The organism is Stenotrophomonas sp., from assembly GCF_035634915.1.
Taxonomy (GTDB): domain Bacteria; phylum Pseudomonadota; class Gammaproteobacteria; order Xanthomonadales; family Xanthomonadaceae; genus Stenotrophomonas.
The window spans coordinates 56664-171052 of the sequence record NZ_DASQCB010000023.1 but is presented as its reverse complement, the minus strand read 5'-3'; the positions used below and the strand labels follow the sequence as shown (position 1 = coordinate 171052).

Here is a 114389-nt window from a genome sequence, read left to right as displayed (position 1 = left end):
CCAGTGACAGCCCATGACGTTCCAGCATCAGACCCCTCCGCAGAATGGATGGTGAGCATCCAGTGGCGATGAACGGCACCACGAGGGGGACGACGGGTTGCAGCCTGTAACCAACCCGTGCCGACCGGAACGGTCGTCCGACGTATGGCGGTGTTCAGCATTCCCTGGTGGCCGCAGTATGCGTCCCGGCCCTTGTAGAGTCGAGCCGCGCCGCATGACCCGTGGGCGCCCTCCAGATGAACGCATCGCCATGCGCGCGGAGCCCGCGGCCGGTCCATGGGCATGCTTTGAGAGCCACAGACCCTTTGCACCCCGTTAAGCCACGCTCTGCAAGCCTGCGCACAGTCCTGACGGAGATTCCCCCATGCGCCTGTCCCTGCTGATGCTTGCGGCCCTGGTCCCGGCCCTGCCGGCGCTGGCCGCGGAAACCCCCGAACTGCAGCGCGCTGTGGGCGCACCACAGGCAGCAGGCGCGGTGCATACGCTGCGGCAGATTCCCGAGGCCTGTGCACGTCTGGAAGGCGTGTTCACCGGCCAGGCCGCCGAGCCGTACCGCTTCTCCGCCGTGCGTACCAGCGAGCAGTGCCAGCCGCGCGCCCGCTTCGTTGATTACGCCAAGGCGCAGCCCAGTGCCGACAAGGGCTGGAAGCTCAACGACGTGATCCGCGTGCCCAATGCCGCCTGCCCGGCGCAGCAGGCGGTGGTGCGGGTGTGGCGCCTGCCGGTCAACAGCACCCAGGCACTGGATGGCCAGGGCCAGTCGCGCATCTATCTGGAAGACGCAAAGAAGCAGGCGGCCGCCGGCAGGATTCCGCAGGTGACGATGTTCGCCGCGCAGCTGCAGGTGGAAGGCAAGGCCTGCAACTGATGCAGGTAGGTGCCGACCGCTGGTCGGCACGTGATGCCACATCCACGCATGGCGTGGATCTACTGGAGCCTGCCTGGGTCGGCAGGCTCCGGTGCAGCGGTCAGTTGCCGCGGCAGTCCTTCAGCCACAGCACGCGGCCGATCTGGTCGTAGCTCTCGACCACACCGGTCAGGGTTACCTTCTCGCGCGGCCGCAGGGACAGCGCGTAGGCGGTCTGGTTGGCGGCGAACGCGCAGGAGATGGCCACGCGCTCGAAATCGATGCTGCCATCGCTGGGCAGGTCGAAGGTGGTGTTGTAGGTGCCGCCGCTCTTCAGCACCGAGGCGATGCGACCGGAAATGACGTAGGTCTTGCCCTTGTAGCGGGGTTCGATTGCGGCGGGGTTGTCCTTGTTCTGGTTGCGCAGCTGGAAGCCGAACCGGTCGGCGGCAATGGTCACCGCCGATGCCTGCGGCGCGGCCTTGGCCGCCTGGTCACCGGCCTTGCCCGGCTTGACCTGGTTGAGCAGCTTGCACATCTCGGTACGCATGCCGTCAGCCGGGGCGATGGCGCCCTTGTTGACCTTCACCACCATGGCAACGGTGCCCTGGCCGCCTTCGGACGTGGCGCTGATGATCATCGGGATCGGCTTGTGCGCCATGCTCTCCGGTTCTTCGATCAGCATCGAGCCGCCTTCGATGTCCTCGCTCAGCACATCCATGTTGGCGTTCTTGGCGATGACCCGCATCTGGCCGATCGCGCTGGCCACGCTCAGGTCCGGGTGGCTGACCGACGAAGTGAAGGTGGTGCCGGTGAAGGGATTGCCCTTCTTCTGGAAATTGGCTTCGCAGGTCGCGGCGAACGCGGGTGCGGCGGCCGTGCACAGCAGCACGGCGAGGAAGGTCTGGCGCTTCATGGATACAGTCCTTGTGGTGTGGCACTACGCGCCCGCAGCAGCGGGCGACAGACGGGTTGGCACGCATCGGCCCCTTGCCCCGGGCCGGCCCCCGATTGTGGGCCGCTTCGCAGGCCGCTGCAATCACCGCCCAAAAAGGGGACGGAGGGGATTAAGTCGCAATGCGCCACTGCCGGGCCAGACAGGGGACGACGGGGAATGCGACTTGATCCCCTCCGTCCCCTTTTTCGCGTCAGCCCTCGAAAGCGGGCAGTTTCTGCTTCACGGCGATGTTCTTCAGGGTCACGTACTTCGGCAGGCCGTCAGTGCCGTAGGGCAGGGGGGCTTCGCCCTTGATCAGCGGCGACAGGTACGCACGTGCCTTGGCGGTGATGCCGAAGCCGTCGCGGCGGATGAAGCCGGCCGGCATCTTCTTTTCGTGGTTGGCGATCTTCGCCAGCGGCGCGGCCTCGATCTTCCAGCGGTAGGGCGCATCGCTGCTGCGCACGATCACCGGCATCACCCCGTTCTGGCCCTTCAGCGCCAGCTGCACGGCGGCCTTGCCCACCGCCTGCGCCTGTTCCCAGTCGGTTTTGCTGGCCAGGTGCCGGGCCGAACGCTGCAGGTAGTCAGGCAGGGCCCAGTGCACCTTCAGGCCCAGCTGGTCCTTGACCCGGCCGGCAAGGTGCGCGGCCACGCCGCCCAGCTGCGAATGGCCAAAGGAATCCTTGCCGCCACCGGCATCGGCGACGAAGCGGCCATCGGCGGTGGCGATGCCTTCGGAGGCCACCACCACGCAGTAGCCGACGCGCTCGACCACGGCCTTGACCTTGGCCAGGAAGGTGGTTTCGTCATAGGCGCGCTCGGGAAGCAGGATGATGTGCGGGGCATCGTCCTCGCCATTGCCGGCCAGGCCGGCGGCAGCGGCCAGCCAGCCGGCGTGGCGGCCCATCGCCTCGTAGATGAAGACGCGGGTGGAGGTCTCGGCCATCGCCGCCACGTCCAGCGCTGCTTCGCGCACGGAAACGGCGGTGTACTTGGCTGCCGAACCGAAGCCCGGGCAGGTGTCGGTCACCGCCAGGTCGTTGTCGATGGTCTTGGGCACGCCGATGCAGGTCAGGTCGTAGCCGGACGCCTTGGCCAGCAGCGACACCTTCAGCGCGGTATCGGCCGAGTCGTTGCCGCCGTTGTAGAGGAACCAGCGCACATCGTGTGCGCGCAGCACCTCCAGCAGGCGGTCGTATCGGGCACGGTCGGCCTCCAGCGATTTCAGCTTGACCCGGCACGAACCGAAGGCGCCGCCCGGGGTGTGGGCCAGGGCGCGGATGGCGGCGGCACTCTCCCTGCTGGTATCGATCAGCTCCTCGCGCAGAGCGCCGAGGATGCCGTTGCGGGCGGCCAGGACCTTGATGCCCTTGGCCCGGGCCTGCTCGATGACCGCCGCTGCGGTGGCGTTGATCACCGCGGTGACGCCGCCAGACTGGGCGTAGAGGAGGGTACCGTTGCGCATTCTTCTACCTGCTCTGGGAGGGGGACATTGCAGTGACATTACCCGGATGCGCTAAAGTGGCGCTATTGCGGTGCAGCGATACCGGTCCGTCCGGGGCGCGAACCTTCTTTGTTTTCAACACGTTGGAGTCAGGTCAATGCGATTGGTTCTGTTGGGACCGCCCGGTTCGGGCAAGGGGACGCAGGCGACGCGCCTGAAGGAAAAGCTGGGCATCGCCCATATTTCGACCGGTGACATGCTGCGCGCGGAAATCGCCGCGGGCTCGGAGCTGGGCAAGCAGGCCAAGGCGGTGATGGATGCCGGCAACCTGGTGTCCGATGACATCCTGCTGGGCATGCTGGAGTCGCGCCTGACCCAGGCCGATGTCGCCAAGGGCTTCATCCTGGACGGCTACCCGCGCAATGTGGCCCAGGCCAATGCGATGGACGGTCTGCTGGCCAAGATCGGCCAGCCGCTGGACGCCGTGGTGCAGCTGGACGTGGCCACCGAACTGCTGGTCGAGCGCATCGCCGGCCGCGCGCAGGAACAGGGCCGCGCCGATGACAACCCCGAAGCGGTGCGCCAGCGCCTGCAGGTCTACAACGACCAGACCGCCCCGGTGGTCGACTTCTACGCCGGCCGTGGCACCCTGGCCCGCGTCGATGGCGTCGGTGAGCTGGACGAGATCGAAGCCCGCATCCTGGCGGCGATCAAGGGTTGATGGCGGTCGGCCGGCCGCGCGCCGGCCACCGTGGTTGTACAACGAAACAGGCCTGATCCTTGCGGACCAGGCCTGTTTCGTTTCATAGGTGCCAGCGATGAGCTTGCTCAGGGCTCCGCAGCATGAGCTCCCTTGGGGATGGCCTCTTGGGGAGTAGGACCGGTTCGGGTACTACGGCTGGCATGCTGAATTGTGTACGGGTTCACATACCTGCGCTATCAGGATTTCCCTGACAGCCGATTGGAGTTTTCTCACAAGCGGTGTAGGACTTGTCTGACCCGGCAGCCGACAATGGCCCTATACAGCTGTGATCGGTCACAATCCCCGGTCATGAGCAGCGTACATATCCTTGCAATCGCCGGCACCTTCATGGGGGGCGTGGCCGCCCTGGCGCGGGAACTGGGCCATACGGTCAGTGGCAGCGACCAGGCCATCTATCCGCCGATGTCCACCCAGCTGGAGCAGCTGGGCATTGTTCTGGACCAGGGCTACCGCGCCGACAGCGTGCCGCCGGGCACGGCCGAGGTGGTGATCGGCAACGCCCTGTCGCGCGGCAACGCCGCCGTGGAAGCCGTGCTCGATGCCGGGCAGCGCTACATCTCCGGCGCGCAGTGGCTGTCCGAGCAGGTCCTGCCGGGGCGCGATACCCTGGCCGTGGCCGGCACCCATGGCAAGACCACCACCACCACCATCCTCACCTGGCTGCTGGAAAGCGCGGGGCGCTCGCCGGGCTTCCTGATCGGCGGCGTGGCCGAGGATTTCGGCGTCTCCGCGCGCCTGGGCCAGGGCCGCGAGTTCGTGGTCGAGGCCGATGAGTACGACACCGCCTTCTTCGACAAGCGCAGCAAATTCGTGCACTACCGGCCGCTGGTGGCCATCCTCAACAACCTCGAATACGACCACGCCGACATCTTCCCGGATGTGGAAGCCATCGAGCGCCAGTTCCATCATCTGGTACGCACGGTGCCCGCGCGTGGCCGGCTGATCGTCAACGGCGAGGACGCGCACCTGGCCAAGGTGCTGCAGATGGGCTGCTGGACCCCGGTCGAGCGCTTCGGCTTCGACCCTGCGCTGGAATGGCATGCCGAGCTGCTGGCCGCCGATGGCAGCGCCTTCCGCGTGCATCACCGCGGACAGGCGCTGGGCGATGTGCACTGGGCGCTGCTGGGCCGCCACAACGTGCTCAATGGCTTGGCCGCACTGGCTGCAGCGCATGCGGTGGGTGTGGCCCCGGCCGAGGTGATTCCGGCGCTGGCGCGCTTCCGCAGCGTCAAGCGCCGCATGGAAGTGATCGGCAGCCATGACGGCATCACCGTCTACGATGATTTCGCCCACCACCCCACCGCGATCGCAACCACGCTGGAAGGTCTGCGTGCCAAGGTCGGCGACGCGCGCATCGTGGTGGCGATGGAGCCGCGCAGCAACTCGATGCGGCTGGGGGCACACGCCCAGGCGCTGGCACCGTCGCTGGCATTGGCCGACGAAGTGGTGTTCCTGCACAGGCCGGAGCTGGCCTGGGATGCCGCGGCGGTGATCGCCGCCGTGCGTGGCCAGGCCCATGCGGTGCCCGATACCGATGCGCTGCTGGCGCAGCTGCAGTCCAGCGTGCGCAGCGGTGACCACGTGGTGTTCATGTCCAACGGTGGCTTCGACGGCGCGCCGCGCCGCTTCCTCGCCGCCCTTCAGGCGCGATGAGTACCGACGTTTCGCTGCCGCTGTTTCCGCTGCACACCGCGCTGGTACCCGGTGCCGCGGTCGGCCTGCGGGTGTTCGAGCGTCGCTACCTGGATCTGGTGCGTGACACAGGGCGCAGTGGTGAGGGCTTCGGTGTCTGCCTGATCCTGGAAGGGCAGGAAGTGGGCGAACCGGCTACACCGGCGGCCTTCGGCGTGCAGGTGCGCATCGAAGATTTCGATGTCGGCGCCGACGGTGTACTGCAGCTGCGCCTGCGTGGCACGCGTCGTTTCCATGTCGAGCGTACCCGCGTGCGTGACAACGGCCTGGTCGTGGCCGACGTGCGCTGGTGCGAGGAAGACCCCGATGACGAACTCAAGCCGCAGCACGCGCTGCTGGCCACGGTGCTGGGGCACATCATCGAACAGGCCGGCGAGGCCTACGCGCCGGCCAACCCGGCACTGCTGGACCAGGCCAGCTGGGTCGGCTGGCGTCTGGCCGAACTGCTGCCGCTGGCCGAGCAGCAGCGCCTGCAGCTGCTGCAGATGGATGATCCGCACCAGCGCTTGCAGCAGTTGCTGGGCTGGATGCCGTAAGGGCCGGAACGGAGCCTGTAGCTGCCAACCTTGGTTGGCAGCCGTTTGCGCGAAGCGCCAACCAAGGTTGGCGTCTACCAGAGCGTGACCGCATCCATCACGGCTGTGTCTTCAACCGCAGCACCGGCAATCCGGTTTCGGCATGCACGTCCTCGTGCTGCGGCATGCCCTGCACGGCGTCCTTCACGGCATTGAACGCGGGGTCGATGCCGCGCACCGGGTGCCACATGCCGATCCACTCGAAGTGGCGTTCGTAACGCACCGTCTGCGCACTGCCCAGCCACAGCGGCACATTGCCCGGCTGCAGCTGGGCCGGGGCAGGCCACAGGCGCAGCACGTAGCGCTCATCCGGCTTTGCCCCCTGGCGCACCATCAGCAGCGCTTCCACGCGCGTGTCCAGAGTGGCCGGCAGCACCGGCAGTTCATCGGCGCCGGTGTTCTTGTCCAGCATCAGCAGGGCTTCTTCCCAGCCAGCCTGCGCCTGCACGGTCCAGCCGCGCGCTTCCAGCTGCGCCTGCAGCGGTGCCAGCGGGCCGGCCACCTGCACATCCAGCGGCCAGCGCTGGTCATCGTCGAACTCGTTGCGGCGCGCCGGCAGCGTGGCCCAGTCGTGCTGCTGCCACCAGGCCTGCATGTCCAAGGCCACCGCGGCCGGCAGGGTCGGTTCGAAGCGCTCCAGCTTCACCGGGATGTTGCGCGGCGCGTACCACATCGCCGCCACCGCGAAGACACCGTAGAACAGCCACGCCACCGGCTTCACCCAGAACGAGCGGTTGAAGCGGCGGCGATAGGCGATGCCCAGCACCAGCAGCCAGAACGTGCCGAACAGCATGCCGCCGACCACGTCGCTGAGCCAGTGCGCACCCAGGTACAGGCGCGAGAAACCGATCAGGCTGACCACGATGCCCGACACCAGGTACGGCCAGACGCGGGTACGGCCGGGCATTTCGCGGGCGATCAGCACTGCGAAGAAGCCGAAGGTGATCGTGGCCATGGTCACCGACACCGACGGGAAGCCGAAGCCGCTGCTGGCATCGACCGGGCGCACCACGTCCACGGTGGCGCCCAGCAGCTTGGTCAGGGCCAGGCCGAAGGCCAGCGCGGCCAGCCAGTGCGCGGCGGCCATCCAGCGCCGGCGCCACACCAGGTAGGCCATGGCTGCGGCGGTGGCGGGCATCAGCACCTGCCACGCGCCCAGCGAGGCCAGCGCTGCCATCGGGTAGTCGGCCAGCGGGTTGCGTAGGGCCAGCATGGCCTGGTGCACCAGCAGGTCGATGGCCAGTGGCTCACCATGGGCCACCACCACGGTCAGCAGCGCGAACCAGCCCCAACCCAGCAACAGCAGCATCAGCGCGAGCATCGCCAGCGGCACCGATTCGCGGCGCTTCGGGTCAAGCACGCCCACCGTGTAGCGGCCCAGCGTGGGGTGGCGGTTGGACCAGTCCAGCAGGCGCGCCAGCCAGTGGTCCATGCGCGCGGCCGACCAGCGGTAGCCGTACAGCACGATGGCCCAGACCAGGCCGAGGATGACCACCAGCAGGCCGACCACCACCACCAGGCGCCCGGCGACCGCAGCGACGGCATCATAGGCCTCGCCGAGGATCCAGCCCGGGGCCAGGAACAGCACCGCCCACGACAGGCTGGCGATGCCGCTGGCCTGCACGTAGCGGCTGGCCGGCATCTTCAGCATGCCGGCGATGGCGGGCACGAACGGCCGGATGGCGCCGACATAGCGCGCGATCAGGATGCTCTTGAAGGCATTGCGGCGGAACAGGTTCTCGCCGCGGTCCAGCAGCTGCGGGTAGCGGCTGAAGGGCCACACCCCGCGCAGGCGGTCGCCCCAGCGGCGGCCGATCCAGTAACTGATGCCATCACCGGCAAACGCACCCAGCGCCGCCGCCGCCACGGCATACGGCCCGGAGATCTGCCCCAGGCCGATGAACACGCCCACCGCGAACAGCAGCGGCAGTGCCGGCACGATGGCGCCGAGAATGATGACCGCATCGCAGAAGGCGATCAGAAAAATAACCGCGCCCGCCAACACGGGATGGGCGGCAATCCACGCGAGGGTGGCGTCAATCCATGAAGAGTCCATTGCCCGATTATAGAGGCGTGAAGGTGACTGGTTCCCAGCGGCTTGGTGACCGTTTGCAACCAGCGCCATCGCCTAGAATGGGCGCATGCCGCACTCGAACGACGCTCCAACGCATGCCCTGAAGGCCGACAGCTTCGGCCGCATCCTGCTTGTGCAGGGGCCGCAGGGCCCCTTCGTACGCCGTGACCTGGGCGCAACGCCGCTGTGGCTGCGCGTGCCGGCGTGGTGGCTGGCACGCCGCGAGGCGCGCGCGCTGCGGCACATCCACGGCATGGCCGACGTGCCGCAGCTGCTGGACTGGGATGGCCGCCACCTCGACCGCAGCTTCATGGCCGGCGATGCCATGTACCAGCGTCCGCCGCGAGGTGATCTGGCCTGGTTCCGTGCGGCGCGTCGCCTGCTGCAGCAGCTTCACCGGCGCGGCGTGGCCCACAACGACCTGGCCAAGGAAGCCAACTGGGTGGTCACCGAGGACGGCCGCCCGGCGCTGATCGATTTCCAGCTGGCGGTGATCGGCAACCCGCGTTCGCGCTGGATGCGTCTGCTGGCCCGCGAAGACCTGCGCCACCTGCTCAAGCACAAGCGCATGTACTGCCGCGAGTCGCTCACCCCGGTGGAGAAGCGCGTGCTCAAGCGCACCTCCTGGGTGCGCGAGCTGTGGTTCGCCACCGGCAAGCCGGTTTACCGCTTCGTCACCCGCCGCATCCTGCATTGGGAAGACAACGAGGGGCAGGGGCCGAAGCCGTGACCGCCGCGCAGGTGGTGACCGCGCCGCCGAGTGCGGCCAGCGTGCTGCGCGCGCAGCTGCCCGGCGCCAGCTTCGTGCACGCCTGCCAGGCCCGCACCCGGCGCAACGGCCGCAGCGCGCTGCAGGCCTACCGCGATATGGCCGCGACCATTCCCGGCTGGTTCGATGGTTTGATGGCGCTGCGCAACCGCGGCATGCGCCTGCTCGGCATGAAGGATCTGGGCTCGTTGCGTGCGGTGCAGGACACTGCGGCACCGCGACCAGGCCAGCGGCTGGGCATCTTCACCCTGCAGTCGCTGGATGAGGACGCCATCGTGCTGGAAGACAACGACCGCCACCTGCGCGTGCAGCTGGCCCTGCAGTGGCAGGGCGACGTGCTGGAGGTGGCTACGGTGGTGCATACCCACAACGCGTTTGGTCGGGCATACATGCTGCCGGTGGCGCCGGTGCACCGGATGATCGTGCCGCATCTGCTGAAGAGGCAGGTGCAGGCGTACCGCCGAAAGCCCGGTGGTTCGGTAGAGTCGAGCTTGTTCGACTGAGGTGTCAGGAGCAGTCGAGCAAGCTCGATTCTACGGCAGGTGCCACGTCTTGCGTGTCGCCAGGCCATGCCTGGCAGGCGCGCAACGTTCCGGCATCACGGCGCCGCTGGCACCACCTGCTGGCCGATGAAGTTGCGCTTGCCATCGAAGTCATAGCCGATCTGCAACTGGCCGACATCCGGGCAGGCGTGGCAGTCGCGCAGCGGCGTGCGGTACAGCAGGCGGATGCCGCCGCCATCGAGCGGCGCAGTGCCTGCTGCCTGCGCGGGTGCGAACGGGGTGGCCTGCGGGTGCGCGGCCAGCACGGCCTGCACGCCCGGGTCGGCGCGCAGGGTGTCGTCCAGCTGCACGGCGTCGACATCGATGCGCTTGCCACCGGCATCCACCAGGCGCGTGCCTTCGTTGGTGTTGGCGCGGAACGGGTATTCCACCGTGGCCACGCCCAGGCCGTCGTGTTCATGCCATGCGGTGACGTAGGCCAGCTCGCCGCCGCTGGACAGCTGCTCGGCAGCAGCCACGGCATCGGCGCTGGCGCCGGCGGACTTCATCGTCTCGGCGAGGCAGTCGCGCGTTGCGCTGTTTTCGCCCTGGCGGCATGCGTTGAGGTCGCCATCCCACACCACCGACTCGCTCCAGCGCAGTGACCCATCGGCGGCCTTGTTGGCGGCAGGCGCATCGCTTGTGGCGGGTCCGGTGCCGGGTTCCGGCGAGCGGCCCTGGCAGGCGGTGAGCAGGGCCAGGCCCAGGGCAGGCAGCAGCAGACGGGAACGGCGCATGGCGGGTACCTCGTGCGTGTGACCGGGGCACCAGTATCGTCAACGCGCGGTGAACCCGGCGTCGGCGCGGCATACTAGCGGCTCATTGCATACGCTGGAGTGTGGAACGTGGGCAGTCTGCAGGGCAAAACCCTTTTCATCACCGGTGCCTCGCGCGGCATCGGCCTGGCCATCGCACTGCGCGCCGCGCGCGATGGGGCCAATGTGGCCATCGCCGCGAAGTCGTCGGTGCCCAACCCGAAGCTGCCCGGTACCATCCACAGCGCGGCTGAAGCAGTGAATGCGGCCGGTGGGCAGGGCCTGGCACTGAAGTGCGACATCCGCGAAGAGGACCAGGTAAACGCCGCCGTGGCGGCCACGGTCGATACCTTCGGTGGCATCGACATCCTCATCAACAACGCCAGCGCGATCTGGCTGCGCGGTGCGCTGGATACGCCGATGAAGCGGTTCGACCTGATGCAGCAGGTCAATTCGCGAGGGAGTTTCCTGTGCGCGCAGGCCTGCCTGCCGTATCTGCTGCAGGCGCCCAACCCGCACATCCTGACCCTGGCCCCGCCGCCCAGCCTGGAACCCAAATGGTGGGGCCCGCATACCGGCTACACGCTGGCCAAGATGGGCATGAGCTTCGTCACTCTGGGGCTGGCTGCGGAGTTCGGCCCGCAGGGCGTGGCGGTCAACGCGCTGTGGCCGCGCACGGTCATCGCCACCGATGCGATCAACATGATTCCCGGCGTGGATGCGGCCGGCTGCCGCACCCCGCAGATCATGGCCGACGCCGCGCACGCCGTGCTGGTGCGCGAGGCCGCCGGTTTCCACGGCCGCTTCCTCATCGACGACGAGGTGCTGGCCGAAGCGGGGGTGACCGATCTGTCCGGGTATGCGGTGGACGCGTCGCGACCGCTGCTGCCGGATCTGTTCCTGGATTGATCGGCGGCGTGTGCTTCTGAGGCAGTGGTCAAGGATGGCCACCGCCCGGTTTGGGTAGAATGCGGGGCTGGAACCGTTTTCATCACCCTCTCCAACAAGGAAGTTTCCCGATGCGACCGATGCTTCGTGCGGCCACCCTGGCTGCCTCGCTGTCCCTCGTCCTGGCCGCCTGTGGTGGCAAGCCCGCAGCCCCGGCCGATGCCGCCGACACTGCCGGCAAGGGCGGGACGGCCGCCGTCGACACCGACAGCGACCAGGCCCTGATGGGCAAGCTCAACAGCTACATAGAGTGCTACAACGAGGTGGACCGCAGGATCCATTCGGGCATCGGCCCGTACACTGTCTGGATGAAGGACCCCAAGGCCGGCCCGACCGGCCGCGAGGAACGCCCGATCGGTCCGCCGGACCTGACCGCCGGTGACCTCAAGCTCTGCGACAAGGCACTGCCCGAAGCCATCGCCGCGCAGCCGTCGCTGCCCGAGCTGGACAAGGCTGCGCAGGGCTACCTGGATGCACTGCATGCACTGCAGCCGATCACCCACGAAGCGGCCGACTACTACCAGCGCGACGACTACGAAGACGATGGCTTCGCGCGCGGCAAGGCGCTGCACGCGCCGTTGATGTCTGCATTCGGCACCTTCGTCGAGGCCAGCGGTGTGTTCAGCGATGCGCTGGATGTCGCGAACGACCGCCTGCAGGATTCGCAGCTGGCCAAGGTGGAAGCGCAGGAAGGCCGTACCCGCACTTTCTACCGTCTGGCCATCATGCGCGACGCCAAGGCGCTGATGGACCTGATGGCCGAAGACAGCTTCGATGTGGCCGAGGCGCGGCGGCGCCTGGATGCGTTCAATGCGATCGCCGACGAGGCCCACGCCAAGGTGGCCGAGCAGGAGCCGGGCAAGCTGGACTGGAACAGCTTCGAGCGCACCGCCGAGGATTTCCGCCGCGAGGGCAAGGAGCGCCTGAAGCGGGTTGAACAGAAGACCCCGTACAGCGATTTCGAGCGGCGCATGCTCAATACCACCATGGCCCCGCAGGGCTCGCCGGGCAAGCTGATGCAGGCATACAACTCGCTGGTCTTCCAGAGCAACCGCCAATAAGGTGGCCTACTGTTTTTTGTAAGCAAGGAACTGAATTGAACGCTTCTGTACGTGTACTGCCGGTGCTGCTGCTCGGCGCCGTGGCCGGCCTGGCCGGCTGCAACAAGTCCACCGGCCTGTCGCTGGCTGATCCCAGCCTGGCCAAGGTCAATGCCTACATCGAGTGCTACAACGGTGTGGAGCAGCCCATCCACGAGGGCTTCGAGACCTACACCGGCTGGATCAAGGATGTCGAGGCCGGCCCGACCGGCAAGGAAGCGCAGCCGCGTTCGCCGGGCAAGGTGCTGTCACATCGCGTGGAGTACTGCGGCCAGCCGCTGACCGACGCGCTGGCGATGACGCCGGCGATGCCGATGGATGCGCCGGTGCGCGACTACCAGCAGGCATTCCAGGCCTTGTACGCGAAGATCGAGCAGGCCGATGGCTACTTCAGTCGCGAGGAATTCCGCCGCGATGGTGGCGAAGGCATGCGCAGCCAGCACGCACCGCTGATGCAGGCGTACGCGGCCTTCTTCAAGGCCAGCGACGCACTGGACGTGGCGCTGGAAAAGAACGAGGAAGACCGCCGTGCCGCGCAGCTGAAGCAGATCGAAGAGAGCGAGGGCCGCTCGCCGGCGTACTACCACCTGCGTTTGGTCGGCGACGGCAAGCAGCTTGCGGTCGCCTTCCAGGATGAAAAGCCGGACGTCGCCGCGCTGCGCACGCGACTGGCGGATTACGAGGCACTGGTAAAGGAAATGCAGGCCGCCGGCATCGGCAAGGACGACCCGATGTGGGGCCATGTGCAGCGCTCGGCCGAGATGCTGATCCGCAAGGCCGGCCGTGGCATCGAGCGCATCGAGCAGGGCAAGCCGATCAGCGCCGAAGGCCTGGCCGCCGAGCGCAAGGCTTCGGGCAGCTGGCTCACCTCGGCCCCGGAAGGCGCGCAGTCGGACATCCTGGATGCGTACAACGACCTGGTGACCACCAGCAACCGCATGCGCTGACGGGTACCGAATCTGGTGGGTGCGGACCGTTGGTCCGCACTGTGCAGTGCTCTCATCCACGCATGGCGTGGATCTACTGGTTCTGGACGGCGTGGATCTACGTGTTGAAGGTGTCCGGCAGGGCACTGCCGCACCTGCGGCAATGGCGCGCGTCGGGTTCGTGGCCTTCCAGCCCGCACTGCGGGCAGCCACGCGCATCCCGGCGCGCCGCCATCTCGGCATCGCGCATGGTGTTGGCCAGTTCGGCGGTGTAGATGCCGGTGGGCACGGCGATGATGCTGTAACCGATCAGGATCAGCACCGAGGTGACGAAGCGGCCGAGCACGGTCTGCGGCACGATGTCGCCGAAACCGACCGTGGCCATGGTCACCACCGCCCAGTACATGCTGGCCGGGATGTTGCTGAACCCATGCGCCGGGCCCTCGATGATGTACATCAGGGTGCCGGCGATGATCGTGATGGTGATGACGGTGAACAGGAACAGCAGGATCTTGCGCCGGCTGCGCCACAGCGACTGCAGCAGGATGCCGCTTTCCTCGATGTAGCGGGTCAGCTTGAGGATGCGGAACACCCGCAGGATGCGCAGTGCGCGCACCACCAGCAGGCTCTGCGCGCCGGGGATGAACAGCGACAGATAGGCCGGCAGGATCGACAGCAGGTCGATGATGCCCCAGATGCTGACCGCGTAGCGCAGCGGCCGCTTCACCACCGCCAGCCGCAGCAGGTACTCGATGGTGAACAGGGCGGTGAAGCCCCATTCGATGACGTACAGCCAGTCCGACCACGCCACGTGCAGGTGCTGCACGCTGTCGATCATCACCACCAGGATGCTGGCGATGATGGCCACCACCAGGATCAGGTCGAAATTGCGCGACGGCCGGGTGTCGTGGCGGTAGATGATGTCGAACCAGGTCCGGCGCCAGCCGGAAGCGGTGGCGGGGTTCAGCTGGGGGGCGGAAAACGGGCGCATCCGCACATTGTGCCGCAGGGGCTGGGGGGCGAGAATGGGCGTTCCCGAAACCAGCCCATTGCCATGACCGCCGTTACCGATCCGTTGATCTCCCTGTCGCACTACTACCTGCCGGTGTACAAGCCCCGCCAGGTGGTGCTGGAGCGAGGCCAGGGCGCCCGCGTATGGGACAGCCAGGGCCGCGAGTTCATCGACCTGGCCGCCGGCATCGCCGTGTGCGGCCTGGGCCATAACGACCCGGATCTGGTGGCCGCGCTGGTCGAGCAGGCCGGCAAGCTGTGGCACACCAGCAACGTCTTCTACAGCGCGCCGCCGCTGCACCTGGCCGAGGAGCTGGTGAAGGCCAGCCGCTTCGCCGAGCGCGTGTTCCTGTGCAACTCCGGCGCCGAAGCCAACGAAGTGGCGATCAAGATGGTCCGCAAGTGGGCCTCCAGCAAGGGACGCCCGGCTGACAAGCGCGTCATCATCACCTTCCGCGGCAGCTTCCACGGCCGCACGATGGGCGCAGTGACCGCCACCGCCCAGCCGAAGTACCAGGAAGGCTACGAGCCGCTGCCCGGTGGCTTCCGCTACATCGATTTCAACGATGAGGTGCAGCTGGAAACCGCGATGGCTGCCGGCGACGTAGCCGCCGTCATGCTCGAGCCGGTGCAGGGCGAGGGCGGCGTGATGCCGGCCAAGTCCGGTTTCCTCAAGCGCGTGCGCGAGCTGTGCGACCAGCACGATGCCCTGCTGGTGCTGGACGAGATCCAGGCCGGCATGGGCCGCACCGGCACCCTGTTCGCGCACTGGCAGGATGACGTGGTACCGGACATGGTCACCCTGGCCAAGGCCCTGGGCGGCGGTTTCCCGATCGGCGCGATGCTGGCCGGCCCGAAGGTGGCCGAGACCATGCAGTTTGGCGCCCATGGCACCACTTTCGGTGGCAACCCGCTGGCCGCAGCCGTGGCCCGCGTGGCCCTGCGCAAGCTGGCCTCGCCGGAGATCGCCGCCAACGTCAGCCGCCAGTCGAAGGCGCTGCGCGATGGCTTTGACCGCATCAGTGCGGAGTTCGGCGTGTTCAGTGGCGTGCGGGGCCGCGGCCTGATGCTGGGCGCGGTACTTAGCCCGGCCTTCGCCGGCCAGGCCGGTGCCATCCTCGACCATGCCGCCGACCAGGGCCTGCTGACCTTGCAGGCCGGCCCGGACGTGCTGCGCTTCGTGCCGTCGCTGAACATCACCGACGAAGAAGTGGCCGAAGGCCTCAAGCGCCTGCACGCGGCAATTGCCGCGTTCGTCGCCGCGCGCTGACCCCGCTGCTGCCGAACCCCTGTAGAGCCGAGCCCATGCTCGGCTGCTGCACGCAAGCCGAGCGTGGGCTCGGCTCTACAGGATTGCGTAACGCTTCAACACCTTCCCCAACCCACGCCCGTCACGCACGGTTTCGGCATGCAGGCCGGCCGCACGCGCGCCGCGCACGTTGACGAACAGGTCATCGACGAACAGGGTGTGGCGCGCCTCGACATCCAGCCGCTGCAGGGCACGCTTGAACAGGGCAGGGTCCGGCTTGCGCCCGCCGAGCATGCCGCTGCAGAGCACGCGCGGCTGCAGGCGGTTGTGCAGCCCCGGCAGAAGGATGGGCAGTACCTGCGCCATCAACGGGCCATTGTTGGTCAGCACGCCCAGCGGCAGGCGTTCATCGATGGCCAGCAGGCGCTGTACCACGGCAAGCTGGGGCCGGCAGGCGGCAACGCGGGCAGCAAGCCACGTCGTTGCATCCACGTGGGTCTGCAGCGCCTCGCTCAACTGGTCCAGATAGGCGGCGGTATCCAGTTCCCCGGCGTCATAGGCGATTTCCAGGCCACTGTCGAACAGTGCCGCCTGCACCTGCGCGCTGCTGCGCTGCAGGGCATGGGCCAGGTGCATGACGCGTTGCGGTCGCTGGTAGTGCAGCAGCACGCCATCGACATCCAGCAGCAGTAGACGTATCTCCATGTGCACAGCATGCCCGATCCTGCGCACCGCGTGCGACAGACGGTCGCAGCCGGTGGCGCATGGTCCTGCCTAGAATGTTCGTTGAACCTGCAGGAGACGCAACGATGAAGGCTTGGATGGTGGCAGTGGGACTGGGTGCGCTGATGCTGGCGCCGTCGGCGATGGCACGCGTATGTGCGGTGAGCATCGACAGCACGGACCAGATGAGCTTCAGCACGCGCCAGATCAAGGTGGCTGCCGACTGCAGCGAAGTGGACCTGACCCTGCGCCACACCGGCAAGCTGGCGGCCACGGCGATGGGCCACAACTGGGTGCTGACCCGCACGGCCGACTACCAGCCGGTAGCGATGGCCGGCATGCGCATGACCCTGGCCGACAGCTACCTGCCCAAGGCCGACAAGCGCGTGCTGGCGCACACCAGGGTGATCGGCGGCGGCGAAACCGCGCGCGTGCGTTTCTCGACCAAGGGCCTGCAGAAGGGCGGCGATTACACCTTCTTCTGCTCGTTCCCCGGCCACTTCGCGATGATGAAGGGCAGCTTCGTCTTCGGTTGATGCCCTTTGTAGAGTCGAGCCATGCTCAACTGCACGGGTGCCAACCAAGGTTGGCACCTACCAAGGCAATGCCGGGCGTGGGCTCAGCCCTTGGCTGCCTTGAAGGCGATGCGGGCGGCGGCCAGGGTGGCCTCGATCACGGCATCGTCGTGCGCGCTGGACATGAAGCCAGCCTCGTAGGCCGACGGCGCCAGGAACACGCCCTGTTCCAGCATCGCGTGGAAGAAGCGGTTGAACGCCGGGATGTCACAGGCGGTGGCCTGTGCATAGGTCTCCACCTTTTCGCTGGTGAAGAACAGGCCGAACATCGCGCCCACGCGGGTGGTGGTCACGGCCACGCCGGCTTCGGCGGCGGCCGCTTCCAGGCCCTCGCACAGGCGCGCGGTGCGTGCGGCCAGGTCGTCGTGGAAGCCCGGCTGCGAGACCAGTTCCAGCATCGCCAGGCCGGCGGCCATCGCCACCGGGTTGCCGCTCAGCGTGCCGGCCTGGTAGATCGGGCCGGCCGGGGCGATCTGCTGCATCAGGTCGCGGCGACCACCGTAGGCACCCACCGGCATGCCACCGCCGATGATCTTGCCGAAGGTGCTCAGGTCCGGGGTGATGCCGTAGTGCGCCTGCGCGCCGCCCAGGGCCACGCGGAAGCCGGTCATCACTTCATCGAAGATCAGCAGCGCGCCGTACTGCGTGCACAGCGCGCGCAGGTGCTGCAGGTAGCCGTCGCGCGGCGGGATGCAGTTGGCGTTGCCCACCACCGGTTCGATGATCAGGCCGGCGATGTCGTCACCCTGCTGTTCGAACAGCGCCGTGGCCGCTTCGAAATCGTTGTAGGGCAGGGTCAGGGTCAGCTCGCTCAGGCCGGCCGGGACGCCCGGCGAGGTCGGCACGCCCAGGGTCAGCATGCCGCTGCCGGCCTTGACCAGGAACGAGTCGCCGTGGCCGTGGTAGCAGCCTTCGAACTTGACGATGCGGTTGCGCCCGGTGGCGCCACGGGCCAGGCGGATGGCCGACAGCGTGGCCTCGGTGCCCGAATTGACCATGCGCACCATCTCGCACGAGGGCACCAGGCGGGTGATGGTCTCGGCCATGGTCACCTCGGCCGCGCAGGGCGCGCCGAAGGACAGACCGTTGTCGATGGCCTTCTTCACCGCCTGGCGCACCGCCGGGTGGTTGTGGCCGACGATCATCGGGCCCCAGGAACCGACGTAGTCGATGTAGCGGTTGCCGTCGACGTCGTACAGGTAGGCGCCATCGGCGCGTTCGACGAAGAACGGCTCGCCGCCGACGGACTTGAACGCGCGCACCGGCGAATTGACGCCACCCGGCAGCAGCTGCTGGGCGCGGGAGAACAGGGCGTGGGACTGGTCGTGGTTCATGGGGCTTTCCTGGGTGTTACGCGAACTGGGCGAGGAAGGCGCGTTGGGTCGCGACCGGGTCCTGCGCGGCGTAGATGCCACTGACCACGGCCACCAGGTCGGCGCCGGCATCGATGATGGGAAAGACATTGTCCGGCGTCAGGCCGCCGATCGCCACCCGCGGCACGCCCAGTGCGGCGCTTTGCCGCAGCAGGTCGGTATGGGCGCGGCTGCTGGTGATCTTGGTGGTGGTGGGGAAGAAGGCGCCGAAGGCCACGTAGCTGGCGCCGGCAGCGACGGCCTTTTCTGCATTGGCCAGCTGGTCGTAGCAGGAGGCGCCGATGATGGCGTCCGGACCGAGCAGGGCGCGCGCGCTGGGAATGTCGCCGTCGGTGCCGCCCAGGTGTACGCCGGCTGCGCCCACGGTCTGCGCCAGCACGGGGTCGTCATTGATGATGAGCGGCACGCCGTGGGCGGCGCACAGCGCCTGCAGGGCCGTGGCCTGTTCCAGGCGAAGCGCGTCGCTGGCGGTCTTGTTGCGGTACTGCAGCCAGGTGGCGCCGGCGGCCAGCAGCGGTGCCGTGCGCGCCAGCAGGCGTGCGGTATCGGGTTCATCCGGGGTGATCAGGTAGACGCCGCGGGGCGCCGGAGAAGCAGGAGTCATTGATGGCTACCGGTGAGTGGGCCGCGATGGGACAATGGCAGCCCGTGAATCCAGCCCTGATTATCCGATGAGCGACGCCACCCCCACCACCTTGCGTACCTGGATGTGCGTGGTCTGCGGCTTCATCTACCGCGAAGCGGACGGGCTGCCCGAAGAGGGCATCGCCCCCGGCACGCGCTGGGAGGACATTCCCGAGACCTGGACCTGCCCCGACTGCGGGGTGACCAAGGACGATTTCGAGATGGTCGAAATCGATTGACTGCAGGGGCCGCCGGGCATGGCCCGGCGCTGCCTGCAGGTGCGGACCGTTGGTCCGCACACCGGTAAATCAGTGCAGTCGCGGCATCGGCCCGCCGAGGTCGATCAGCTTCTCGCGCAGCCACTGCGCATCACTGGCCTCGGGGTTGCGGCGCAGGTACTGACCCAGGTCGTGGCGGGCGCCGGCCAGATAATCCAGCTGCAGGTAGGCCAGGCCACGGTCGCGCAGGGCATCGTCCTGTTCCGGGGCCAGCTTCAGCAGGCGGTCGGCGCTGCGCGCAGCGCGGTCCCACTCGCTGGCTTCGGCATACACGCCGTGCAGGTTGCGCAGCATGCGGATGAGGATCGCGCGGGTCGGTGCGGGGTCGAGGATCTGCGCCAGCACCTGGTCGTCCGGGGCCTGCCCGCCGAGGTGTGACTTGGCGCGCTCGCGCAGTTCGTCTACGTCCAGCGGGCGGCCGCCATTGAACGGGTCCATCACCAGCACGCCGTCGTCCACCGGCAGGCGCACCAGGAAGTGGCCGGGGAAGGACACGCCGTCCAGCGGAATACCCAGGCGCCGGGCGACTTCCATCTGCACCAGGGCCAGCGAGATCGGGTTGCCCAGCCGCCGCTCGAACACCTGGTTGAGGTAGCTGTTGCGCGGGTCGTAGTACTCCTGGTGGTCGCCGCTGTAGCCCAGTTCGTCGAACAGGTGGCGGTTGACCGCGGCCATCTTCAGCGGCCAGCGCTCGATGGTGTCCACTTCCGCGCGCAGGTGGTCGACATGGCTCTGCACCAGCGCGTCGTACACGCCGGGCTGCAGGTCGGGGTATTCATCGCGCGCGATGAGCAACGCGGTCGGCAGCAGTGGCAGCGCCTCGTCATCGACGTCGGCCAGTGCATCCCAGTCGGGGAGTGTGATCCGGTCCTGCATGGCCACAGACTGGAGGCAATCGCAGGCGGTTTCAAGCGGTGTGGCGTGAATTCCGCCTGTTGTTGTTCCGCCATCCACGCATGGCGTGGATCTACCGTGTCGACCAAGGTCGACACCTACCAGCAGCACAAGGAATCTGTCAGAGGCGGGGCGGTGTGGGCTTGCAGGACCGCAGGCGCCATGGATGGCGCCTACGAGCCCCCAAGGATGGGTTTACGGCGTGTCCTGCAAGCCCGCAGCGCCCCGCCATCCCTCGGCAGCCCAGCTTTTGCCGTTGATGTTGATTCGGCGGGTGCCGGGCGCAGCCCGGCCACCCCTTATTTTTCGATGCCCGGGCCGAAGGTCAGCGGGGTGCCGTCCTTCAGCTTCAGCTTCTCGGCCTGGCCGGCGTTGAGCTCCAGCACGTAACGCGCCGGGCCGCCGCTGGGGTAGGGCGGGCACATGTCGCCGGCCGAGCAGGGCGGCACGTCGCGCTGCTGGCTGACCAGCCTGCGCTCGCTGTCGAAGTACAGGATGTCCAGCGCGATCTTGGTGTTCTTCATCCAGTATGCCTGCATTTCCTCGCGGTCGTGGATGAAGAGCATGCCGTTGTCGGCCGGCATCTGGTCGCGGAACATCAGCCCGCGGGCGCGGGTTTCATCATTGGTGGCCAGCTCCACCTGGTAACGGGCGCCATCCAGCTCCACCCAGTGGCGGGCGGCATCGGTGGCGCAGCCGGTCAGGGCCAGCAGGGGGAGGATCAGCAGCGAACGCAGCGACATGGTCGGTGTCCTTGGCAGGGAATCAGAGCACGATGGGCGGTTCGCCGCCGACGATCACCACGTCGGCGCGACGGCGTGCGAACAGGCCGACGCAGACCACGCCCGGCAGCTGGTTGAGCTCGCGCTCCAGCTTTTCCGGATCGGTGATCTCCAGGTTGTGGATGTCCAGGATCTGGTTGCCGTTGTCGGTCACCACGCCCTCGCGCCAGGTCGGCTGGCCGCCGGTCATGTCGCGGATCTGGCGGGCCACCAGGCTGCGCGCCATCGGGATCACTTCCACCGGCAGCGGGAACCTGCCCAGCACCGGCACCTGCTTGCTCGGGTCGACGATGCAGACGAAGCGCTCGCTGGCCTCGGCGATGATCTTCTCGCGGGTCAGCGCGGCGCCACCGCCCTTGATCAGGCACTTGTTGGCATCGCACTCATCGGCGCCGTCCACGTACAGCGACAGGCTGCCGGCGTGGTTCAGTTCGATCACGTCAATGCCGTGCTGCTTCAGGCGGGCGGTGCTCTGCTCGGAACTGGACACCGCGCCCTTGATGCGGTGCTGGATGCGGGCCAGGGCATCGATGAAATAGGCAACGGTGGAACCGGTGCCGACGCCGACGATCATGCCGTCTTCGACGTATTCGATGGCTTTCTCGGCGGCCAGGCGCTTGGCTTCGGACATGGGAGGACTCTCAGGCAGGGAATCAGGATTTCTTTTCAAGCGACAGCAGCAGCTTCCACTGCGCGGCCGTCACCGGGAACACCGACAGGCGGTTGCCCTTGGCAACCAGCGGAAAGCCCTCGCCGAGTTCGTCGGCGTGCAGCTTGATCTCGTCCAGCGCGATCACCTGCTTCAGCTTGCGCTCGAAACCCACGTCCACCAGCATCCAGCGCGGGTTCTCGCGCGTGCTCTTGGGGTCGTGGTAATCGGATTTCGGGTCGAACTGGGTGTCGTCCGGGTAGGCCGCGCTGGCCACCGTGGCCAGGCCGACGATGCCCGGCACCTTGGTATTGGAGTGGTAGAACAGGATGCCGTCGCCGACCTGCATGCCGTCGCGCATGAAGTTGCGCGCCTGGTAGTTGCGTACCCCGTTCCAGGGCTCGACCTTCACCTTGGCCAGGTCATCGATGGAAAAAGCGTCCGGTTCGGACTTCATCAGCCAATAGCGCTTGCGGGCGGTCATGCGTTCACGGGGGCAGCGGAGGGGAACAGGGTGCCGTCTTCGGTGCAGATCGCATCCACCGGCACGTCCCACGACGCCACCGGCAAGGACTCGACCTGCTGCACCGCGAACGCAGCACCGACCAGCCAGGGCGGCGCCGGCCGGTCGTGGCGGAAGGCGAAGCTGCGATCATACCAGCCGCCCCCCATGCCCAGCCGCCGGCACTGCGCATCGAAGCCGACCAGCGGCGTCACCACCAGGGCCATCTGCGCCGGTTCCAGAGTGTCTTCCAGCGCCACGTCCGGTTCGGGAATGCCGTAGCGGTTGCTGGTCAGCGGCTGGCCGGGGCGCCACGGCGCGAAGCGCAGCACCTCGCCGGCCAGTACCGGCAGGCAGTAGGTGAGGTCTTCGGGCAGCTGCAGCTGCCAGCGGTGCAGGGCGATCTCGCCATCCAGCGCCCAGTAGCCGGCCACCGGCCCGGTGCGCGGCGCGAAGGGCAGGGCGAGCAGGGCATCGGCCAGCGCGTCGGCGGCGGCGATGCGGGCGGGCGCGGAAAGATCGCGGCGGCGTTGCCGCAGGTCGTGGCGCAGGGCCTGGCGCGGGTCAGTCATGGCAGCATGCGGCGGGAAACAGCCGTCATTGTGCCGGAAAGAACAAGGGCGACGCCCGAAGACGCCGCCCTTGCTGGAATATTGCATTCTCCGCAATGTCGATGCATGCGAAACGACCTTGAACCCGGGGGCTCAAGTGGGAACGCTGGAGAACCATCGGGCTTCCCGCTACAAGGCGGACCTGCACTCCCGGCGCTGTCGCGCTCCCGGTGTCGTTCTTAAGGGACAAGGCGAATGTTTGCACATGCCGTCGAGTACCGCAGAGAACGCGTGGCCATTATAGCCAGCGAGCACGATCTGGATAGGCCGTTCGTCGGCAACAGTACGTGCCAATTCAGCTATGAAAAAAGGGGACGGAGGGGATTAAGACGTTTCCTGCACGCCAAGCTGAAAACGTCTTAATCCCCTCCGTCCCCTTTTTTCAGGTGCTGCTGTCGATCGCCCGGTCCAGGCGACGGTTCAGGTCAGCCAGTGTCTGCTGCAGCGCCACCGCCTGGCGGGCGTTCTCATCGCGCAGCAGCTGCAGTTCGTGGGCCAGGTTCAGTGCGGCCAGCACCGCCACGCGGTCGACTGCCGCCATCCGGTTGCTGCCACGGATCTCGCGCATGCGCGCATCCAGCAGGCGCGCGGCGGCCATCAGGCTGTCGCGTTCATCGCCACCCACGCCCACCGTGTATTCACGGTCGAGGATGCGGACACTGACCGGTTCGGCGCTCATGTGTGCTGCTCCAGGGATTTGAGCCGGCTGATCATCGCTTCCACCCGCGAGCGGGCCTGCTCGTTCTTGGCCAGCAGCGTCGAACGCTCGCTCACCAGCTGTTCCTGCTGGTGGCGCAGGCTGCGGTTCTCCTCGGCCAGGCGCTGGTTGCGTTCAAGCAACGCTTCCACGCGGGCGGCGAAGGCCTGCAGCTGGGCAAGGGGGTCGGCGGGTTCCATGCCGCACGATAGGCAAGCCGGGCAAGGGCGGTCAAGCCTTGCCGCAGCAGGGCCGGGCTGCCACGGGGAGAAGCCGGTTGGGTTGCTACACTACCGGGCTCACGGGCGCGCGCGTGCGCGCCCGGGGTTTCCCTTACGAACGAGCCGCACGATGACCGAACTTCCCTCCGTCGACGACGTTTCCCGCGCCAGCCAGGAACTGGGCCTGGGGGCCACCGCTGCCGAGCTGCATGGCGGCCTGTGCGGCTGGCTGGCCGCCGGCGGCGCCCCCGGCAATGACTGGCCGGCACGCGTGCTGGCCGACGACAACCTGGCCCCGGTGCCGGACGGCAGTGCGCTGGCGCAGCTGCTGGAGGCCACCATCAAGCAGCTGGAAGACCGCGACTTCGCCTTCGAACTGCTGCTGACCGACAACGACGAGGTGGCCGCGCAGGCCGACGCGATGTTCGCCTGGACGCGCAGCTTCCTCGGTGGCTTCGGCCTGGGCAGCGGCGGCCGCCGCCCGGCCCTGTCCGAGGAGGGCGAGGAAGCGCTCACCGACATGGCCAGCCTGGCCCGTGCCTCCAGCGAGGATTTCGAGGCCGGCGGCGAGGATGACGATGAAGCCCTGTCCGAGATCGAGGAGTTCATCCGCGTAGCGGTCCTGCTGCTGCACGGCGATGTGGTCCTGGCCGCGCGCCACCGCCAGCGCCTGAACTGATGGACATCAAGCAGCGCACCGGCATCGCCGCCGGCGAGTACAAGCGTCGCCGCCGCCAGCTGATGGACATGGCCGGCGAAGACGCGATCCTGGTGCTGCCGGCCGCATCGGAGAAGGTGCGCAGCCTGGATACGCATTACCCGTACCGGCAGGATTCGGATTTCCAGTACCTCAGCGGCTTCCCCGAACCCGAAGCGGTGCTGGTGCTGATTCCCGGCCGCCGGCACGGCGAGGCCATCCTGTTCTGCCGCGAGCGCGATGCCGAGCGCGAGGCGTGGGATGGCAGCCGCGCCGGACAGGAAGGTGCCGTGTCGCAGTACGGCATGGACGATGCCTACCCCATCGATGATCTGGATGACATCCTGCCAGGCCTGCTGGAAGGGCGCTCGCGCGTCTACTACCACTTCGGCCGCGACGCGGACTTCGACCTGAAGCTGATTGGCTGGGTCAACCGCGTGCGTTCGCAGGTCCGCCACGGTGCGCAGCCGCCGCATGAGTTCCTGGAACTGGGGCACCTGCTGCACGAGCAGCGCCTGTTCAAATCCGGTGCGGAAGTGGCGCTGATGCACCACGCCGCGCAGATCAGCGTGCGTGCGCACCTGGCCGCGATGCGGGCGGCGAAGGCGGGCATCCACGAGTACGAACTGCAGGCCGAGCTGGAGCGCGTGTTCCGTGCCAGCGATGCGGTTCCGGCCTACAGCAGCATCGTCGGTGCCGGCCGCAACGGCTGCATCCTGCATTACCGCGACAACAACGCGCGTTCGCGCGATGGCGAACTGGTCCTGATCGATGCCGGTGCCGAGTACCGCGGCTACGCCAGCGACATCACCCGCACGTTCCCGGTCAATGGCCGTTTCAGTGCCGAGCAGCGCGCGCTGCATGATCTGGTGGGTGAGGCGCAGGCAGCAGCGCTTGTGCAGGCCAAGCCTGGCGTGGCCTACGAGACCGGTCATCTGGCGGCAGTGCAGACCCTCACCGAAGGCCTGCTGCGGCTGGGCCTGCTGAAGGGCACGCTGGAAAAGAATCTGGCCGAGGGCCTGTACCAGCGCTTCTACCGGCACAAGACCGGGCACTGGATCGGCCTGGATGTGCACGACGTGGGCGACTATCGACTGGCGGGCGATTCGCGCCTGCTGGAGTCGGGCATGGCCTTCACCATCGAGCCGGGCCTGTACATCGGCGCGGATGACACGACGGTGGAACCGCGCTGGCGCGGCATCGGTATCCGTACCGAAGATGACGTGCTGATCACCGACGATGGCCATCGGGTACTGACCGAAGGGCTGGCGCGCAGTGCGGACGAGATCGAAGCGGTGATGGCGGGGTAAGGGTTGCTTGGCAGGGCTTGCAGCCCTGCACCTGCTGAAACAACGGCAGCGGCCAAAGCCTGCATTCCGTGGGATGGCGGGGCGGTGTGGGTGGTTAGGACACGCCGTAAACCCATCCCTGGGGGCTCGATGGCGCCATCCATGGCGCCAACGGTCCTGCCCACCCACACCGCCCCGCCTCTTACAGATTCCGCGCGCTGTTGGTAACGGCGATGCGCGGCTTTGGGTAGGTGTCGACCTTGGTCGACACGATTTTTCTGTCAGAAATCGAATGAATTCATCCACGCATGGCGTGGATCTACTGGTGTGCGCGGCTGTGGGTGGGTGCCGACCGTTGGTCGGCACATCTGCCAGCTATCGAATGAATTCATCCACGCATGGCGTGGATCTACTGGTAGGTGTCGACCTTGGTCGGCACAGAGCGAGCGCAGCGAGCGACCCGCTTTTGATTTTCTTTTTCTTTTCCGTGGCTGGCCGCGCACGGAAACTGTCAGAGGTGGGGCGGGGTGGGTTCGCGGCCAAGCCCCCAAGGACGGGTTAACGGCGTCCCCCGCGAACCCACCCCGCCCCGCCAAGCACAGCATTTTGAGTTCAGCGCCCAGCCACGAGGGGCTCAGCCGTTGGCCGCCGCAAACACCGGGCGCGTCAGGTTGTCCGCTTCGCCCTCGGTGCACAGCACTTCGTCTTCGATGCGGATGCCGCCATACGGGCGGAAGAAGTCCACGCGATCCCAGTTGACTGCATCGCCATGGCCGGCCGCCTTCACTTCATCCAGCAGCATGTCGATGAAGTACAGGCCCGGTTCGATGGTCACCACCATGCCCGGTTCCAGCACGCGGGTCAGGCGCAGGTAGGGATGGCCGGCCGGGCGCTCGATGCGGCCGCCTTCCTCGCTGGCCGCGAAACCAGCCACGTCGTGCACCTGCAGGCCGATCAGGTGGCCGATGCCGTGCGGGAAGAACGCGGCGCTGACGCCGGTTTCCAGCGCGGTCTGCGGCGAGACCTTGATGACGCCGAAGTCCTTCAGCACGCCCATCAGTGAAAGATGCGCGTCCACGTGCAGCTGCCTGTAATCGAAGCCGGCACGCACCGCCGCGCACATCTGCTGCTGGGCGGCATCCACGGCCTCGATCATCGCGGCGAATTCGTCGTGGCCCTTGGCCGCGTAGGTACGGGTGATGTCGCTGGCGTAGCCATGCGCGCTGGCACCGGCATCGATCAGGAAGCTGCGCAGCGGCTGCGGTGCGGTGCGGCCCAGTTCGGTGTAATGCAGCACCGCGGCGTGTTCGTTCAGCGCAACGATGTTGCCGTACGGCAGCTCGTTGGCATCCTGGCCCACGGCCTGGCAGTAGGCCATGTGGATGTTGAACTCATCGGCGCCGTTGCGGAACGCCGCCTCGGCGGCACGATGGCCGCGCACGCCCAGCACCTGCGCCTGGCGCATCAGCGCGATTTCATAAGGCGTCTTGCAGGCGCGGTGCCATTCCAGATGGTTTACCACCGGCGCCGGGTTGTTCGGCACGTAGGCACCCAGCGCGCTCTGCGGCTCGCCCAGGATCGCGCAGCGCGAGGGGTCGGACGGCAGCAGGGCCAGCGCCTCTTCCGGCTTGCGGATGATGTGGATGTCGAAGTGTTCCACCCACCAGCCGCTGGGAGCGTCCGGCACCACGTGCCAGTAATCGAACGGCTGGTGGAAGATCACAGCCGGACGCTTGCCCGGGGTGAACACCACCCAGCTGTTGGGCACGCGGGTGAGCGGCAGCCAGGCCTTGAACTGCGGGTTCACCGCGTACGGGTAGTCGCGATCGTCGAACACCTGGTAGTGCAGGGTGCCGCTGGGCACCACCAGATGGTCGAAGCCGCCGCGGGCCAGCGCCTGTTCGGCGCGTCGGCACAGCACGGCCAGGTGGTCGGAATACAGGGCGGCAGGGTCTTGCTGGATCATTGCAGCGGCTCGACACGGAAAACGGCCCTAGATTCTGCCGCATACTGCAGAAAACCGCTGTGCAGGAACCGGCACTCAGCCTGCCGTAACCGGTGCCTCGTCGCTGTCCTCGCCGATCCAGGCGCGCAGCAGCTGCCGATGCTCGCGCGACAGGGTCAGGAAGCGGAACCCGGCCCAGCTCTGGCCCGGGGCATGCGCCGGTTCGCTCCACAGCAGGTGCACGCCCACATCGATCGCTTCGCTGCGGCCGTCGCCCAGCGGCAACGGGAACCGCAGCTGGTACAGCGCGTCGTCGCGCAGCGGCTGGTTGGCCAGCATCAGCATGCCGGTTTCGGAAACGTTGCCGAGCCGGCCGATCACGCTTTCGCGCATCTGGTCGCTGACCGGAACCAGATCGGACACCTGGCGGCGTGGCGCGCGGCGGGTGTCCTGCGGCGGGGGCTGGTTCATGCTTCAGGCTCCTGGCGGCCACGGCCGGCCAACGCGCGCAGGGCCGACAGGCTGGCCTGCCAGGCGCGGTCGACCAGGCGGCCCTTTTCTTCGGTGACCAGCTGCGCGCGGCCGGCACACATCTGCCGGGCCAGCGTATCGAGGTCGGTCTCGCTGCTCTTCTGCCCGCGCGGGTTGACGAACAGCACGTGGCCGGTCAGCAGGCTGTACCAGGACAGCCGCTGGCGGCGCACGCTGCCGTCCTCGCCGGTCAGGTCGAACCAGCTGCCGAAGGGCAGGCTGGTCAGCTGGTCATGGCAGGCCTGTTCGGCTGCCGTGCGCGGTGCGTCCCCGGGGGAGCCGGTGCTGCCCGTCGCATGCTCGCCAAGACGCGCACGTGCCTTCAGGCGCGCGCTGAGTTCAGTGCGTGAGGTGTGCTCGTCCTCGCCGCCGGGCGTGGCCAGGCGGCGGGCCACGGCCGACGCTTCCTCGGGGTGGTAACCGACCTGCAGCAGGGCGGCTTCCACTTCTGCGGCCAGCGGCGCATCAGGCGCGCGGTCGGCGCCGGCGGGCGCGGCGGTGACTGCTGCAATGCGTTCGGTCTGCTGCAGGCGTTCCTGCCACTGCGCCGAGTCACCGCCATGGCGCAGCCGGGTCAGGGTCAGCGCATCGGCCCAGGCCTCGCGCAGCAGGGTCTGCACGAAGCGCGGCGGCTGCTGTGCCTGGCAGTGCTGGTCGATCTGCACGCTGGCCTCGCGGCGGGCCAGGGCCAACCGCTCCTTGCCGCGCGCGGCTTCGACATGGCGGCGCTCGGCCAGCTCGGCGCGATGTGCGGAGGCGCGCTGGTGCTGCTGGATTTCCTCGTTGGCCGCAGCGAATGCGTCCGGCGTGCGCACATCCTGGCCCAGCAGGCCCTGCACGCTCTGTGCCAGGCGCTGCATCAGCTGCGGGTCCACATCGTCATCGTCCAGCCAGCTGGCACCGGCTTCGGCAATGGTATTGAGCAGCTCGCGTGCAGGGTGTTCGTCGCGCACGAAGAAGGCGGGGTCGGCCATCGCTGCACGCGCCAGCGGCACCTGCAGCCGGGCCAGCAGGGCGGCAGGCACCGGGTCCGGGCGTTGCTGCTGCTGGATCTGCTGCAGCAGCATCCGCAGCAGGTCCAGGTGGTCGCGGTCATGGCTGGCCAGCTGGGCCTGTGCACCGTGCTCGCTGCGCAGCTGTGCGGTCACGGCGGTCTGCAGGTCGGTGATGCTGGTGGCCGTCCCGGCCTGGGCCTGCAGGCGTGCCAGCACCGCATCCACCAGGCCGCTGGGAATCGAGGGCGGCTCGATGGCCATCGGTGCGGCATGCCGCGCCTGTTGCAGCAGATCGTGCAGCAGGTTGGCCGGTGGCGTGGTCAGTTCGGGTTTGGGGGTTCCCGGCGCGGTGGCATCGGCAAAGGCGTTCTGCATCAGCGCCGACCACGAACCGGGGCGGCCGGAACCGCTCCAGCCGGTCAACGGCTCGGCCGCACGCGGTGCCGGCTGCGTTGCACGTCCACCGCCCACGGACTGGGTGATGATCCGGCGCGTACTGGACGAGCGTGCCAGGTACGGGGTGTAGACCAGCCCGGGCAGCACGCCGTGCTGTGCCAGCAGGGTGTTGGCACGTTCCAGCAGATCGCCGAGGCGTTCCAGCAGCTGGCGCTCGAAGCTGCGGTAGATGGCCAGCTGCAGCTCGGCGCTCAGGCCATCCCGTTCGGCCAGGCGGCGCACCAGCGCACACAGGGCCTGCGGTGCCAGCGGCAGGGTGTCGTTGTCCAATGCCGGGGCGGCGGCCAGGACGGCCAGGCGCTGGCCCAGCAGGTTCAGTGCATTGCCCGAGCGCTGGGTTTCGCGGCGCACCATTTCGGCCAGCACCAGATTGCGGTCCACCTCATGGTCATCCACCAGCGACAGACCCAGCAGGCCGGGCGGCTGCGCCGGTGTCGCGGCAGGTGCCGTGTCCTGCGGTGCGCGCAGCTGCACCAGGCTGTCGGCCAGCGCATCGAGCATGCGCTCGCAGAAGGTGCCGGCGAATGCATGCAGCTGGCCGCGCTGGGCCAGCAGCTCGGCCTGCATCTGCGGGTTGCGGGCGTGGTCGGCATCGTGCAGCAGCGCCTGCTCGGCCGCTTCCACGGTGAGGATCAGCGGAGCGGTCAGCACATGGCGGCAGAGCACCAGCAGTTCACCCAGCAGCACGCGCACGCGTGGGGGCAGGTCTGCGGCGGCCAGGCGCGCGCTGTCAGCAGTGGCAAAGGGGAAAGCGGCAGACATCGGGAGCAGTTCCGGGATTCCCGCGGATCGACATGGGAATCTACCGTGTCGGCAGGTGAAGGCGCTACTTGAGGGGCAATGTGTTCCTCGGCCGCCGGGCATGGCCCGGCGCTACAGGAACAGGCTCACCACGTCGTTGGTGAAGCGGCGGCCCGGTTCGGTGGGCTGTACGTGGCCATCGACCACGGTCAGCCAGCCACGCTGCACGGCCTCGGCCAGCGGTGCGTCCAGCACGCTGCGCGGCAGACCGGTGCGCGACTCGAAATCGCGCAGGCCGAAACCCTCGTGCAGGCGCAGCAGGTTCAGCATGTACTCGAAGGGCAGGCGGTCGGCGGCGATCACTTCGTCACCACCGAACGAGGCGGCACTTCCGGCGCTGTCCATGTAGGCCTGCGGGTGCTTGAGCTTCCAGCGCCGCAGCACGTGTTCCTCGGCACCGGAGCTGATCTTGCCGTGCGCGCCGGCACCGATGCCCAGGTAATCGCCGAAGCGCCAGTAATTCAGGTTGTGCGCGCTCTGCCGGCCGGGGCGGGCGTAGGCGCTCACTTCGTACTGGCCGAAACCGGCCTGCGCCAGCAGCGCCTGGCAGTGCTCCTGCATGTCCCACGCATTGTCCTCGTCGGGGATGCCCTGCGGTGGCCGCGCGAAGAACACGGTGTTCGGTTCCAGGGTCAGCTGGTAGTGCGAGATGTGCGCCGGCTGCAGCGCGAAGGCGCGTTCCAGGTCGGCCTCTGCACCGGCCAGGGTCTGTTCCGGCAGCGCGTACATCAGGTCGATGTTGAAATTGTCGTAGCCCGCGTCCTGCGCCATCTTCACCGCGCGCTCGGCTTCGCCACTGTCGTGGATGCGGCCCAGGCGCTTCAGCGCGTCGTCGTCGAAGCTCTGGATGCCGAAGCTGAGGCGGTTCACGCCGGCTGCGCGGTAGCGGTCGAAGCGACCGTGCTCGGCGGTGCCCGGGTTGGTTTCCAGGGTGATCTCGGCATTGGGCGCGAAGCGCAGGCGCGCGCTGGCCTGCTGCAGGAAGCGGTCGATCGCTTCCGGCGGGAACAGGCTGGGCGTGCCGCCACCGAAGAACACGCTGTGCACCACCCGGCCCCAGACCAGCGGCAGGTCCTGGTCGAGGTCGCGCAGCAGGGCATCGATGTAGGCCTCGAACGGCAGCTCGCCCTTGGCCTGGTGCGAATTGAAATCGCAGTACGGACATTTGCGCACGCACCACGGCAGGTGCACGTACAGCGACAGCGGCGGCGGCACCAGGCGCGGCGCGGTGTCGTGTGCGTGGTCGCCTGAACAGGCTTCGCCGGGCAGGTGGTTGCAGTGGTCGTGGTCGTGCGGCATGGGCTTCATCGGTAGTGCCGGCCGCTGGCCGGCTTCCCTGGGGTAATCAGTTGGGCGTCAGAGCCAGCGGGCCAGCTGCTGCTTGAGCTGCTGCAGGGCGGTAGCGCGGTGGCTGATGGCGTTCTTCAGCGCCGGCTCCATCTCTGCGGCGGTCAGGCCGTGGGTGGTATCGAGGAACACCGGGTTGTAGCCGAAGCCGTTCGTACCGCGCAGTTCGCGGATGATCTGGCCTTCCCAGCGGCCTTCGCAGATCAGCGGCTGCGGGTCGGTGGCATGGCGCAGCAGCACGATGACCGCATAGAAGCGCGCAGTACGCTGGCCATCGGCAATGTCGGCCATCGCCTCCAGCAGCTTGGCGTTGTTGGCCGCGGCATTGGTTGGGTGGCCGGCGTAGCGAGCGCTGTACAGGCCGGGCGCGCCGCCGAGGGCATCGACGATCAGGCCCGAATCATCGGCCAGTGCCGGCAGGCCGGTCGCCTCGCAGGCCGCGCGTGCCTTCAGCAGCGCGTTCTCGACGAAGGTCAGGCCGGTTTCCTCCACGTCACCCAGGCCCAGTTCGGCGGCCGAGGTGATCTGCAGCGGCAGGTCGGCGAGGATCTCCTGCATTTCCACCAGTTTGCCGGCGTTGTGGCTGGCAAGTACGAGCGTCTTCATCAGCGGGGCTCCAACAGGTCCCAGGTGTTGCCGTACAGATCGCGGAACACCGCGACGGTGGCATAGGCTTCTTCGCGCGGCGCTTCCAGGAACTCGACGCCGGCAGCAACCATCACCGCGTGGTCGCGGTGGAAGTTGTCGGTGTTGAGGAAGAAGCCGACGCGGCCACCGGTCTGGTTGCCGATGCGGCTGCGCTGTTCCTCGTTGCTGGCGCGGGCCAGCAGCAGGGCGGCGGCGCTGCCGTCGGTCGGCCCGACCACCACCCAGCGCTTGCTGCCCTGGTCGATGTCGTCCAACAGGGCGAAGCCGAGCTTGGCGGTGTACCAGGCAATGGCTTCGTCGTAGTCGGCCACCACCAGGGTGGTCAGGGCGATGCGGCGGTTCATGCCGACAGCGCCGCCTGCTGTGCGGCCAGCAGCTCGGCTACGCCCTTTTCGGCCAGGCCCAGCAGCGCGTCCAGCTCGTCGCGGCGGAAGGCGTGGCCTTCGGCGGTGCCCTGCAGCTCGATGAAGCCGCCACCGTCGTTCATCACCACGTTCATGTCGGTGTCGCAGTCGCTGTCTTCGGCGTAGTCCAGATCCAGCACCGGGGTGCCGCGGTACACGCCCACCGACACGGCAGCGACCGCGCCGAGGATCGGGTTGCGCTTGATGTCGCCACGCTTCATCAGCACGTTCACCGCATCGACCAGGGCCACGTAGGCGCCGGTGATGGCGGCGGTGCGGGTGCCACCGTCGGCCTGCAGCACGTCGCAGTCCAGGGTGATGGTACGTTCGCCCAGCGCGTTGCGGTCCACGCAGGCGCGCAGGCTGCGGCCGATCAGGCGCTGGATTTCCAGGGTGCGGCCGCCCTGCTTGCCACGCGCCGCTTCACGGTCGCTGCGGGTGTGGGTGGCGCGCGGCAGCATGCCGTATTCGGCGGTCACCCAGCCTTCGCCCTTGCCACGCAGGAAGCCCGGCACGCGGTTTTCCACGCTGGCGGTGCACAGCACGCGGGTTTCACCGAAGCACACCAGCACCGAACCCTCGGCATGGCGGGTGAAGCCGCGTTGGATGACGACCGGGCGGAGCTGGTCGGGCTGGCGGCCACTGGGGCGCGAATCGGACATGGTGCGGGTTCCGTAAGGGCAGGGGAGTACGCCGCCGTGCCCGCGACCTTGACGGGGCGGGCAGGGGGGCTCAGGTGAGGGCGCTAGGGTACCATTCCCCCTTTGCACGCACCGGACACATTCCATGATTCGAAGCATGACCGCCTATGCCGGCGGCGAGCGCGTCACCCCGTGGGGCACGCTGGGCTGCGAGCTGCGCTCGGTCAACCACCGGTTCCTGGAAGTGGGCACGCGCCTGCCCGAGGAACTGCGTGCGCTTGAACCGCAGCTGCGCGAGCGCATCGCTGCGCGCCTGAGCCGCGGCAAGCTGGACCTGGTCATGCGCCTGCGCGCGCCGGAAGGTGCTGCCAGCCTGCAGGTGAACGAAGCGCTGCTGGGCCAGCTGGGCCAGCTCGCGCACCGCCTGACCTCCGATTTCCCCAACCTGCAGGTCAGCTTCACCGAGCTGCTGCAGCTGCCGGGCGTGACCCAGGGCGAGGCCGCCGACGCGGCGGCCCTGCAGGCCGAGGCGCTGTCGCTGCTGGACCAGGCGCTGGACGGCTTCGTTGCTGCCCGTGAACGCGAAGGCGACAAGCTGGCCGCCGCCATTGCCGAGCGCGTGGACGGCATCGAGCGCATCGCCAACGACGTCCGCACGCTGATTCCGGCCATTCGCGACGGACAGCGCGCCAAGCTGGCCGCCCGCCTCGCCGACCTGCCGCACCCGGTCGACCCCGGCCGTGCCGAGCAGGAACTGGTGATGTGGCTGCAGAAGCTGGACGTGGACGAGGAGCTGGACCGCCTGGGCAGCCACATCGCCGAGCTCCGCCGCGTGCTGAAGCAGCGCGAGCCGGTGGGCCGCCGCCTGGACTTCCTGCTGCAGGAGTTCAACCGCGAAGCCAATACGCTGGGGTCGAAGTCGGTGGACAGCCGCACGTCCAATGCCGCCGTCGAGCTGAAGGTGCTGATCGACCAGATCCGCGAGCAGGTGCAGAACATCGAGTGATGTGCGGCGGCAGGCTCTGCGCCGCAGCGCATTGCCCAACCGGGGTCCGCAAAATCAAATTTGTGCAGGCGGTCGGCAATCTAATTATATTTGTGCAATCCTAAGTGGCATTGGAAGAAACAGGGGCACCAGGCCCCGTTTTGAGCAGGTTCCCGCCTCTCGGAGCATCCGTATGAACGATGTGCCTGCAGATCCCATCGGTGCCGCCTGGCTGGCCAGGGCCCACGGTGTCATGCCGTGTGGCCGCCTGCCCGTGGTAAGTCAGGTGGGTAGCCGACGTGCCACCCGTGACATCAATGGCTTCCGGCTGGAGACCTATCCGGAAAGCATGCGCCCAGCGGCAGATCTGGCCGGACATCTGCAGTTCCATCTGCGTCATGAAGTACCGCATCTGGAATTTCTGGCGCGATTGTTCTCCAAGACCGGTCCAGAGCCGGTGCAGGCCTGGGTAGCGCGCGAGCCGACGGGCCAGTATGCGCGCAGGGCCGCTTTCCTGTTCGAGTGGTTGACTGGTGTGGAGCTGGTCGTGCCTGTGCGGTTGGCGGGCAACTATGTCAACGCCATTGATGAGGCCAAACTGGTCGCCTCATCCCACGACCGCATGGTCAGAACCCCACGCTGGCGGATCAATGACAATCTGCCTGGGACGCCGTGGTTCTGCCCCATCGTGGTCAAGACCGAAGCCATGGAACGGGCTGCAGATCTGGATGTGCGCGGGCTGTTTGCTGAACTGGCGGAGGAATTTGGCGACGCACTGCTGCTACGTGCCGCTGTATGGATGACGCTGCGAGAGAGCCGGGCCAGCTTCGCAATCGAAGGTGAAGGCGATCAAGTGGGGCGGGTGCAGCGTTTTGCAGACGTGATGGCGCGCCGTACGGGGGCGGGCGACGCGCCGTTGAGCGGGGCCGCTCTGGCCGAGCTGCAACAGGAAATTCTGGGCTCCCTTACCACCCTTGAGCAGTTCGGGATCCGCCAGTCGCCCGTTTATGTGGGCGAAACCATCAGGTACCAGGAAATCGTCCACTACGTTGCGCCGCCACCGGAGGACGTTGCTCCCATGCTGGACGGGCTGCGCGTCTTCCTCGAAAAGACAACCGGCCAATCGTCGGTCATGCGCAGCGCCGTGGCGGCGTTCGGGTTTGTCTATATCCATCCTCTGGCCGACGGCAACGGCAGGGCGCATCGATTCCTGGTGAACGACATCCTGCGCAGGGATGGCCTCATCCCGGAGCCGGTGATCCTCCCGATTTCCGCCGCCATCACCGACGATGCGGGGGAGCGGCGAAGCTACGATCAGGTGCTTGACCAGGTCTCCAAGCCGCTGATGGAGACCATACGCGAGGACGTGACCTTTGCTGCTGCGCGGACGACCTACCCCGACGGAGTCGCCTCAAACCTTGTGTTTGAAGGCGCTGCACAGGCACGGCCGGTCTGGCGCCATCCTGACCTGGGGCCGCACGTCGTTTTCCTGTCCAACATCATTGCCCGGACCCTGACCGAGCAGATGCCGGAGCAGTCGCGCTATCTACGCAACCACGCCCGTGCACGTGCTGTCCTGAAGGATGTTGTTGAAATGCCGGATCCGCAGGCAGATCGCGTATTGCGCTCGATCGAGCAGAACCACGGCGAATTGAGCAACGTGTTGGCCAAGGAGATGCCGGTATTGACGCAACCGGGTGTCTGGGCGGCAATTGTGGACGCCGTATCGCAGGTGTATGCCACAGCCGTGCCGGGCCAGGGTGCAGCGATTGCGCGATATCAGCCCGGCAAACCGGCGGGCCGCTAGTGGCGTCAGCTGGGCAGGAACTGCCCCCTCCAGCCCGCTCTGCTAAAGTTGCGTGCCCGCACCCTGGGGAGCCATCTGCCGGGCCTGGTTCCAGAATGTTCCGCGCAGCTCCCGCCGTGCTGGCGCGATCCGCCGCGCCGGTTCTGGAACATCGAGGATAAATTTTGCGAAATCAACAACTTGGGTTCCGCGCATGAGTGCCCCGTCCACCCCGTCGGCCGCCGTTGCGCGCGGCACGCTGTACATCGTTGCCGCCCCTTCGGGCGCCGGCAAGAGCAGCATCGTCAACGCCACCCTGGCGCGTGACCCGCAGATCGCCCTGTCCATCTCCTTCACCTCGCGCGCCATGCGCCCGGGTGAGGTGAACGGCCAGCACTACCATTTCGTCAGCGCCGAGACGTTCGAGGAAATGATCGCCGACGGCGATTTCTTCGAGCATGCCTGGGTGCATGGCGACTGGAAGGGCACCGCTCGCCAGTCGGTGGAACCGCAGCTGGCCGCCGGCCAGGACGTGCTGCTGGAAATTGACTGGCAGGGTGCGCAGCAGGTGCGCCAGCTGGTGCCGGGCACGGTGACGGTGTTCATCCTGCCGCCGTCCAAGCAGGCCCTGCAGGACCGCATGCGCAAGCGCGGCCAGGACAGCGAGGCGGTCATCGCCCAGCGCCTGGGTGCTGCCCGCGATGAAATGCTGCACTTCAACGAGTTCGACTACGTCATCGTCAACGAGGTGTTTGACACCGCCGTGGACGAGCTGTGCGCCATCTTCACCGCCAGCCGCCTGCGCCGGGAGGCCCAGAAGGTCCGCCACGCTGGCCTGATCCAGGCCCTGCTGACCCCCGATGCGGGCGCAACTGACTGATTCCAAAAGAATCGGCTGGGGGTTGGCTTGATTTTGTCCAGCCCCTGCCGGTACACTCCGTCCCCTTTCCCTCATTCGACTGAGCGGCCGACCGGTCGCCGGGAGCCCGTATGGCCCGCATCACCGTAGAAGATTGCCTGGAAGTCGTTAACAACCGTTTCGAGCTGGTCATGATGGCCTCCAAGCGTGCCCGTCAGCTCGCCAACGGCGTGCAGGCCACCCTGGACAACAGCGAGACCGAGGACAAGCCGACCGTGCTGGCGCTGCGCGAAATCGCCGCCCGCAAGATCGACAACGCGCTGATCGACGAAGTCGAGAAGGCCGAGCGCGAGCGCGCCGAGCGCGAAGCGCTGGAGTGGGCTGCCGCTGAAGTGGTCGCCGACGAAGACATGTCCAAGAACGACGATTGATCGCACCGATCAATGCCGTTGCTTGACCGCTGAACAGCCCGCCCCGTGCGGGCTGTTTCGCATTCAGGGTTTGCCGTAATCGACGCGCTGGCATAGGCTTCTGGCATGAACCCAGGCCCCACTGCCAAGGTAGCCGCGCCCACCGCCGCGGCCGTACCTGATTACGTCCTCCAGCTCGAACGCGCCGCCCATTACCTGCCGCCGGAACAGCTGCCGCTGCTGCGCCGTGCCTGGGAAGTCGGTGCGTCGGCGCATGCTGGGCAGACGCGCAAGTCGGGCGAGCCCTACATCACCCATCCGGTAGCCGTGGCCCAGGTGCTGGCCGAGCTTGGCCTGGATGTGGAAGCGCTGATCGCCGCGATCCTGCACGACACCATCGAAGACACCCCGCTGACCCGCGAGGAGCTGGCCTCCGAGTTCGGCGAAGCCGTGGCCGAGCTGGTCGATGGGGTGACCAAGCTGGACAAGCTGAAGTTCCGCGACCGCCAGGAAGCGGCCGCCGAGAGCTTCCGCAAGATGCTGCTGGCGATGTCGCGCGACCTGCGCGTCATCATGATCAAACTGGCCGACCGTCTGCACAACATGCGCACGCTGGGCGCACAGAGCCGCGAAGCGCGCGGCCGCATCGCCCGCGAGACGCTGGAGATCTACGCGCCCATCGCCCAGCGCCTGGGCATGAGCCTGGTCAAGAGCGAGCTGCAGAACCTCGGCTTCAAGGCGCTGTACCCGTGGCGCCACGCCATCCTGGAAAAACACATCCGCAGCCAGCCGGTGGTACGCCGCGAAGCGTTGGCGCAGGTGGAAGTGCAGCTGTCGCAGCGGCTGGCCAAGGAGGGCATCGAACACCGCCTGGTCAGCCGCATCAAGACTCCGTGGAGCATCTACAACAAGATGCGCGACGAGAACAAAACCTTCGACCAGGTGATGGACGTGTTCGGCTTCCGGCTGGTGGTGCGCGGCGTGCCGCAGTGTTACCACTCTCTGGGCGCGGTGCATGCCGCGTTCAAGCCGCTGGACGGCCGCTTCCGCGATTTCATCGCCATTCCCAAGGCCAACGGTTACCAGTCGCTGCACACGGTGCTGTTCGGGCCCTACGGTTCGCCCATCGAAGTGCAGATCCGCACCGAGGAAATGGACCTGATCGCCGAACGCGGCGTGGCTGCGCACTGGACCTACAAGTTCGGTGGCGATTCGCCCAACAGCGCGCAGAGCCGTGCCCATGCCTGGATCGTCGAACTGATCGATTCGCAGCGTGCCGCCGGTTCCTCGCTGGAATTCCTCGACAACGTGAAGGTCGACCTGTTCCCGGACGAGGTCTACCTGTTCACCCCCAAGGGCAAGATCCTGGCCCTGCCGCGCAACTCCACCGCGCTGGATTTCGCCTACGCGGTGCATACCGACGTCGGCAACATGGCCGTGGCCTCGCGCGTGGACAAGAAGCTGGTGCCGCTGCGCACCAAGCTGGTGTCGGGTCAGTCGGTGGAGATCATCACCGCGCGTTCGGCCACGCCCAAGCCGCAGTGGCTGGAATTCGTGGTCACCAGCAAGGCACGCACCGCCATCCGCCACCAGCTCAAGCAGCTGGAACACGAAGACGCCGTGCAGCTGGGCCATCGCATGCTGGACCGCGCGCTGGAAGCGATGGATTCCTCGCTGGAACGCCTGCCCAAGGGCCGCCTGGATGCCTTCCTGGCCGAGCACCGGTTCCCGCGCCTGGAGGCCCTGCTGGCCGAAGTGGCGCTGGGCAACTGGATGCCGACCCAGGCCGCGCAGGCCTTGATGGCCTATGCCGAACTGCGCGGCGGGCCGCACTCGCGCCAGCACTCGCAGGAAAAGATCCTCATCAACGGCAGCGAGCGTGGCGTGGTCACCTTCGCCGGGTGCTGCCAGCCGATTCCCGGCGACGAGATCATGGGCTACCACACCGCCGGCAAGGGCATCGTGGTGCACCGCATGGACTGCCCGAACCTGGCCGAGCTGCGCAAATCGCCCGAGCGCTGGGTGCTGATCGGCTGGGACACCACCGTGTCCGGCGACTACGACACCGCCCTGGTGGTGGAAGTGGAAAACGGCACCGGCGTGCTGGCGCAGCTGGCCGCGGCCATCGCGCAGAGCCACTCCAACATCGAACGCGTGGATTACCTGGACCGCGATTTCAATGCCGCCGTGCTGGCGTTCAACATCCAGGTGCGCGACCGCAACCACCTGGCCGAAGTCATGCGCCGCCTGCGCCGCCTGTCGGTGGTGCAATCGGTGCGCCGCCAATAACGCACACCTGGGGTCGGATCCCTCTCCAACGGAGAGGGCTCTGACCCCATGGCCATAGATCCACGCCATGTGTGGATGCATCCCCACCCGGTACAATCACCGCTCTGTTTTCCCAAAGCACCGGAGCGACCATGTCCCGCCAGATCATCAACACCGAAAAGGCACCCGCCGCCATCGGCCCGTACTCGCAGGCCGTGCGCGCCGGCAATACCGTGTACTTCTCCGGCCAGATTCCGCTGGACCCGGCCACCGGCGATATCGTCGGCGCCGGTGACGTCGAAGCGCAGGCCCGCCGCGCCTTCGACAACCTCAAGGCCGTGGCCGAAGCCGCCGGCGGTTCGCTGGACAAGGTCGTGCGCCTGGGCCTGTACCTGACCGACCTGGCCGAGTTTGCCAAGGTCAACGCCGTCATGCAGGACTACTTCCGGGCCCCGTTCCCGGCCCGTTCCACCATCGAAGTCTCCGGCCTGCCCAAGGGCGCCAACTTCGAGGTCGACGCGGTGATGGTCATCGACTGACCCACCCGTGGCACGCAAGGCGGCGGTCACCCCGGCACTGTCACCGTCCGGCGAAGCATCCCTGGCGATGCTGGCCGGCGTCGGCCCGGCCGTGGCCGCCAAACTGCAGGCGCGTGGCCTGGCCACCCTGCAGGATCTGTGGCTGCATCTGCCGCTGCGCTATGAAGACCGTACCCGCCTGACCCTGATTGAAGACCTGCGCAACGGCGTGCCGGCGCAGGTGGATGTACGCGTGGTGGCTGTCGAACGTGGCATGCGCCACCGGCCCATGCTGAAAGTGGCAGTGGAGGATGAAGGGCGCGGCACCCTGGTGCTGCGCTTCTTCCACTTCCGACAGCAGCAGGTCGGCCAGTTCGCGGTGGGCAACCGGCTGCGCTGCTTCGGCACGCCCAAGCCGGGGCACCTCGGGTTGGAGATCGTCCACCCCAGCTACCAGGTGCTGGGTCGCCATGACGATCCCGACCTGGGCGACCGTCTCGATCCGGTCTATCCCACGGTCGAGGGCGTTGGCCCGATGACCATGCGCAAGCTGATCGGCCAGGCCCTGGACCGCCTGCCTGAGGAAAGCGCGCTGGAACTGCTGCCCAGTGGCTGGCTCGATGGCCTGGGCCTGCCCTCATTGCGCAGCGCGCTGCTGACCGTGCACCGCCCGCCGCCGGATGCCGATCTGGCCGCGCTGGCCGCCGGCACCCATCCGGCGCAGCGACGTCTGGCGATGGAAGAACTGCTGGCCCACCACCTCAGCCTGCGCCGCCAGCGCATCGCCCTGCAGGCGCACCACGCGCCGCCGCTGGCTGGCCCGGGCAAGCTGGCCAAGGCCCTGCTGAAGCAGCTGCCGTTCGCGCTGACCGGCGCGCAGGCGCGCGTCTTCAAGCAGATCCGTGAAGACCTGGCGCGCCCCAGCCCGATGCTGCGGCTGGTGCAGGGCGATGTCGGCTCCGGCAAGACCGTGGTGGCCGCGCTGGCCGCCATGCTGGCGGTGGAGCAGGGCAAGCAGGTGGCGCTGGCCGCGCCCACCGAACTGCTGGCCGAACAGCACCTCAACAACCTGCGCGGCTGGCTGGAACCGCTGGGCGTGCGCGTGAGCTGGCTGGCCGGCAAGGTCACCGGCAAGGCGCGCGCCAAGGTGATCGAGCAGGTGGCCAACGGCGAAGCCCAGGTGGTGGTCGGCACCCATGCGCTGATGCAGGACGCGGTGGTGTTCCAGGATCTGGCCCTGGCCATTGTCGATGAGCAGCACCGCTTCGGCGTGCACCAGCGGCTTGCCCTGCGTGACAAGGGCGCGGGCGCACACAGCGTGCCGCACCAGCTGGTGATGACTGCCACGCCCATTCCGCGCACGTTGGCGATGTCCGAATACGCCGATCTGGATGTTTCGGCCATCGACGAACTGCCGCCCGGGCGCACGCCCGTGCAGACCGTGGCGCTGAACAATGACCGCCGCCCCGAACTGATCGAACGCATCGCCTTGGCCTGCCAGGAAGGTCGCCAGGTGTACTGGGTGTGCACCCTCATCGAGGAAAGCGAAGAGCTGGATGCCACGCCCGCGCAGGCCACCTACGAATCGCTGCAGGCACTGCTGCCGGGCGTGCGGGTGGGCCTGGTGCATGGCCGCCTGAAGGCCGCTGAAAAGCTGGCGACGATGGTCGCGTTCAAGGCCGGCGAGATCGATCTGCTGGTGGCGACCACCGTGATCGAAGTGGGCGTGGACGTGCCCAACGCCTCGCTGATGGTGATCGAGAACGCCGAGCGCCTCGGCCTGGCCCAGCTGCACCAGCTGCGCGGTCGGGTGGGGCGTGGTTCGGCGGTCTCGCGCTGCGTGCTGCTGTACCAGGCGCCGCTTTCGCAGATGGCGCGCGAGCGCCTGCAGACCATGCGCGAAACCAACGATGGCTTCGTCATTGCCGAAAAGGATCTGGAACTGCGCGGCCCCGGGGAACTGCTGGGCACCCGCCAGACCGGCCTGGCCGGTTTCCGCATTGCCGACCTCGCCCGCGATGCCGGCCTGCTGCCCGGCGTGCACGATCTGGCCGAACGCCTTCTGGCCCAGCAGCCGGCGCTGGCCGACCGCGTGGTCAACCGCTGGATCGGCACCGCCGTACGCTACGCCTCGGCGTAACCCGAATCGGTAGCGCCGGGCCATGCCTGGCGGCCGTTGGCGCGGTGCGTCGCGGGCGCTCATCCACGCATGGCGTGGATCTACTGCCCGGGGCAGGGTGGTCTTGCAACGGTCATCAACCCGGTCCACACTTCGTTGCCGATCTGAAGACGGCAACGATGACCCACAAGATCCCGCTGTTGATCGACACCGACCCCGGTGTGGACGACGCCCTGGCCCTGCTGATGGCCTTCGCCGATGAACGGCACGACGTGGTCGCCCTGACCATCGCCGCTGGCAATGTCGGCTTGGACTACACCGTCCGCAACGCCCTCAAGCTCTGCGACATCGTCGGCCGTACCGACGTGCCGGTGTTTGCCGGCAGCCCTGATCCGCTGCTGCACCCCTCGGTGGACGCCGCCCACGTGCACGGCCGCGATGGCTATGGCGATGTGGACCTGCCGCCGCCCAGCCGTCAGGCCGAAGCTGAACACGCCGCGCTGGCCATCCTGCGCCTGTCGCACCAGTACGCCGGCGAGCTGATGCTGGTGATGCTCGGCCCGCTGACCAACCTGGCGCTGGCCCTGAAGCTGGACCCGACCCTGCCCCAGCGCATCAAGCGCATCGTGGTGATGGGCGGGGCGGTCACCTGCCACGGCAACATCACCCCGGCGGCTGAATTCAACATCGCCTTCGACCCCGAAGCCGCGCATGTGGTGTTCACCTCGTTCAAGCACCTGCTGGTGTCGGACTGGGAAGCCACGGTCGCCCACGGCCTGCCGCTGGAGCAGGCGGAGCAGTGGCTGCAGGTCGATTCCGACCGCGCACGCTTCTACGAACTGATCTCGCGCAAGACCCGCGCGCTGTCCGAAGACGCCAAGGGCGGCCGCTGGTACACCGCCGATGCGGTGGCCATGGCGTGGGCGCTGAACCCGGAAGGCCAGCTCCAGGTCGAATCGCGCCCGCTGAACATCGAGCTGAACGGCACGTTCAGCCGCGGCGCCACGATTGTCGATTGGAACCGCCAGACCGGCCAGCCGGACAACTGCGACCTGCTGATGGCCTACGACCAGGCCCGTTTCGAGGCCCTGGTGCGCCAGGCGCTGGGCGCGGATTGATCCCGATGTGCACACACCGGTTGCCCCGCGCGGCAACCGGTGTTTATAATGCCGCTCTTGACCACCAGCCCATTTACGGTGTGAGCCCATGAAGGCCGATATCCATCCGAACTACCGCGACGTCGTCTTCGAAGACGTCACTTCCGATTTCAAGATCCTGACCCGCTCCACCATGGCGACCAAGGAAACCACCACCTGGACCGACGGTAACGAATACCCGCTGGTCAAGGTCGAAATTTCCTCGGCTTCGCACCCGTTCTACACGGGCAAGCACAAGGTGATCGACACCTCGGGCCGTATCGACAAGTTCCAGAAGCGCTACGCGCGCTGATCCGTCGATCCAGCTTCGAACCGACGGCCGCGCTTTGCGCGGCCGTTTGTTTTTGTCCGGCGCCCACCCAACGGGCGTTTGGAAGGACGGAACAGACCGTTCAGGGGATGACTTCTTTGCCCATCAAGGCCGCTTGCCGGCAGGGCTGCGCCTGCCCGTCGTCTACGACTTCCGTCTAGCACCCGACAAATGCTGCTGTGCGATAATGGCCTGATCCCCGGCACAGGCCGAGGACGTCATTCACGTGCCTGACCAATGCGCTTGGGCAGGCGCCTTCCCATGAAGGAGCGCACACAGTGTCCGATCTTGATCAGGTCACGCTCAACGCCGGCGATAAGTCGGTCGTTCTGCCCGTCATCAAACCCACCCTTGGCAACGACTGCGTCGACATCGCGAAGCTGACCAAGGAAACGGGGTTCTTCACCTACGATTCCGGCTTCACCGCGACGGCCAGCTGCAAGTCCGCCATCACTTACATCGACGGCGACAAGGGCGTGCTGCTGTACCGCGGCTACCCGATCGAGCAGCTGTCGGAAAAGTCGAGCTACGTCGAAGTGGCCTACCTGCTGATCAACGGCGAGCGCCCGAGCGCCGAGCAGCTGAAGGCCTTCACCGATGAGCTGACCGCCGAAGCCAACGTCGACGATTCGGTCAACGCCCTGATCGCCAGCTTCGCCAAGGATGCCCACCCGATGGCCATCCTCGCAGCGGCCATCGCGCAGCTGTCGGCCATCTACCACGACTCGCTGGACCTGTCCGACGCCGAACAGCGCCGCCAGGCGGCCGTGCGCCTGATCGCCAAGGTGCCGACCCTGTCGGCGCTGATCTACCGCCACGGCAAGGGCCTGCCGGCCAACAAGCCGGATACCTCGCTGGACTACGTCAGCCGCTTCCTGAAGCAGACCTTCGAAACGGCTGACGGCCAGTACGATCTGAACCCGGACGTGGTCAAGGCGCTGGACCTGCTGTTCATCCTGCACGCCGACCACGAACAGAACGCCTCGACCTCGACCGTGCGTCTGGTCGGTTCGACCGGTGCCAACCCGTACGCGTCGGTCGCTGCGGGCGTCACCGCGCTGTGGGGTCCGGCCCACGGCGGTGCCAACGAAGCCGTGCTGAAGATGCTGGAAGAGATCGGCACTGCCGACAACGTCGAGTCCGCCGTGCTCAAGGCCAAGGACAAGACCTCCGGCTTCCGCCTGATGGGCTTCGGCCACCGCGTCTACAAGAACTTCGACCCGCGCGCCAAGGTCATCGGTGAGATGACCGGCAAGGTGCTCAAGCAGCTGGGCGTGCAGGATCCGCTGCTGGACGTGGCCGTGAAGCTGGAACAGGCCGCGCTGCAGGACGAGTACTTCGTCGCCCGCAAGCTGTACCCGAACGTCGATTTCTACAGCGGCATCATCTACAAGGCGCTGCAGATCCCGACCGAAATGTTCACCGTCATGTTCGCCCTGGGCCGTACCTCCGGCTGGGTGTCGCATTGGCTGGAACAGCAGGTCGACCCGGAAATGAAGATCGGCCGCCCGCGCCAGGTCTACACCGGCAGCGACGTGCGCGACTACCAGGGCTGATCGCCTGCGATAGGTTGCAATGAAAACGCCCCGCATCTGCGGGGCGTTTTTTTTGTGCGAGTGCGTCGAAAAAATCATCCACGCATGGCGTGGATCTACTGCGGTACACCGGCGCACGCTGCCGTTGCTCCGGTAGGTGTCAACCTTGGTTGACACGCCCTGGGCCTGGGCAGAATTCATCCACGCATGGCGTGGATCTACTGCGGTGCAACGGCGCACGCTGCCGTTGCTCCGGTAGGTGTCAACCTTGGTTGACACGCTCTGGTCCTGGGCGGAATTCATCCACGCATGGCGTGGATCTACTGCGGTACAACGGCGTACGCTGCCGTTGCTCCGGTAGGTGTCAACCTTGGTTGACACGCTCTGGTCCTGGGCGGAATTCATCCACGCATGGCATGGATCTACTGCGGTACACCGGCGCACGCTGCCGTTGCTCCGGTAGGTGTCAACCTTGGTTGACACGCTCTGGGCCTGGGCAGAATTCATCCACGCATGGCGTGGATCTACTGCGCGGGATCGGGTCAGAGCCCTTTGCATCGCAAAGGGCTCTGACCCCGAACGCAATGTACCCGCAGCCGACGTTACGCCGCCTGCAGCTGCACATCCACATATTCAGCCAGCGCCCGGCAGGCAAACAGCAGCCCTTCGCGCGCCGTCACTGACCTGCTCGCTCTCATCCCCGTCCACGCGGGTGCGTTCGATGGAATGCAGCAGCTCCAACAGGAACGTCTGCCCGGCATTGGCCCGATCAATGCGCGCCAGTGCCATGCATTGGCCAAGTGTATGGCCCTTGCTCGGCCAGGGCTGGCCATTGGCGGCTTCCACCTCGCGGATGCGCTGCAGGCAGTTCAGCACGGTGATGCTGTCGGGCCGGCGCGCGCCGGGAATCTGGATGGCAACGAAGGTGTCTTCCAGCGTGCAGGCCAGATCGTCGGGCAGGCGTGCGGCGGCCTCGCCCAGAGTGGCGTAGCGGAAGGGGTATTTTGATTCGCTCATGGCGGCGTCCTTGTGCGTGATGCAGAGGAGCCACCCCGCGCATGGCGAGGGTGGCGGACGGTGCGTGGTTGCAATACCGGGAACAAGTGCGAAACGCCGGCGGGCACGAAGCCCCCACGCACCGCCCGCCATAAACGCGCGGACGGATTGCTTGCCGACGCCGCGCACAGAAGATGCACGACGCCGGCAGACAAGCGTAAACAACACACTCATTCAACGGGATTGCAAGCCCGTGCCACCCGTTGTCGGTGGCGCGTCCATCATCGGGGGCAATCGCCCGCACCCCAATGAGACAAGTTTGAAAGGTAGAAGAAATACGAATTTCTGCAGCGACTAGTCGCTAATCGCCAAAAACGTGCTGATTGCGACGATCTGCTGCCACGCGTGCCAAGACCGCGTGATTCAGGGGTCTCGCCGCGTTCACAAGCACGCGCGCAGCCTCAGGACGCCCGCTGCACCCGCAGCACTGCCTACACGGAGCGTCCAACCCATGAGTACCCGATTCGATCCACCCGAGCGCGGACCGCTCGGGCCCGATGTCGCCACGGTCGTCACCGCGCCCATCGTGACCCCGCCCAGCGAAAGTGCGGTGTCCTGGGGCGCGATCTTTGCCGGTGCTGCTGCCGCTGCCGCACTGTCACTCGTTCTGCTGATCCTCGGCGTCGGCCTCGGGTTGTCTTCGGTGTCACCGTGGTCGTTCGAAGGTGTCAGCAAGGAAACCTTCGGCTGGTCCAGCATCATCTGGCTCACCTTCACCGCACTGGCCGCTTCGGGCCTGGGTGGCTACCTGGCCGGCCGCCTGCGCACCAAGTGGACGCAGATCCATGGTGATGAAACCTACTTCCGCGATACCGCGCATGGCTTCGTGTCGTGGGCCGTGGCCACGCTGCTCACGGCTGGCCTGCTGACTTCGGCCATCAGCGGTGTACTGGGCGCCGGTGCCAAGGTGGCTGGTGCTACGGCAGGGGCTGCCGTTTCCACGGCGGGTGTTGCCGCTGCGGGTGCGGGCAGTGCCGCTGCTGCTGCACCGGAAGGCGACCTCGACTATTGGGTGGATTCGCTGTTCCGCAGCGCTACAAACCCTGGCCCGGATGCGGCGGCAGCGCAGCCTGCGCCAGGCGCACCGGCTGCAGTGCCGATGGACCCGGCCGCACCGCCGCCGCCGGTGGCTGCCAGCGCCGGCCCGCGTGATGCACGCATGGGCCCGCCGCCGCCGCGCCCGATGCCCGGCCATGGCCCGATGGGCGACCGCCGCGAAGTGCGTGCCGAAGTGAACCGCATCATCGTCAACAGTCTGCAGGGCGATGGCCTGGATCCGGCCGATACGCAGTACCTGTCGCAGCTGATCGCCCGCGAGACGGGCATGAGCCCAACCGAGGCACAGGCCCGCGTAACGGATGTGCAGACCCGCATGCGTGCGGCGCTGGAAAAGGCAAAGAACACCGCCAAGCAGGCTGCCGACGATGCCCGCAAGGCGACCGCCCATGCCGCACTGTGGCTGTTCATCACCCTGCTGATCGGCGCGTTCTTCGCCAGCCTCAGCGCCACTTGGGGCGGCCGTCGCCGCGATCTTTGAACAAGGAGACCTGACATGAAAATGATTCTGCTCTGGCTGCTGGGCGTGCCGATTCCGCTGCTGATCCTGTACGCGATCTTCTTCTGATCCACCGCGTTGAACGCGTGACAGACGCCCCGCATCTGCGGGGCGTTTCCTTTTCTACGGTAGCGCCGGGCATATGCATGGCGTGGACCTGCCGGTTCGCGATGCTGGATGGCGGAATTCGTAGCTTCTGCAATGAGAAAAGTTGCAGAGTCGAAATGAACAAAGTTGTATTTCTTCCGATCCTTGATCGGGTTCAACAATCCAATTCGGGCGATTGAAAAATAGGAATCGTTGAATGGTTTCGATTAGGTAGGGTTTCTACCATCTCTCCCGTCGCCAATTCCCCTGCAAGGCGACGCTTCCGCAGGAAGCCCCACCTCCATGTCCGAGAGAGACACCATGAACACGATCCTGAAGAAGGCCGCGCTGGCTGCAGCGCTGGTCACCGCCTCGCTGTCCGCCAATGCCGCCGAGACCCACATCACCGTCCTGGCCGACGTCGATCCCACGCTTGCGCTGATGCAGGCCGACGGAAGCCCGCTGCCGGATGCGATCAAGATGGAGCACAAGCCGGGAGTGGGTCTTGATTCCTGGTCGCGGCAGGTGCGCATCTATTCCAACGACATCGACAAGGACATTGAAGTCCGTCTGATCAACGAGCCGGTGCTGATCGGCAATGCGCCGGGTACGCCGTCGGTGCCGCTGAAGGTCAGCCTGAACACCCGCGAGCTGGGCCTGGCTGCCACCGACTACCTCGCCGCTGATCTGTTCGACGGCGCGCTGCCGGGTGCGTCGGTAGCCATGCCGCTGGAGATCGCGCAGAAGACGCAAGGTCCAATCGACGTGGCCGACAGCTTCCAGGGCATGGTCAGCATCGCCATGAAGCAGAAGACCACCAGCCCGTAAGTTTCCCCCGCGCCGGCCCGCATTCCGGGCCGGCCGCTTCTGGTTCCCCCCATGAACGTTCCCGCCCCCGCCGTTACCCGGCTGGCGTTCGCGCTTGCCTTGTCGCTGGCTGCACCGACGGTCGCCGCGCGCGGCGTTCCCGCCGGGTTCGAGGATCTGGTTGACGGCCAGACCGAGCAGCTGGATATCCGTCTGTTCGGCCGCTCCAGCGGCCTGCTGCCCGTGCGCGTCACCTTGGACCACGTGCAGCTGGAAGCGCCTGCCGAGGCGCTGCAGGCGCTGCAGCTGCCTGCCGAAGCACAGGCCGCGCTGCTGCCGGCGCTGTCACAGCCGCTGCCGCGCAACAGCCACCTGGCCTGCCGCCACGGCGGTGCCGCCGCCGGTTGCGGTTATCTCGATCCCCCGGAGGACCCCACCGCCGTGCGCGCACTGTATGACGAGGGCGAGGGCGCGGTGCGCCTGTTCGTCGCCCGCCAATGGATTCCCGGCGAGCCAGCCGCGCAGCGCCATCATCAGGTGAGCGCCAACGCCGAGAACGCCTTCCTGCACCAACAGACGGTGAACCTGAGTGGCGGCCGTGACTATCAGTCGCTGGCCGCGCAGGGCGCCGGCGTACTGGGTCTGTTCGATCGCGGCCATGTCTCGGCCAACTGGACCTTCAGCCACCAGCGCTACCGCAACCAGCGCACGCGGCAGGACTTCCAGCTCGACAACGCCTACTACCGGCATGACATCGGCCCCGAGCATTACCTGCAGGCCGGGCGCATGGACCGCCGCAATCTATCGAGCCCGCAGGGGGGCACCTTCAGCTTCAGCATGCTGCCGCTGGACCGTTTCCAGGGCCTGCGTATCGGCACCACCCAGGCCTACGTGGACAGCGAGGCCGCAGTGCAGGCCTCGCCGCTGACCGTACTGCTGGCGCGCGACGCACGCGTGGATGCTTTCGATGGCCAGCGCCTGCTGCAGACCTATTACCTGCAGGCCGGCATCAACCAGATCGATACGCGGCGTTTCCCGTTCGGCAACTACACCGTGACCCTGCGCATCTACGAAGACGGCGTGCTGGTGCGCAGCGAAGAGGCGCCCTTCGACAAGGGCGGCGACTGGGCCGACAGCAGCGTGCAGTGGTTCCTGCAGGGCGGCCGCCGCAGCGAGCGGCGCAGCGACCAGTTCGACGGCGAGATGTCGGCGATGGGCGGCGTGCGCGTGCCGCTGGGGCGCAGCGCCACCGTCACCGCGGGCGTGGCCGATCTGGGGGGCTTCAGCTATGGCGAACTGCGCGTGGATCTGCGCCGGCTGTTTGCCACGCAGGAAATCCGCGCCAGTTTCAGCGGCATGTACGGCAGCGACGGCAGCCGCGGCCAGCAATACCAGCTGTCCTACCGCCGCCGTGCGTCGTGGAACCTGTACCAGCAGCGCATGCGCGGCAAGGCATGTGAGTTCCGCGACGATGCGCGCGACCAGTTGGGCTGCGCCGATTCGCTCAGCGCCTCGGTGGCGCTGCCGGTGGCCGGTGGCCATGCGTACCTGGCCTATACCCGGCGCCAGACCTGGCGGCAGGGCGTGGGCGTACCCGGCGATATCGATGATCCGCTGACCGGCCTGGATCCGCTACTGCCGCCGTGGGCGCCGCAGCCCAGCCGCGAACCGCAGCTCAGCCGCACCTGGCAGGCCAGCTACAACCGCAGCGAACGCTGGGGCGATTTCAGTACGTCCACGCGCGTGGGCGTGTGGCAGCAGCACAACGATGGCAGCCTGCGCAGCAGCCGCGACCGTGGCGTGTTCCTCACCCTTACCTTGACCCGCCTGCAGCAGGGCGAGCGCGGCAATGCCCAGCGCCGCTACGGGCTGGACCTGCGCCAGCCGCAGCACCAGCGCCCGGATGTGACCTACAGCGTGGCGCAGAGCCTGCGCCAGGATCACGACGACCAGTTCCGCGAATTGTCCGCCGAACTGCGCGGCAACAACAACGACCGCTACGGCGCCACGCTCAGCGGGCAGCTGCAGAACCGCATCGGCCATACCGGCGCCACCGTGTCGCACTACCAGCAGCGCGGGCGTGATGAGCTGGCCTACAGCGCCACCCACAGTTCCGGCGTGGCGCTCGGTTCGCGTGGCCTGTACTGGGGCGGCGGCCTGGGCGCCGACGCAGGCCTGGCCGTGCAGGTGGATGGCACCGGCGATCTGGAACTGACCGGCGTGGCCGCCGAACTGCAGGTGGGCGGCCTGCGCCGCCAGCGCCTGAAGCTGGGCGACCGCCGCCTGCTGCCGGTGTCGGCGTATCAGTCGCATCGTGCCGAAGTACAGGATGCCAGCGCGCTGGACAGCATCGCCTCCATCCGCGTGACCGGCGCGGGCGGCGCGCGCCCACTGTTCCTGCCACCCGGCAAGCTGCTGCGCATGCCGGTACCGATTGAAGTGACCTACACCTTCATCGGCAATGCGCACGACCTGGCCGGCACGCCGCTGCGCGGTGCCCGCATCCTCAATGCACCGGTGCCGGGCACCGGCAGCAACGGCGGCTTCGTGGCCGACTTCCCGCGCCGCGAAGCGGTGCTGTACCTGCTGCAGGACGACCGCCTGCTGCAATGCCCGCTGCAAGTGCGCGAGCGCCGCCAGGTCGTGCTGCTGGTGGGGGCCGTGCAGTGCGAACCGCTGAACGTGGCGCAGCTGCCGGCGGACATCCGCCAGCAGGCGCGGGTGACGCGGTTGCTGCAGGAAAAGGCGCTGATTGCCAGCAGCCAGCAGGCTGCCGCGGGAGGTGCGCGATGAGCCGGCGGCTGTGGTGGTGGCTGGTGCTGTTCTGCGCGCTGGTCGTGATGGTGCCGCGTGCGATGGCACAGCGGCCGCCGGAAACGCATCCGACCGATGAGCATCGCGACATTGTGATGACGTGGGATCGGTCTGCGATGCCGGGGGACATCGTGTTGATGCCGCCGCGCACGCTGCTGGCGTACGACCATGTGGATCTGGGCAAGCGCTACGGCGAGCTGCATCTGACGTGTGTTTCGGATAGCAGCGCGGAGAGGGGGCGGTGCCCGGTGGAGGGGATCGAGGAGTCGGACCTTGGTCTAAGAGAGGTACCACTCACCTTCGTTGAAAAGCGCAGCCAGATGCATACCGAACTGCTTCTGTTGGGGGGCATGGCGCGGCCGATGAGCGGGCGTGGTTGCCTAGGCGACTACTGGCAGTCAACTATCCGTGCTCTTTGGTCGACGCACACTTTGAACTGCGGGACTGATGTGCCTGCAGGAGCAGGTGCCCAGCTCATGTTGGCCGCTGAACAGCTAAACAAGCTCGTCGCAGGCATCTGGACCGCAACACTCGAACTCCGCGCGAACACCCCCGGCGCCCGCAACCTCGCTACGTACACCTACCGCTTCACTCTCAACATCACCGACTACGACGCGGTCTCCATCTACCTGCCCGAGTTCCAGGAAGCCGCCCCCACCGTAGGCCTCAACCTCAGCTACGACCCCATTGCCCGAACGGTCGGTGGCCGCGCGCACCTGGACATGTGCCTGTATGACGGCCTCGGTTCGCAGAGCGAGTACCTGGGGGTCACCGTGCGCGACAGCGGCACGCGCCCTCCCGGCCCCACCGGCTATTCGGTCTGGCACACCGACGGTGCCGGCGGTGACAGCCAACGCATGGACTACACCGTCACCCTCGACCACAACGGCGCGCGTATTCCCATGCGCAACGGGGTGGAAGAACAACTGCGCAACATCGATACGGCGCGCCTGCGCCTGGTGATGTTGCCCGGAATGTCGCAGCCGGTGTTCTGCGTGCCCACGCCGCTCACCCTCGATACCCCACGCGTACCCATCGACGAGAAACGCTCTGGTGCCTACCAGGGTGATCTGAAGGTCGAACTGCGCCTGCCTACCTCCCGCCCGTGAAGTCGATGGAACCCACTATGCATCCCGTCTTGTCCTGCCTGTTCGCCTGCGCGCTGTTGCTTGCCGTCGCGCCCGCCCATGCCAACCTCACCGTGCATCCGATGCGCACCTCGGTCGAGGCCCGGAAGGGGGCGCAGATTCGCGTGTACTCGCAATCCACCACGGCGCAATACGTGCAAACCTCGATTCGCCGCATTGACGATCCGGCCGCCCCCGACGAGCAGGAAATCGAGATCGAGCCGGCCGACGCTGCCATTGCCATCACCCCGGGCAAGTTCGCCCTGGCCGGGGGCGGCAATCGCCTGATCCGGGTCATTCCGTTGCAGCCGGTGGAGAAGGAGACCGCCTACCGCGTGTACTTCGAAGGTGTGCGCGGTCCTGATGACGCCGAGCCGGACGATCCGGCTACCCGCGCCGCCGTGGGCATGAGCCTGATCTGGGGGGCGCTGGTGAACGTGGTGCCGGCCAACGGGCATGTGGACGTGCGCGTGCAGGGCGACAGCCTGGTCAATACCGGAACCCTGCGCGTGGGCCTGACCAGCGTGGCCGACTGCGATGCGGCCGGCGCCTGCACCGCCCATGACGTCTCGCGCAGCCTGTACCCCGGTGCATCCCTGCAATTGCCCTTTACCCCGAAGCCCGGCCATCGCCTGCAGCTGCGCTATCGGTTGACCCGCGATGGCTATCGCGAACACGTGCAGGCCCTCGCGCTCTGAAGCGCACGTTCCGTCGCGGTAGCGCGCTGCGACGGGCTTCTTTTGCCTTGGTTGTTAAGGAGACACCATGAACAGGATCTATCGTCGTATCTGGTGCACTGTGCGGCAGTGCTGGGTCGTTGCAAGTGAACTTGCACGTGCTCGCGGAGCAATGGCTACGTCACGCACCGCATTGGCCGTAGCGTTGATATCAGCAGCGCTGCCGCTCGCCGCATCTGCCAACGATGCTGACGTGCAGGATGAAATCTGGAGCGCGCCCCTATGGGAACTCATCAACCCGTTCACGAGCTCCACTGCAGATACCTTCGAAGCGCGCACACTGGGTGTCATCCGCGGCGATGTCTACGGCAATACCAGTGCGAGCAACTGGAGCCTGGTGACGGCAGCGGAAACCATGGCGCTAGGTGGGGAGGCAGGCGCGCACGGCTACGGCAGCTTCGCCGCTGGCATCAAAAGCAGGGCCAACGGCGCGTACTCCGTAACGGTGGGGAACTTCGCGAATACACATGGTAGCCACAGCACGGCCGTGGGATATGGTGCTGAAGTTCTAGGTGGGGGCTACGGCACTGCGCTGGGGGCATCTGCCCGCGCCGAAGGTATCGGCGCGACGGCGCTGGGCAACAATGCGCGTGCCTACTCCCAGAACTCGATTGCGGTGGGCAGTGGCGCAGGAACCGTGAACAGCACCGCCGGTGTCTCTCGTGTCGCCATCGGTGGCGATGCATTCGCGGGAACTGCCGGGTACTCAGGGGCGGTGGCCTTGGGTGGAAACGCTCGCGCTGAGTACAACGGCGTCGCCGTGGGTCATCATGCCAAAGCATTGGCGATCGGAAGCGTCGCGTTGGGACTGAACTCGGAGGCGACCGAATCAAATTCGGTATCTGTGGGTAGCAGCAGCACCAAGCGCAGAGTCGTCAACGTGGCAGACGCCCGTCTGTCCACCACCAGTACCGATGCCGTAACTGGCAAGCAGCTTTACGCCACCAACCAGAACGTCACCGCCGCGACCAGTACGGCCAATGCCGCGAAGACCACTGCCGACCAGGCACTGGTCAACACGCGATTGGTCACCCAGACCTCGGCCAGCAGTGCCGTACGCGTGGGCGGTGACAACACCGGCACCCAGCTGGACATCCGCAACAGGTCCAACGCCAACCGCAAGCTGGCCGGCGTTGCCGACGCCACCCTCAGCACCACCAGCACCGAGGCAGTAACCGGCAAGCAGCTGCATGCCACCAACACCGCAGTGACCAGGGCGCAGACCACCGCCACCGCGGCAAAGACCGCAGCGGATAACGCACTGGGCCAGGTGACCACCGTGGCCGGCCTGGTCGGTCAGGTGTCCGCCACGGGCAATGTGCGCCTGGGTGCGCAGAACACTGGCACCGTGCTGGATGTAGCCAACAAGAATGGCGCCGCACGTCGTATCAGCAATGTGGCCAACGCCACGCTCAGTGCATCCAGCACCGATGCCGTGACTGGTCAGCAGCTGCATGCCACCAACACGGCGGTGACCACCGCGCAGACCACCGCAACCGCCGCGAAGACGACCGCAGACAATGCCCTCGGTCAGGTGACCACCGTGGCCGGTCTGGTCGGACAGGTGTCCGCCACGGGCAATGTGCGCCTGGGTGCGCAGAACACTGGCACCGTGCTGGATGTAGCCAACAAGAATGGCGCCGCACGTCGTATCAGCAATGTGGCCAATGCCACGCTCAGTGCATCCAGCACCGATGCCGTGACTGGTCAGCAGCTGCATGCCACCAACACGGCGGTGACCACCGCGCAGACCACCGCAACCGCCGCGAAGACGACCGCAGGCAATGCCCTCGGTCAGGTGACCACCGTGGCCGGTCTGATCGGGCAGGTTTCAGCCAGCGGGCAGGTTCGCCTGGGCGCCGAGAACACCGGCACCGTACTGGACGTGTCCAACAAGAATGGCACGCGGCGTCGCATCCAGAATATTGCCAATGGCATCCTCGGCGCATCGAGCACCGACGCGGTGACGGGCCAGCAGCTGTTTGCCACCAACGTGCGATTGAGTACGGTCGAGGTGCGAAACGATGCCCAGGATCTGCAACTGGTGGATCACGCAGATCGTCTGGCTGACCATCGCGTGGATCTGGACCGCCTGCGCGCCGACTTCGATGCCTTCGAACCGGATCTGGAAGGCGTGGTGAAGTTCAATGCTGACCGGACCCTCGTGGACCTCGAAGGTGCAGTGGTGAAGGGTGTTGGTCCGGGAGATATCAGCTCGGCTGCCAGTACGGACGCGGTGAACGGTGGGCAGTTGTTTGCCACCAATGCCCGGATTGAGCAGATGGAGCAGGGCAGTCGCTTCCTGCAGGTTGGCTACGACGAGTTCAGCGAGGATGCGTCGGCCGGGTGGTTGGGTATCGCCATCGGTGATTCCGCAGAGTCGTCACCGACAGGTGAAGGTGGCACCGCTGTGGGGAGCTTCTCGAAGGCCCTGGGCATCAATTCGGTGGCCTTGGGGCGAGCAGCGTTCGTAGACTCGGAATCAGTTGAAGGGTTTGCGCTTGGGGCCAGTTCGGCTGTCAAGGCAAGCGGAGGTGTCGCACTTGGTGCGTCATCTGAAGTAAGGGAGGGCGCCCTCAACAGTGTTGCGATCGGTCACGCTTCAATCGCAGATCAAGAGAACACTGTTTCTATGGGCACGACCGGCCGCCAGCGCCGCGTTGTTAATGTCGCACGTGGCCATGCGAGTAATGATGCCGTTACGGTTGTACAACTTCATGAGTCTATCGCCACCCTCGGCTGGGGGGCGGGACTTGACGCCAACGGCAACATCATTGCGCCCACGTATGTGATCCAAGGTGGCAACCACAACTCCGTCGGCGATGCGCTGACAGCGCTGGATGGTGCGGTGGTCGTGACCGATGCACGGGTCGGCTCGCTGGAAGGCAAACTGCGCTCGGCGTTCCAGGACACCACGATCCGTGCTGATGGTTTGAACCAACTCACGCTGTCCGGCGCACAAGGGGCGGTGCTGACCAATCTGGCTGATGGCCGAATCGCGGCCGGCAGTCGCGATGCGGTGACGGGTAGCCAGTTGCACGACGCCAAGCAGGAGATCGCTCGGAATCGCGGTGATCTGGATGCGATGCGCGACGCTCAGGTGACGAACAACGATCTTGCACGCTTGTCTGCGGCTGAGACGGGGAGCGTAATTGACTACGGCGGCGCGACACTGACTGGTGTGGCGGATGGCGAGCTGTCCGCAGGGAGCAAGGATGTTGTGAATGGCCGGCAGCTGTATGCCACCAACCAGCGCATGGATGGCCTTGAGCAGGGAAGCCGCTTCATGAAGGTCGGCTACGACGATCTGAGCATTGATGCATCGGCGGGCTGGTTGGGTGTGGCTATCGGCGATTCTGCGGAATCTTCTCCGACCGGCGAAGGTGGCACTGCGGTTGGTAGCTTCTCGAAAGCTCTGGGAACGAACTCTGTGGCGCTTGGACGTGCTTCGTGGGTAGTGGAGGGCGCCACGGAGGGTTTTGCGTTGGGTAGCAGTTCACATGTTCAGGCCAGTGGAGGAATCGCGCTTGGTGCGAGGGCTGTAGTGGGAGCGGGTGCAGAGGGAGCCGTTGCGCTGGGTCACGCTTCCATTGCGGATGAAGCCAATACTGTGTCCGTAGGAACCAAGGGACGACAGCGCCGCATCGTAAACGTAGCCAACGGCCGCAACGCCCAGGACGCCACCACCGTCGCCCAGCTCAACGCCACCCTTGCCACCCTAGGCGGCGGCGCTCACATCGACAGCAACGGCAACATCATCGGCCCGCACTTCACCGTCCAGGGCCAGCAGCAGTCCACGCTCAACGGGGCCTTGCAGTCACTTGATGGCGCTGTCACCACCCAGGGCTCGCGCGTGGACAAGGTGGAAACCCAGCTTCGCTCCGTCTTCCAGGACACCACCACCCGCAGCGACGGTCTGAACCAGCTCACCCTGGCCGGTGCACAGGGCATGGTCATCTCCAACGTGGCCAACGGCCGGGTGGCTGCCGGCAGCCGCGATGCTGTCAACGGCGGCCAGCTGCACGACGTGCAGCAGCAGCTCAACGGCCGCATGGACGGGCTGGAGCAGCGCATCGACGGCCAGCCGCAGGCGCGCGTTGCCGCCAACGCCGCCGGTGCCCCCGAGGCACCCACGCCGCCAGCCGAAACGCCGACCGTGGCCGATACCGGCAAGGCACCCAACGCCACGCCGGAAACCCCGAAGGAGCCGACCCCGCAGGTCGACACCGCGGAACTGGAGAAGATGCTGGCCCGCGCCAACGAGTACAGCGATGGCATCTCCCGCGAGGTGGATGCGCGCCTGGACAAGATGGACAAGCGCTTCAACCGCATGGCGGCGATGAGCAGCGCGCAGAGTGCGATGGCGATGAACACCGCGGGCCTGAACACCTACAACCGCCTCGGGGCGGGCGTGGGCTACAGCGATGGCGAATCGGCCATGGCGGTGGGCTACCAGCGCGTGTTGAACGACAAGGGATCGGCCACCTTCAGCCTCAATGGTGCCTTCACCAACAGTGGTGAACGCAGCATGGGCGTGGGTGTGGGCATCGGTTGGTAAGCCGTGTTGCCCCGGCGTGGCGCGCAGATGCCTGCCCCCTGCGCCGGGGCACTTGAGAAGGAGATGGCCATGTACCGCAGATTCAGTCGCTTCATGTCCTACCGGCGCTTCTATGTGTGGCGTGCCCGCTACAACTACCTGGTGCGCAACTGCAACGAATGGACGTTCGTCTACGTGCTGCTGTTCCTGGGGCTTCTTTACTCCTGCTGGATCATCTGGAAGATCAGCAACCCGCCGGTGCCGCGCGTGCACCCGCAGGCGGCCAAGGTGCAGCTGCGGATGATGGGCGAACAGGCCACACATCGCGTTGCGGTGGCCTACGATGGTGGCGGTGCGCCGGGCGTGGACGTGAGCGTGGCGGCAGAGGTGCGTGCGGCCGCGCAGCGGTCGGCGCGTGTGCGCGGCACGTATCTGAGCGAGGAGTCCCTGCAGCTGCAGGCGCACATGCTGGCCGATATTTCCGACTACATCACGGTGTCGGGTGTGTGTGCGCCGTATGTGTGCTGGCACGTCAGCGAGACCATCACGCGGCTGCGCCGGGCATCACAGCGGACCGCGGCATTGAATGAGGCGCTGCAGCCGATGCTGGGCCTGGCGGATGGCGCGTTGCCACCGCTGGAAGGGGAATTGGAGCGGTTGCAGACGTCGTGGTCTGACAACTTCCAGGACGTGACATTTCACGGGTGGGCGTTGCATGACATCCAGGTGATGCACGAGCAGATGATGCGCCAGTACCCGGAACGCGCGCCAATGCCGTGGTATTCGCGGCTGACGGACAAGCCGGCCGACCCGTTTTATGGGCTGTGACGTGGGTACTACTCTGGCAGGTGTCGACCTTGGTCGACACACGGCAGGAGGGCCAACCAAGGTTGGCCCCTACCGAACCTGTGGAGCCCCTCCGCCGATATAGGCGGTGATCTCCGCCTCGGCCAGCAGCTGCCTCAGCTGCGCGATGGACGCCCGACGCATGGGCTTTTCATCCACCGGTGACAGCGGCGCCTGGCGCAGGGCGTCGTAGGGCAGCACGGCCAGGTCGAAGGTCAGCTCCTCTGCACTGAACACCCAGACCGGTACGTCGAGGCTGCGTTCGCGGTCCAGGCGCAGGCGGCGCACGCGCGATTCGGCGGGGATGCGGTGTTCGTCCAGGAAGCGGTGCACGGCCTCGGCGTCGTCGCTGTGCAGGTGCAGCTGCACGGGGCTGTTGGCGTCGGCGGTGCCATCCAGCACGGGCCCGACCAGGCGCGGGGAGAAGCCATGCAGGAACTCCAGGGCATTCACCGCCGCTTCGCGCCGACGCTGCAGTTCGTTGCCGTGCTCAGGGCCGGCGAACAGCCGCTGGTGTTCGCGCAGGGCGTCTTCGATCTCGGAGTTGCGGGGCAGGGAGGCATCGTCGTGGATGCCGAGGCGGCTGGCGGCCTTCAACTTGGCCTGGTGGTAGTCGCGGATGCCGCCTTCGGCCATGAGGCGGGCGGCTTCGTGGGCGAGGCGGTGGCGCCGCTCGCGGGTCTGGCTGGCAGCATGCTGACGTGCCCGATGCATGCAAAGACTCCTGATGCGACCTGGCTAGAGATTAGCGCAGTGATGTGACATCTGCGTAGGCGCGCATGGGTAGCGGCCAACCTTGGTTGGCATCTACCAGAGCCATGCACCCACCCGGTAGCGCCGGGCCATGCCCGGCGCACCCTCCATCAGAAGATATCGAACGCGGCGGCGTCGGCCTGCGGGGTGTTCTGCAGGTTGAGGTCGTAGTCGGTCAGGCGGTCCATGTCTTCCACCTTCACCCACTCCACCGCGCCGTTCAACGTGGTCTGCACCATACCCGCCGGCGGTTCGTTCTCGGCCAGCGGCACGTCCTTCAGGGCCACGCGCATGTAGTCGATCCAGATCGGCAGTGCAGCCTTGCCACCGTATTCGCGGTAGCCCAGCGAGCGGAAGTCGTCGCGGCCCACCCACACGGTGGTGACGTACGGGCCGCCGAAGCCGGAGAACCAGGCATCGCGGTGGTCGTTGGTCGAACCGGTCTTGCCGCCCAGGTCGGCGCGGCCGAGCACCTTGGCCGCCGTGCCGGTACCGCGCTGGACCACGTCGCGCATCATCGACACCAGCTGGTAGGCGGTGCGGGCGTCGATCGCGCGCGGGGCGGTACGGGCATCGGGGTTGACCGGTGCGGCCGGGGCCTCGGTGGCCGGCTTGGCCGCCGCGGTGGCATCCGGCTTGGGCGCCGGGGCGCCGAAGTTGAAGCCATCCACCACCTGGTTGACCGGCTGGCCATCGCTGGTTCCGGCGCAGTCGCGGCAGGCCAGGGCGGGGTTTTCCTTGAACACCAGGGTGCCGTCGCGGTCGCTGACCTGGTCGATCAGCCAGGTGTCCACGCGCGAGCCGCCATTGGCGAACACGGCGTAGCCGCGGGCCACCGACAGCGGGGTCAGCGAGGCGGTACCCAGCGACATCGACAGGTTCGGCGGCAGTTCCGATTCGGCAAAGCCAAACTCGCTGATGTATTTGCGGGCATAGTCCACGCCCATGCCGTCGAGCAGGCGCACCGACACCAGGTTGCGCGACTGCACCAGGGCTTCGCGCAGGCGCATCGGGCCGCGGAAGCCGCCGCCGTCGTTCTGCGGGGCCCAGGTCTTGCCGCGGCGGTCGCGGAACACGACCGGGGCGTCGAGCACGATCGAGGCCGGGTTGTAACCCTTGTCGAAGGCAGCCGCATAGACGAACGGCTTGAAGCTCGAACCCGGCTGGCGGCGGGCCTGGGTGGCACGGTTGAACTTGTTGCCGGAGAAGCTGAAGCCACCGACCAAGGCCTTCAGGGCGCCGCTGTGGGCATCCAGCGAGACCAGGGCGGACTGGCCGCGCGGGATCTGGTCCAGCAGCCACTGGCCTTCCTTGTCGCCGGCGCGCACGCGCACGATGTCGCCGCGCTGGACCAGCTTGCCGGGGGTCTTGTTGGTCCACTTGGCGGCACCGGCCGGCAGCACGATCTCGCTGCGGTTGGCCAGGACCACGGTGGCGCTGCCGTCGGCGCCGGTGCTGGCGACGATGGCCGGCAGCAGGCCGGCCTGGCTGACGATGCCGCGCAGGTGCTCGGCCAGGGCGGCGGCATCATCGCCGGCGCCCAGCTGCACCTGCTTTTCCACGCCGTGCCAGCCGTGGCGGTGGTCGTACAGCAGCAGGCCGTCACGCACCGCCAGGTTGGCCGACTCCTGCAGGGTCGAATCAATCGTCGTGGTGACGTGATACCCCTTGTTGACCACGTCACCGCCGAAGCGGGCGATCATTTCCTGGCGCACCAGCTCGGCCACGTAGGGGGCTTCGACCTGCACCGGCGGCTCATGCGGGGTGGCATGCATCGGCACGGCCTTGGCGGCGTCGGCCTCGGCCTGGGTGATGAACTTCAGGTCGGCCATGCGCTGCAGCACATAGTTGTCGCGACGCTGGCGGGCACGCTCCGGGTTGGAGATCGGGTTGCCCGAGGAGGGGAATTTGGGGATGCCGGCCAGCGAGGCCATCTCGTCCAGGTCCAGCTCGTTCAGCTTCTTGCCGTAGTAGAACTCGGCTGCGGCGGCCACACCGTAGGCGCGGTTGCCGAAGAAACCCTTGTTCAGGTACAGCTCGAAGATCTCGTCCTTGCTCAGCTCGGACTCGATCTTCCGGGCCAGCAGGATCTCGGCCAGCTTGCGGGTGTAGCTGTACTCGGAGCTGAGGAAGAACTGGCGGGCGACCTGCTGGGTGATGGTCGAACCACCCGGCACGCGCTTGTCACTGGTGGTGGCCAGCAGCCAGACCGCGCGGGCGATGCCCTTGTAGTCCACGCCCCCGTGTTCATAGAAGCGGGCATCTTCGGTGGCCAGGAACGCCTTCTTCAGCTTGTCCGGCACGTCCTTCATGGTGATGGGGGTGCGCCGGGTCTCGCCGAACACCGCCATCAGCTTGCCATCGGAGGCGTAGACGTACATCGGCTCCTGCATTTCCACGTCGCGCAGGGTCTGCACGTCGGGAAGCTTGGACGATACGGCGTAGTACAGGCCGCCCACGGCGGCAGCACCAACCAGCGCCAGGACCAGTACAACAACAAAGATCCAGCGCAGCCAGCGGCGGAGACGAGTCATCGGTGTCAGATTCCGATTGCGAATTTCGTGGTCGCAGAGTATAGATTACGCAAGGTGGCGGCTGGGGTCGGCACCGGGGAACGCAAGGGGAATCGCCAGGGGCTGCGTGTTCATCCTGTGAGGGAGTTCACAGCAGGGCGGTTGCCATTTGCTAAGAATACGTTATTAATGCGCGGACGCAGCTCTTGTGTCCAAGTGCCCGTCGGCAGGGGAGAAACCGTGGGGCTCATCCCAAAAAGTCAGTCGCCGCTCATTGGCGTCGACATCAGTTCGACTGCGGTAAAGCTGTTGCAGCTTTCCCGCAGCGGCAATCGTTTCCGCGTGGAACATTACGCCGTGGAACCGTTGCCGCCGAATGCAGTGGTTGAAAAGAACATCGTTGAAGTGGAGGCCGTGGGTGAGGCCATCCGCCGGGCGATGAACCGTTCCGGCAGCAAGGCCAAGCTGGCTGCGGCCGCCGTGGCCGGTTCGGCGGTGATCACCAAGGTGATCCCGATGCCGGCCGACCTCGACGAAGGCGACATGGAAGCCCAGATCGAGCTGGAAGCGGTCAACTACATTCCGTACCCGATCGAGGAAGTGAACCTGGACTTCGAGGTGATCGGGGCGATCCCGAACAACCCGGAAATGGTCCAGGTGCTGCTGGCCGCCTCGCGCTCGGAAAACGTCGAGCTGCGCCAGTCGGCGCTGGAGCTGGGCGGTCTGCAGGCCAAGGTGATGGACGTGGAGGCCTTCGCGGTCGAAAACGCCTTCGCCCTGGTGGCCAGCGAACTGCCGGTGTCCCACGACGGCGTGGTGGCCCTGGTCGACATCGGCGCGACCATGACCACCCTCAACGTCCTGCGCGGCGGTCGCAGCCTGTACAGCCGCGAACAGGTGTTCGGCGGCAAGCAGCTGACCGACGAGATCATGCGCCGCTACGGCCTGAGCTACGAGGAAGCCGGTCTGGCCAAGCGCCAGGGCGGGTTGCCGGAAAGCTACGAAGTGGAAGTGCTGGAGCCGTTCAAGGAAGCCACGGTCCAGCAGATCAGCCGCCTGCTGCAGTTCTTCTATGCGGGCAGTGAATTCAACCGCGTCGACCACATCGTGCTGGCCGGCGGGTGTGCCGCCCTGGCCGGTCTGCCGGAAATGGTCGAAGAACAGCTGGGGGTGGCCACCGTGGTCGCCAACCCGCTGGCGCAGATGACCCTGGGCCCGAAGGTGCAGGCGCAGGCGCTGGCCCAGGATGCCCCCGCGCTGATGATCGCCACCGGTCTGGCACTGAGGAGCTTCGACTGATGGCACGCATCAATCTATTGCCCTGGCGCGCCGAACGGCGCAAGCAACGCCAGCGCGAGTTCGGCGTCATGCTGGGCATGGCCGCGCTCGGTGGCCTGCTGCTCTCGCTGCTGATCTGGTTCTATTACGACATGCAGGTCAGTGGCCAGCAGGACCGCAACGCGTACCTGCAGACCGAGATCGACAAGGTCAAGAAGCAGAACGAGGAGATCAAGCGCCTCGACGAGCAGAAGAGCCGCCTGCTGGCCCGCAAGGCTGTCATCGAGGAGTTGCAGGCCAAGCGTTCGCAGATGGTCCATCTGTTCGATGCCCTGGTCCGCACCATCCCCGATGGCGTGGTGCTGACGGCGCTGACCCAGGACGGTGACATGCTCACCCTGGAAGGCCGCACCCAGTCCAATGCCCGCGTTTCGGCCTACATGCGCAACCTGGAAGTGTCCGGCTGGATGACCAACCCGGAACTGTCGATCATCCAGGCCAGCAACCCGGAGAAGGACAAGGATCTTCGCCCCGGTGGCCCGGTAGCTGACATCAAGGCCCTGCCGTACGTGTTCAAGGTGAGGGTGAAGCTGCCTGCACAGAGCGATGAATCCACCCAGCCTGGCCTGAATGCCGATGGCACCGTCAACACGCCCGATGCAGCGGCTCCGGCCGTCGCGCCGCTGGCCGCTGGCCCGGATGCGGCTGCACCGGCTGCACCGGCTGGCCAGGCGCCGGCCCAGCCCGGCGCTGCGCCGGCACCTGCGGCGGCACCCGCTCCGGCACCTGCCGCAGCCCCGGCCAAGGCTCCCGCAGCCCCGACCCCGGCCAAGCCTGAAGGCACCCGCCTCGCGCAGCCGCCGCAGGCCTTCCACGCCCCGCTGACGGGGGATCGCGCATGAGCAAGAAAGTCGACCTCAAGAGCCTGGATTTCAACGACATCGGCAACTGGCCGCGGAACGCGAAGATCGTGTTCTGTGCGCTGATCGCCCTGGTCATCATGTTCGTCGCCTACATGCTGCTGATCAGCGGCAAGCGCGAGGAGCTGGCCGGTCTGGAATCGCAGGAAGCCACGCTGCGCCAGCAGTTCAGCACCGAACAGGCACGTGCGGTGAACCTGGAACCGCTCAAGCAGCAGCTGGCGCAGATGGAACAGGTGCTGCAGCAGATGCTCCGGCAGCTGCCCAGCAAGACCGAGATGCCGGACCTGATCATCGACATCTCGCAGACCGCGCTGTCCAGCGGCCTGACCAACCAGCTGTTCGAGCCTGAGCAGGAGCAGATCAAGGAGTTCTACGCTGAAAAGCCGATCAAGCTGAAGATGGTGGGCAGCTACCACCAGTTCGGCGCGTTCGTCAGCGGCGTGGCCTCGCTGCCGCGCGTGGTCATCCTGACCATGCACGACATCAACCTGAAGCCTGCCGACAAGGCCAACGGCAATGTGCGCACCGGCGCGCTGGAGCTGTCCGGTACGGTCAAGACCTACCGTTACCTGGATGAGTCCGAGATCGCCGAGCAACAGGTGGACACCGGCAAGGAGGCAAAGAAGTGATCCGTTCCTTCATTGCACGCGGTGGCATGGCCATGGCGGTGCTGCTGCTGGCCGGTTGCGGCCGTGGCATCACCAGCACGCCGGGGGATGCCCCCAATCTGGAAACCTGGGTCGCCAGCGAGCGCGCACGACCGGCGCAGCCGCTTGAGCCGCTGCCGGTGATGCAGCAGTTCGAGACCTTCGAATATTCGGCGCAGGGCATGCGCGATCCGTTCACCGATGCCTGGACCAACCCGCAGAACGGGGCCGGCGGCATGCGCCCGGACCCGAACCGGCGCAAGGAGCCGCTTGAAGGCTTCCCGCTGGATGCGCTGGACATGGTGGGCACCATCGGTGCCGGGGGCGGCGCCGTCGCTCTGGTGATGGGGCCTGACAAGGTGACCTACCGGGTGCGCCCGGGTGGCTACCTTGGGCAGAGCGACGGGCGGGTCACCGCGGTCTATGAAGACCGTGTTGAGCTGATCGAACTTGTGCCGGACGGCGCGGGGGGCTGGCTGGAACGTCCGGCCACGCTCGCGCTCGATGATCAATGATCGTTTACTGGGGATAGCACGATGACTTTTCACCAAGCCAAGGGGCTGCGACCCATCCGGCGCTCTACCTTGAACCGCATCAGCGCGCTGGGAGTCGCGCTGATGCTGGCCTGCGCTCCGGCGCTGGCTGCCGCACCGGCTGAAAAGCCGGCCAGCACCGCTGTGGCAACGCAGGCCACCGCGCCGGCGTCGCTGTCGGTGCAGCGGATCGATTTCAAACGCGGCGATGACGGCACCGGTCGCCTGATCGTCCAGTTCGACGGCCAGGGCGCGATCCCTGACCTGCGCACGCAGGACAACAGCGTGGTGGTCGACGTCGGCAACGCGAAGCTGCCGGCCAACCTGCAGAAGCCGCTGAACGTCACCGACTTCGCCACGCCGGTGCAGCGCATCGACGCGCGGCCGTCCGGCGCGGGCACCCAGCTGGTGCTGAGCACCGGTGGCGCGGTCGAATCGCTGGCCTACCAGAGCGGCAACGAATACGTGGTGGAGATCAGCGCCCGCAAGGCCCCGGCCGCCGTCGGCGCGGTCACCGCAGGCAGTGTCACCCAGGCTGCCAAGGGCCTGCCGCAGCGTGGCTACACCGGCAAGCCGGTCACCTTCAACTTCCAGGACATTCCGGTTCGCACCGTCCTGCAGTTGATAGGCGACGAGTCGAACCTGAACATCGTGGCGTCCGACTCGGTGCAGGGCAATGTGACCCTGCGTCTGGTCAACGTGCCGTGGGACCAGGCGCTGGATATCGTGCTGCGCGCCAAGGGCATGGACAAGCGCCGCGACGGCAGCGTGATCTGGGTCGCGCCGCAGACCGAACTGGCCAAGTTCGAGCAGGAGAAGGAAGACGCACGCATCGCCATCGAGAACCGCGAGGATCTGGTGACCGATTACGTGCAGATCAACTACCACAGCGCCACGCAGATCTTCAAAGCGCTGACCGAGGCCAAGGGCATCGGCGGCGGTGGCGGCGGCAGCGGTGGCAGCAGTTCCGGCCAGGAAGAAAGTGGCTTCCTGTCCTCGCGCGGCCGCATCGTCGCCGACGAGCGCACCAACACCCTGATGATCAGCGACATCCCGAAGAAGATCGCGCGCATGCGTGAGCTGATCAACGTGATCGATCGCCCGGTCGACCAGGTGCTGATCGAAAGCCGCATCGTCATCGCCACCGATACCTTCGCCCGTGAGCTGGGTGCACGGTTCGGCATCAGCGGCAGCCGCGACAACGCCTACTTCAGTGGCAACCTGGAAGCCAATGAAAAGACCCGCACCTCGCAGGTCGATACCGCGCGCGCCAACCAGACCGCCTACAACGAGTGGCTGGCTGGTGGCAGCGTCGGCCCGGCACCGGTTCCGCAGGCGTCGAGCATTACCCGCGGCCTGAACTGGGCCCTGCCGGTGGCCTCCACCAGCAACCCGGGTTCGCTGGCGCTGTCCATCCTCAACGCCGGTTACCTGCTGGATGTCGAACTGTCGGCCATGCAGGAAGAGTCGCGTGGCGAAGTGATCTCCAACCCGCGCGTGGTGACCACCAACCAGCGCGAGGCGCTGATCAAGCAGGGTAAGGAAATCGGCTACGTCACCATCAGCGGCGGCGGTGCTGCCGGCGGTGCGCAGACCCCGAACGTGCAGTTCAAGGAAGTGGTGCTGGAGCTGAAGGTCACCCCGACCATCACCGACGACAACCGCGTGTTCCTGAACATGGCGGTCAAGAAGGACGAAGTGCAGCGCTACATCACCCTGGCCGGCTACGGTGAAATCCCGGAAATCAACCGCCGCGAAGTCAACACCGCCGTGCTGGTGGAAGATGGCCAGACCGTGGTGATCGGTGGCGTGTACGAGTTCACCGACCGCAGCAGCGTCAGCAAGGTGCCGTTCCTGGGCGACGTGCCGTTCCTGGGCAATCTGTTCAAGAACCGTGGCCGCAACAAGGACAAGGCCGAACTGCTGGTGTTCGTGACCCCGAAGGTGCTGCGCGTGGCCAAGAAGAGCTGAGCCTGCCACCACCGGATGTACGAGAGGGCCGCCCTGTGCGGCCCTTTCTTTTTGTGGATCCACGGCCCGCATGCAGGGCCATTCATCCATCCTTGATCCAATCCGCGGACCGGCCTGCGATGATGTCGGGAACCCGTGCCGCTCCGCGCCGGTCAAAGGCCCCCATGAACCTGCCACCGCCGATGCCCGAATCCGCCACTCCGCCGCCTGCGCCCTCGATCTCGGCGCTGCATGCCGCCTTCACCGGTCTGCGCGACGCTCTTTCGGCCGAGATCGTTGGCCAGGCCGCGCTGGTCGAACGCCTGCTGATCGCCCTGCTGGCCGACGGCCACCTGCTGGTCGAGGGCGCCCCCGGCCTGGCCAAGACCACCGCCATCCGCGCACTGGCCTCGCGCCTGGAAGCCGACTTCGCCCGCGTCCAGTTCACCCCGGACCTGCTGCCGGCCGACCTGACCGGCACCGAGATCTGGCGCCCGCAGGAAGGCCGCTTCGAATTCGTGCCGGGCCCGATCTTCCATCCGATCCTGCTGGCTGACGAAATCAACCGCGCCCCGGCCAAGGTGCAGTCCGCACTGCTGGAAGCGATGGGCGAGCGCCAGGTCACCGTCGGCCGCCACACCTATGCGCTGCCCTCGCTGTTCCTGGTGATGGCCACGCAGAATCCCATCGAGCAGGAGGGCACCTTCCCGCTGCCCGAAGCGCAGCTGGACCGTTTCCTGATGCACGTCCGCATCGGCTACCCCGACCAGGCCGCCGAGTCGGAGATCCTGCGCTTGGCGCGTGAGCGCGCCCGCGGTGCACTGGGCAATGCCGCGCCCGCGCCGGAAAAGCTGCCGATGCAGGTGGTGTTCGATGCCCGCCGCGAAGTGCTGGACCTGCACATGGCGCCGGCGCTGGAGCGCTACCTGATCGAGCTGGTGCTGGCCTCGCGCGAACCGTCGCGCTACGACGCCGGCCTGGGCCGCCGCATTGCCTGGGGGGCCAGCCCGCGTGGTTCGATCGCGCTGGAACGTTGCGCACGTGCGCGCGCCTGGCTGGCCGGCCGTGACTTCGTCACCCCCGATGATGTGCGCGCCGTGGCCGCCGACGTGCTGCGCCACCGCGTGCTGCCCAGCTACGAGGCGACCGCCGAAGGCTGGGATGGCGAGCGCCTGGTGCAGGAACTGCTGGCCCGCGTGCCGGCGCCCTGAGCCCGCGCATGGCCGATTCATCCCCGCAGCACAGCGCCGGCGTGGCCGAAGGCGATGGCCTGCGCCCGCAGCTGGCCGAACTGGTGGCCCTGCGCCGGCTGGCGCAGCGGCCGCCACCGCCACGGCGTGGGCGCGCAGGCACCGCCGGCCAGGCCCCTTCGCCGATGCGTGGGCGCGGCATGGAGTACGCCGAATCACGCGAGTACGTGGCTGGCGATGACGCCCGGCACATCGACTGGCGGGTGACCGCGCGCACCGGGCGCGCCCACACCAAGCTGTTCCAGGCCGAGCGCGAGCGCGTCAGCCTGATCGTGGCCGACACCTCGCCCGCGCTGTATTTCGGCACCCGCGTGCGCTTCAAATCGGTGCAGGCCGCGCGCGCCGGTGCGGTGGCCGCATGGTCGGCGCAGCGTCGCGGCGACCGCATCGGTGCCCTGCGCGGCAGTGACCGCGAGCCCCCCATTGCGCCCGCCGGCGGGCCGCGCGGCGTGCTGCGCGTGCTCGATGCACTCACCCGCTGGTACGCGCAGCCACCTGCCGATGATCTCGGCCTGGAACGTGCGCTGGACCACGCCGGCCGCGTGCTGCGCCCCGGCGCGCGCATGCTGGTGCTGGCCGACCCCCAGCAGGCCCTGCGCATTGCAGCGGCTCGCTGGAGCGCACTGGCCCAGCACCACGATCTGAGCCTGCTGCTGCTGGTCGATCCGCTGGAACTGCAGCCGCCTTCGGCACCGCTGCAGTTCCTGGCGGCACAGCAGCGCATCGGCCTGGATCTGCGCCGCAGCGAGGTGCAGGCGCACTGGCGCGCGCACTTCGTCGAACCGCTGCAGGCCCTGCGCCAGCAGCTGGCCGCACGCCGGGTGGATGTGCAGATCCTGTCCACCGATGCGCCCAGCGACGCGTGGCTGGCCCCGGCCCCCACCGAGGTGCCGGCATGAGCGCGGCCCTGCCGCTGCGCGATGTCGCGTTGCCGCCGTCGCCCCCGTGGTGGCCACCGGCGCCGGGCTGGCTGATGCTGATCGGCGCGCTGCTGCTGGTGCTGGGTATCGTGGTGTTCATCGGCCAGCGTCGGCGCAGGCGACGACGCCGCTGGCTGCAGCTGTTCGACCAGGAACTGCAGGCTGCGCCGACCGCAGCGGCCGAACTCGCTGCCATCGCTGGCCTGCTGCGTCGCGCCGCGCGCTTGGCCCAGCCGGGCAGCGAAGCATTGCATGACCAGGCCTGGTGGCAGCGCATCGACCCCAAAGAACAGTTGGCCGGGCCGCAGCGGAAGCTGCTGGCCGAAGGTGCCTATCGCCCGCAGGTGGCAGCGGACGAGGTGGCCGAGCTGCGAGGCTGGGCGCGCGAACGCTACCTGCAGCTGCTGCAGGAGCGCCGCCGATGAATCTGCTGGCAAGTTACTGGCCCTGGCCGGACCTGCAGCTGGCTTGGCCTTTTGCGCTGCTGGCGCTGCCGGTGCCACTGCTGATGCACCTGTGGAAGCGCCGTGCCGACGCCGGTGCCGCCCTGCGCGTGCCGTACTCGCCGGGCGAACTGCAGGCCCTGGCCGGTGGCGGCCGGGTGGATGTGTCCTGGTTGCGTACGATCATCCTGTGGCTGGCCTGGGCCTCGCTGTGCGTGGCGATGGCGCGGCCGCAGCAGCTGGGCGAAGCGATCACGCCGCCGCAGCAGGGCCGGCAGATGATGCTGGCCATGGACGTGTCGGGCAGCATGAGCGAGCCGGACATGGTGCTGGGCGCGCAGGCCGTGGAGCGGCTGACCGCGGCCAAAGCGGTGCTGGCCGACTTCCTCGATCGCCGTGCGGGCGACCGCGTCGGCCTGCTGGTCTTTGGTGATCGTGCCTACACCCTCACTCCCATTACCGCCGATCTGGCCAGCGTGCGCGACCAGCTGCGCGACAGCGTGGTGGGCCTGGCCGGGCGCGAGACCGCCATCGGCGATGCCATCGCGCTGGCGGTCAAGCGCCTGCGCAGCCAGCCGGAAGGGCAGCGCGTGCTGATCCTGCTGACCGATGGCGTCAGCAATGCCGGCGTGCTGGAGCCGCTGCGCGCGGCCGAACTGGCGCGCGCGGAGGGCGTGCGCGTGCACACCGTCGCCTTTGGCAGCGATGGCAGCATGCGCCTGTTCGGCATCCCCATTGCGCATGACCGCGACCCGGTGGATGAGGCCACCCTGCGGAAGATCGCCGAAATGACCGGTGGCCGCTTCTTCCGCGCCCGCGATACCGATGAACTGGCCGGCATCTACGCCGAGCTGGACCGGCTGGAGCCGATCGCGGCGAAAGGCCCGAGCCTGCGCCCGCGCGACGAACGCTATGCCTGGCCGTTGGCGCTGGCGCTGCTGCTGGGCGTACTGGCCTGGCTGTGGCCGGAGCGCCGCCGATGAGCGCTTCGCTGATGCAGGCCCTGCACGCCGCCATTCCCGATTGGAACGCACTGCACTTCCTGCGGCCGGACTGGCTGTGGGCGCTGCTGGTGCTGCCATTGATCCTCGTTGCCACGGTGTACCGGCAACGCCGCAGTGACGCGTGGCGGCAGGCGGTCGATGCGCACCTGCTGTCGCACCTGCTGGCAGCCGGCGGGCCGCGCCGGGCGCGGCTGCCCTGGGCCATCCTGCTGGGCTGGACGCTGGCCGTGCTGGCCCTGGCCGGACCGAGCTGGCGCCAGCAGGCGCAGCCGATGTACCAGGCGGGCACGCCGCTGGTGGTGGTGCTGGATCTGTCCAGCCGCATCACCGCCACCGATCTGCCGCCGTCGCGGCTGCTGCAGGCGCGGGCCAAGATCGGCGCGCTGCTGCGCGCGCGCCAGGGCGGCCAGGTCGCCCTGGTGGTGTATGCCGATGATGCCTATACCGTGGCACCGCTGACCGATGACACTGCCAACGTCGCTCTGTACCTGGATGCGCTGTCGCCGGAGGTGATGCCACGCGATGGACAGCATGCCGACCGCGGCATCGACTGGGCCACCCAGCTGCTGCGCCAGACCGGCACGCTGCGCGGGCGCATCCTGCTGATCAGCGACCACGCCGATGCGGCGGCGGCACTGGCTGCCACGCAGGCCCGCAGCCTGGGCCTGCAGGTGTCGGTGCTGGGCCTGGGCACGCCCACCGGTGCCGCCTATCGTGATGGCAGCGGGCAGATCAGCCAGGCCGCGCTGGATGAAGGCAGCCTGCGCACGGTGGCGACCGCGGGCGGTGGGCAGTACGCGCGCATCGCCGCCGATGACCGCGACCTGAGCGCGCTGGATGTGCTCGATGCCAGCGATGGCACCGCACGGCAGGGGCCGGGGCAGGGCACGCAGTGGCAGGATGAAGGCTACTGGCTGCTGCCACCGCTGATGCTGCTGGCACTGCTCGCCTTCCGCCGACGCGCGGTGCTGGCTGCGGTGCTGGCGGTGGGCCTGCTGCCGCTGGCTGGCAACCTGCAGGCGCAGCCGCGCAACGCGTCGGTGAAGGAAACCGGCACGCTCTGGCAGCGTGCCGACCAGCGCGAGCACGAACGCATCGCCGAAGGCGTGCAGGCCTACCGCAACGGTGATTTCGACACTGCCCGCGCGCGCTTCGAGGGCATCGACAGCGATGCCGCGCTGTACAACCTTGGCAATGCGCTGGCGCGACAGGGTGATTACGACGGTGCCATCGCTGCCTACGACCGCGCGCTGGCCAAGCACCCGGGCATGGCCGACGCGGTGGCCAACCGCGCGGTCGTGGACGCCGCACGCAAGCGCAAGCCACCGTCGAACAAGGACCAGAACAACCGCTCCAACCAGGACAAGGGGCAGGGGCAGCCGCCGCAGCAGCAGGGCCAGCAGAGCCAGCAGGGCAAGCCGGGGCAGCAGGATCCGAAGCAGGGGCAGCAGGATCAACAGCCTCCGCGGCAGGGCAAGCCCGGCGACATGAAGGACGGCCAGCAGGCCGGTCCGCAGGCCGCCGATGCGAAGGCGCAGGCGCAGGCCGACGCCGAACAGCGCCAGCGCATGCAGCAGGCCATGCAGCAGTCGAAACCCGGCGAGCCGGGCACGCCTGCCACGCGCGGCGATGGCCGCACCCCGCAACAGCGCGAGGAACAGCAGGCGGTAGAGGCCTGGATGCGTCGCGTGCCCGATGATCCGGGCGCGCTGCTGCGCACCAAGTTCCAGCTGGAAAACGAACGCAGAAAGAGGGAAGGGCGATGATCGGCGTGCCGCGCAGGACATTCCACGTGACGGTGCTGCTGGCGTTGCTGCTGGCGGGGTGGCCATTGGCCGCGCTGGCCCAGACCCGTGCATGGCTGGACCCGGCCAGCACCACGGTCGGTGAGCCAGTCACCCTGCAGGTGGAAACCGACCAGGGCAGCCCGGACTACACGCCGTTGAACGCCGATTTCGTGGTCGGCGCACAGAGCAGCAGCCGCCAGGTTCAATGGAGCAATGGCAGCATGCAGCAGCGCAGCGTGTACACGGTGGAATTGACCCCGCGCCGCAGCGGAACGCTGCTGGTGCCCTCGCTGCAGGTCGGCAGCGTGCGCACCGAGCCGCTGCAGCTGCAGGTGGGAACCGGCACGGTGGCCACGGCACAGAGCAATGCCGCCGCCTTCGTCGAAACCGACGTGGATGATGCCCAGCCCTACGTGCAGCAGAGCGTGGGCGTGGTGGTGCGCCTGTACTTCGCTTCGCAGCTGGCTTCCGGCGAGCTGGTGCTGGATACGCCGGAGGGCGCATCGCTGCAGCGGGTGGGTGATGACCGCACCGACGTGCGCCAGGTCAATGGCCGCCGCTACAACGTGGTGGAACGGCGCTTCCTGCTGATTCCCGAACGCAGCGGGCCGTTGCGCCTGCCCGGTGCACGCTTCAACGGGCGCACGGCCGGTGGCTTCTTCGATGACTTCTTCGGCGCCGGCGGCGACGGGCGCATGAATGCCGTCGCCCCCGAGCGCACCCTGCAGGTGCGCGCGCAGCCGGCGCAGGCACCGCAGCCATGGTTGCCGCTGCACGGCCTGCAGCTGCGCTATACCACGGCGCCGGGCAGTGCGCGGGCCGGCGAAGCCGCCACCGTGGTGGTCGAAGCCGTGGCCAACGGCGCAACCCGCGCCCAGTTCAACGATCTGCCGGTGCCGGACGTGGGCGATGCCGGCCAGGTCTTTGCCGAACCTGCCCAGTACGATGAGACCTTCACTGGCAGCACGCCACGGCTGAAGATCACCCGGCGCTATTCGATCGTGCCTCGCCAGGCCGGAACGCTGGTGGTGCCGGGGCCGAAGGTGCCGTGGTGGAATGTGGACAGCGGCGCCGCCGAGCAAGCCACGCTGCCGGACCTGACCCTGGCGGTGGCCGCCGGGCAGGGTGGACCTCCTGCCGCCCAGCCCATCGATACCCAGGCCGCGCTGCCCGGCGACGATGTGCAGCCAACCGCGCCGACGTCCGTGCCGCTGGGTGCGGCAGATGCGCGCCCGTGGCCCTGGATCGCGGCTGCCGTCGGACTGGCCCTGCTGTGGCTGCTGACCCTGGCGTGGGGCTGGCGGCGTGGCCGTCGCGCTCCTTTGGCCGGGTCTCCCACGCGGGCCGGCGCCGGCGACACCGGCACCCCGCACGGCAGCGTGGCTGAACTGCGCCGCGCGCTGGATGGCGAAGGGTTCGACCAAGTGCAGGCGCAGCTGTGCGTGATGGCCGGGGTGGAACGCCTGGAGCAGGTGATCGAGCGCCTGGCCGATCCGGTCCAGCGCCAGGTACTGCTGGACCTGCAGGCCGCGCGCTGGGGCGGGCAGGGGGAAGCCTCGGCACTGCGCGCGCGCCTGCGCGAGTGCTTCCGTGACGGACCGCACTGGTCGGTACCTCACCAAGCCGCCGACACTGGGCTGGCGCCGCTGTATCCCCCACCGCGACGCTGAACCGGCGCGGCTTGCGCGCTTTGTTAGAGTAGATTCATTTTTCGAGGAACGCCGCGTATGACAGCAGCTGCTGCCGACAAGAAGAAGTTGCCCCTGCACTGGAAGATGGGCATCGGCTTTGCGGTCGGCCTGGTCCTGGGACTGACCGTGCATGCCCTGGGTGGCAGCGTCGATGGTCTGCAGGCCGGTGCCAAGTGGGTCATGGACTACATCACCACGCCGGCGTCGGGCCTGTTCCTCAACCTGATCTTCATGCTGATCGTGCCGCTGATCTTCTCGGCGCTGATCATGGGTGTTTCCGAGATGGGCGACATCCGCGCCCTCGGCCGCATCGGCTGGAAGACCCTGGCCTACACGGTGCTGCTGTCCGGCATTGCCGTGGGCATCGGCCTGGTGCTGGTCAACGTGCTCAAGCCCGGCGCCGGCGTCGATCCGCAGACGGCCGCGCTGATGCTGTCGGAGAACGCCGAGCGCAGCAAGGAGATCGTGGCCGGCATCCATGGCACGCCCAAGGGCATGGACATGCTGCTGTCGATCGTGCCGAGCAACGTGCTGCAGGCAGCGTCGGACAACGGTGCCATCCTGTCGCTGATGTTCTTCGCCCTGATGTTCGGCATCGGCATGGTGCTGACCGACGATGAGAAGGTCGCACCGCTGCGCCGAGCCATCGAAGGCGTGTTCGAAATCTCGATGACCCTGATCAACCTGGTCATCCGCCTGGCCCCGTATGCCGTGGCCTGCTTCATGTTCAACCTGGCCGCGCTGTTCGGCTTCGAGCTGATCATCCGCCTGGGCGCGTACGTGGGCGTGGTGGTGCTGGCGCTGGGCCTGCACATGGTGGTGACCTACGGCGCGGCCGTGTGGCTGTCGGGCCGTTCGCCGCTGTCGTTCTTCCGCGATACCCAGGAAGCGACGGTGATGGCCTTCTCCACCGCCTCCAGCAATGCCACCCTGCCGACCGCGCTGCGCGTGGCCGACCAGATGGGCCTGCCGCAGCGCGTGTCGCGCTTCGTGCTGACCGTGGGCGCCACCGCCAACCAGAACGGCACCGCGCTGTTCGAGGGCGTGACGGTGATCTTCCTGGCCCAGTTCTTCGGCGTGGACCTGTCCATCGGGCAGCAGTTCATGGTGATGGCAGTCTGCATCCTGGGTGGCATCGGCACCGCTGGCGTGCCATCGGGCTCGCTGCCGGTGGTGGCGATGATCTGTGCGATGGTGGGCGTGAACCCGCTGGGTATCGGCCTGATCCTGGGCGTGAACCACTTCCTGGACATGTGCCGCACCGCCCTGAACGTGACCGGCGACCTGGCCCTGACCACCCTGGTGGCCAAGGGTGAAGCCGCCGACACCCCGGCCGAGGCCGCGGCCGCCGCCGCCCGCCTCGACAACTGATTCCGACGACGCCTGAACGGGGTCGGATCCCTTTCCGCCAGGAAAGGGCTCCGACCCCGCGCTGTTTCTGGATGACGTTGACCTGACCCTGCCGGGCGTCTGTGGGACAATAACGCGCCCGCAGTTTCGCGGCCGCCTCCCGATTCCGACAGAACCATGACGCAGCCTACCCGTCGCCAGTTGGCCAACGCCATCCGCTTCCTTGCCGCTGATGCGGTTGAAACCGCAAATTCCGGCCATCCCGGCATGCCCATGGGCATGGCCGATATCGCCGAAGTGCTCTGGAACGACTATCTCCGGCACAACCCGAACAACCCGCAGTGGTTCAACCGTGACCGCTTCGTGCTGTCCAACGGCCACGGCTCGATGCTGCAGTACGCGCTGCTGCACCTGAGCGGCTACGACCTGCCGATCGAGCAGCTCAAGCAGTTCCGCCAGCTGGGCAGCCACACCGCCGGCCACCCGGAACGCCACGAGACCCCGGGCGTGGAAACCACCACCGGCCCGCTGGGCCAGGGTTTTGCCAACGCCGTGGGCTTCGCCCTGGCCGAGAAGCTGCTGGCACAGCGCTTCAACCGCCCGGAGCTGGAAATCGTCGACCACCGCACCTGGGTGTTCATGGGCGATGGCTGCCTGATGGAAGGCGTGTCGCATGAAGCCGCCTCGCTGGCCGGCACCTGGGGCCTGCACAAGCTGGTCTGCTTCTGGGACAACAACCACATTTCCATCGACGGCAACGTCGAGGGCTGGTTCACCGACAACACCCCCGAGCGTTTCGAGGCCTATGGCTGGAACGTGGTGCGCGATGTCGACGGCCACGACCCGGAAAGCATCAAGGCCGGCATCGAGGCCGCACTGTCGCAGAGCGACAAGCCGACCCTGATCTGCTGCCGCACCACGATCGGCTTTGGTTCGCCGAACAAGGCGGGCAAGGAATCCAGCCACGGCGCCGCGCTGGGCAAGGACGAACTGGCCGCCACCCGCAAGGCGCTGGACTGGAACTACGGCCCGTTCGAGATTCCGGAAGAGATCTACGCCGGCTGGCGTGCCGGCGGCACCGGCACCCTGCGCCAGGCCGAGTGGGAACAGCAGTTCGACAAGTACGCCGCGCAGTACCCGGCCGAAGCCGCCGAGCTGACCCGTCGTTCGCATGGCGAGCTGCCGGCCGACTTCGTCGCCCAGGCCGATGCGTACATCGCCAAGGTCGCTGCTGAAGGCGCCACCATCGCCTCGCGCAAGGCCTCGCAGCTGGCCATCGAAGCCTTCGCGCCGCTGCTGCCGGAAATCGTCGGCGGCTCGGCCGACCTGGCCCATTCGAACCTGACCCTGTGGAAGGGCAGCAAGTCCGTCGCCAGCGATGATGCCAACGCCAACTACGTCTACTACGGCGTGCGCGAGTTCGGCATGACCGCCATTGCCAATGGCCTGGCGCTGCACGGTGGCTTCATTCCGTTCGACGCGACCTTCCTGGTGTTCAGCGATTACGCCCGCAACGGCGTGCGCATGAGCGCGCTGATCCCGGCCCACGCCATCCACGTCTACACCCATGACTCGATCGGCCTGGGCGAAGATGGCCCGACCCACCAGCCGGTGGAGCACCTGGCCTCGCTGCGCTACATTCCGAACAACGACGTGTGGCGCCCCTGCGATGCCGTCGAGTCGGCCGTGAGCTGGAAGGCTGCGATCACCCGCCAGGACGGCCCGAGCTGCCTGGTGTTCAGCCGCCAGAACCTGCCGCACCAGCCGCGCAGCGCCGAGCAGATCGCCCAGATCGAGCGCGGTGGCTACGTGCTGGCCGATGCCGCCGGCACCCCGGACGTGATCCTGATCGCCACCGGTTCGGAAGTCTCGCTGGCCACCGAAGCCAAGGCCCAGCTGGATGCGGCCGGCCTGAAGACCCGCGTGGTTTCCATCCCGTCCACCGACGTGTTCCTGCGCCAGGACGCCGCCTACCGTGAATCGGTGCTGCCCAACGCCGTGCGCAAGCGCGTGGCGATCGAAGCCGGCGTCACCGGTTTCTGGCGCCAGTTCGTCGGCCTGGACGGTGCAGTGATCGGTATCGATACCTTCGGTGCCTCGGCCCCGGCTGACAAGCTGTTCAAGCACTTCGGCATCACCACCGACCACGTGGTGGCAGCGGCCAAGGCGCTGTAAGCAGCTCCGCGAAGCAGGAAGGAGAAAGGCCGGCGCACGCCGGCCTTTCTTTTGCGCGCAGGTAATAAAAAGGGGACGGAGGGGATTAAGTCGTTTGTGCACAAACGACTTAATCCCCTCCGTCCCCTTTTTCTGCTTCAGGCGGAGCGGGCCAGTGCCAGGCGCAGCAACCGTGCGTTGACGCGCTCGCCGAGATCCTTCGGTGCCTGCAGGCCCATGCGCTGCAGGTACACCGCGTCGCCATCGCCTGCGGGCTGGCGAACCGCGGCCCACAGCGTGCGCAGCGTGTCACCGCGTGTCTGCGTGTGCGTTTTCAGCCAGCCCAGCGCCTTCACCAGCACCTGTTCGATCTCGTTGAAGTCGCTGCCGAGCGGGTAGTCGGGCAGGGTGCCATCGGTGCGGAACGGTGCCAGTGCCGCCGCCAGCGCCTGCGGTGTGTTGCGCTGTTCGCGCTGCGGGTCCGGGTGCCGCCCGGTACGCAGCTTGCGCGAGGCATACGCCTGCTGCAGCAGCCCGGCCTGGAACGGCGCTTCGGTGATCGCGGTCATCGCCTGCACGCAGTCGTCGTCGGTCAACCCACGCAGATCGGCAATGCCGTACTCGTTGAGGTAGATGTCGCGCAGGTGGCGCGGAATGGTGGTGTGCCCGTAGTTCCAGCGCACGTTCGAGGCACGCTTGCCCTTCTCATCCCGCGCGGCGCGGAACATCAGCACGCTGCGCGCCTCGGGCAGGGCATGGGCCATCGCCACGAAGTTGTACTGGCCGCCCACGCCGGATACCACGCGGCCATCGTCCAGCGCGTCGGAAACGGCCGCACCCAGCGCGGTGACCATCATGCAGGAATTGAAGAAGCGCGCATGACGGCGCTGCAGGCGCTCCAGCGTTTCGTTGCCGCCATACAGCTGGTTGATCTCGCTGATGCGGCGCATGCCGATGGCGCGGCATTCGTCCTCGGGCAGCGTGCGCAGCCATTCGTAGAACTCGGGCGAGCCCAGGTAGAACGCGCCGTGCAGGTATTCGCCTTCGGCTTCCAGCGTGGCATGGTCGATGGACAGCGTGCTGCCATTCTCGATGCGCTGCATGAGCGCCAGATCGTCGTGCACCTTGCGCCGGATGACGCCGGTCTGCACCAGCCGCCGGAAGCCTTCGTTGAGCATCTCGCTGCAGCCATACAGGCCTACTTCGAACGGATCGAGCCCGCCGATCTCCTGCACCAGTGGGTGATTGGCCAGCTGCGGGTCCAGGGCATTCAGCACCCGGCGGTAGCGCGCGTTGTCGGTATGGCGCAGCACCAGCGCATGGCTGAGCGCATCGGCCAGCGTGCCGATGCCGATCTGCAGCGTGCCGCCATCGCGCACCAGGGTGCTGGCGTACAGACCGATGGCGTAGTCCGCATCGGCCACCGGCTGCCGCGGCAGGCCGAACAGGGCCGGGTACGGCGGCGGCGGGGTGATCACCAGATCGAAGAAGGACACATCCACCGTGGCGGTGCCACCCAGGTAGGGCAGCTGCGGATCGATTTCGGCCACCAGCAGCGGGCGCGGCAGCCCGCGCGCGGCCATCGCATCCAGCGTGTCCTGGGTGATGTCGTTGTTGCACGACAGCGACAGCCGCCGATCATCCGGGCGCATCGCCACTTTCTGCACGATCACCTGTGGCGCGCGCTGGGCCACGGCGTCAGCGGCATGGGTGTAGTTCAGGCTGGTGTAGCTGGACTGCGCCTGGCGCGAACCGAGCAGCGCACCGGATTGCATGTAGAACTCCTCCACCTCCACATGCGCCGGCAAGGCATCGCGGGCGACCGCATCGGCGTAGGCCAGACGCGGAAAATCCTCGCCGAAATGGCGCTGCACGAACGGCGCCATGAAGCGCGCCTCCAGGCCATCGCCGCGCGCCTTGGGCGGGTTCAGCGACAACGCGGTGTACAGCTGCAGTGGTCGCGACGGATCTGCTTCCACCCGCGCATACAAGGCATTCAACAGCCGGTGCGGCTTGCCCAGCGCCAGCGGCGCACCCACCCGCAGCGGCCCGTCCACGCGCGCGAACAGCCAGTCAACGGCGGCGTCCAGGTCGGTCAGGTGTTCGGTCATGCGTGGCGGTCCTGCGGCAAGGGGAGTGCTGGCATTACAGCATGTCGGGCTTGAACCGCCGTCGACGCGAGACTTCCTGCCCCGAAACCATGAACCGGCCATCGCCGCGGTAGTGGAAGGTACGCGGCAGTTTCGGCCGCGGCGCGACGTGGGCGCGGACGATTTCCCAGATGAAGAGGTTGCTGGATTCGACGTGGCGGTCGTCATGCAGCCGGCACTCGAAACTGGAATGGCACTGGCCCACCAGTGGCACGGCCACATCGCGGGCGGGCACGGCCTCCAGGCCGAACCGCGTGAACTTGTCCACCTCGCGGCCGCTGCAGTTGCCGATGTCCACCACCGTGTCCAGCAGCTCCACGCCCGGAACGTTGATCACGCACTGCCGGCTGTCGCGGGCCAGGGCAAAGCTGTGGTTCTCGTTCCAGATGTAGGTGGCCAGCAGCGAGGGCGAGAAGCCCATCACCATGTGCCAGCCCAGGGTCATCAGGTTGCACTGGCCGTGCGCGGCGGTGCTGACCAGCACGATGGGGCCCGGTTCGAGGAAGCGGCGGGCCTGTTCGACCGGGAAGTCCAGTTTGCGCAGCGGCTTCATGGGGGCCCCGTGGGCAGAAGAGCCGATGCTGGGGCAGGCGGGATGAACCTGCGGTCGAGGGCTTGACATCCAATTCGATTACGCGCGTAATCGGGAGGTCGATTACGGATGTAAACCATGACCCCGATCAGCGAAGCAGAAGCCGTCGTGATGGAGGTGCTGTGGCAGCAGGCGCCGCGCAGCGCCGATGAGGTGGTGGCCGCACTGGCCCACCGGCAATGGGCCGAGCCGACCATCAAGACCCTGCTCAACCGCCTGCTGACCAAGGGCGCGATCGCCGCCGAGCGCGATGGCCGCCGCTACCTCTACCAGCCGCTGCTGCAGCGCCAGGCCTGGGTGGAAACACAGAGCCAGGATTTCATCGGCCGCGTGTTCGATGGCCGGGTGGCACCGCTGGTGGCGCATTTCAGCGAGCGCGGCCAGCTGACGGCGCAGGACATTGCCGAACTGAAGAAGCTGATCCAGGAGATGGACGATGAATGAGCTGCTCGATGGACTGTGGCAGGCCAGCCTGTGGCTGGCGCTGGGCGTGCTGCTGCTGGCGGCCGCGCGGCCACTGCTGGTGAAGCTGGGCGGCGCGGAGCTGGCCTATCGCAGCTGGTGGCTGCTGCCGCTGCTGCTGGTGGCCCTGCTGCTGCCCCTGCCGGCATTGCGGGCGTTGTCGGTGCTGCAGCATGTGCCGACGCTGCCGCTGAAGGTGGTGCCCGGTGCGGTCGAGGGCGCCGCCGCGCAGCTGCCGATGTGGCCGTGGCTGCTGGCCCTGGCCTGGGGGCTGGGTGCCGGGCTGCACCTGGCGCGCGAACTGCGCGCACAACGTCGCTTCGAGCGCGGGCTGGGCACGCTGCAGGCACGTGGCGATGGCAGCTGGCAGGCCAGCGCCGACCCCGGCCTGCCCGCGCTGGTCGGCCTGTGGCAGCCACGCATCGTGGTCGGCCCGCACTTCGACCAGCAGTTCGATGCCGACGAACAGGCGCTGATCCTGCGCCACGAACGCAGCCACCGCCGCAATGGCGACCACTGGGCCAATGGCGCCCTGCTGCTGGCACGGTCGGTGTTCTGGTTCCATCCGTTGTTGCCCTGGGCTGCGCGCCGCTTCCTGCGCGACCAGGAACTGGCCTGCGATGCGCGCACCGTTGCCGCGCAGCCGACGCAGCGCCGTCTTTATGCCAGCACGCTGTTGAAGGCGCAGCTGGTCCACCCGGTTGCACCGATGGCATGTCATTGGCGCAGCCAACCCGTGTTGAAGGAGCGTATCGCCATGTTGAAGCAGTCGCAGCGGAAGGCATTGCCGAAGGTGTCCGGCCAGGTGTTGCTGGCGGGGTTGTGCATGGGTGTTGCGGCGTTGGCCTGGGCCAGCCAGGGCGCGACGACGGGAGGATCATCGATCAGCGCCGAGCCGTACCAGTACGCCCAGGCGGATGCGGCCAGGGACGGGCTGGACTCGCCGGTCCAGGTGAAGAACATGGCGCCGCCGAGCTACCCGGTGGGCGCGTTCGAGAAGGGACAGACCGGTGTGGTGAAGTTGATCGTGGCCGTGAATGAAAAGGGCGAGGCCACCGATGTGCGCGTGGAAAGTGCGACCACTCCCGGCGTGTTCGAGGCCGCGTCGATCGCGGCGGCGCGCAACTGGACGTTCAAGCCGGCGATGAAGGACGGCAAGCCAGTGGCCGCCAAGCTGCGCATTCCGATCACCTTCGCCATGGACAACACCGACGCTGCCGGCGGTCAGGCTCAGTGAAGGCAACGCTGAAGCGCGCAGCGCTGTGTATCGCCACGATGCTGCTGGCCGCCTGCGCCACCCAGGAAAGGCTGACCACCGTCGACACGCGCAACGAGAGCGTCGGCCATCAGCGACTGCAGGCCGATGCCGGCGGTGGTGCTGGCCAGATCCAGCCCTACACGCTGGCCGCCAGCGAGGGCTACCGGATGCCGCAGCTGTACGCGGCACCGGACCCGGTGGTGGGCGCGAGCGATCCACGAACCTCGCTGCCACCGACCACAGTCTGCCTGCAGGTGGTGGTGGACGCGCAGGGGCAGGTTGAGCGCAGCCAGCCGCTGACCGACCGCAGTGAATGCAGCGCAGGGGCGGTGGCGGAGAACGGCCCGCTGCTGCGGGCCGCACAGGACGCGGTCGCGCAGTGGAAGTACTCGTCAGCGGCGGTCTGCCGCTTCGCGCCCGGGAAGGCGCCCGCAGACCGCAGCGACTGCCAGGGCGCCGACAGCATCGAGCCGGTGGCGGTCACCCTGCAGTACGCCTTCACCTTCGAGATCGTGAAGGGCCAGCATGTGGTACGCACGCAGGGCCGGTAGTGCCCTGCAGGTAGCGCCGGGCCACGCCCGGCGGTTTCCTGTTGCTGCAGTCAGGCGCCGCCAACGATGTTGGCCTTCACCGCCGGCTGCATCAGCTTCGGTTCGGCCAGGGTCGCGTCTCGCGCCTCACGCACGCTGACGAACGCCGCTTCATCCACGCCGTCGTGCACGTGGATGTTGTGCGCGCGCTGCGCGCCGATGGTGGTTTCGTTGGCGAAGGCACGGCCACCCGGGCCGTAGTCGTGGCACACAAATACACGGGTGGCATCGGGCAGCGCCAGCAGGCGCTGGATCGAGCGGTACAGCTGCGCGGCATCGCCGCCGGGGAAATCGCAGCGGGCGGTCCCGCCGTCAGGCATGAACAGCGAGTCGCCGGTGAACAGTGCATCGTCGATCAGATACGCAATGCTGTCGCTGGTATGGCCGGGCACGGCGATGATGCGGCCCTGCACCTGGCCCAGCGCGAAAGTCTCGCCATCGGCGAACAGATGGTCGAAGACTGGCGGTTCATCGGTAATCTGCAGGCCGTAGCGCGGAGCGAAGGTGGCCTGCACCGCGCGGATGCCTTCGCCGATGGCGAGGGTGGCCTGCGGGAAGCGTGCCTTCAGCCGGCGCCCGGCCGACACGTGGTCGGCGTGGGCGTGGGTTTCCAGCAGCCAGCGCAGTTGCAGGCGCTGTTGCTCGATGGCCTGCAGCAGCGGGCGCACCGGCGCATCACTGCTGGCATCGGTGTCCGGGTCGTAGTCCAGCACCGGGTCGATCAGCGCGGCCTCGCCGCTGGCCGGGTCGAACACCAGGTAGCTGAAGGTGTTGCTGTCGGCGTGGAAGAAGGACTGGACCTGGACCGGCATCGGAACCTCCTCAGCGCGTGCCGAGCACGCGGTTCAGCAGCTGTGCCAGGTTTTCACCGGCCAGCCGCAGCTGCGCCTCGGCTACCGGGCGGTAGCGCGCGGTGTAGTCATCGCCGATCTTGTGCGAGGCCGGGTACACACCGGGCTGCACCGCAATACGGCAGCTGGCTTCGGCCCAGGCCTGCGGGTCGCGCTGCGGATTGGACTGCCGGGCCAGCTTGGGCGCGGGCAGGGCGCGCAGCACCGGCAGGTAGCCGGCGTCATCCAGTTTGCGGGTATTGAGCATGCCGCTGTCCCACAGCGAATGCAGGTTGGTACCGCGGTTGCCGAACTGCAGCTGGAAGTCGTTGCCACCCTTGTCGTGGCCGTAGCCGGCGTGCATCGGCTGGTGCAGGTCGCCCACCAGATGCACGACGAACTTGAGCGCCTGCAGGCGCTCGCCGTCGGTCAGGCTGCGGTCGCCGAGGATGGCACTCTGCGCCTTCAGTGCTTCGACGATGCAGTTGCCGTTCCTGCAGTGCTTCGGCGCTTCGTAGTGGCAGCCGTCTTCGGCGATGTTGACGTAGTGCCAGGCAGCGGAACGACGGCCCAGGCCGGGGTCCTTGGCACGCAGCTGGTCGGCCCACGGCGCGATGCCGGCCAGGGTGGCGCCCGGCTCGGTGGCGAGCAGGCGCTCAACCTCGGCGCGCGCGGTCGGGTTGAGGCGGGTGTCGGCCACTTCGGCGACCAGGCGGTGGCCTTGTGCGCCCCAGGCATGGGCGGGGGCGGACAAGGTCAGCAGGGCCGGGGCGAGGGCGGCAGCGAGGATCAGGGAGTGCAGGGCTTTCATGCCGCCATTCTAGCGGTGCCGCCGGTGCCGGACGTGGCCGAGGCTGGCCGGATACCTCCACGGTGCGTGCCCACGCCGCCTTGATGCCTGCCCCGCTAGGCTGGCGCGGCTACGCGCGGGGAGGCGGCGATGACCATGACGGACAGGCGCATTACGGCAGTGCCCATCGACGAGGCCGGCTTTTCCGCCGCCTTTGATGCCCAGGTGCTGTGGCGCATGCGGTGGGCCTGTGCCGTGGCGGCCTGTTTCTCCCTGCTGTTCATCACCTTGGACCGCCAGTGGCTGCCGCCCGATACGGCAGCGGTGGTGCTGCGCTGGCGCCTGGGCGTGCTGCTGCCGGCCCTGCTGGTGGGGGTGGTGATGACCTACCTGCCGGCCTGGCGCCGGCACCAGCAGTACATCGGCGGTGCCATGGTGCTGTGCAGCGGGCTGGCCCTGGTGGCGATGGTGTGGACGGCGCACCAGGCCCAGACGGGCTACCCCTATGAAGGGGTGAGCCTGTTCCTGCTGTTCAATTACTTCCTGTGCGGCCTGCGATTCAAGGTCGCCACCTTCAATGGCACCGTCATCAGTGCCGCCTTCGTACTGGCAGAAGCGACCGTGCTGCCTGCCGGGCCAGCCCTGGCTGAAGCCCTGATGTTCGTCCTGGCCACGCATGTGGCCGGCATGGTGGGCTGCTACATCTCCGAGCGGCAGACCCGCGCGACCTTCAGCGCGGAACAGCGGCTGGATGCGCTGGCCAACCACGATGGCCTGACCGGACTGCTCAACCGGCGCGCCTTCGACCGCAGCGCCCGCCAGATCTTCCAGCGCTACCTGCGCGCGCCGCACCCGCGGGGTGCGCTGCGCATCGCCATGATCGATATTGATTACTTCAAGCGCTACAACGACCAGTACGGCCATCCCGCCGGTGATACGGTGCTGCATGCCGTGGCCTCCACGCTGTCAGCGCAGTTGCATGACCTCGATTCGGTGGTGGCCCGCTATGGTGGCGAAGAGTTCGTCGCGATTGGTCACTGGCAGCCGGGACAGTCGCAGTCGGCGCCATTCGAACAGATGCGGCAGCAGGTGCAGGCGCTGGCCATCGTCCACGCACATTCGGACGCCGCACCGGTGGTGAGCGTAAGCATCGGCGTGGCGCGCTGGCATGACGATGGTGGTGACACCCTGGAACAAGCGCTGCAGCGCGCAGACGAGGCGCTGTACCGTGCCAAGGCGGCCGGCCGCAACCGGGTGGAGGTGGCCGCCGACCAGTAGATCCACGCCACGCGTGGATGCACGTTGTTCCATCGAAGCAGAAAAAAGCCCCGGCACACACACCGGGGCAACCTGCTGCGAGGGTGTCTGGATCAGAACTTGAAGACGTACGACGCGCCGTACACCAGCGGGTCGATGTTCACCGTGCCGATCTTCTGGCCGTCCAGCTTGACCTTGCTGTCGATGTCGATCCAGCGCATGTCCACGCGCAGCGCGCCCTTTTCACCGATCGCGAAGTCCACGCCCGCATGTGCGGCCAGGCCCCACGAATCCTGCAGCTTGAGTTTGCTGCCGGCCAGCGCGCCGGTGGTGTCCTCGCTGAAGAAGGTCGTGTAGTTCACGCCCGCGCCCACGAACGGTGAAACCTTGCCCTTGCTGTTGAAGTGGTACTGCAGGGTGACCACCGGCGGCAGCTGCTTGGTGCTGCCCACCCGGCTCAGGCCGTTGATGTTGATGTCATGCTTGAACGGCAGGGCGGCCAGCACTTCGATGCCCAGGTTGTCGGCGATGAAGTACTCACCGGTGATGGTCGGCTTGATGTCGTTGTCCACGTCCACCTTCAGGGTGCCGCCAGCCAGCGAACCATTGTTCGACTTCGGGGCGACCTGGTGGACGCCGGCCGAGACGGTCCAGTCGCCCTTGGACTGGGCCATGGCCGGGGCGGCGGCCAGCGAGACGGCGGCGGCCAGGCCGGCCAGGATCAGGGGGGAGGTCTTGCGCATGGCGGTATCTCGTTGCGGGTTGGATGGGGCCAGTGTCGGCCTCACGCTGCGCTAACGCTTTGATCCGGATCAAATCCCCCTGGCGGCCCCGGCTGGCGGGGCGTCTGGCCTACGGTGGTCAGGCCCGGTTTGCTAGACTTGCGGGCCCTATCCATCCCGCCGCACCTGTCGCGGCTGCAGGAGCTTGTGAACATGGCAATCAAGGTTGGTATCAACGGTTTCGGCCGCATCGGACGCAACGTCCTGCGCTCGGCGGTGCTGAACTTCGGCGATGACATCGAAATCGTGGCCATCAACGATCTGCTGGAGCCGGACTACCTGGCGTACATGCTCAAGTACGACTCCGTGCATGGCCGTTTCAAGGCCGACGTGGCCGTGCAGGGCAACGACCTGCTGGTCAACGGCAAGAAGATCCGCCTGACCCAGGAACGCGACCCGGCCAACCTGAAGTGGGACGAAGTCGGCGCCGACGTGGTGCTGGAAGCCACCGGCCTGTTCCTGACCAAGGAAACCGCGCAGAAGCACATCGATGCGGGCGCGAAGAAGGTCATCCTGTCGGCCCCGTCGAAGGACGACACGCCGATGTTCGTGTTCGGCGTGAACGACAAGACCTACGCCGGCCAGGCGATCATCTCCAACGCCTCGTGCACCACCAACTGCCTGGCCCCGCTGGCCAAGGTCATCAATGACAAGTGGGGCATCAAGCGCGGCCTGATGACCACCGTGCACGCGGCCACCGCCACCCAGAAGACCGTCGATGGCCCGTCCAACAAGGACTGGCGCGGTGGCCGTGGCATCCTGGAAAACATCATTCCCTCGTCCACTGGCGCAGCCAAGGCCGTCGGCGTGGTCATCCCGGAACTGAACAAGAAGCTGACCGGCATGAGCTTCCGCGTCCCGACCTCGGACGTGTCGGTGGTCGACCTGACCGTCGAGCTGGAAAAGGAAGCCACCTACGCCGAGATCTGCGCCGAAGTGAAGGCACAGAGCGAAGGCGCGCTGAAGGGCATCCTGGGCTACACCGAAGACAAGGTGGTGGCCACCGATTTCGTCGGTGAAACCCACACCTCGGTGTTCGATGCCGACGCCGGTATCGCCCTGGACGGCACCTTCGTCAAGCTCGTGTCGTGGTACGACAACGAGTGGGGCTACTCGAACAAGTGCCTAGAAATGGCCAAGGTCGTCGCGGCCAAGTAAGGCCTTCGAAGATCGCCACACGAACCCCGGCTTGCCGGGGTTCATCGTATATGGACCCGGCTTGCCGGGGTTCGTCGTTCATGGGCCCGGCTGACGTAGCATGGGCCACGGACCGCTGCCGCTGGGGCGCGGCTGCGTTGGGGTAGACGAAGAATGGAAGCACTGATCGTCCTTGTGGTTCTGGCCCTGCTGGCCATACCGCTGCTGCTGGTGGTGGCGCTGGTGATGATCGCCGGCCTGCGCCGGCGCGTGGCCGCACTGGAAAGCGCACTGGCCGGCGGGGTGCCTGCTGTTGCCGCCGCCCCGCGCGCGGCCGAGCTTGCTGCTGCGGCGGCAGAACCTGCCGCCCCCCTGGCCGAGGCCAGCGAACCGCCGTTCCTGCGCCCGGCTGCTGCGGCCGCGCCACCGCCGGTGTCGCCTGCGCCACCTCCTCCCATGCCGCCGGTACCCGCCGCGGCCGTGCCGCCGCCGGTACCAGCGTGGCCATCGCTGCCACCGGAACCGGCGCTGCCCAACGTGATCGAACGTGCCGTGGGCGCAGTCAAGCGCTGGTTCACCGAGGGCAACGTGCCGGTGAAGATCGGCATGCTGGTGCTGCTGGCCGGCGTCGCTGCGCTGCTGAAGTACGTCAGCGACCAGGGCTGGCTGGTGGTGCCGATCGAACTGCGCCTGGCCGGCATCACCGTGGGCGCGCTGGGCCTGCTGGCCTTCGGCTGGCACCAGCGCGAACGCCGCCGGCTGTTCGCCCTGGCCCTGCAGGGCGGTGCCATCGGCGTGCTGCTGCTGACCATCTTCGCGGCGTTCAAGCGCTTCGAACTCATGAACCCCGGCTTCGCCTTCGCCAGCTCGATCCTGCTGGTGGCGGGGCTGTGCGTGCTGGCGGTGGTGCAGAACTCGCGCACGCTGGCGGTGCTGGGCATTCTCGCTGGCTTCATGGCGCCGCTGTGGCTGTCCACAGGCAGCGGCAACCACGTGGGCCTGTTCAGCTACTACGCGGTGCTCAACGCCGGCATCTTCGCCATTGCCTGGTTCCGCCCGTGGCGCGCGCTCAACCTGCTTGGCTTTGCGTTCACCTTCGGTATCGGCACGTTCTGGGGCGTGCTGCAGTACCGCGCCGACAAGTTCGCCAGCACCGAACCGTTCCTGCTGCTGTTCTTCGCTTTCTACCTGCTGATTCCGCTGCTTTACGCGCGCCGCCAGCCGGCCGAGCGCCGCGATCTGGTCGATGGCAGCCTGGTGTTCGGCACACCGTTGATCGCGTTCTCGCTGCAGGCGGGCATGCTGCACGAGCAGCCGATGACGCTGGCGTTGTGCGCGCTGGGCCTGGCGGCGATCTATGCGGTGCTGGCGCGCGCGCTGATTCACCGTGCCTCGTACAGCGTGCTGGCGCAGTCGCACGCGGTGCTGGCGGTGGGCTTTGCCACGCTGGCGGTGCCGTTGGCGCTGTCGGCGCGTGCCACCGGTGCGGTGTTCGCGCTGGAAGGTGCCGGCCTGGCCTGGCTGGGGCTGCGGCAGCAGCGCTGGTTGCCGCAGGTGGCGGCGGCGCTGCTGCAGCTGGGCGCCGCCTTTGCGTTTGTGGTGGGGGCCGACTACTGGCACGGCGACATGCGCTTCCTGCTCAACCCCACCGCCATCGGTGCGCTGCTGCTGGCCGTGGCCGGCTTCGCCAGTGCGTGGAGCTACCAGCGCCGCGCGCGCCAGGACGTGGTCCTGGTCTACTACCTGTGGGGCCTGCTGTGGTGGCTGGGCGGCTTCATCCATGAGATCGGCCGATTCATCGAACGCACCGCGCAGGCCGACGCGCTGCTGGTGCTGGCGGCGGTCACCGCCTGGCTGGCAGCGGAGGTGCAGCGTCGCCAGCCGGCACGCGCGCTGGGCGTCACCGCACTGGTGATGCTGGCGGCGGGCTTCCCGCTGGCCCTGCTGCAGAGCGATGCCCACCAGCAGCCGTTTGCCGGCTACGGCGCGCTGGGCTGGGCGCTGTTCGCGGTGCTGGGCGTGCGCACCCTGCTGTGCCTGCGCCAGGGCGGTGACGGCGTGGCCCGTATCGCCCAGTTCCTGTGGTGGCTGCTGTGGCCGTCGCTGCTGTCCCTGCTTGCGCTGTGGGGCGGCGATGCCGCGCATCTGGCACAGGGCTGGACCGCGCTGCTGGCGACCCTGCCGTGGCTGCTGCTGGCAGCGTTGTCGCTGTGGCGCTGGGCGTGGCTGCGCTGGCCACTGGGCGATGCCTTCGATGCCGCACGCGTCGCGCTGCAGAGCGTGGTGTTCGGCGTGCTGGCCTGTGCCTGGTGGATCGGCATCAGCCTGGCCGGCGATGCGGCGCCGCTGCCGTGGCTGCCGGTACTCAACCCGGCCGAACTGGCGCAGTGGCTGAGCCTGCTGCTGGCCGCGCGCTGGCTGTTCGGTGGTCAGGCGCCGGCAGCGTTGCAGCGCCTGCGCGTGCCGGTACTGGCGCTGGCCGGTTTCATCGCCCTCACCAGCACCGTGCTGCATGGCGTGCACCAGTGGGGTGGTGTGCCCTGGGCGCCGTCCATGGCCCGCCAAAGCCTGGCCCAGACCAGCCTGACCGTGTTGTGGAGCGTGCTGGGCGTGATCGCCTGGGTCTGGGGTTCGCGCCGTGGCCAGCGTGTGCTGTGGATGGTTGGCGCCGTGCTGATGGCCGTGGTGCTGGCCAAGCTGGTACTGATCGACCGCCAGCACCTGGGCAACCTGCTGGGTATCGCATCGTTCATTGCCTACGGCCTGCTGTGCACGGTCGTGGGCTACCTGGCGCCAGCACCCCCTGCTGCGGCGCCTCCCGTCGAGGACATCCCATGAAGAAGTGGAGCACGGCACTGCTGCCGATGTTGCTGGCGCTGGCCGGCGTGGCATCCGCGCAGGCCACCGACTACCGCGCGCACTACGCCGAACAATGGCCGTTGAGCCTGTCCAGCGCCCAGTCGGGCGCGTACCGCGTGGTGCTGGAACCGGCCATCTACCGCCGCGCCGGCCGCGCCGACCTCGGCGATCTGCAGGTGTTCAACGCCGCCGGCCAGGCCCTGCCGTCGGCGCTGCTGGCGCCGGACCAGCCACTGGCGCAGCCCCCGGTGCAGCGCGAGCTGCCGTGGTTCGCGCTGCCACCGCTGGCCGAAGCGCAGCGCAATGATCTGCAGCTGCTGACCGAGCGCGATACCGATGGCCGCGTGCGCCGGGTCGAGGCGCGCGTGGGCGCCGGTACCGTAGCGAACGGGCAGGGCGGCTGGCTGATTGATGCCAGCGTGCTGGGCCAGCAGCCGCTGGCAGCACTGGTGCTGGACTGGGCCGACAGCGGGCAACCGCTGCAGGCGCAGGTGCAGCTCGATGCCAGCGACGACCTGCAGCACTGGCGCGCGGTAGCGCGCGATGTGCCGCTGGTGGACCTGCAGCGCGCCGGCAAGCGCCTGCTGCAGCGCCGCCTGCAGGTGGATGGCAATGCACGCTACCTGCGCGTGCTGCCGCAGGGCGAGGCGCGCCTGCCGGCCCTGCGCAGCGTGCTGGCCGAACTGCCGCCGGCCCCGGCGACGGTGCCGTGGGAATGGTTGTCGCTGGAACCCACGGCTGCCGGCAAGGGCGAATACACCTTTGAGCTGGACGGCCGATTCCCGGTCAGCAAGGCCGATGTGGCCAGCACCGACAACAGCCTGGTGCAGTGGACGCTGTACAGCCGTGACGATCCCGGTGCCGAATGGCAGCGCCGCAGCGCACCGTGGATTGCCTACCAGGTGCAGCAGGGCGCGCCGGGCCAGCGCCAGCAGTCGGCCGCGCAGGGGCTGGGCGGCATCTGGCGCGACCGTTACTGGAAGCTGGTGGCCAGCCCGGTGGAAACGGCCACCGCACCAACCCTGCGCCTGGGCTACCAGCCGGAAGTGATGGTGTTCCTGAGCCAGGGCGCGGCGCCGTACGCGCTGGCCGTGGGCAGCGCCACCGCACGCCGCGCTGAAGCACCGATCGCGGTGCTGATCGAGGAACTGCGCCAGCGCAACGACCCAGCGTGGCAGCCGACGCTGGCGCGGCTGGAAGGTGCACCGGAGACGCTGGCCGGCGATGCCGCACTGAAGCCGCAGCGCGACTGGAAGGCGTGGTTGTTGTGGGCGCTGCTGGGCCTGGGTGTACTGGTGGTGGGAGGCCTGGCGGTCAGCCTGCTGCGGCAGAAGCCGGCGCCTTCGGCGTAGGTTCCCGCGAACGGCGCAGCCCCTCGTGGGTGGGCGATTGGTCGCGTAGAGCAGAAGCCGCGCTTGGCCGGGCGGGTGGGCTGGGCAGGGGACGCCGTGAACCCATCCATGGGGGCTTGGCCGCGGCATCCATGCCGCGGACACCCCTGCCCAGCCCACCCGCCCGGCCTCTGACAGTTTCCGGTTGCGTCCACCCACGTAGAAGAAAAAAGAAAATCAAAAGCGGGTCGCGCGCTGCGCGCACTCGCCGTGGGGTCAGATCCGTTTTCCGCAGGAAAACGGATCTGACCCCGTTCTTTTTCCACCCGACATCAGAAACCGCTCTTGCCTTTGCCATCCGCTCCGCCTCATGAACCTGTCGAGGCCGGGGTGGTGTGGGATGGCAGGGGTGTGAGCCGCATGGATGCGGCGACCAAGCCCCCATGGACGGGTTTACGGCGTCCCCTGCCATCCCACACCACCCCGGCCCACCGCCAGCACCACGAAGCGCCAGCGCTTTGGCTGTTGCTGTCCGCCTCTGCCTGCCGCAGGCATCGGCCCTCCCACCTCCCGCAGCCGATACAATGCCCGTCTGCCGTCACACCGGCATCCTGTCCCCGAGCCAAAGAGTTGCCCATGTCCATCGTCCGCATGACCGACCTCGACCTCTCCGGCAAGCGCGTGCTGATCCGCCAGGATCTGAACGTGCCGATCGAGAATGGCCGCATCACCTCCGAACAGCGCATCACCGCTTCGCTGCCGACGCTCAAGCGCGCACTGGAGCAGGGGGCCGCCGTGATGGTCACCTCGCACCTGGGCCGACCGAAGGAAGGCGTGTGGAGCGAAGCCGATTCGCTGGCACCGGTCGCCGCGCGCCTGTCCGAGCTGCTGGGTCGCGAGGTTCCGCTGGTGGGCGACTGGGTCGACGGCGTCGATGTGCAGCCGGGCCAGCTGGTGCTGCTGGAAAACTGCCGCATGAACGTCGGCGAGGGCAAGGATGACGAAACCCTGTCCAAGCAGTACGCGGCGCTGTGCGACGTGTTCGTGATGGATGCGTTTGGTACCGCGCACCGCGCCCAAGCCTCCACCCACGGCGTCATCCGCTTCGCGCCGGTGGCCGCCGGCGGCCCGCTGCTGATGGCCGAACTGGACGCGCTGGCCAAGGCACTCGACGCGCCGGCCAAGCCGCTGCTGGCCATCGTCGCCGGCAGCAAGGTCAGCACCAAGCTGGAACTGCTGGCCAACCTGGTCGGCAAGGTCGACCAGCTGATTGTCGGTGGCGGCATCGCCAACACCTTCATCGCCGCCGCCGGCTACAACGTGGGCAAGTCGCTGTACGAACCCGACCTGCTGGATACCGCGAAGAAGATCGTCGCCGATGCGCAGGCACGTGGCGCGGCCATTCCGCTGCCGGTGGACGTGGTCACCGCCAAGCAGTTCCTGCCTGATGCCGCCGCCGAGGTGAAGGCCGTCGACGCCGTGGCCGAGGATGACCTGATCCTGGACATCGGCCCGCAGACCGCCGCGCAGTACGCGCAGCTGATCCAGAACGCCGGCACCGTGGTCTGGAACGGCCCGGTCGGTGTGTTCGAATTCGAAGCCTTCAGCAAGGGCACCGAAGCGCTGGCCCGTGCCATCGCCAGCTCCAGGGCGTTCTCCATCGCCGGTGGTGGCGACACCCTGGCGGCGGTGGACAAGTTCGATATTGCCGGCGATGTCAGCTACATCTCCACCGGTGGCGGAGCGTTCCTGGAATTCCTGGAAGGCAAGACCCTGCCGGCCGTGGCTGCACTGGCTGCGCGCGGCGCATGAGCGTCGCGCTGCGCGCAGGCGGAGAAGAGCGTGCAACGCTCTTCTTCGACATGGACGGCACCCTGATCGATTCGGAAGTGGGCATCACCACCTGCATCGCCTATGCGCTGCAGAAGATGGGCCAGCCGGTGCCGCCGCAGGAAACGCTGCTGGGCTGGATCGGGCCGTCGCTGCGCACCACCTTCACCCCGCTGTTCGGCGACGCTGTGCGGGTTGAGGAGGCCGTGGCCTTCTACCGCGAGCGCTTCGACCGTGAGGGCTGGCGCGAGCACACGATCTACCCGGACATCGAAGCGACCGTGCGCGCGCTGCAGGGTCGCGGCCATCGCCTGGCCGTAGTCACCGCCAAGAACGAGCCGCACGCCCGCCGCATCGTTGAACACCTGCCGTTCGGCGGCCTGTTCGATGAGGTGATCGGTTCGACCCCGGATGGCTCTCGGAGCAGCAAGCCGCAGCTGGTTGGCGAGGCGCTGCAGCGCCTGCAGCTGGACCCAGCGCAGTGCTGGATGATCGGCGACCGCCGCATGGACATCGAAGGCGCGCGCCATCACGGTCTGCGCAACGTCGGCGTGCTGTGGGGCTTCGGTGGCGAAGCCGAGCTGACCGAGGCCGGTGCCGGCCACCTGGCCCGCGAACCGGCGCAGCTGCTGGCCCTGCTGGCCTGAGCCGGATGTTGCTGGTCGCCGGGCATCGCCCGGTGCTACCGGGGCAGGAAGGGGAGCGCCGGGCCATGCCCGGCGTGTGCCGCGCGCGTGCTGACATGCCGATGTCCGGAACATGTCCGTTCGATGTCCCGCAGAGTCAGGCGCCCCAAGGCTGTAACCGTATACATGGGGCGTGAAGGATGTGCTAATTTCCCACCTTTAACGGGAGAGGCCCATTCACCATGTTCGAGCGTCAGCGTCGCACCAAGATCCTAGCCACCCTCGGTCCGGCGACCGACCCGCCGGGCGTGCTGGAGGATCTGTTCCGCGCCGGCGTGAACGTGGTGCGCCTCAACTTCAGCCACGGTGATCCGTCCGGCCAGGCCAAGCGCGCCGCCGACGTCCGTGCCGCCGCAGCCCGCGTGGGCGTGGAAGTGGGCATCCTGGCCGACCTGCCGGGCCCGAAGATCCGCATCGAGCGCTTCGCCGAAGGCAAGGTGTACCTGAAGGCCGGTGACCGCTTCGACCTGATCGCCAGTGAAAGCGCGGGTCCGGGCGACGCCACCCAGGTGGGCGTGAGCTACCTCGGCCTGCCGCAGGACGTGGGCCCGGGCGATGTCCTGCTGCTCGACGACGGTCTGATGCAGCTGCAGGTGGTCGAGGTGCAGGGCGAGCGCATCATCAACACCGTGCTCAACGATGGCGCGCTGTCCGACCGCAAGGGCCTGAACAAGCAGGGCGGTGGCCTGTCGCTGGGCGCACTGACCGAGCGCGACAAGGAACTGATCGGCATCGTCGCCAAGATCGGCGTCGACTTCATCGCCGTGTCCTTCTGCCGCAACGCGCAGGACATGAACGATGCCCGCGAGATCGCCGAATCACACGGCTGCTACGCCGCGCTGGTATCCAAGATCGAGCGCACCGAAGCGATCGAGAACCTGGAAGAGATCGTCGAAGCCAGTGACGTGGTGATGGTGGCCCGTGGCGACCTCGGCGTGGAAATCGGCGATGCCGAGCTGCCGGGCCTGCAGAAGAAGATCATCAAGGCCTCGCTGGCGCAGAACAAGGTGGTGATCACTGCCACGCAGATGCTGCAGTCGATGGTGGAAAGCCCGATTCCGACCCGCGCCGAAGTGCTGGACGTGGCCAACTCGGTCATCGACGGTACCGATGCGGTGATGCTGTCGGCTGAAACCGCCGCCGGTGCCTACCCGGTGAAGGCGGTCGAAGCCATGGCCCGCATCTGCCTGGGTGCCGAGCGCCAGTTCCAGACCGAAACCGACTTCAATGCCTCGCCGCGCAACCTGGAACGTGCCGACCAGGCCATCGCCATGGCCACCATGTTCCTGTCGCAGCACGTGGGCGTGCGCGCCATCGTGGCGATGACCGAATCCGGTGGCACCGCCCGTTACCTGTCGCGTTTCCGCGCCAAGGCCCCGGTGTTCGCGGTCACCCGCCACGACGGCGCCCGCCGCCAGATGGCGCTGATGCGCGATGTGTACCCGATCAACTTCGACAGCCGTGGCCTGACCCCGCGCGAAGCCGCACGCGGCAGCATCCGCCTGCTGGTGGAATCGGAGCTGCTGCAGGCCGGTGACCGCGTGGTGTTCACCAGTGGCGAGCACATGGAAACCCATGGCGCCACCAACACCCTGCGTCTGCTGGAAGTGGGCCAGGACGGCCGTGCCAGCGGCCTGGGCGACCTGTAAACCCTGACGGGATCGGGTCGGAGCCCCTGCGGGGATCCGACCCGGGGTCGGATCCCCGCAGGGGCTCCGACCCCATCGCGCAGGACATCACTTGTCCTGCGCAGACATGGAAGCGTTTCCATCCTGTCCTCCACGGCGAGGCAACGGGCAGCGGGGCTATACTTACGTTTTTCCCGCACCCGCCACAGGAAATACATGAGCATCGAACAGCTGGCTGAAACCGCCCAGGCCATGGTCGCCCCGGGCAAGGGCATCATCGCGATCGACGAATCCACCGCTACCATCGCCAAGCGTTTCGCCGGCGTCGGTATCGAGAACACCGAGGAGAACCGTCGTGCCTACCGCGAGCTGCTGCTGACCACGCCGAAGCTCAACGAGCACATTTCCGGCGCCATCCTGTACGACGAAACCATCCGCCAGTCGACCAGGGACGGCGTGCCGTTCGCCAAGTACATGGCCGACCACGGCATGATTCCGGGCATCAAGGTGGACAAGGGTGCACACCCGCTGGCCGGCTGCCCGGGCGAGCTGGTCACCGAAGGCCTCGACGGCCTGCGTGAGCGCCTGCAGGAGTACTACAAGCTGGGTGCGCGCTTCGCCAAGTGGCGTGCGGTCATCAACATCGGCGACAACACCCCGTCGGGCACCTGCATCGAGTCCAACGCCCACGCGCTGGCCCGTTATGCCGCCCTGTGCCAGGAATGCGGCCTGGTGCCGATGGTCGAGCCGGAAGTGATCATGGACGGCGACCACGACATCGAGACCTGCTACGAAGTCACCGAAGCCACCCTGCGTTCGCTGTTCGACGCGCTGTACCAGCAGAACGTGCTGCTGGAAGGCACCATCCTGAAGGCCTCGATGGTCATTTCCGGCAAGGGTTGCGATGAGCAGGCCGACGTCGAGGAAGTGGCCGAATCGACCGTGATGTGCCTGAAGAGCACCGTGCCGGCGATCCTGCCGGGCGTGGTGTTCCTGTCTGGTGGCCAGAGCGACGAGCAGTCGACCGAACACCTGAACGCGATGAACCAGCTGGGCAACCTGCCCTGGCCGCTGAGCTTCTCCTACGGCCGCGCCATGCAGCAGGCTGCGCTGAAGCTGTGGGCCAAGGACATGAAGGGCAACTACGCCGCTGCCCAGAAGACCGTGTACGAGCGCGCCAAGGACAACGGCCTGGCCGCTCTGGGCAAGTGGAACGGCTGAGCCGTCCCATTTCCCGCATGAGGTGACACTGCAGACGCCGGCCTCGTGCCGGCGTCTGCGTTTGCCGGTATCGTTGCCTTTCCTTGCGCAGGGCCTGTGCGCAGGGGGTATCCGCGAAGGCCAGGGAGGCTCTCAATGCGTACCACCGCAATCGTGCTGGCCATGGCCACGCTGCTGTCCGTGGCAGGCTGCGACCGCATCGGCTCGCCTGAGCCGACGGCCAGGGTGCCGGCGCTGCAGTTCGACATACCCGTGTCCGGTGAAATCACCACGCGCAGTGGCATGAATTTCAACAATGGCAGTCGCTACCAGCTCTATCAGATCCGGTTGGAAGACCAGCAGCGCGTCGGCATCAAACTGACCGGGGCGCTCAGTGGCACGGTCACGGTCTTCAGCGATGGCAAGGTGGTGGCCCACAGTCGCACCGGCTATGAGAGCAGCGACGCTGCGGTGGCCTTCCGTGCCCCTGGCCGCGGCCTCTACCAGGTTGCGGTGAGCGCCGATGGCGCAGAAGCGTTCGGCCCGTTCCGCCTGCGTGCGGAAGTAATCAAGCCCCACGACGGCACGCCGATCATCAACACCGGCCGCGTTTCCGATCTGCTGCTGGACGCCTCACAGGATTACACCCTGCAGGTGGACACCGCCGGCCTGTACGCCATCGAGCTGCGCTCGGATGTGTTCGACACCGTGCTGTCGCTGAAGGGAGAGGGCCAGGACGCCGAGAACGATGACGACGAGGACGGCGAGGGCACCGACTCGCGTATCCACCTGGCGTTGCAGCCCGGCCGCTACACCCTCAGCGTCCGCGGCCTGAGTGATGAGGACACGGGCGCGTTCACGCTGGACGTGCGGCGCAGCGAAGCGCCCGCCGCGGCCCCCGACAACAACGGCAGCACCGTGCAGTAGATCCACGCCATGCGTGGATGCAGTAGATCCACGCCACGCGTGGATGCAGTAGATCCACGCCACGCGTGGATGCCGCGCTCACCTGCGGCGACCACGCATCCGGGCAGCGCCTCAATGCGCCGCGGCAAACCCGGCATCACCCACCGGTGGCAGCGGCAGGATGCGTTCGGCCTCCTGCGCCTGGCCGGCGCCAGCCAGCGCCTGCTGGTACGCCTTGGCGGTGGCGGTGTTGAAAGCGACCAGCACGATGCGCATCGGCTGCACATGGCTGCGCTGCCACGCCAGCGTTTCGGTCACTGCCACCTGTGCGGCCTGGTACAACGGATAGCCGTAGACGCCGCAGCTGATGGCCGGAAACGCGATCGACTCCGCGCCCAGTGACTCGGCAAGCTGCAGCGATTTCCAGTAGCAGTTGGCCAGCAGCGCCGGTTCGTCGCGCTGGCCGTCATGCCAGACCGGACCGACGGTATGCAGGACATGCCGCGCCGGCAGTGCGTAGGCGTCGGTGGCACGCACTTCGCCGGTCGGGCAGCGCACGCCCGGCCGCAGTTCCGGCAAACGCTCGCATTCGGCCAGCAGTTGGGGCCCGGCAGCGCGATGGATGGCACCGTCCACACCGCCGCCGCCGAGCAGGGTTTCGTTGGCCGCGTTGACGATCGCATCCACCGCCAGGGTCGTGATGTCGCCCTGCCACACTTCGATCTTCATGCGTCCGTCTCCTGCCTGTCGTTATTGCGCGCCGTGCCCGCGCTGGCTGCACCCACCGTAGTGGAGAGGGCATCGATGCTGCGTCATGACCGTCTCACGCGCTGCGATTACGGTCTTCAGGCACGATGGCGGCAGCCACCTTCACGCAGGCTGAAGCAGAACGGGGTCAGAGCCTTTTCCGCATGGAAGAGGCTCTGACCCCGTTGTTGGTCTGCGTGGGTGGGGTCAGAGCCCTTTCCCTGCGGGAAAGAGATCCGACCCCAGGCTTACGGCAGGCCGGCCAGCCAGTCGTCGTCGGAACCTTCGTTCACATCCGCAAACAGCGGCGTGGAGAAATAGCGTTCACCGGTGTCCGGCAGCATCGCCAGAATCACCGCGCCCTGCTCGGCACGGGCGGCCACGTCCAGCGCGCTGGCCACCGTCGCACCGGCGGAGATGCCGACAAAGATGCCTTCCTCGGCCGCCAGGCGGCGCGCGGTGGCGATGGCGCGGTCGTCCTCGACGGTGAGCAGTTCATCCACCACGTCGCGGTTGAGCACGTCCGGCACGAAGTCCGGGGTCCAGCCCTGGATCTTGTGCGGCTTCCAGTCATCGCCCTTCAGCAGCGCGGCGCCGGCCGGTTCGGTGGCGACGATGCGGGTCTGCGGGCGGGCGACCTTCAGCACTTCGCCGACGCCGGTGAGGGTGCCGCCGGTGCCCCAGCCGCTGACGAAGTAGTCCAGGCGCTTGCCAGCGAAGTCGCGCAGGATCTCCGCCGCCGTAGTGTTGCGGTGGTAGGCCGGGTTGGCCGGGTTGGCGAACTGGCTGGCCAGGAACCAGCCGTGCTCTTCGGCCAGTTCGCGCGCCCTGCGCACCATGCCGCTGCCACGTTCGGCGGCCGGGGTCAGGATGACCTTGGCGCCATAGGCGCGCATCAGCTTGCGGCGCTCGACCGAGAAGGTCTCGACCATGGTGGCCACGAACTTGTAGCCGCGCGCGGCCGCGACCATGGCCAGGGCCACGCCGGTGTTGCCCGAGGTGGCTTCCACGATCGTGTCGCCGGGCTTGAGCAGGCCGCGTTCCTCGGCGTCGAGGATGATCGCCAGGGCCAGGCGGTCCTTCACCGAGCCGCCCGGGTTGAACGACTCGACCTTGGCGTACAGGGTGACGCCCTGCGGAGCCAGGCGCTGCAGTTTGACGATGGGGGTGTTGCCGATGGTGTCGAGGATGGAGTCGTACAGGGCCATGGAAGCGCTCCGGAGGCGGGCCGCGCCGGGGCCGGCGGGCGGAAGGGGGGAGGCTGGCCGTTCAGGCCAGCGGCTGCCGGCTGACCGTAGCGCCGGCTTATGACGCCCGGAAATGACCAGATACCTTTCTTAAACAACGTTTGGTTATAAGCTGGTGATGGCAATAGACCCTAGAGTGGACCTCCGCCCCCCGCGCCCCCGCCCGCCATGACGCTTACACAGCTGCGCTACCTGGTCGCCATCGCCGACGCCGAGATGAACATCACGCTCGCGGCTTCGCGCGTGCACGCCACCCAGCCCGGCTTGTCCAAGCAGCTCAAGCAGCTGGAGGACGAGCTGGGCTTCCTGCTGTTCGTGCGCAAGGGCCGCAGCCTGGAATCGGTCACCCCGGCCGGTACCGAAGTGATTTCCCGCGCTCGCGCGGTGCTGGCCGAGGCCAACAACATCCGCACCTACGCCGCCAACCAGCGGCGCGAAAGCCAGGGCCAGCTGATCCTGACCACCACCCACACCCAGGCGCGCTTCGTGCTGCCGCCGGCGGTGGCGGCGATCAAGCAGGCCTACCCGCAGGTGAGCGTGCACCTGCAGCAGGCCGGTGAGGCCGATGCGCTGGACCGCCTGAACCAGGGCGATGCCGATATCGCGATCATCAGCACGGCCGGTGGCGAACCGACCGACGGCATTGCCGTGCCGCTGTTCCGCTGGCGGCGGCTGGTGGTCGTGCCCAAGGGCCACCCGCTGGACCGCGCCGGCCGCGCGCCGGACCTGGCCGCGCTGTCCCGCCAGCCACTGATCAGCTACGAATCCTCCACCCGCCCCAATTCCTCGCTGCAGCGCGCCTTCGCGGCCCATGGGCTGGTGCCGGACCTGGCGCTGACGGCGCTGGATGCGGACCTGATCAAGACCTATGTGCGTACGGGCCTGGGCGTGGGGCTGCTGGCCGAGATGGCGGTCAGTTCCAACGATGAAGACCTGCGTTCGTGGCCGGCGCCGGAGCCGATCACCGAGTGCATTGCCTGGGCGGTGCTGCCGCGCGACCGGGTGCTGCGCGATTACGCGCTGGAGCTGGTGCATGTGCTGGCACCGCAGATCGATCCGCGCGATCTGCGGCGGGTGCTGGATGGCAACCAGGCCGCCGCGTGGCCGGTCCCGCCGACGTGGGAGTCGCTGACCCAGACCATCACGGTCTGAGGGGTGGGTTTTTCGGCAGGGCTTGCAGCCCTGCACCTGCTTCAAGCCAGAGCAACGGCAACGGCAAAAGCGCGCTGTCCGTGGGTTGGCGGGGCGGTGTGGGTGGTCAGGACACGCCGTAAACCCCCCTCCGGGGTCCGGCCCAGCCGCTGGCGGCTGTGCGTTCGGGCGCTTGCGAAGCAGTGCTTCGCAAGCAAAGTGCCCTCACCCATGGGGGCTCGATGGCGCCATCCATGGCACCAACGGTCCTGCCCACCCACACCGCCCCGCCTTCGACAGATTCCGTGTGCTGTTGGCAACGGCGATTGTTGGAACGCGCGGCGGTTGGTAGGTGTCGACCTTGGTCGACACATCTGTCAGATACCGAATGAATTCATCCACGCATGGCGTGGATCTACTGGAACGCGCGGCTGTTGGTGGGTGTCGACCAAGGTCGACACCCACCAGAGCAGAACGCCGTTCTGACAGATCGCGGAAATCTGTCGAAGGCGGGGTGGGTCCGGTTGAGGGGGTGTGAGCGGCATGGATGCCGCGACCAAGCCCCCATGGATGGGTTTACGGCGTCCCCCTCAACCGGACCCACCCCGACTCCCTTCAGGAAAGCAGCTTCTGCTGTTGCTCTGGCTCAAAGCAGGTGCAGGGCTGCAAGCCCTGCCGGGACAAAAAAAACAGGGCCGGACCCCGCCAGGGCCGACCCCTGCCTGGCGCCCTCTGCCAAGCAGCCTCGACTGTACGATGACAGCGCACGACAAAGGGCGCCCGGATACATCCCGACATACGTCGACACCGCCCCGGCGAGCCTTGCATGGAACGGGTTCAAGGCGCCACCGCAACGCTGGTTTCACGCCGGTAAACGCTTGGCACATACCGATTTCGCAGGCCCTTGCCTACACTCGGCGGCCGTGGATCACCCAGGACCTTTCATGTTGGCTCGCATCACTTCGACCCTGGCCCTTGGCCTGTGCCTGGCCGCCCTGGCCGGGTGCACAGGCAAACAGGAGGCCGCCGCGCGTCGGCAGGGCGAAGCGGTGCCGGTCACCGCGCAGGTCGTACAGCCCTCGCAGTGGAATGACACCCTGCAGGCGCTGGGCACCGCCAAGGCCCGTGAATCCATCAGCGTCACCGCCAAGGTCAGCGAGATCGTCGACCGCGTGCACTTCGAAAGCGGCCAGCAGGTCGCCGCCGGGGCGCCCCTGGTCACCCTGCGCGGGCAGGCACAGGAAGCCGCGCTGGTGCAGGCGCAGGCCACCTTCCACGAAGCCGACCAGCTGTACAAGCGTCAGCGCGAGCTGGCCACCCAGCGCTTGGTCTCCAGTGCCACCCTCGATACGCAGAAGTCGATCCGCGATGCGGCCGAGGCACGCGTGGCGCAGATGCAGGCGGACATTGGTGACCGCCGCGTGCGTGCGCCGTTTGCCGGCGTGCTGGGCATCCGCCAGGTCAGCCCAGGCACGCTGCTGACCACGACCACCGTCATCGCCACCCTGGACGACATCGAGCGCATGCACGTCGATTTCCAGGTGCCGGAAGTGGAAATGGCTGCGCTGTCGACCGGCGACAAGGTCAGCGCCACCAGCGTGGCCTGGCCGGGCCGCACCTTCGAAGGCGACGTGACCACCATCGATGCGCGCATCGATCCGGCCACGCGTGCGGTGACCGTGCGCGCCGACTTCGCCAACGCCGACCACGCGCTGCGCCCGGGCATGCTGCTGGACGTGCGCCTGTTCCGCCCCGAGCGCCCGGCACTGGTGGTGCCGGAAATCGCCGTGGTGCAGGTTGGCCGCGATACCTTCGTTTACCGCATCAAGGCCGACGACACGGTTGAACGCGTGGACGTGACCACCGGCGCGCGCCGTGCCGGGGTGGTCGAGATCCGCCAGGGCCTGGAGGGCGGCGAGCGCATCGTCGTCGACGGCACCGGCAAGCTGCGCGCCGGCCTGAAGGTCGCCGCCACCGACGCCGCGTCGGCCAATGGCACCGCACCGGCCAAGGCACCGGCCGCAGCACCGGCCGAGGGCAACGGCGGATGAAGCTGTCGGACATCTCCATCCAGCGGCCGGTGTTCGCCGTGGTGATGAGCCTGCTGCTGGTAGTGCTGGGCGTCATGTCCTTCACCCGCCTGACCCTGCGCGAGCTGCCGGCCATCGACCCGCCCATCGTCTCGGTGTCGGTGGATTACACCGGTGCCTCGGCAGCGGTCATCGAAAGCCGTGTCACGCAGGTGCTGGAAGATGCGCTGGCGGGCATCGAAGGCATCGATACCATCAACGCGCGCAGCACCAATGGCCGCTCGCAGGTCAGCATCGAGTTCACCTCCAACCGCGATATCGAAGCGGCCGCCAACGACGTGCGCGACGCGGTCAGCCGCGTGGCCGACCGCATGCCCGAAGAGGCGCGGCCGCCGGAAATCGCCAAGGTCGAAAGCGATGCCGATCCGATCATCTGGTTCAACATGTCCTCCACCACGATGGACACGCTGGAACTGAGCGACTACGCCGACCGCTACGTGGTCGACCGCTTCTCCAGCCTGGACGGCGTGGCCCAGGTGCGCATCGGCGGCCGCCAGCGCTATGCCATGCGCATCTGGCTGGACCGCGACCAGCTGGCCGCGCGCGGCTTGACCACCGGCGACGTGGAAACCGCGCTGCGCAACGAGAACGTGGAACTGCCGGCCGGCCGCATCGAATCGACCGACCGCGACTTCACCCTGCGCGTCGAGCGCAACTACGTGAAGCCCGAGGACTTCGCCACCATCCCGCTGGGCAAGGGCAGCGACGGTTACGTGGTGCGCATGGGCGATGTGGCCAAGATCGAGCTGGCGTCAGCCGAACGCCGTGCCTATTTCCGCAGTAACGGTGAACCGGGCGTCGGCCTGGGCATCGTCAAGACCTCCACCGCCAACTCGCTGGACGTGGCCCGCGCTGCGCGCGCGGAAGCAGAGAAAGTTGCCGCGACGCTGCCCGAAGGCACGCAGATCGTGGTGACCTTCGACAACACGACCTTCATCGAAGCGGCCGTCGATCGCGTCTACGCGACCCTGGTCGAGGCGATGCTGCTGGTGCTGGCGGTCATCTGGCTGTTCCTGGGCAGCTTCCGCGCGGCGTTGATTCCTGCGGTCACGGTGCCGGTCTGCCTGGTCGCGGCCTTCATCGCGCTGTATGCCTTCGGCTTCTCGATCAATCTGCTGACCCTGCTGGCGCTGGTGCTGTGCATCGGCCTGGTGGTGGACGATGCGATCGTGGTGGTGGAGAACGTGCAGCGCCGCATCGACCTGGGCGAGCCGCCGCTGGTGGCCTCCAAGCGTGGCACCACCCAGGTCGCCTTCGCAGTCATCGCCACCACGGCGGTGCTGGTGGCGGTCTTCCTGCCGGTCGGTTTCCTGGAAGGCAACACCGGCCGCCTGTTCCGCGAACTGGCCGTCGCGCTGGCTGCCGCGGTGGCGCTGTCGGCGTTCGTCGCGCTCACGCTTACCCCGATGATGGCCTCCAAGCTGCTCAAGCCGCATACCGGCCAGGCGCCGCGCGGCCTGCATGGCTTCATCAACCGCAACCTGGAACGCCTGGCCTCCGGCTATGGCCGCGTGCTCGACCACCATGTCGACCGCACCTGGATCTACCTGGTGGTGATGGTGCTGGCACTGGCCGCCAGCTGGGGCCTGATGAAGATCCTGCCTTCGGAACTGGCCCCGGCCGAGGACCGTGGCTCGTTCCAGATCATGATCGATGGCCCGGAAGGCGCCGGCTACGACTACACCGTGCAGCAGGTGCAGCAGGTCGAAGCCCTGTTGGCGCCGCACGTGGGGGCGGACAAGACCATCGCCCGCGCCAACCCGCGCGTGCCCGGCGGCTTTGGTGCCAGCGAGGAAATGCACACCGGCCGCGTCAGCGTGTTCCTGCAGCCGTGGCGCCAGCGCAGCGAAAACACCGTTGACGTGGCCAACGACCTGCAGAAGGAACTGGATACCCTGCGCGGCGTGCGCGTGCGCACCCAAGTTGGTGGCGGCCTGGTGCGCAGTGGCGGCCAGCCGTTCCAGATCGTGCTGGGCGGCCCGGAATATGCCGAGATCGCGCAGTGGCGTGACCGCATCCTGCTGCGCATGGCCGACAATCCCGGCCTTGTCGGCCCCGATTCGGACTACAAGGAAACCCGCCCGCAGATGCGGGTGAACATCGACCGCCAGCGTGCGGCCGACCTGGGCGTGCCGGTCACTGCAATAGGTTCGGCGCTGGAAACCATGATGGGCTCGCGGCGCGTCACCACCTTCGTCGACAACGGCGAAGAGTACGACGTGCTGGTGCAGGCCGGCCGCGATGGCCGTGCCACGCCGGCCGACCTGGCGGCCATCCGTGTGCGCGCCAACTCGGGCGAGCTGGTGCCGCTGTCCAACCTGGTCACTCTCAGTGAAGTGGCCGAGGCCGGCACCCTGAACCGCTTCAACCGCCTGCGCTCGATCACCATCAGTGCCGGCCTGGCGCCGGGCTACCCGCTGGGCGAGGCCATTGCCTGGGCGCAGCAGGTCACCCGCGAAGAGCTGCCGCAGTACGCACAGATCAACTGGAAGGGCGAATCGCGTGAGTTCCAGAGTGCCGGCGGCGCGGTGCTGCTGACCTTCGCCATGGCCCTGCTGGTGGTCTACCTGGTGCTGGCCGCGCAGTTCGAAAGCTTCATCCACCCGCTCACCATCATGCTGACCGTGCCGCTGGGCGTGCTCGGTGCGCTGGTCGGCCTGTGGGTGAGCGGCGGCACGGTGAACCTGTTCAGTCAGATCGGCATCGTGATGCTGGTCGGCCTGGCGGCCAAGAACGGCATCCTGATCGTCGAGTTCGCCAATCAGCTGCGCGATGACGGGCGCACCGTGCGCGAGGCCATCATCGAATCGGCCATGGTGCGCCAGCGCCCGATCCTGATGACCTCCATCGCCACCGTGGTCGGCGCGATCCCGCTGGTGGTGGCTGGCGGCCCGGGTTCGGCCAGCCGTGGCACCATCGGCATCGTGATCATCTTCGGCGTCACCCTGTCCACCTTCCTGTCGCTGTTCGTGGTGCCGGCGTTCTACGCACGCCTGGCCCCGTACACCCGTTCGCCGGAAGCGGTGAAGCGCGAACTGGAGAAGCAGGAAGCCGAATCGCCTTCGGTCGGCGGCCATGCCTGACCGGAGCGACAGTGGGGTCGGATCCCTTTCCCAAGGGGAAAGGGCTCTGACCCCGAGCCTGCAGGGCGACGGCTTCACCCTGCGCCCCTGGCACGCCGACGACCTCGAATCGCTGCTGCGCCACGCCAACGACCCCGCCGTCTCACGCGGCCTGCGGGACCGCTTCCCGTACCCATACACCCGCGAGGACGGCGAGGCCTTCCTGGCCGGCCGCGTACTCACGCCCGGCACCCTCAACCTGGCCATCGAGATTGACGGCCACGCCTGCGGCAGCATCGGCGCACAACCGGGCACGGCCGAGCGCGGGCATACCGCCGAATTGGGGTATTGGTTGGGCCAGGCGCAGTGGGGCCAGGGCGTGATGACCCGCGTGGTGGCCCTGTTCGCCCCCTGGGTGATGGACGAGCTGCGCCTGTTCAGGCTGCAGGCCGAGGTGTTGGACTTCAACGAAGGCTCGGCACGCGTGCTGCTGGCCAACGGCTTTGCCGAAGAAGGCACGGCCCGCTGCGCCGTCTACAAGCGCGGCGTCCTGCACGACCTGCGCCGCTTCGCCCGGGTACGAAGGTCCCTGTAGAGCCGAGCCCATGCTCGGTTGCAGTCGGCGGCCCAAGCCGAGCACGGGCCCGGCTCTACAAAACAGCGCTACCGCAGCGGCCTTCGATCAGGGAGAATCGACCGGTCCCTTCCAGCCGACGGGACGTCCTTACAACCCGCCGACTGGAGAGAGCGCGCGTGGAAGCTACCGTACACTTCATCAACAGCATCATCTGGAGCAAGGCGCTCATCGCCGTGTGCCTGGGTGCGGGTCTGTTCTTCAGCCTGCGCACCCGCTTCATGCAGATCCGCGGCTTCGTCGAAATGTGCCGCCTCACCGTGAAGGGTGAGAAGTCCGACGCCGGCGTGTCCTCCTTCCAGGCCCTGGCCATGTCGATGGCTGGCCGCATGGGCATCGGCAACATCGCCGGCGTGGCCACCGCCATCGCCTTCGGTGGCCCCGGCGCCATCTTCTGGATGTGGGTGATGGGCTTCCTCGGTGCGTCCACCTCGTACGTGGAATGCACCCTGGCGCAGATCTACAAGACCAAGGACGCCGAAGGCCGCTACCGCGGTGGCCCGGCGTACTACATCGAAAAGGCCATGGGCCTGAAGTGGTACGCGCTGGCCTTCGCCATCGCCACGATCATCGCTGCCGGCTTCCTGATGCCGGGCGTGCAGGCCAACGCCATCGCCGACAGCGTCATCAATGCCTGCCGGGGCACCGCACTGTGCGGCCCGCTGGATGGCCAGACGCTGGGCATGGGTTCGGTCGAAGCGCTGAAGCTGGGCATCGGCATCGTCGTGGCGCTGCTGCTGGGCGTGGTCATCTTCGGTGGCGTCAAGCGCATCGCCAACTTCGCCGAAGTGGTGGTGCCGTTCATGGCGGCCGCCTTCATCCTGATGGCCATCGTCATCATGATCATCAACTACGACCGCGTGCCGGAAATGTTCGGCATCATCTTCGACAGCGCGTTCGGCACCCACGCCGCGTTCGGCGCGATGATGGGCCTGGCGGTGGAGTGGGGCATCAAGCGCGGCATCTATGCCAACGAAGCCGGCCAGGGCTCGGGCCCGCACGCGGCCGCCGCATCGGAAGTCTCGCACCCGGCCAAGCAGGGGTACGTGCAGGCCTTCGCCATCTACTTCGACACCATGATGGTGTGCACCGCTACCGCCTTCCTGATCCTGGCCAGCGGCACCTACAACGTGTACTCGCCTGCAGGCGCCAGTGCCCCGCCGATCTTCCAGGGCCTGGCCGGTATTCCCGAAGGCGCCGGCTATGCGCAGGCCGGCGTGGAAGCGGTGCTGCCGGGCTGGGGCGCGGCGTTCGTCTCGATCGCCATCTTCTTCTTCGCCTTCACCACCATCATGGCCTACTACTACATGGCCGAAACCAACCTGACCTACGTCAACCAGAACAAGAAGCGCCCGCTGACCGTGCTGGTGCTGCGCCTGGGCATCATCGCCATGGTCGTGTTCGGTGCCTTCCACAACGCAACCCTGGCCTGGGCGCTGGGTGACATCGGCGTGGGCCTGATGGCCTGGCTGAACATCATTGCCATCCTCATCATCCAGAAGCCGGCGATGCTGGCCCTGCGTGACTACGAACGACAGAAGAAGCTGGGCCTGGATCCGACGTTCGACCCGGATGCCCTGGGCATCAAGAACGCCGATTTCTGGCGCCAGCGCAAGCAGGAGAGTGTGTAAGTGAACAACCCCTGGAGCAACCGCCGCCCGTCCGCCCGTCCGCCGCGCGCAACGCCGTTGCCGCGTGCCGAGGTGCCGGCCACGGGCGGTGGTGGTGGTGGCCGCGGCGGCAACGATGAGCTGCGCCTGTTCGGCCTCAACGCCGTGCTGGCCGCCTTCGAGGCGCGCCCGCAGGCGCTGCGCAAGCTGTACCTGCTGGAGGCGCGCATTCCGCGCCTGCAGCCGCTGCTGAAGTGGTGCGTGGCCAACCGCGTGGGCTACCGCGTGGTGGAAGATGGCGATCTGAACAAGCTGGCCGGTACCACCCACCACGAAGGTGTGGTGGCCGATGTGCTGCGCGCGCCGGTGATGCCGCTGGCGCAGTGGCTGCAGCAGGTGGGCGAGGGCCCGGCACTGGCGCTGTGGCTGGATGGCGTGGGCAACCCGCATAACCTGGGCGCGATCCTGCGTTCGGCCGCGCACTTTGGCGCGAAGGCCCTGCTGCTGCCGGCCGGCAGCACGCTGGCCCTGTCCGGTGCCGCCGCACGTGTGGCCGAAGGCGGCGCCGAGGCGCTGCCGCTGGTGCAGCTGCCCGATGACGCATCTGCCATGGCGCAGCTGCGTGCGGCCGGTTTCGGCCTGGCCGCGACCCTGGTCGAAGGCGGCCAGGACGTGTTCCGTGCCGAACTGCCGGCGCGCCTGGTGTATGTCATGGGGGCCGAAGGCGAGGGCATGGACCGCGCGCTGGCCAGCCAGTGCGACCAGCAGGTGTCCATCCCCGGCAGCGGCGCGGTGGAAAGCCTCAACGTCGCCTCGGCAACGGCAGTGCTGCTGGCGCAGTGGGCCAGCCGCCGCGGCTGAATCGTGGCCGGGGTCTGATCCCTCGCCAACGGCGAGGGCTCTGATCCCATGCCTTCACCGCATCATTCGTTCGGCGGCGTGGTCGCCTTGGCCTCGCTGCCGAAGCTGCCATCGGCCTCGGCCGCCAGATAGGCGAACACGGTGTACGCGGCCACGTTCTGTGCCAGTGCCTTCGGGTCGATCTTGTCCAGGGTGTCGTCGGCCGTGTGGTGCAGGTCGAAGTAGTCCGAGCCATCCTGCGCCAGCCACGCCCACGCGCCGCCCTTGGCCGCCAGCGGGCCGACGTCCGGGCCCGGGCCACCCTTGTCGGCCATGTACTCGATGCCCAGCGGCTTCATCACTTCGGCAATCTGCGCGGTCGCCTCACGCGACCCTTCCGGGTTCGGCGAGCCGGTGTTGAAGGCGTAGATGCGGCCGGCACCAAAGTCGCTTTCCGCAGCCAGCTGGTGCCGCACCACGTCCTTGGCATGGGCTTCGGCGTAAGCCTTGCCGCCATACAGGCCCTGTTCCTCGTTGGCGAAGGCAACCACGCGGATGGTGCGCTTGGGCGCCTGCTTGAGCTGGCCGATCAGGTGGCCAGCGGCCATGGTGATGCCCACGCCCGCGCCGTCATCGATGGCGCCGGTGCCCAGGTCCCAGGAATCGAGATGGCCGCCGATGACCACCACTTCCTTGGGCAGGCTGCGCCCGGTGATCTCACCGATGACGTTGTAGGACGTGGCGGTGCCGTCCCAGCCGCAGTCCAGGGTCACCTTCACGGTGGTGCTGCCACGCGCCACCAGGCGGGCCAGCTGGTCGGCATCGGGCACCGACAGGGCCGCCGACGGCACCGGGGTCAGGCCCTCATCAAAGCGGGTGATGCCGGTGTGCGGTACGCGGTGCGAATCGGTGCCGGCCGAGCGCATCAGGAAGCCGACGGCCCCCTTGCGGATCGCCTCCGACGGGCCCTTGCTGCGGATCGCGCCGCCCCGGCCGTAGTCGCGGCCATCGCGGTAGGGCAGCATCTGGTAATCGACGAAGGCGATCTTGCCCTTCAGCGAACCTTCCGGCGCCGCCTGCAGCGCGGCAAGGTCGGCAAAGCGCACCACCTCCGCTTCGACACTGCCGCCGGGGCTCCCGCCCAGTGCGGTGATGTGCAGCGGCTGCTGGTTGCGGCCGGTCACTGCGGCATGTTCACTGCGGCGTTCCCACTTGGGGAAGGTCACCGGTTCTTTCCAAACCTTGTCAAAGCCCAGGGCCTTGAACTTGGCTTCGGCCCAGGCCACCGCGCGGGGATCGGCTTCGCCGCCGGCAATACGCGGGCCGATCTCGGTGGTCAGCGATTCCACCACCTTCCAGCCGGTGTCATCGGCCAGGGCCTGGTCGCGCAGCTGGGCGGCGGTGGCCAGCGAGGCCGGGGGCAGGGTGGTGGTGTGCGGCGCCGCAAAGGCCGGTGCGGCCAGCAGGGCGAGGGAGGATGCGATGGCAAGGACGCGGCGACGCATGGACAGCTCCGGGAAGGGAATCAGCCTTGGAGCTTAACAGTCGTTCAGCGCCGCGCATGGGCGGGAGGTCACGGCGGCGGCGAACGCTGTTTTCCGGCCATGACCGGCAAAGCGAAAGCCCCGCCGGGGCGGGGCTTTCGCGTGGTCCGTAGAGTCGAGCATGGCTCGACTCTACAGGTACGCGGGGCGCGCGATGGCGCCCGGCACCTTATTTCTTCAGGCTGTCGCGGATCTCGCGCAGCAGCACCACTTCTTCCTTCGGTGCGGCCGGGGCGGCTTCCTTCTTGCGCGAGAGCCGGTTGATGGCCTTGATCACCAGGAAAATGGCGAAGGCCACGATCACGAACTGCACCACGGTGTTGAGGAAATCACCGTAGCCGATCACCACGGCCGGAATTTCCTTGCCGTCCGGGCCGACGCTGGCGGCCGACAGCGTCCACGCAAGATCCGAAAAATCCACCTTGCCAATGACCCAGCCCAGCGGCGGCATGATGATCTTCTCCACCAGGGAGGTGACGATCTTGCCGAAGGCAGCACCAATGACCACACCGACGGCGAGGTCGATCACGTTGCCACGGGTAGCGAATTCCTTGAACTCGGTGAGCATTCCCATTCTTGTTCTTCTCCAGAGGGCGAGGGTTCGGGCGCAGGTTAACGCAGTGGATGTCAGCCTGCGATGACGCCGTGGCGTTCGGCCACGTTTTCCAGTCGAGCACTGAACCGGTCGCCCGGCTTCAATGCGGCCACGCCCGACGGCGTACCCATGAAGACCAGGTCGCCGGCGCGCAACTGCCACAGCTTGGACAGCTCATGCAGGATTTCCGGCACGTTCCAGATCATCTGGTCGAGCAGCGACTGCTGGCGCACTTCGCCGTTCACTTCCAGCGACAGGTTCAATGCGGCCAGGTCGCCCACTTCACCGGCATGCACGATCTCGCTGATCGGCGCCGAGCCATCAAAGCCCTTGGCCGAATCCCACGGGTGGCCCTTTTCCTTGGCGGCGGCCTGCAGGTCGCGGCGGGTCAGGTCCAGGCCCACGGCATAGCCGTAGATCAGCGCGTCGGCATCAGCCACGGCCAACTCACCGGCAGGCGCATCCACGCCGATCGCCACCACCAGCTCCACTTCGTGGTGCAGGTTGCCGGTGGCCGAAGGGTAGGGGATCACATCGTCGTGGCCGACCACGATGGCATCGGCTGGCTTGGTGAAGAACATCGGGCGGCCGCGATCATCGGCGGCCGGCACCGCAGCGCCCATCTCGCGCGCATGGTCGGCGAAATTGCGACCGACGCAGTAGATGCGGTGAACCGGGAACGTGCCACCCCCCACCACCGGTACGCGCGGCACGGCGGGAGCGGGAATGACATCGGAAACAACGGCAGTGGACATGCGGGGGTTCCAGTAGGAAGGCCCCCGCAGTCTAGAACGCTGTCGCGCCCACGTCAGCGGGCGACGTCATCAGCGCGACATCGGCAAAGCGGACTTGCGCACCACGCGGTATTCGCCTTCGACGACGTTGGCATCGGCCGCACGGCGCGCGCCGACGGTCTTGCGCGAGGCCAGCAGCTTCCACGCCAGGCCGACCAGGATCATCGCCGCACCGACGAACACGCCGATGAACACCATCGCGGCCAGGATCGCCAGGCCCAGCAGGCCTACGGCTACGCGCACCAGCGGGTGGCGCGGCTTGCGCGGCGCGAACAGGGTGCGGAACTGGTTGAAGGCGGAAGCGCGAGTAAACATGGCGGCTCGATTGGGCTGGGATCAGCGAAACCAGAGTATCGGGATGCGCCACTGTCATTGAGTGAAAAAATCGTTAAATATAGCCGGGGCTTATTACATATCAATGACTTGTGTTCATCCCGCAGCCAGTCACCTGAGCAGGCATGCGACAATCCGGGTTTCCGCAAGAGCCTCCCGCCATGACTGCCGCCACCGCCCTGATCGCCCTTGATGCCCTTGCTGACGGGGCGTTTGCCGAGGTCGAAGCGGTGGTTGAAGGGGATGCCGAGTCGCTGGTGCTCTACCGCGATGGCGCGCAGGTACGCGCCTTCCTGAACATCTGCCCGCACGCCGGGCGTCGCCTGGACTGGGCGCCGGGCCAGTTCCTGAAAAGCCGCGAAGGACATCTGGTGTGCGCCGCGCATGGCGCCTCGTTCGCGCTGGACAGTGGTGACTGCATTGCCGGTCCCTGCAAGGGCGACCGCCTGCGCGCGGTGCCGGTGGATATCCGCGATGGGCAGGTCTACCTGGCTTGAGTCAGGAGCAGTCGAGCGCGGCTCGACTCTACAAAAGCATCCACGCACGGCGTGGATCTACCGTGTCGACCAAGGTCGACACCTACCAAAGCGGTGCACGACGCCGTTCTGGCAGATCGCAGAAATCTGTCGAAGGTGGGGTGGGTCCGGTTGCGGGGGCGTGAGCCGCATGGATGCGGCGACCGAGCTTACATGGACGTACTTGCAGCGGCCCCCGCAACCGGACCCACCCCGCCATCACCCAGTAAATCCGCTGTTGTTGTTGCTTCGGCTTCTGCGGTGCAGGGCGCAGCCCTGCCAACACACCCCAACCTCAGAACATCAGGTTGATCATCACCACCACCACCAGCGTGTAGATCAGCGACAGTGGGCCGCCGACCCGCCACATCTCGCGCGGGGTGTAGTTGGCCGGGCCGGTGATCATCGAAATCACCGGGTTGGAGGCGGTCATCAGATTGTTGGACGCCGACAGCGCCACGATCAGCGCGAACGCGGTCGGGTTGCCGCCTGCTGCCAGCGCCAGGTTCACTGCGATGGGGACCATCACGATGGTCGCGCCGACATGGCTGATCACCAGCGAGAAGGCGGTGGTCAGCAGTGCCAGCGCCACCTCCAGCACCCACAGCGGTATGCCGGTGGGAAGTTTGTCGATCGTGTGCCCGGCCACCCACGCCGCCGCACCACTGGAATCCATCGCCCAGCCGAGCGGAATCAGCCCGGCCATCATGAACACCGTCTTCCAGTTGATCGAGGCATACGCCTCGTCCATGCGCAGCACGCCGGTCAGCAGCATGCCGGCCACGCCGGTCATCAGCGTCAGTGCCACCGGCAGCTTGCTGGTCAGCGCGATCAGGATGGTGATCGCGAAGATCGCCATGGCGATCTTGAACTTGTGCGGGCGCTGCTCGCCCGTCGGGTAGTCGGTCACCACCACAAAGTCGCGGCTCTTG

Annotated in this window: 101 protein-coding genes and 1 other RNA gene (2 of these 102 cut by a window edge); 63 read left to right on the top strand and 39 right to left on the bottom strand. The window is 67.4% G+C overall.

Annotated features, from left to right (window positions below):
- On the bottom strand, positions 1-28 hold the start of the coding sequence (locus tag VER16_RS18195; RefSeq protein ID WP_324810459.1) for a sodium-translocating pyrophosphatase. 2000 nt of this gene lie to the left of the window's left edge; the window shows 28 of its 2028 coding nt (coding positions 1-28); it begins with the start codon at positions 26-28; its stop codon lies beyond the left edge, outside the window.
- Positions 29-364: 336 nt separating this feature from the next.
- On the opposite strand from VER16_RS18195, the gene VER16_RS18190 reads away from it, so the two are divergent.
- Entirely contained in the window at positions 365-868 is a 504-nt protein-coding gene (locus VER16_RS18190) for a hypothetical protein (protein WP_324810457.1), read from the top strand.
- A 100-nt stretch (positions 869-968) separates the two neighbouring features.
- On the opposite strand, the gene VER16_RS18185 is transcribed toward VER16_RS18190, so the two are convergent.
- Positions 969-1763: a hypothetical protein gene (locus tag VER16_RS18185; RefSeq protein WP_324810454.1), complete on the bottom strand. Its 795-nt coding sequence runs from the start codon at positions 1761-1763 to the stop codon at positions 969-971.
- 232 nt (positions 1764-1995) lie between these two features.
- Positions 1996-3252, bottom strand: a complete 1257-nt coding sequence (locus tag VER16_RS18180) for a 6-phosphofructokinase (RefSeq protein ID WP_324810452.1) — start codon at positions 3250-3252, stop codon at positions 1996-1998.
- Between the two features lie 136 nt (positions 3253-3388).
- On the opposite strand from VER16_RS18180, the gene VER16_RS18175 reads away from it, so the two are divergent.
- The 3 genes from VER16_RS18175 (at position 3389) to VER16_RS18165 (ending at position 6222) form a co-directional block, all read left to right on the top strand.
- Complete coding sequence (locus VER16_RS18175) at positions 3389-3952, top strand: adenylate kinase (protein WP_324810450.1); 564 nt, start codon at positions 3389-3391, stop codon at positions 3950-3952.
- Positions 3953-4282: 330 nt separating this feature from the next.
- Complete coding sequence (mpl, locus tag VER16_RS18170) at positions 4283-5647, top strand: UDP-N-acetylmuramate:L-alanyl-gamma-D-glutamyl-meso-diaminopimelate ligase (RefSeq protein ID WP_324810448.1); 1365 nt, start codon at positions 4283-4285, stop codon at positions 5645-5647.
- The gene (locus tag VER16_RS18165; RefSeq protein ID WP_324810446.1) at positions 5644-6222 is read left to right on the top strand and encodes an LON peptidase substrate-binding domain-containing protein; all 579 of its coding nucleotides are present in this window, start codon (positions 5644-5646) and stop codon (positions 6220-6222) included. The genes mpl and VER16_RS18165 overlap by 4 nt, the downstream gene beginning before the upstream one ends.
- A gap of 97 nt (positions 6223-6319) precedes the next feature.
- Here VER16_RS18165 and VER16_RS18160 read toward each other — a convergent pair whose 3' ends face one another.
- Complete coding sequence (locus VER16_RS18160) at positions 6320-8317, bottom strand: bifunctional DedA family/phosphatase PAP2 family protein (protein WP_324810444.1); 1998 nt, start codon at positions 8315-8317, stop codon at positions 6320-6322.
- A gap of 85 nt (positions 8318-8402) precedes the next feature.
- On the opposite strand from VER16_RS18160, the gene VER16_RS18155 reads away from it, so the two are divergent.
- Positions 8403-9065 carry a serine/threonine-protein kinase gene (locus tag VER16_RS18155; protein ID WP_324810440.1) on the top strand — a complete coding sequence of 221 codons (663 nt, stop codon included), beginning with the start codon at positions 8403-8405 and terminating at the stop codon, positions 9063-9065.
- A complete protein-coding gene (locus VER16_RS18150) occupies positions 9062-9607 on the top strand; it encodes a DUF2867 domain-containing protein (RefSeq protein WP_324810437.1) in 546 nt (181 codons plus the stop codon). Before VER16_RS18155 ends, VER16_RS18150 begins: the two co-directional genes overlap by 4 nt.
- A gap of 95 nt (positions 9608-9702) precedes the next feature.
- Here VER16_RS18150 and VER16_RS18145 read toward each other — a convergent pair whose 3' ends face one another.
- Entirely contained in the window at positions 9703-10383 is a 681-nt protein-coding gene (locus VER16_RS18145) for a hypothetical protein (protein ID WP_324810435.1), read from the bottom strand.
- Positions 10384-10491: 108 nt separating this feature from the next.
- Between VER16_RS18145 and VER16_RS18140 the strand changes: the two genes are divergently transcribed.
- From VER16_RS18140 to VER16_RS18130, 3 genes are all read left to right on the top strand, one after another.
- Positions 10492-11310 (top strand): NAD(P)-dependent oxidoreductase, encoded by an 819-nt coding sequence (locus VER16_RS18140; protein ID WP_324810433.1) that lies wholly within the window; start codon positions 10492-10494, stop codon positions 11308-11310.
- 110 nt (positions 11311-11420) lie between these two features.
- On the top strand, positions 11421-12410 hold the full coding sequence (locus VER16_RS18135; protein WP_324810431.1) for a YiiG family protein: 990 nt from the start codon (positions 11421-11423) through the stop codon (positions 12408-12410).
- 35 nt (positions 12411-12445) lie between these two features.
- Positions 12446-13396, top strand: coding sequence for a YiiG family protein (locus VER16_RS18130; RefSeq protein ID WP_324810429.1), 951 nt, complete (start codon positions 12446-12448; stop codon positions 13394-13396).
- Between the two features lie 97 nt (positions 13397-13493).
- Here VER16_RS18130 and VER16_RS18125 read toward each other — a convergent pair whose 3' ends face one another.
- Positions 13494-14366, bottom strand: a complete 873-nt coding sequence (locus VER16_RS18125) for an ion transporter (protein WP_324810428.1) — start codon at positions 14364-14366, stop codon at positions 13494-13496.
- 63 nt (positions 14367-14429) lie between these two features.
- Between VER16_RS18125 and VER16_RS18120 the strand changes: the two genes are divergently transcribed.
- On the top strand, positions 14430-15656 hold the full coding sequence (locus VER16_RS18120) for an acetylornithine transaminase (RefSeq protein WP_324810426.1): 1227 nt from the start codon (positions 14430-14432) through the stop codon (positions 15654-15656).
- 75 nt (positions 15657-15731) lie between these two features.
- On the opposite strand, the gene VER16_RS18115 is transcribed toward VER16_RS18120, so the two are convergent.
- Positions 15732-16340, bottom strand: coding sequence for an HAD-IA family hydrolase (locus VER16_RS18115; RefSeq protein WP_324810423.1), 609 nt, complete (start codon positions 16338-16340; stop codon positions 15732-15734).
- Positions 16341-16444: 104 nt separating this feature from the next.
- Here VER16_RS18115 and azu point away from each other — a divergent pair, with 104 nt between their 5' ends.
- Complete coding sequence (gene azu / locus VER16_RS18110; protein ID WP_324810421.1) at positions 16445-16894, top strand: azurin; 450 nt, start codon at positions 16445-16447, stop codon at positions 16892-16894.
- A gap of 83 nt (positions 16895-16977) precedes the next feature.
- Here azu and hemL read toward each other — a convergent pair whose 3' ends face one another.
- Both hemL and thiE read right to left on the bottom strand, forming a co-directional pair.
- Positions 16978-18267, bottom strand: a complete 1290-nt coding sequence (hemL, locus tag VER16_RS18105; RefSeq protein WP_324810418.1) for a glutamate-1-semialdehyde 2,1-aminomutase — start codon at positions 18265-18267, stop codon at positions 16978-16980.
- Positions 18268-18283: 16 nt separating this feature from the next.
- Positions 18284-18910: a thiamine phosphate synthase gene (thiE, locus tag VER16_RS18100; RefSeq protein ID WP_324810417.1), complete on the bottom strand. Its 627-nt coding sequence runs from the start codon at positions 18908-18910 to the stop codon at positions 18284-18286.
- A gap of 34 nt (positions 18911-18944) precedes the next feature.
- Here thiE and VER16_RS18095 point away from each other — a divergent pair, with 34 nt between their 5' ends.
- Positions 18945-19169 carry a rubredoxin gene (locus VER16_RS18095; protein WP_108769886.1) on the top strand — a complete coding sequence of 75 codons (225 nt, stop codon included), beginning with the start codon at positions 18945-18947 and terminating at the stop codon, positions 19167-19169.
- A gap of 69 nt (positions 19170-19238) precedes the next feature.
- On the opposite strand, the gene VER16_RS18090 is transcribed toward VER16_RS18095, so the two are convergent.
- From VER16_RS18090 to VER16_RS18055, 8 genes are all read right to left on the bottom strand, one after another.
- A complete protein-coding gene (locus tag VER16_RS18090) occupies positions 19239-20084 on the bottom strand; it encodes a SirB1 family protein (protein WP_079223091.1) in 846 nt (281 codons plus the stop codon).
- 317 nt (positions 20085-20401) lie between these two features.
- Complete coding sequence (locus VER16_RS18085) at positions 20402-20845, bottom strand: DUF192 domain-containing protein (RefSeq protein WP_116865169.1); 444 nt, start codon at positions 20843-20845, stop codon at positions 20402-20404.
- A gap of 22 nt (positions 20846-20867) precedes the next feature.
- Entirely contained in the window at positions 20868-21515 is a 648-nt protein-coding gene (rpiA, locus tag VER16_RS18080) for a ribose-5-phosphate isomerase RpiA (protein ID WP_324810412.1), read from the bottom strand.
- A 22-nt stretch (positions 21516-21537) separates the two neighbouring features.
- The gene (locus VER16_RS18075) at positions 21538-22017 is read right to left on the bottom strand and encodes an EVE domain-containing protein (RefSeq protein ID WP_324810410.1); all 480 of its coding nucleotides are present in this window, start codon (positions 22015-22017) and stop codon (positions 21538-21540) included.
- Complete coding sequence (locus VER16_RS18070) at positions 22014-22607, bottom strand: 5-formyltetrahydrofolate cyclo-ligase (RefSeq protein WP_324810408.1); 594 nt, start codon at positions 22605-22607, stop codon at positions 22014-22016. Before VER16_RS18070 ends, VER16_RS18075 begins: the two co-directional genes overlap by 4 nt.
- A gap of 83 nt (positions 22608-22690) precedes the next feature.
- A non-coding RNA gene (gene ssrS, locus VER16_RS18065) (6S RNA) lies at positions 22691-22876 on the bottom strand.
- Between the two features lie 152 nt (positions 22877-23028).
- Complete coding sequence (locus tag VER16_RS18060) at positions 23029-23325, bottom strand: cell division protein ZapA (RefSeq protein ID WP_108769880.1); 297 nt, start codon at positions 23323-23325, stop codon at positions 23029-23031.
- Positions 23322-23543, bottom strand: coding sequence for a TIGR02449 family protein (locus tag VER16_RS18055; protein ID WP_324810406.1), 222 nt, complete (start codon positions 23541-23543; stop codon positions 23322-23324). The genes VER16_RS18060 and VER16_RS18055 overlap by 4 nt, the downstream gene beginning before the upstream one ends.
- A 151-nt stretch (positions 23544-23694) precedes the next feature.
- Between VER16_RS18055 and VER16_RS18050 the strand changes: the two genes are divergently transcribed.
- Together VER16_RS18050 and VER16_RS18045 are read left to right on the top strand one after the other, a co-directional pair.
- Positions 23695-24243: a UPF0149 family protein gene (locus tag VER16_RS18050; RefSeq protein ID WP_324810404.1), complete on the top strand. Its 549-nt coding sequence runs from the start codon at positions 23695-23697 to the stop codon at positions 24241-24243.
- Between the two features lie 5 nt (positions 24244-24248).
- Positions 24249-25571, top strand: coding sequence for an aminopeptidase P N-terminal domain-containing protein (locus tag VER16_RS18045; RefSeq protein ID WP_324810624.1), 1323 nt, complete (start codon positions 24249-24251; stop codon positions 25569-25571).
- A gap of 613 nt (positions 25572-26184) precedes the next feature.
- On the opposite strand, the gene pepQ is transcribed toward VER16_RS18045, so the two are convergent.
- From pepQ to rph, 7 genes are all read right to left on the bottom strand, one after another.
- Positions 26185-27516, bottom strand: coding sequence for a Xaa-Pro dipeptidase (gene pepQ / locus VER16_RS18040; protein WP_324810402.1), 1332 nt, complete (start codon positions 27514-27516; stop codon positions 26185-26187).
- Between the two features lie 75 nt (positions 27517-27591).
- Positions 27592-27966 carry a PilZ domain-containing protein gene (locus VER16_RS18035; protein ID WP_324810400.1) on the bottom strand — a complete coding sequence of 125 codons (375 nt, stop codon included), beginning with the start codon at positions 27964-27966 and terminating at the stop codon, positions 27592-27594.
- Positions 27963-30239 carry a DUF1631 family protein gene (locus tag VER16_RS18030; protein ID WP_324810397.1) on the bottom strand — a complete coding sequence of 759 codons (2277 nt, stop codon included), beginning with the start codon at positions 30237-30239 and terminating at the stop codon, positions 27963-27965. Before VER16_RS18030 ends, VER16_RS18035 begins: the two co-directional genes overlap by 4 nt.
- Before the next feature lie 111 nt (positions 30240-30350).
- Entirely contained in the window at positions 30351-31577 is a 1227-nt protein-coding gene (gene hemW / locus VER16_RS18025) for a radical SAM family heme chaperone HemW (RefSeq protein WP_324810620.1), read from the bottom strand.
- Positions 31578-31634: 57 nt separating this feature from the next.
- Entirely contained in the window at positions 31635-32231 is a 597-nt protein-coding gene (gene rdgB, locus VER16_RS18020; RefSeq protein WP_108769873.1) for an RdgB/HAM1 family non-canonical purine NTP pyrophosphatase, read from the bottom strand.
- Positions 32231-32617, bottom strand: a complete 387-nt coding sequence (locus VER16_RS18015; RefSeq protein WP_324810394.1) for a VOC family protein — start codon at positions 32615-32617, stop codon at positions 32231-32233. The genes rdgB and VER16_RS18015 overlap by 1 nt, the downstream gene beginning before the upstream one ends.
- Positions 32614-33339, bottom strand: a complete 726-nt coding sequence (gene rph, locus VER16_RS18010; protein ID WP_049426699.1) for a ribonuclease PH — start codon at positions 33337-33339, stop codon at positions 32614-32616. The genes VER16_RS18015 and rph overlap by 4 nt, the downstream gene beginning before the upstream one ends.
- Before the next feature lie 124 nt (positions 33340-33463).
- On the opposite strand from rph, the gene VER16_RS18005 reads away from it, so the two are divergent.
- The 10 genes from VER16_RS18005 to VER16_RS17960 all read left to right on the top strand — a co-directional run bounded on the left by VER16_RS18005 (position 33464) and on the right by VER16_RS17960 (position 45286).
- On the top strand, positions 33464-34324 hold the full coding sequence (locus VER16_RS18005; protein WP_324810391.1) for a YicC/YloC family endoribonuclease: 861 nt from the start codon (positions 33464-33466) through the stop codon (positions 34322-34324).
- Positions 34325-34496: 172 nt separating this feature from the next.
- Positions 34497-36110 (top strand): Fic family protein, encoded by a 1614-nt coding sequence (locus tag VER16_RS18000; RefSeq protein WP_324810388.1) that lies wholly within the window; start codon positions 34497-34499, stop codon positions 36108-36110.
- Positions 36111-36303: 193 nt separating this feature from the next.
- Positions 36304-36969, top strand: coding sequence for a guanylate kinase (gene gmk / locus VER16_RS17995; protein ID WP_324810385.1), 666 nt, complete (start codon positions 36304-36306; stop codon positions 36967-36969).
- 110 nt (positions 36970-37079) lie between these two features.
- A complete protein-coding gene (gene rpoZ / locus VER16_RS17990; protein ID WP_005410877.1) occupies positions 37080-37379 on the top strand; it encodes a DNA-directed RNA polymerase subunit omega in 300 nt (99 codons plus the stop codon).
- A gap of 105 nt (positions 37380-37484) precedes the next feature.
- The gene (locus VER16_RS17985) at positions 37485-39647 is read left to right on the top strand and encodes a bifunctional (p)ppGpp synthetase/guanosine-3',5'-bis(diphosphate) 3'-pyrophosphohydrolase (RefSeq protein WP_324810382.1); all 2163 of its coding nucleotides are present in this window, start codon (positions 37485-37487) and stop codon (positions 39645-39647) included.
- Positions 39648-39778: 131 nt separating this feature from the next.
- A complete protein-coding gene (locus VER16_RS17980; RefSeq protein WP_324810381.1) occupies positions 39779-40165 on the top strand; it encodes a RidA family protein in 387 nt (128 codons plus the stop codon).
- 7 nt (positions 40166-40172) lie between these two features.
- Positions 40173-42284, top strand: a complete 2112-nt coding sequence (gene recG / locus VER16_RS17975; RefSeq protein WP_324810378.1) for an ATP-dependent DNA helicase RecG — start codon at positions 40173-40175, stop codon at positions 42282-42284.
- Positions 42285-42442: 158 nt separating this feature from the next.
- On the top strand, positions 42443-43381 hold the full coding sequence (locus VER16_RS17970; protein WP_324810375.1) for a nucleoside hydrolase: 939 nt from the start codon (positions 42443-42445) through the stop codon (positions 43379-43381).
- An 88-nt stretch (positions 43382-43469) separates the two neighbouring features.
- Positions 43470-43712, top strand: a complete 243-nt coding sequence (locus VER16_RS17965) for a type B 50S ribosomal protein L31 (protein WP_079223041.1) — start codon at positions 43470-43472, stop codon at positions 43710-43712.
- Positions 43713-44008: 296 nt separating this feature from the next.
- Entirely contained in the window at positions 44009-45286 is a 1278-nt protein-coding gene (locus VER16_RS17960; protein ID WP_324810371.1) for a citrate synthase, read from the top strand.
- A 612-nt stretch (positions 45287-45898) separates the two neighbouring features.
- Here the strand turns inward: VER16_RS17960 and VER16_RS17955 are convergent.
- Positions 45899-46282: a hypothetical protein gene (locus VER16_RS17955; protein ID WP_414716073.1), complete on the bottom strand. Its 384-nt coding sequence runs from the start codon at positions 46280-46282 to the stop codon at positions 45899-45901.
- Positions 46283-46772: 490 nt separating this feature from the next.
- Between VER16_RS17955 and VER16_RS17950 the strand changes: the two genes are divergently transcribed.
- The 7 genes from VER16_RS17950 (at position 46773) to VER16_RS17920 (ending at position 58813) form a co-directional block, all read left to right on the top strand.
- On the top strand, positions 46773-47858 hold the full coding sequence (locus VER16_RS17950; protein ID WP_324810368.1) for a hypothetical protein: 1086 nt from the start codon (positions 46773-46775) through the stop codon (positions 47856-47858).
- A gap of 426 nt (positions 47859-48284) precedes the next feature.
- Entirely contained in the window at positions 48285-48791 is a 507-nt protein-coding gene (locus tag VER16_RS17945; protein ID WP_324810365.1) for a CS1 type fimbrial major subunit, read from the top strand.
- A gap of 51 nt (positions 48792-48842) precedes the next feature.
- On the top strand, positions 48843-51563 hold the full coding sequence (locus VER16_RS17940) for a TcfC E-set like domain-containing protein (protein WP_324810362.1): 2721 nt from the start codon (positions 48843-48845) through the stop codon (positions 51561-51563).
- Positions 51560-52693 (top strand): CfaE/CblD family pilus tip adhesin, encoded by a 1134-nt coding sequence (locus VER16_RS17935; protein WP_324810359.1) that lies wholly within the window; start codon positions 51560-51562, stop codon positions 52691-52693. The genes VER16_RS17940 and VER16_RS17935 overlap by 4 nt, the downstream gene beginning before the upstream one ends.
- Positions 52694-52710: 17 nt before the next feature.
- Positions 52711-53409, top strand: coding sequence for a pilus assembly protein (locus tag VER16_RS17930; protein ID WP_324810617.1), 699 nt, complete (start codon positions 52711-52713; stop codon positions 53407-53409).
- Positions 53410-53476: 67 nt separating this feature from the next.
- Positions 53477-58006 (top strand): ESPR-type extended signal peptide-containing protein, encoded by a 4530-nt coding sequence (locus tag VER16_RS17925; RefSeq protein WP_324810356.1) that lies wholly within the window; start codon positions 53477-53479, stop codon positions 58004-58006.
- Positions 58007-58075: 69 nt separating this feature from the next.
- A complete protein-coding gene (locus tag VER16_RS17920) occupies positions 58076-58813 on the top strand; it encodes a hypothetical protein (protein ID WP_324810353.1) in 738 nt (245 codons plus the stop codon).
- 69 nt (positions 58814-58882) lie between these two features.
- On the opposite strand, the gene VER16_RS17915 is transcribed toward VER16_RS17920, so the two are convergent.
- Together VER16_RS17915 and VER16_RS17910 are read right to left on the bottom strand one after the other, a co-directional pair.
- Entirely contained in the window at positions 58883-59545 is a 663-nt protein-coding gene (locus tag VER16_RS17915) for a hypothetical protein (RefSeq protein ID WP_324810351.1), read from the bottom strand.
- Positions 59546-59694: 149 nt separating this feature from the next.
- Positions 59695-62118, bottom strand: coding sequence for a penicillin-binding protein 1A (locus tag VER16_RS17910; protein WP_324810349.1), 2424 nt, complete (start codon positions 62116-62118; stop codon positions 59695-59697).
- A 219-nt stretch (positions 62119-62337) separates the two neighbouring features.
- On the opposite strand from VER16_RS17910, the gene VER16_RS17905 reads away from it, so the two are divergent.
- The 13 genes from VER16_RS17905 to tkt all read left to right on the top strand — a co-directional run bounded on the left by VER16_RS17905 (position 62338) and on the right by tkt (position 78048).
- Positions 62338-63396 (top strand): pilus assembly protein PilM, encoded by a 1059-nt coding sequence (locus tag VER16_RS17905; protein WP_343240140.1) that lies wholly within the window; start codon positions 62338-62340, stop codon positions 63394-63396.
- A complete protein-coding gene (locus VER16_RS17900; RefSeq protein WP_324810344.1) occupies positions 63396-64277 on the top strand; it encodes a PilN domain-containing protein in 882 nt (293 codons plus the stop codon). The genes VER16_RS17905 and VER16_RS17900 overlap by 1 nt, the downstream gene beginning before the upstream one ends.
- Positions 64274-64927: a type 4a pilus biogenesis protein PilO gene (locus VER16_RS17895; RefSeq protein ID WP_324810342.1), complete on the top strand. Its 654-nt coding sequence runs from the start codon at positions 64274-64276 to the stop codon at positions 64925-64927. The genes VER16_RS17900 and VER16_RS17895 overlap by 4 nt, the downstream gene beginning before the upstream one ends.
- 26 nt (positions 64928-64953) lie before the next feature.
- Positions 64954-65460, top strand: coding sequence for a pilus assembly protein PilP (locus VER16_RS17890; RefSeq protein ID WP_414716076.1), 507 nt, complete (start codon positions 64954-64956; stop codon positions 65458-65460).
- 21 nt (positions 65461-65481) lie between these two features.
- Positions 65482-67449 carry a type IV pilus secretin PilQ family protein gene (locus tag VER16_RS17885; protein ID WP_324810337.1) on the top strand — a complete coding sequence of 656 codons (1968 nt, stop codon included), beginning with the start codon at positions 65482-65484 and terminating at the stop codon, positions 67447-67449.
- 164 nt (positions 67450-67613) lie between these two features.
- Complete coding sequence (locus tag VER16_RS17880) at positions 67614-68639, top strand: MoxR family ATPase (protein WP_324810336.1); 1026 nt, start codon at positions 67614-67616, stop codon at positions 68637-68639.
- Positions 68640-68647: 8 nt separating this feature from the next.
- Positions 68648-69577: a DUF58 domain-containing protein gene (locus VER16_RS17875; RefSeq protein ID WP_324810333.1), complete on the top strand. Its 930-nt coding sequence runs from the start codon at positions 68648-68650 to the stop codon at positions 69575-69577.
- On the top strand, positions 69574-70023 hold the full coding sequence (locus VER16_RS17870) for a DUF4381 family protein (protein WP_324810330.1): 450 nt from the start codon (positions 69574-69576) through the stop codon (positions 70021-70023). The genes VER16_RS17875 and VER16_RS17870 overlap by 4 nt, the downstream gene beginning before the upstream one ends.
- Positions 70020-71024 (top strand): VWA domain-containing protein, encoded by a 1005-nt coding sequence (locus VER16_RS17865; RefSeq protein ID WP_324810328.1) that lies wholly within the window; start codon positions 70020-70022, stop codon positions 71022-71024. The genes VER16_RS17870 and VER16_RS17865 overlap by 4 nt, the downstream gene beginning before the upstream one ends.
- An 11-nt stretch (positions 71025-71035) precedes the next feature.
- Positions 71036-72811, top strand: coding sequence for a VWA domain-containing protein (locus VER16_RS17860; RefSeq protein WP_324810614.1), 1776 nt, complete (start codon positions 71036-71038; stop codon positions 72809-72811).
- The gene (locus VER16_RS17855) at positions 72808-74502 is read left to right on the top strand and encodes a BatD family protein (protein ID WP_324810326.1); all 1695 of its coding nucleotides are present in this window, start codon (positions 72808-72810) and stop codon (positions 74500-74502) included. Before VER16_RS17860 ends, VER16_RS17855 begins: the two co-directional genes overlap by 4 nt.
- A gap of 57 nt (positions 74503-74559) precedes the next feature.
- Positions 74560-75894, top strand: a complete 1335-nt coding sequence (locus tag VER16_RS17850) for a dicarboxylate/amino acid:cation symporter (protein ID WP_324810324.1) — start codon at positions 74560-74562, stop codon at positions 75892-75894.
- Between the two features lie 156 nt (positions 75895-76050).
- Positions 76051-78048 (top strand): transketolase, encoded by a 1998-nt coding sequence (gene tkt / locus VER16_RS17845; RefSeq protein WP_324810321.1) that lies wholly within the window; start codon positions 76051-76053, stop codon positions 78046-78048.
- Between the two features lie 137 nt (positions 78049-78185).
- On the opposite strand, the gene VER16_RS17840 is transcribed toward tkt, so the two are convergent.
- Positions 78186-80138: an acetyl-CoA hydrolase/transferase C-terminal domain-containing protein gene (locus VER16_RS17840; RefSeq protein WP_324810319.1), complete on the bottom strand. Its 1953-nt coding sequence runs from the start codon at positions 80136-80138 to the stop codon at positions 78186-78188.
- A 34-nt stretch (positions 80139-80172) separates the two neighbouring features.
- Positions 80173-80730, bottom strand: coding sequence for a flavin reductase family protein (locus tag VER16_RS17835; protein WP_324810317.1), 558 nt, complete (start codon positions 80728-80730; stop codon positions 80173-80175).
- A 117-nt stretch (positions 80731-80847) separates the two neighbouring features.
- Between VER16_RS17835 and VER16_RS17830 the strand changes: the two genes are divergently transcribed.
- Genes VER16_RS17830 through VER16_RS17820 form a run of 3 tightly spaced genes read left to right on the top strand, consistent with a single transcriptional unit; the run spans position 80848 to position 83040 of the window.
- Positions 80848-81213: a BlaI/MecI/CopY family transcriptional regulator gene (locus tag VER16_RS17830; RefSeq protein ID WP_324810316.1), complete on the top strand. Its 366-nt coding sequence runs from the start codon at positions 80848-80850 to the stop codon at positions 81211-81213.
- Complete coding sequence (locus VER16_RS17825; protein ID WP_324810314.1) at positions 81206-82468, top strand: TonB family protein; 1263 nt, start codon at positions 81206-81208, stop codon at positions 82466-82468. The genes VER16_RS17830 and VER16_RS17825 overlap by 8 nt, the downstream gene beginning before the upstream one ends.
- 38 nt (positions 82469-82506) lie before the next feature.
- A complete protein-coding gene (locus VER16_RS17820) occupies positions 82507-83040 on the top strand; it encodes a hypothetical protein (RefSeq protein ID WP_324810612.1) in 534 nt (177 codons plus the stop codon).
- A 50-nt stretch (positions 83041-83090) separates the two neighbouring features.
- Here VER16_RS17820 and VER16_RS17815 read toward each other — a convergent pair whose 3' ends face one another.
- Complete coding sequence (locus VER16_RS17815; protein WP_324810312.1) at positions 83091-83891, bottom strand: MBL fold metallo-hydrolase; 801 nt, start codon at positions 83889-83891, stop codon at positions 83091-83093.
- Between the two features lie 10 nt (positions 83892-83901).
- Positions 83902-84720 (bottom strand): S1/P1 nuclease, encoded by an 819-nt coding sequence (locus tag VER16_RS17810; protein ID WP_324810311.1) that lies wholly within the window; start codon positions 84718-84720, stop codon positions 83902-83904.
- Positions 84721-84855: 135 nt separating this feature from the next.
- On the opposite strand from VER16_RS17810, the gene VER16_RS17805 reads away from it, so the two are divergent.
- Positions 84856-85977 (top strand): diguanylate cyclase, encoded by a 1122-nt coding sequence (locus tag VER16_RS17805; RefSeq protein ID WP_324810309.1) that lies wholly within the window; start codon positions 84856-84858, stop codon positions 85975-85977.
- Positions 85978-86069: 92 nt separating this feature from the next.
- On the opposite strand, the gene VER16_RS17800 is transcribed toward VER16_RS17805, so the two are convergent.
- Positions 86070-86699 (bottom strand): OmpW/AlkL family protein, encoded by a 630-nt coding sequence (locus tag VER16_RS17800; protein ID WP_324810307.1) that lies wholly within the window; start codon positions 86697-86699, stop codon positions 86070-86072.
- 192 nt (positions 86700-86891) lie between these two features.
- On the opposite strand from VER16_RS17800, the gene gap reads away from it, so the two are divergent.
- The 8 genes from gap to VER16_RS17760 all read left to right on the top strand — a co-directional run bounded on the left by gap (position 86892) and on the right by VER16_RS17760 (position 98336).
- Positions 86892-87896 (top strand): type I glyceraldehyde-3-phosphate dehydrogenase, encoded by a 1005-nt coding sequence (gap, locus tag VER16_RS17795; RefSeq protein WP_079222994.1) that lies wholly within the window; start codon positions 86892-86894, stop codon positions 87894-87896.
- 153 nt (positions 87897-88049) lie between these two features.
- Positions 88050-90713, top strand: coding sequence for a DUF2339 domain-containing protein (locus tag VER16_RS17790; RefSeq protein WP_324810304.1), 2664 nt, complete (start codon positions 88050-88052; stop codon positions 90711-90713).
- On the top strand, positions 90710-92086 hold the full coding sequence (locus VER16_RS17785) for a DUF3999 domain-containing protein (protein ID WP_324810302.1): 1377 nt from the start codon (positions 90710-90712) through the stop codon (positions 92084-92086). The genes VER16_RS17790 and VER16_RS17785 overlap by 4 nt, the downstream gene beginning before the upstream one ends.
- Before the next feature lie 615 nt (positions 92087-92701).
- Positions 92702-93877: a phosphoglycerate kinase gene (locus VER16_RS17780; RefSeq protein ID WP_324810300.1), complete on the top strand. Its 1176-nt coding sequence runs from the start codon at positions 92702-92704 to the stop codon at positions 93875-93877.
- Positions 93874-94542: an HAD hydrolase-like protein gene (locus VER16_RS17775; RefSeq protein ID WP_324810298.1), complete on the top strand. Its 669-nt coding sequence runs from the start codon at positions 93874-93876 to the stop codon at positions 94540-94542. Before VER16_RS17780 ends, VER16_RS17775 begins: the two co-directional genes overlap by 4 nt.
- A gap of 221 nt (positions 94543-94763) precedes the next feature.
- Entirely contained in the window at positions 94764-96230 is a 1467-nt protein-coding gene (pyk, locus tag VER16_RS17770; RefSeq protein WP_324810296.1) for a pyruvate kinase, read from the top strand.
- A gap of 195 nt (positions 96231-96425) precedes the next feature.
- Positions 96426-97430 (top strand): class I fructose-bisphosphate aldolase, encoded by a 1005-nt coding sequence (locus VER16_RS17765; RefSeq protein WP_324810294.1) that lies wholly within the window; start codon positions 96426-96428, stop codon positions 97428-97430.
- 135 nt (positions 97431-97565) lie between these two features.
- Positions 97566-98336 carry a hypothetical protein gene (locus VER16_RS17760; protein ID WP_324810292.1) on the top strand — a complete coding sequence of 257 codons (771 nt, stop codon included), beginning with the start codon at positions 97566-97568 and terminating at the stop codon, positions 98334-98336.
- 111 nt (positions 98337-98447) lie between these two features.
- On the opposite strand, the gene VER16_RS17755 is transcribed toward VER16_RS17760, so the two are convergent.
- Complete coding sequence (locus tag VER16_RS17755; protein WP_324810290.1) at positions 98448-99044, bottom strand: O-acetyl-ADP-ribose deacetylase; 597 nt, start codon at positions 99042-99044, stop codon at positions 98448-98450.
- A 266-nt stretch (positions 99045-99310) separates the two neighbouring features.
- Positions 99311-100270: a cysteine synthase A gene (gene cysK, locus VER16_RS17750; protein WP_324810289.1), complete on the bottom strand. Its 960-nt coding sequence runs from the start codon at positions 100268-100270 to the stop codon at positions 99311-99313.
- Between the two features lie 207 nt (positions 100271-100477).
- Between cysK and VER16_RS17745 the strand changes: the two genes are divergently transcribed.
- The 6 genes from VER16_RS17745 to VER16_RS17720 all read left to right on the top strand — a co-directional run bounded on the left by VER16_RS17745 (position 100478) and on the right by VER16_RS17720 (position 109697).
- A complete protein-coding gene (locus VER16_RS17745; RefSeq protein WP_324810285.1) occupies positions 100478-101461 on the top strand; it encodes a LysR family transcriptional regulator in 984 nt (327 codons plus the stop codon).
- A 923-nt stretch (positions 101462-102384) separates the two neighbouring features.
- A complete protein-coding gene (locus VER16_RS17740; RefSeq protein ID WP_324810283.1) occupies positions 102385-103491 on the top strand; it encodes an efflux RND transporter periplasmic adaptor subunit in 1107 nt (368 codons plus the stop codon).
- Complete coding sequence (locus tag VER16_RS17735) at positions 103488-106613, top strand: efflux RND transporter permease subunit (RefSeq protein WP_324810281.1); 3126 nt, start codon at positions 103488-103490, stop codon at positions 106611-106613. The genes VER16_RS17740 and VER16_RS17735 overlap by 4 nt, the downstream gene beginning before the upstream one ends.
- On the top strand, positions 106606-107187 hold the full coding sequence (locus VER16_RS17730; RefSeq protein WP_324810279.1) for a GNAT family protein: 582 nt from the start codon (positions 106606-106608) through the stop codon (positions 107185-107187). Before VER16_RS17735 ends, VER16_RS17730 begins: the two co-directional genes overlap by 8 nt.
- A 158-nt stretch (positions 107188-107345) precedes the next feature.
- Positions 107346-108857 (top strand): alanine/glycine:cation symporter family protein, encoded by a 1512-nt coding sequence (locus tag VER16_RS17725; protein ID WP_324810277.1) that lies wholly within the window; start codon positions 107346-107348, stop codon positions 108855-108857.
- Positions 108858-109697, top strand: a complete 840-nt coding sequence (locus VER16_RS17720; RefSeq protein ID WP_414716072.1) for a TrmH family RNA methyltransferase — start codon at positions 108858-108860, stop codon at positions 109695-109697.
- A 62-nt stretch (positions 109698-109759) separates the two neighbouring features.
- Here VER16_RS17720 and VER16_RS17715 read toward each other — a convergent pair whose 3' ends face one another.
- From VER16_RS17715 to VER16_RS17700, 4 genes are all read right to left on the bottom strand, one after another.
- Entirely contained in the window at positions 109760-111181 is a 1422-nt protein-coding gene (locus tag VER16_RS17715) for a M28 family peptidase (protein ID WP_324810275.1), read from the bottom strand.
- Between the two features lie 208 nt (positions 111182-111389).
- A complete protein-coding gene (gene mscL / locus VER16_RS17710; protein WP_324810273.1) occupies positions 111390-111794 on the bottom strand; it encodes a large-conductance mechanosensitive channel protein MscL in 405 nt (134 codons plus the stop codon).
- Positions 111795-111847: 53 nt separating this feature from the next.
- Positions 111848-112570, bottom strand: a complete 723-nt coding sequence (locus VER16_RS17705; protein ID WP_324810271.1) for a fumarylacetoacetate hydrolase family protein — start codon at positions 112568-112570, stop codon at positions 111848-111850.
- Positions 112571-112639: 69 nt separating this feature from the next.
- Positions 112640-112924 (bottom strand): hypothetical protein, encoded by a 285-nt coding sequence (locus VER16_RS17700; protein ID WP_324810268.1) that lies wholly within the window; start codon positions 112922-112924, stop codon positions 112640-112642.
- A gap of 179 nt (positions 112925-113103) precedes the next feature.
- On the opposite strand from VER16_RS17700, the gene VER16_RS17695 reads away from it, so the two are divergent.
- Positions 113104-113439 (top strand): Rieske (2Fe-2S) protein, encoded by a 336-nt coding sequence (locus VER16_RS17695; protein ID WP_324810266.1) that lies wholly within the window; start codon positions 113104-113106, stop codon positions 113437-113439.
- A gap of 313 nt (positions 113440-113752) precedes the next feature.
- Here the strand turns inward: VER16_RS17695 and VER16_RS17690 are convergent, their stop codons facing one another.
- Positions 113753-114389, bottom strand: the 3' portion of a protein-coding gene (locus tag VER16_RS17690) for an SLC13 family permease (RefSeq protein WP_324810263.1). The gene runs 1211 nt beyond the window's last position; 637 of the gene's 1848 nt are visible here — the last part of the coding sequence; its start codon lies off the right edge, out of view; it ends in the stop codon at positions 113753-113755.

Bases quoted from the DNA above. Each gene is read 5' to 3' on its own strand.
- VER16_RS18075 (WP_324810410.1), bottom strand. From the start codon at position 22,017: ATGACCGCCCGCAAGCGCTATTGGCTGATGAAGTCCGAACCGGACGCT.
- VER16_RS17740 (WP_324810283.1), top strand. From the start codon at position 102,385: ATGTTGGCTCGCATCACTTCGACCCTGGCCCTTGGCCTGTGCCTGGCC.
- VER16_RS17785 (WP_324810302.1), top strand. From the start codon at position 90,710: ATGAAGAAGTGGAGCACGGCACTGCTGCCGATGTTGCTGGCGCTGGCC.
- mscL (WP_324810273.1), bottom strand. From the start codon at position 111,794: ATGGGAATGCTCACCGAGTTCAAGGAATTCGCTACCCGTGGCAACGTG.
- VER16_RS18165 (WP_324810446.1), top strand. From the start codon at position 5,644: ATGAGTACCGACGTTTCGCTGCCGCTGTTTCCGCTGCACACCGCGCTG.
- VER16_RS18135 (WP_324810431.1), top strand. From the start codon at position 11,421: ATGCGACCGATGCTTCGTGCGGCCACCCTGGCTGCCTCGCTGTCCCTC.
- VER16_RS17820 (WP_324810612.1), top strand. From the start codon at position 82,507: ATGCTGCTGGCCGCCTGCGCCACCCAGGAAAGGCTGACCACCGTCGAC.
- VER16_RS18120 (WP_324810426.1), top strand. From the start codon at position 14,430: ATGACCGCCGTTACCGATCCGTTGATCTCCCTGTCGCACTACTACCTG.
- pyk (WP_324810296.1), top strand. From the start codon at position 94,764: ATGTTCGAGCGTCAGCGTCGCACCAAGATCCTAGCCACCCTCGGTCCG.
- VER16_RS17945 (WP_324810365.1), top strand. From the start codon at position 48,285: ATGAACACGATCCTGAAGAAGGCCGCGCTGGCTGCAGCGCTGGTCACC.
- VER16_RS18095 (WP_108769886.1), top strand. From the start codon at position 18,945: ATGGCAGCCCGTGAATCCAGCCCTGATTATCCGATGAGCGACGCCACC.
- VER16_RS18035 (WP_324810400.1), bottom strand. From the start codon at position 27,966: ATGAACCAGCCCCCGCCGCAGGACACCCGCCGCGCGCCACGCCGCCAG.
- gap (WP_079222994.1), top strand. From the start codon at position 86,892: ATGGCAATCAAGGTTGGTATCAACGGTTTCGGCCGCATCGGACGCAAC.
- VER16_RS17760 (WP_324810292.1), top strand. From the start codon at position 97,566: ATGCGTACCACCGCAATCGTGCTGGCCATGGCCACGCTGCTGTCCGTG.
- VER16_RS18145 (WP_324810435.1), bottom strand. From the start codon at position 10,383: ATGCGCCGTTCCCGTCTGCTGCTGCCTGCCCTGGGCCTGGCCCTGCTC.
- gmk (WP_324810385.1), top strand. From the start codon at position 36,304: ATGAGTGCCCCGTCCACCCCGTCGGCCGCCGTTGCGCGCGGCACGCTG.
- VER16_RS17920 (WP_324810353.1), top strand. From the start codon at position 58,076: ATGTACCGCAGATTCAGTCGCTTCATGTCCTACCGGCGCTTCTATGTG.
- VER16_RS18050 (WP_324810404.1), top strand. From the start codon at position 23,695: ATGACCGAACTTCCCTCCGTCGACGACGTTTCCCGCGCCAGCCAGGAA.
- VER16_RS17970 (WP_324810375.1), top strand. From the start codon at position 42,443: ATGACCCACAAGATCCCGCTGTTGATCGACACCGACCCCGGTGTGGAC.
- VER16_RS17800 (WP_324810307.1), bottom strand. From the start codon at position 86,699: ATGCGCAAGACCTCCCCCCTGATCCTGGCCGGCCTGGCCGCCGCCGTC.
- VER16_RS17855 (WP_324810326.1), top strand. From the start codon at position 72,808: ATGATCGGCGTGCCGCGCAGGACATTCCACGTGACGGTGCTGCTGGCG.
- tkt (WP_324810321.1), top strand. From the start codon at position 76,051: ATGACGCAGCCTACCCGTCGCCAGTTGGCCAACGCCATCCGCTTCCTT.
- VER16_RS17985 (WP_324810382.1), top strand. From the start codon at position 37,485: ATGAACCCAGGCCCCACTGCCAAGGTAGCCGCGCCCACCGCCGCGGCC.
- VER16_RS17835 (WP_324810317.1), bottom strand. From the start codon at position 80,730: ATGAAGCCGCTGCGCAAACTGGACTTCCCGGTCGAACAGGCCCGCCGC.
- VER16_RS18060 (WP_108769880.1), bottom strand. From the start codon at position 23,325: ATGAGCGCCGAACCGGTCAGTGTCCGCATCCTCGACCGTGAATACACG.
- VER16_RS17915 (WP_324810351.1), bottom strand. From the start codon at position 59,545: ATGCATCGGGCACGTCAGCATGCTGCCAGCCAGACCCGCGAGCGGCGC.
- VER16_RS18030 (WP_324810397.1), bottom strand. From the start codon at position 30,239: ATGTCTGCCGCTTTCCCCTTTGCCACTGCTGACAGCGCGCGCCTGGCC.
- VER16_RS17940 (WP_324810362.1), top strand. From the start codon at position 48,843: ATGAACGTTCCCGCCCCCGCCGTTACCCGGCTGGCGTTCGCGCTTGCC.
- VER16_RS17730 (WP_324810279.1), top strand. From the start codon at position 106,606: ATGCCTGACCGGAGCGACAGTGGGGTCGGATCCCTTTCCCAAGGGGAA.
- mpl (WP_324810448.1), top strand. From the start codon at position 4,283: ATGAGCAGCGTACATATCCTTGCAATCGCCGGCACCTTCATGGGGGGC.
- VER16_RS18125 (WP_324810428.1), bottom strand. From the start codon at position 14,366: ATGCGCCCGTTTTCCGCCCCCCAGCTGAACCCCGCCACCGCTTCCGGC.
- VER16_RS17865 (WP_324810328.1), top strand. From the start codon at position 70,020: ATGAATCTGCTGGCAAGTTACTGGCCCTGGCCGGACCTGCAGCTGGCT.
- VER16_RS18185 (WP_324810454.1), bottom strand. From the start codon at position 1,763: ATGAAGCGCCAGACCTTCCTCGCCGTGCTGCTGTGCACGGCCGCCGCA.
- VER16_RS17830 (WP_324810316.1), top strand. From the start codon at position 80,848: ATGACCCCGATCAGCGAAGCAGAAGCCGTCGTGATGGAGGTGCTGTGG.
- VER16_RS17765 (WP_324810294.1), top strand. From the start codon at position 96,426: ATGAGCATCGAACAGCTGGCTGAAACCGCCCAGGCCATGGTCGCCCCG.
- VER16_RS17885 (WP_324810337.1), top strand. From the start codon at position 65,482: ATGACTTTTCACCAAGCCAAGGGGCTGCGACCCATCCGGCGCTCTACC.
- VER16_RS18190 (WP_324810457.1), top strand. From the start codon at position 365: ATGCGCCTGTCCCTGCTGATGCTTGCGGCCCTGGTCCCGGCCCTGCCG.
- VER16_RS17870 (WP_324810330.1), top strand. From the start codon at position 69,574: ATGAGCGCGGCCCTGCCGCTGCGCGATGTCGCGTTGCCGCCGTCGCCC.
- VER16_RS18085 (WP_116865169.1), bottom strand. From the start codon at position 20,845: ATGTCGCTGCGTTCGCTGCTGATCCTCCCCCTGCTGGCCCTGACCGGC.
- VER16_RS17965 (WP_079223041.1), top strand. From the start codon at position 43,470: ATGAAGGCCGATATCCATCCGAACTACCGCGACGTCGTCTTCGAAGAC.
- VER16_RS18115 (WP_324810423.1), bottom strand. From the start codon at position 16,340: ATGGAGATACGTCTACTGCTGCTGGATGTCGATGGCGTGCTGCTGCAC.
- pepQ (WP_324810402.1), bottom strand. From the start codon at position 27,516: ATGATCCAGCAAGACCCTGCCGCCCTGTATTCCGACCACCTGGCCGTG.
- VER16_RS18015 (WP_324810394.1), bottom strand. From the start codon at position 32,617: ATGAACCGCCGCATCGCCCTGACCACCCTGGTGGTGGCCGACTACGAC.
- VER16_RS17735 (WP_324810281.1), top strand. From the start codon at position 103,488: ATGAAGCTGTCGGACATCTCCATCCAGCGGCCGGTGTTCGCCGTGGTG.
- VER16_RS17875 (WP_324810333.1), top strand. From the start codon at position 68,648: ATGGCCGATTCATCCCCGCAGCACAGCGCCGGCGTGGCCGAAGGCGAT.
- cysK (WP_324810289.1), bottom strand. From the start codon at position 100,270: ATGGCCCTGTACGACTCCATCCTCGACACCATCGGCAACACCCCCATC.
- VER16_RS17860 (WP_324810614.1), top strand. From the start codon at position 71,036: ATGCAGGCCCTGCACGCCGCCATTCCCGATTGGAACGCACTGCACTTC.
- VER16_RS17775 (WP_324810298.1), top strand. From the start codon at position 93,874: ATGAGCGTCGCGCTGCGCGCAGGCGGAGAAGAGCGTGCAACGCTCTTC.
- VER16_RS17755 (WP_324810290.1), bottom strand. From the start codon at position 99,044: ATGAAGATCGAAGTGTGGCAGGGCGACATCACGACCCTGGCGGTGGAT.
- rph (WP_049426699.1), bottom strand. From the start codon at position 33,339: ATGTCCGATTCGCGCCCCAGTGGCCGCCAGCCCGACCAGCTCCGCCCG.
- VER16_RS17925 (WP_324810356.1), top strand. From the start codon at position 53,477: ATGAACAGGATCTATCGTCGTATCTGGTGCACTGTGCGGCAGTGCTGG.
- VER16_RS17930 (WP_324810617.1), top strand. From the start codon at position 52,711: ATGCATCCCGTCTTGTCCTGCCTGTTCGCCTGCGCGCTGTTGCTTGCC.
- VER16_RS17935 (WP_324810359.1), top strand. From the start codon at position 51,560: ATGAGCCGGCGGCTGTGGTGGTGGCTGGTGCTGTTCTGCGCGCTGGTC.
- VER16_RS17790 (WP_324810304.1), top strand. From the start codon at position 88,050: ATGGAAGCACTGATCGTCCTTGTGGTTCTGGCCCTGCTGGCCATACCG.
- VER16_RS18175 (WP_324810450.1), top strand. From the start codon at position 3,389: ATGCGATTGGTTCTGTTGGGACCGCCCGGTTCGGGCAAGGGGACGCAG.
- VER16_RS18055 (WP_324810406.1), bottom strand. From the start codon at position 23,543: ATGGAACCCGCCGACCCCCTTGCCCAGCTGCAGGCCTTCGCCGCCCGC.
- rpiA (WP_324810412.1), bottom strand. From the start codon at position 21,515: ATGTCCGAAGCCAAGCGCCTGGCCGCCGAGAAAGCCATCGAATACGTC.
- VER16_RS17950 (WP_324810368.1), top strand. From the start codon at position 46,773: ATGAGTACCCGATTCGATCCACCCGAGCGCGGACCGCTCGGGCCCGAT.
- VER16_RS17695 (WP_324810266.1), top strand. From the start codon at position 113,104: ATGACTGCCGCCACCGCCCTGATCGCCCTTGATGCCCTTGCTGACGGG.
- VER16_RS17715 (WP_324810275.1), bottom strand. From the start codon at position 111,181: ATGCGTCGCCGCGTCCTTGCCATCGCATCCTCCCTCGCCCTGCTGGCC.
- VER16_RS17810 (WP_324810311.1), bottom strand. From the start codon at position 84,720: ATGAAAGCCCTGCACTCCCTGATCCTCGCTGCCGCCCTCGCCCCGGCC.
- VER16_RS18090 (WP_079223091.1), bottom strand. From the start codon at position 20,084: ATGCAGGACCGGATCACACTCCCCGACTGGGATGCACTGGCCGACGTC.
- VER16_RS17745 (WP_324810285.1), top strand. From the start codon at position 100,478: ATGACGCTTACACAGCTGCGCTACCTGGTCGCCATCGCCGACGCCGAG.
- VER16_RS18005 (WP_324810391.1), top strand. From the start codon at position 33,464: ATGATTCGAAGCATGACCGCCTATGCCGGCGGCGAGCGCGTCACCCCG.
- VER16_RS17900 (WP_324810344.1), top strand. From the start codon at position 63,396: ATGGCACGCATCAATCTATTGCCCTGGCGCGCCGAACGGCGCAAGCAA.
- thiE (WP_324810417.1), bottom strand. From the start codon at position 18,910: ATGACTCCTGCTTCTCCGGCGCCCCGCGGCGTCTACCTGATCACCCCG.
- VER16_RS18180 (WP_324810452.1), bottom strand. From the start codon at position 3,252: ATGCGCAACGGTACCCTCCTCTACGCCCAGTCTGGCGGCGTCACCGCG.
- VER16_RS17825 (WP_324810314.1), top strand. From the start codon at position 81,206: ATGAATGAGCTGCTCGATGGACTGTGGCAGGCCAGCCTGTGGCTGGCG.
- hemW (WP_324810620.1), bottom strand. From the start codon at position 31,577: ATGCCGCACGACCACGACCACTGCAACCACCTGCCCGGCGAAGCCTGT.
- VER16_RS17840 (WP_324810319.1), bottom strand. From the start codon at position 80,138: ATGACCGAACACCTGACCGACCTGGACGCCGCCGTTGACTGGCTGTTC.
- VER16_RS17880 (WP_324810336.1), top strand. From the start codon at position 67,614: ATGAACCTGCCACCGCCGATGCCCGAATCCGCCACTCCGCCGCCTGCG.
- VER16_RS17955 (WP_414716073.1), bottom strand. From the start codon at position 46,282: ATGAGCGAATCAAAATACCCCTTCCGCTACGCCACTCTGGGCGAGGCC.
- rdgB (WP_108769873.1), bottom strand. From the start codon at position 32,231: ATGAAGACGCTCGTACTTGCCAGCCACAACGCCGGCAAACTGGTGGAA.
- hemL (WP_324810418.1), bottom strand. From the start codon at position 18,267: ATGAACCACGACCAGTCCCACGCCCTGTTCTCCCGCGCCCAGCAGCTG.
- VER16_RS17910 (WP_324810349.1), bottom strand. From the start codon at position 62,118: ATGACTCGTCTCCGCCGCTGGCTGCGCTGGATCTTTGTTGTTGTACTG.
- rpoZ (WP_005410877.1), top strand. From the start codon at position 37,080: ATGGCCCGCATCACCGTAGAAGATTGCCTGGAAGTCGTTAACAACCGT.
- VER16_RS18070 (WP_324810408.1), bottom strand. From the start codon at position 22,607: ATGACTGACCCGCGCCAGGCCCTGCGCCACGACCTGCGGCAACGCCGC.
- VER16_RS17805 (WP_324810309.1), top strand. From the start codon at position 84,856: ATGACGGACAGGCGCATTACGGCAGTGCCCATCGACGAGGCCGGCTTT.
- VER16_RS17890 (WP_414716076.1), top strand. From the start codon at position 64,954: ATGGCCATGGCGGTGCTGCTGCTGGCCGGTTGCGGCCGTGGCATCACC.
- VER16_RS17980 (WP_324810381.1), top strand. From the start codon at position 39,779: ATGTCCCGCCAGATCATCAACACCGAAAAGGCACCCGCCGCCATCGGC.
- VER16_RS18155 (WP_324810440.1), top strand. From the start codon at position 8,403: ATGCCGCACTCGAACGACGCTCCAACGCATGCCCTGAAGGCCGACAGC.
- VER16_RS17700 (WP_324810268.1), bottom strand. From the start codon at position 112,924: ATGTTTACTCGCGCTTCCGCCTTCAACCAGTTCCGCACCCTGTTCGCG.
- VER16_RS18000 (WP_324810388.1), top strand. From the start codon at position 34,497: ATGAACGATGTGCCTGCAGATCCCATCGGTGCCGCCTGGCTGGCCAGG.
- VER16_RS18160 (WP_324810444.1), bottom strand. From the start codon at position 8,317: ATGGACTCTTCATGGATTGACGCCACCCTCGCGTGGATTGCCGCCCAT.
- VER16_RS17895 (WP_324810342.1), top strand. From the start codon at position 64,274: ATGAGCAAGAAAGTCGACCTCAAGAGCCTGGATTTCAACGACATCGGC.
- VER16_RS17850 (WP_324810324.1), top strand. From the start codon at position 74,560: ATGACAGCAGCTGCTGCCGACAAGAAGAAGTTGCCCCTGCACTGGAAG.
- azu (WP_324810421.1), top strand. From the start codon at position 16,445: ATGAAGGCTTGGATGGTGGCAGTGGGACTGGGTGCGCTGATGCTGGCG.
- VER16_RS17780 (WP_324810300.1), top strand. From the start codon at position 92,702: ATGTCCATCGTCCGCATGACCGACCTCGACCTCTCCGGCAAGCGCGTG.
- VER16_RS17705 (WP_324810271.1), bottom strand. From the start codon at position 112,570: ATGTCCACTGCCGTTGTTTCCGATGTCATTCCCGCTCCCGCCGTGCCG.
- VER16_RS17815 (WP_324810312.1), bottom strand. From the start codon at position 83,891: ATGCCGGTCCAGGTCCAGTCCTTCTTCCACGCCGACAGCAACACCTTC.